Genomic DNA, 110,589 nt, shown 5'->3' on the forward strand with positions numbered 1-110,589 from the left:
TGCTCGAATACATTGAGATGTTCTACAACCCGAAACGCAAGCACACGAACAACGACATGCTGGCGCGCGTTGACTTCGAAATCAGACAGCAGAAACTGAAGGAAGCACGTGTCTAGGAAACTCGGGCACCTCAGACTACTCTCTTGGGAGTGGATACCAAGTACTGATTGTCGGTATGACCTGCCACGGGATTTTTCCTCCATCTGGAATTAGAGTCCGACCCAACGAAGGGACGGACCATGAAGCGAACGAGATACAGCGAAGAACAGATCATCGGTATCCTGACCGAGCATGAGGCTGGCGCGAAGTGCGCTGACCTGTGCCGCAAGCACGGCATGTCGGAAGGCACCTTTTATGCCTGGAAGGCGAAGTTTGGCGGGATGACGGTTTCGGACGCCAAACGGCTGAAGGCGCTGGAAGACGAGAACGCAAAACTGAAGAAGCTCTTGGCCGAGCAGATGCTTGATGCGGCAGCAATGAAGGAACTGCTCTCAAAAAAATGGTAGGGCCCGCCGTGAAGCGCGACGCGGTTGCGCATCTGCAGGCCAGGTTGGGCCTGTCGGAACGGCGGGCCTGCAAGATTGTCGGCGCGGATCGCAAGATGATCCGTTACCGTTCCTGTCGTCCCGCGGACACTGAGTTGCGGGGCAAGCTGCGCGATCTGGCGAACGAGCGGCGCCGGTTCGGATACCGGCGCCTGTTCGTGCTCTTGCGCCGCGATGGCGAGCCGTCAGGGATCAACCGCTTCTATCGCCTCTACCGCGGAGAAGGGCTCATGGTGCGCAAACGGCGCGCCCGGCGCAAGGCGGTGGGAACCCGTGCCCCGATCCTGGTCGAAGCACGGCCCAATGCGCGCTGGTCGCTGGATTTCGTCCACGACCAGCTCGCCTGCGGCCTGCGGTTCGCTCGCCATTGTTCTTGAACCAATGGCGCACAACGGCTCGCCCTAAACGTGGTTGATGATATGACCCAGGAATGTCTGGCGGCAATCCCGGACACCTCGATCTCGGGGCGACGTGTTGCGCGGGAATTGGCGGCCCTGATCGAACGGCGTGGAAAGCCTGGCATGATTGTCAGCGATCGAGCCATTGGAACGCCATTGGTCCGAGAGACAATGGCGAGGGGCACCGAACTGACCGGTAACGCGATCTTAACCTTTGCCACGGAGCGCAAGCTTGAATGGCATTACATCGCGCCGGGCAAGCCCATGCAGAACGGCTTCGTCGAAAGTTTCAACGGGCGTATGCGCGACGAACTCCTGAACGAAACCATGTTCCGCAACATGGCTCATGCCCGCGCTGTAATCCGGGCCTGGGCGGATGACTTCAACGAAACACGCCCGCATTCGGCACTTGGCTATCGGACGCCCAAGGCATTCGCCGAACATCTCACCACCGCAACCAACACCCGCGCTGCGCCATCTGAAAGCTCCGCACGGATGTCGGTTGCTCCACCTGCGCCAACCGGCGTATCAACCCAAAGGGCTCTGATTCCGGCTGGATGAAAGTTCAGTGGCAGGTCACTGCGGCGAAACAAGACCGGAACAGACCCGCATATTTCTTCTTTCAGTTGAAGTAGCTGGCCTGGCTGATCCCGGCCTTCCGGCAGATCTCGGCAACCGGCGTGCCTTCTTCGCCCTGCTTGATGATGAACGCCTTCCGCGCGTCCGAAAACTTCGATGCCTTCATGAGATTCCGCTCCTCTCCCAGCCGGGAAATCGTAGCGGAAAACTCCAGCTTCAAACGGTCCAATTTGAGGGGATCAGATCAGCGCGCCATGGCATCCGTGCCCTTCTTCGCCTTGCCATGGCAGAGCAGCATAAGTTCGCGAATGGTCATATTCTGTCCTCCTGTCTCGCCGGGGACGCGATCACGTCAGCGATACGAGCGCCTCACAAACCTTTTCCGGGTCATAGCGTGACGTGTCTTGCGCCTTTCGCAGCGGCAGGCGCACGAGAGGCAGGCCAAAGCGAGTTTTCAGCCGGGTGGCCTCTTGCGCTTCGACGGCATCGCGATCGCACAGAACGACGCTCATCAGATCGGTCACCGGGCACTCTGCACCAGCATCGGCCATCAGCGCGGCCAACAATGCCGCGACCTGGTCGCTCAGCGTCATGCCGTGGCATTCCGGATCGGCGCCGAGGCTTGGGAAATAGACCTTGGGCACGTTGCGTGCGGCGATCGCGCGCCCGACGCCTTTCGGCAAGAGGTTCGCGATCAGGCTGGTGAATAGACTGCCCGGCGGATAGCAGATCAGGTCCGCTTGCCCGATCAGTTTGCGGTTTCGTTTGGGCAGGGGCACGTCTTCGTCGGTCAGGCGAGTTTCGCTGTCGGACAGAAAAACCTTGCGGATCGGCGAGGTGATTGCTGGCACCTCCTTGCCGGTGATCAGCCGCTGTGTCGGGATCACCGTGCCGTCCTGTAACTCGGCCGCGATATCGAGATTGCGGTCCACAATGGCCCGCACGGTTCCCTGAACCTCGACCATCTTGGACATCAGGAACAGGACCGGCTCCAACGCGCGATCATGGCCGAGATACCCGCCTGCAAGGATCAGGTTGCCGATGCTGGCCCCGGCAAGGTCGAAATCTTTCGGACGGTGGGTTGCGAAGACCTTGAGTTGTGACAGGATCAGGCTGCGCATCGGTTGCGAAATCGCCTGCATCAGCGGATGTTGACCATCCATCAGGCTGGTGAATTCATACGAGAGATCGTCTCGCGACGCGGTCTTTGGAAACCGGTAGGAAAAGAGCCGGTAGATGTCCGGCTGCCCCAGAACGGACTCGTCCGCGAGCGCCATGAGGCGGCTGCGCAGATCGCCGACCGCCGGCATTCCGAAGGCCTCGCGCAGCACCTGTGAACTGCCGCCGCTGTCAAATGGCGTGATCAGGTGGATCGAGTTATGCGTGTAGAGCTTCAATGCACGTGCGATTTCGTTGAGCGCGCTACCGCCCGAGAAAAACAGCAGTCGCGGTCCGAGATTGGGCAGGCTGCGCGCCCGCGTCACGCGCAGGGTGTCGGGAAAATGCACGTTGCGGGCAATCTGAAGGTCTGACATTCTTCGTGTCTCCTTGGCGCCCCGCGCTTATACAAAACTGTCTGAATTCTCCTTTACCACCCATGGACAAGACATCGAATGGCTTTCTCGCGGAAATCCGCCCTTGTGCGCGGGCGGTGATCCTGCGCAGACAGGAGATACTGGTGCAAGTGAAATCAAAACCAGGACGCGCGGACTACCTGTCGCTGCCCGGTGGCAAGCAAGATCCGGGCGAGAGCCTGATCCAATGTGTGATCCGCGAATGCGCCGAAGAGATCGGGGCAGAGATCACCGTGGGTCCGCTCTTGCATGTGGCCGAGACGCTACGGGACAAGCCCGGTGGGCAGCGCCACCAGCTTGACATTCTGTTCGCGTGCACTGTGCCTCAGGATTACGTGCCGCAACTTGGCCTGCATCCCGACCTTTCTCAAACTGCCACTGCATGGGTGCCACTGGACGAGGCCATCCCCCGGCTGTCGCCCGCTTTCGGTTCTGGTCTGATGCGCGCGGACCGACTGGTTTATCTGGGGTTTGTCGATGGCTAAACTGCCGCGCTGTATTGGCGAGAACCTGCATTTCCTGTGTGCCGAACTCGATGCGCAGCTCTTCAACCTCGAGGCCTATTTCGAGACCCCGGACGCGGCCATTGCGCAAAAGGTGATCCTGCGGGCAGGCTATTCCTACAACCTTTGGTCGCGGGTTCAAAGCGCCGCATTTCGGGGACTGTCATCCAGAAAAGCCACGCGCGAGACGCAGGTGCAGTTGCATAACGCGGCGCTGGTGGCGCGTAATCTCGATCTGATCGCCCGAATGGCGCGGCGCAGTCTCGAACACGCCGAAGAGGTGGAGCACAAGCTCTTGCTGCGGCCCGGGGCCTACCCCAAGGCAATCCGGCGCGTGCGCAAACGGATCAGGGAAATCCTGCCGACGATCGATGCCCGCGACAGCGACGTGGCGGTGAGGATCGGACATGCCAAAGCGGATCTCGATACGCTCTACGACCAGCTGTTCCGCACCTACACGCGCGATATGCGCAAGGACAAGCATACCGAAGACCTCGCCAATTCCCTGTTGGCCGCCAATGAGATCCGCCGCATGGGGGATGCGCTACAGGGGATCAGCGAGGCGATCCTGTCGGCCAGCCTCGGCCAGTCGGTGCATTTCGACCGCTATTTCTCGCTGCGCAACGCCATGGCGAGTGACGCGGGTGATCTGGAACTGGAGCCTTTGGCCGAAACCCGCTCGGGCAGCACCATCTCCGGGCTCAGAAGCAAGGATGCGCCCGGTGACGGGTTCGACGCCGTGTTCAAGGATGGCGAAGCGGGAAAGGTGCGTGAGGAAAGGGCAGGGGTGAAGCGTTGGGACTCGATCTATCCGGGTCTCGCGCCAAAGATCCTGTCCTATCAGAAGAACGGTGACTCGGCGGCGCTGCTGATCGAGTATCTGCATGGCGAGACATTCGAGCAGGTCCTGCTCGGGGAAAGCGACGCGCGATTGGCGCAAGCGCAGGCGGCGCTTGCCAAGACCCTGCGCGACATCTGGAAACGCACGCGCACCGACGAGTCCGCTGACATGGCCTCGATGAAACAACTTTCGAAGAGGCTGCCGGATGTTTATCGCGTGCACCCCGAGTTCCACACCGCCGCGGCCCGCGTGGGCAAGGTCGAGATCGACAGCTTCGAGGCGCTCGTGCGCCGCGCCGCCGCACGGGAAAAGATCCTGAACGCGCCGTTTTCGGTCCATATCCACGGGGATTTCAATCTCGACAACGTCATTTTCGATGCGAGCGCGGGCAAGATCCATTTCATCGACCTGCACCGCTCGCGCTTTATGGATTACGTGCAGGATGTGTCGGTCTTCATGGTGTCGAACTACCGGCTGCAAGTCTATGATGCGCAGACCCGGCGACGGGTGGTGCAGGTGGCGTCGGATGTACATGCGATGGCTGCGAAATTCGCCCGGGCGCAGGGCGACAAGAGCTTCGAGTATCGGCTGGCGCTTGGCCTCGCGCGCAGCTTTGCCAGCTCGACCCGGTTCGTCTTTGACAAGTCGCATGCCCGGCGGATGCTGGTGCGCGCCCGCTTTCTGCTGGACACGGTCCTCGCCTGTCCGCATGGCAAGGAAAACCGGCTGAAGCTGCCAATCAAGGAGCTGTTCCGTGACTGAACTGAAAATCGGGGTGATCGGCATTCCGGGCAAATGGTCGACCGAGGCGCTCGCCGACGCGGTCGAGGCGCGCACCGGCTTTCGCCGCCTGATCGACATGGGCGCCGTGGTGCTCGACCTCGAGACCGGCGCGCTGATGCATGAGGGCGAGGATCTTTGCAGCTATGACGCGCTCATCATCAAGAAAATCTCCGAGACCTACAGCCCGCACATTCTGGACCGGCTCGAACTCTTGCGTATGGCAGAGGCGCGCGGCGTGCGCGTCTTTTCCAGACCCGAGGCGATCCTGCGGCTGATCGACCGGCTGGCGTGCACCGTATCGCTTCGGCTGGCCGATATCCCGATGCCGCGCACCCGCGTCACCGAGGATCTGGCGCAGGCTGAGGCAGCAGTCACGGCCTATGGCAGCGCGGTGTTCAAGCCGCTCTATTCGACCAAGGCGCGCGGCATGTGCTTGATCAGCACCGGCCCCGACGCCGCCGCGCAGATTGCGGATTTCGCCGCCGAAAACCCGGTGATGTATATTCAGGAAAAGCGGGATCTCTCCGGGCAGGATCTGGGCATAGTGTTCCTGAATGGCGAATACCTGTGCACCTATGCGCGGGTCTCGGCGGGGGGCACATGGAACACGACGATCCACAGCGGCGGCAAATATGCGGATTATACGCCTGATGCGGCGCTGATCGATCTCGCACGCCGGGCGCAGGCGCCGTTTGGCCTGAGCTTCACCACCGTCGACGTGGCCCTGACCGAGGACGGCCCGATTGTCTTCGAGGTGTCGGCCTTTGGCGGCTATCGCGGCGTGAACGAGGGCTGCGGGCTCGACGCGGCGGCACTCGTCGCCGACCACGTGATCGCAGAGGTCAGCGCATGAGTCTAAAAACTGTATCCGATGTTCTGGTGCGGCTCGACCGCTCGGGTCTTGCTGATGCCGTGCCGCTGATCCTGGCGGTCGGCCCCTATCGGCTGCGGCTACGCTGCAAAGGGGCGCTGCGCGCAGAACTTGCCACCTATTTCGCCGATGTGTTGTCCGAGGATGACACCGACGCCATTGAGATCGACATTCTGGACGGGCAGCCGCTTGATCCGGCCCCGGAATGGCAGGACTGGGCGCGCGAGCCCGGCAAGACCGGCCGCAAGGACGCCATCCACGATCTGGTCGACGGGCGGCTGGTTTTCAAACGCCACACCGGCGTCACCTTTCTGCAATCAGACGCGGCACGGGTGGCGTTCGGTCCCGTCAGCGACAATCCCAATCAGGTGATCAATTTCGTCAACACCCAGATCCTGAACGCCTGCCTGCGCGAAGGGTGGCAGATCTGCCATGCGGCGGCGGTGACCTCTGGCGCGCGGACCCTTGCTATTGCGGGCCTCTCGGGCGGCGGCAAATCGACCTCGGTCCTGCGGATGATGGACCTGCCCGGCACGGCCTTCGTCACCAATGACCGGCTGATGGTGCGCGGCGGTGCGCCGCTGCCCATCGCGCTTGGCATCCCCAAGCATCCACGGATCAATCCCGGCACGATCCTGCATAACGCGCGTCTGCACCGGCTATTGACGCCCGAGCGCCTGACCGAACTTGCCGCCATGCCGCCTGAGGATCTGTGGCATCTGGAGGAGAAACACGACCTGATCGTGCCCGACATCTACGGGCCAGGTCGGCTTAACCTCACGGCTCCTCTTTCGGATTTCTGGGTTCTGAACTGGCAGCGTGACAGCACCGATCCCACTGCTGTCACCGATGTGGACCTCTCCGACCGCCCCGATCTGCTGGACGCGATCATGAAGAGCCCGGGGCCGTTTTATTCGGACGCAGCCGGCAGGTTTCAGACCGACAGAACGCCACTCGATCCTGCGGCCTATATAACCGCGCTCGCCCATGTGCGCGTGCGAGAGGTGACGGGGCGCATTGATTTCGACGCTCTCTTTGAAGAGGGCCGCCGCCTCTTTGGGGCAACGCGATGACGCCGCGATATCTCGCGCTGATCCGGCATGCGGCGTACCACCAACGCCCCGACACACCAAGCGCGCTGCAACCCTATCCCTTGACACATGAGGGCACCGCGCAGGCACACGCTTGCGGAGAAGAAATCGCGGCGATGCTGGTGCAGAACGGATGGCGGCTTGATCCCGTGGCGCATTGCTCGTTGCAGTTACGCGCATGGCAGACCGCGCAAACGGTCGCGCAGGTGCTGACGGATCGGGGTCATGCCTTGCAGATCAATGAGACCCCGGATCTTTCCGAACGCGCGCTCGGCAGCGCGGCCAACCTCAGCTTGCGCGAAATCGACGAGGTGCTGCACAACGATCCCCGGTTCGATGCGCCGCCGCCCGGCTGGAAGGCCGACCGCGACTATCAATTGCCGCTTCAGGGGGCAGAATCGATGCGCATGGCGGGGGCCCGCGTGGCGGCTTGGCTGCGCCGGGTGGTGGCGCAGGAAACCGCCGCCACGACACCGACCCTTACACTGATTTTCGGCCACGGCGCCGCCTTTCGTCATGCGGCCCATGATCTGGGCGTGCTCAGTCTCGCCGACATCTCAAAATTCAGCATGTATCATGCCCGACCGTTACTTTTGTGTTACAATGGCGATGATAGATGGCGACACGTCGGCGGGACGTGGAAGCCGCGTACTCGCCCGGAAACCGCGCTGGACTGAGGATCGCCTGACTTGGCTCACAATGATGCGATTTGGCAGGAAACTGCCGCGCTGCTGCCGCCCGTATTTGATGCCTTTTGTGATTTCGAGGCTCTGCCCCGTCATTGCGCGGCCTGGCCGCTTGCCGAAGGGCATTCCGGGGGCGGCACGCAAACCTGCCTGCTGGACGTGCAACACAGCCTCAAGACCGCCGCCGCGCATGGTCGCTGGCACTGGCCGGAGCAGCCGATCATCTTCATCTCCGATCCCCATGCCGATGCAGAGGGCTTTCTGCGGTCGCTGGCGGCTGCGGGCGTGATCCGGCGCAGCGGGCAGGAACCAAGGCACTTTTGCCTGACCGGCTTCGGTCAGCGTGCACGGATTGTGGTGGGGGGCGATTGCCTCGACAAGGGCCCAAGCAATCTCGATATGCTCGACGCGCTCGATGCGCTGTTCGACAGTGGCGCGGATGTGCATCTTCTGGCGGGCAATCACGATCTGAGGTTCATGCTCGCCGTGCAGGCCCTGACCGGTGCGCGCAGCCCCTTGACCGAACATCTTTTCGTTCGGATGGGGCGCAAGACCGTGCCCCTGTTGCGCGAAGTCTGGGACAGGTTCCGCACGCCCGGCCAAACCGACAATCTGCCCGACGAGGCCGCCTGCCGTGCCCGCATCTTCCCCGGCCCTGCATGGGAAACCGAATTCCCCCCGCTCGCAGCGGCGCATCTGTCGGCTGCGGCCATCACCAAGGAACTTGCCCGCCTGCGCAACAAGCAGCACCAATTCGACAAGGAAGTGGCCGAGGCGGGCATGACCATGCGCATGGTCTACGCCGCCGCGCTGATGTGCAGGTCTCTGTTTCTTGCGCCGGACGGCCCCTATGCATGGTTCTACCAGCGCATGAACATGATCCAGCAAAGCGGCTCGCTTCTCTTCGTTCACGCCGGTCTTGACGATGCCATGTGCGCGCTCTTGGCCGAGGGCGGGGCCGATGCGGTCAACACCCGCTTTCGGGCCGAGGCGCGGCAAGACCCGTTCGCGTTCTACTTTGGCCCAGTGGCCAATCTGGTGCGCACCAAGTATCGTGAGACCGACAAGCACCTCTCCGAGACGGGGGTGAAGAGGCTTCACGCGCAGGGGATCAAGATGGTCGTGCAGGGACATGTGAACAATCATCACGGCCAGCGACTGCTCGCAAAACGCGGGTTGCTGCACCTGGAAGGCGATGTGACGCTCGACCGCGCGTCGCGCCGCTCAGAGGGGCTGGCGGGCATCGGGGTCGGGGCCACGCTGATTTATCCGACCGGCGACATCGTCGGCCTTAGCTCGGATTTTCCAGCGGCCAAGCATTTTCACCCGGAACGCCCGGTCCTGGACGGGGCTGCGGCATGAGCCTGCCCGACGGCAAATTCCGCCACGAGTCGCTTCAGGACCGCAAGACAATCAAGACCCTGCTCAACGCCTTGACCAAGGGCATCGGATCGGGAGAAATCACGCTTAGCGATGGCGACAAGGACCTCACCCTGCCGATTGAGGGGCTGATGACCCTGCGCATCAAGGCCGACCGATCAGACGGCGCTTGCCGCGTCGATCTGCGGATATCCTGGACGGAAGATACTGCGCCAAAGAGCAAGACCGCGCCTCAGATCAAGTGACGCCGTGGGCGTTGCGGTGGGAAAGGCCCGGCATGAAACAGCGCATGCGTTCGAAGGTGTCGCCGCCCGCTTGGGATGGACCATCGCACAGCTAACTTCTGATCCTACGCTCCTTTCAGGCGATCAAAATTGGGCACACAAACTTCAAACGGATTCATTAAGTTAGATTAACCTAATTATATCAAACAGCGCTCTACTGCCGTAGCCTCAGCCTCAGCTCCATGATTATACTTTTGAAAAATTGATTTTTTGAAGATAATCCCTCTCATTTGGAAGATTTGCAAAGGCTGAAATTCTTGGAAGCTTTAGCCGCCCTTTGAAATTTTAATTAGATATGCTAAGTATATTGGAATGATGGACACAAATTCACTGTGCCAATTGCGGCACACACTGCCTTTGGCGTGCGGCCACTAGTCCGCCGGGACATACTCCTGACTCACGCTAGGCATTCCCAAGACACGAAAGGGCAACTATGACCGAAAAAAATCCAGACAAGGGCTATGTGGCGATCCTGGGCTGGTCGCTGAACGCGATCGATGCCATTGACCGCTTTGACCGTCGCTATGTAATCGTCGCCCCCTCTTGGGCCGAGGACTATGCCAAGGCCAATGACATTCCCTTCATCGCCTGGGATTTCGACCGGCTCAACGAGCGGTCTCACGAGATCGCGCAGATCCTCAAGGACGAGGGTTGCGACGTCGCGATCCCGCTATTCGAGGAGACCGTCGAATGGGCGGGGGCGATCAACTCCGTCCTGCTCGACAATGCGCGCCTGCTCGGACAATCTATGCTGTTCCGCGACAAATCTCTAATGAAACGCCGCGCGCAGCTTGCCGGTATTCGCGTCGGCATCTTCGAGGAGGCCGACAATCACGCCGATGTGGTGCGCTTTCTCAAGCGGGTGAACCAGACACTGCTCAAGCTTGAAGGCGATCCCGACGACCCGATCCACTTCAAGGCCTTCGACAAGGCGGGGTGCCTCGGGCACCGCACCATCCGTACGGTCGAGGATGTCGATTCGATCTCGAATGACGAGTTTCCGGCGCTCCTCGAAAGCCACCTGGACGGTTGGGAATTTGCAGTTGAGGCGTGGATCAAGGACGGCAAGATCCAGTTTCTCAACATCTCGGAATACGTGACGCTTGGCTATTCGGTGTTCGTGCCCGCCACGCCGGAACTCGAATCCTGGCGGCCCAAGATCGAGGAGGAGATCAACAAGCTGATCAAGGCGTTTGATATCGACTTCGGCTTTATCCACCCTGAGTATTTCGTGACCAGCGATGGCACGATGTATTTCGGCGAGGTCGCCTATCGCCCGCCGGGCTTCAACGCGCTGGAGCTGATCGAGCGGGCGTATGGCTTTAACGGCTATCAGGGCATCGTGCTGGCGTTTGATCCCAAGACCACGCAGGAGGAGCTTGACGCCTTCTTCCCGACCCCGGTCGAGGACGCCAAGGGCCATGCGGGATGTTTCGGGGCCTATCCGCGGCGGCGGGTGGTCGAGCGGTTGGAAATCCCCGAAGAGACCGCCAAGAACCCATATTTCGAGTTCCACGAACTGGCGCAACCGATGGAGCAGAAGGTGACAAAGCGTACCGCCTTCGGTACCCATTGGGGGCTGGTCTATTTCTTCGGAGAGGACCCGCACCAGTTGCGCGACCTGCTCAAGGCACAGGAAGAGCTTGATTTTTATGTTTAACCACACCCGAGGGTATCTCTGATGGCAGGCACGGAACAGGGTGGCGAGGCGGATCGTCTCGCCGCCACGCTCGAAGGGCCGCTGACGCATCTGCAAGAGGCCCGTCCCTTTGCCAAGCCCCGCTTTCAGGCGCAGGTATTGGACGTGGCGGGGCGGCTGCTGACCGTGCCGGACGGGATAGCGCGTCTGCATGCATTGGCCCCCCGGATGGATGCGGCGGGTATCTTTGCCGGGTCCGACTGGGATGCGCCCGCCAATCTGCTGCCCGGCCTTGTTTCGGGCACGCTTGAACACGGCGCGCCAGCCTCGGTTGCCGCCGAGGCGGTCAGCCTGCTGCGGCTGCTGGCGGTGGCCAAGGGCGAAACCGAACATCCCCGCATCCACGCCGCCGCCGCACGGCGCTTTCTGACGCAGGTGCTGGCCCTCAATATGCGGCGCTTTTTCGGCGCCACGGATGAGGCGGCTCGGATGGCGGGCGCGCAGCAGGCCACCACCGACGCGCTGTTTCGATATCTGGCTGAGCATGTCGGCTTTCAGGACGTGTTGGGCGAATTGGTCGACGAGATCTGGCGTATCCTGCGGCAACGGCCCATTCAGGTGGCCCACGCCAAGGACATGATCGCGCAGATCGCCATCACCCTCAGCGAGCGTGGTGGTGAGATCGGCGATCGGCGTCTCGGGGCCGACCGTCTGGTTTCGGCGTTGTTCGGACCGACCTCGGCCTGCATGGGCGATCCGGGCCTCGACACCTATCACGAGCGGCTTGCCGTGATGGACGAAACCGATCTGCGCCACGAGGCGCAGGGACTGGCACGGGCGATGCACGATACCGGCCTTGTCTCGGATTATCACGCCGCGTTTCTGACCTGGGTGCTGGAGACCGAGCATGATGGCATGGTCGCGGACACGCTGGGCCTCGGCACGACCGGGCGCGACTGCATGCAGCAGCACCGAGGCCTGATCCTTGAGTTGATCCGCCGCGCGGTGCGGCCAGAGACGGCGCAGGCGCTTTACGGCATGTCGCTGATGCTTGACCGGGGCATCCTGCATCACGCCCCGATCGCCCCGGCCCTGCGCCGCCAACTGGAGCTTGCGCCCTGTCCCGCCGTGGCAGAGCGCCTGTCGATGGCCGGGCTGCACGCGGCGGACCCCGCCGACCTGCTGCTGGCGGGCTGCATTCAGGTTCTGGGCTTGCCGTTGGGTGTGGGCCAAGGTGCCAACCCGACCTGCCAATCGGCCCGCGCCATTGCGATGTGGGCGCAGAATGACCCCGACTACCTGCTGCATCTGGTGGCGCAGGGAACACGCATCGACTCGGTGATGATGCATTTCGAGGGGCGCGCGATCAACTCCGCCGATCTGCCTGCGGGGCTCGCCCTAGGTGCCCCGCTCGATGCCGATCCCGTATCGGTCGTGCTGGTGCCGCACCTTGACCGGATCTATGCCGAGATGGGTCGGCTCTGCGCCGCGCGCAACGACGACCCACATATCTGGATCAATCCCGAATTTCACGGCTGGTGGGTGGGCCGCGCCTGCGCCGTGGCGGTCGATGTGCCGACCGGGGCGCTGGCCGGGATCGAGGATTTCATCGCCCGTTTCCACACCGCCTATCACCCGCAATACAATAGCGGCGAGCCAGTGATCCATCCGCAGCCCGCCGGGATTGCAGCCACTGATGCTGCTGGTCGCTTTGTCGGCTGGCACGCCATCACCATCCTGCGTGTGGTTCCGGACCGGGAAGGCGAGATGCGGGTTTATTTCTACAATCCGAACAACGATTCAGGTCAGGATTGGGGCGCCGGTGCGGTGGTCTCGACCCACGGGTCGGGAGAACGGTTCGGCGAGGCCTCATTGCCATTCGAGACCTTCGCCTCTCGTCTCTATCTCTTCCATGAAGACGGAATGCGCCCGGCAGCCAGCAATCGTCCCGCGCAGGACATTTTGGAGCGCGTCGCGGGCCAGGCGCGCGGCACCTGGGCCGCTGGACGCGAGGAGATCAGTGGCGAAGCCATTTCACGCCTCGCCGCGACAGGGCCAAGCTGAGCCGCTTCAAGACAATTAAACTGTGCCTCCGGAGTTCAGCGGGGGTTAGCAGAGAGAAAAATACCACCTCTGGCATCGGTTTGGCGACAGTTGGACTGTTACTTCGGCGCGTCAGCATTCGCCACGATTGGCCCGAACAGAGCCGCCGAAACCACTTCGGCCGCATGGGACCATCCCCCGAGACCTGCCGCAGCATCGCGCGCTGCCTCGGAACAGGCCTTGCGCAGGCGCGGGTCACCAAGCAATCGGCGCAGCGCTTCGGCGAAGGCATCGACATCGTCGGGCGACACCAGCAGGCCAGCCGCTTGTGGCACCGTATCGGGTGTGGCACCTGCACGCGTGCTCACGATGGGCAACGCATGTCCCATCGCCTCGTCAAATACGATGCCATAACCCTCGTATCTGGTTGATAGGGCAAAAAGGCTTGCCTCGCGATAAAGCGCGTCGAGCCGCGTCTGCGAAATCTCGCCGGTCAGATGCACGCGCGCCGCAAGGCCGAGGTCCTCGCGCAGGTCATGCAGGCTGCGGACGGTGTCGGGTTCATGCCTGCGCCCGACGATCACTGACTGCCAGTCGAGATCGTTGATTTGGGCAAGGGCGCGCATCAGGATGTCATGTCCCTTGCGCCGGGCAAGCAGACCCACGGAGAGAATGAGCGGCGGTGTTGCGGCACGCCGTGGCTCTGCGTCCGGATTGCGAACAAATCCCGGTTTGGCAATGCTGATCCGGTCATGCGCAACACCGTACTCAGTCTCCAGCAGGCGAGCGATATGCGGGCTTGTCACGACGATATGCCGTGCAAGCGCCAGGTTGGCCATTTCACGCGCCGCCATCTCGCGCGCCTGTGCAGTCTCCAGCCCCGGCTCGAGCGCGAGCGGATGATGCACCAGAGCCACAAGAGGGGCGCGGACCTGTGATAGCCGATCCGTGTCAAGAGCGCCGAAGGCCAGCCCATCGACAAGCGCGGGGCAACTGGCGGGCAGCCGGTCAAGCTGCGCCAGCGCATTCGCCATGTCGCGCGCAGTCGGATGAGGAAAACTGTCGCCAAGGGTCAGGTGATGCAGGTCGATGCCGGACGCCACCAGCGCATCGGCCAGCCTGCGATCATAGAGATAGCCGCCGGTCACCGTTTCGATATCGCCCGGCACGGCAAAGGCCATGGCGCGGGGCGCGGTCATGCACTGTCTCGCAGGTCGCAAAGGCGCGATGCCAGAAGCGGGCCGAGATCGGCATTCGAGGCCAGAAACGAGCCTGTCTCCAGCACCGACTGCCCCGGCCAGAGCGGCCGCACATCCCCACCCGCCTCGGTCACCAGAAGCAGGCCCGCCGCTACGTCCCAAGGGCCGAGATTGCGCTCCCAATAGGCGTCGATCCGGCCTGCCGCGACATAGGCCAGATCCAGCGTCGCGGCCCCCCAGCGGCGGATTCCGGCGCAATCGGGCATCAACCCTTCGATGTCGCGCATGCTGTGCGAGAGATAGGTCACTCGCCCGCCCGCAGGCACGCCGGTGGCGAGCAGCGCATGAGAGAGGGGAACATCCCGTGACACCCAAATCGGTGCGCCATTGAGATGTGCCCCGGTGCCCGCCCCGGCGGTGAATGTCTCGGACTTGAACGGATCGTGCACCACGCCCGCGATCACCCGGTCGCCCTGCGCCAAGGCGATGGAGACACCCCAATGCGGCAACCCGTGCAGAAAATTCGTGGTGCCGTCGAGCGGATCGACGATCCAGCGCAGGCCGTTCGGGTCACCCGATGCGCCGGTTTCCTCGCCAAGCCAGCCGATCCCGGGATGGGCACCCTGCAACCGGTCGCGGATCATACGTTCCGCCGTCAGGTCCGCGTCGGACACGAAATCGCCCGCTGTCTTTTCGGTGCGCGGAATGGATTTTACCGTCTCGAACCGGTCGAGCAACTGCGCGCCCACTTCTTGCGCCACGCATGTCATCAGGTGCAGTGCGCCCCCGCCCGGATCATCCTTCATAGCGCAGCCTGTGGCACAGTGTCTCCGGGGCATCGAGGATATGGGCATAGTCCTGCGCCGCCATGTCGAACGGACTTTCCCCCGAGATGAGCGTATCGAGCACCGGATCGTTGAGCAGTCGAAGTGCGGCTTCCAGACGCCTGCGGTGTGTCCAGCGGGCCGCGCGATGCGCGGGGATGCGCCCAACCTGCGAAGCGACCAGGCGCAGCCGTTTTTGATGAAAGGCAGCCCCCAGGCTGATCGTCGTTGGCCGCGTGCCGAACCAGCTGGCCTCGATCACCGTGGCCTCGAGCCCGGCAAGCGTCAGCGCAGTCGCAAGCCCGGCCTCGGTGGCCGAGGCATGGATCACCACATCCGCCTCGCCAGGTCCCGCATCGGGCGCGGCAAAGGCGCAGCCCAGCGCGCGGGCAAGAGCGTCGCGGGTGGGATCGACATCTATCAGGCACGTCTCGGTGCCCGGAATGCGCGCTGCGAGATAGCCCGCGAGCGCGCCGACCGTGCCCGCCCCCACCACCGCTACGCGGTCGCCCGGCTGCACCTGCGCATCCCACAGAATATTGAGTGCGGTCTCCATATTGGCCGCCAACACGGCGCGCGCGGCAGGCACCGCTGGCGGCACTGGAACGGCCATCGACTGCGGACAGGCGAATCGGGTCTGGTGCGGGTGCAAGGCAAAGACAATGCGGCCTGCGTCCGGGCCGTCTTGGATCTGGCCGACGGCGCTGTAGCCATATTTCACGGGAAAGGGAAATTCCCCGCCCTGCATGGGCGCGCGCATGGTCTGGTATTCGCTTTCCGGCACGCGGCCCTCGAACACGAGCCGTTCCGTTCCACGGCTGATCCCGGAAAAGAGCGTGTGCAAGACATAATCTTCGGACCCGGGCGTGACCTCGGTCGGGCGGATTTCCGCAACCCGGGGGCCGGTGATCCAGAGTGCGCGGGCAGCCTCCGTCATCTGGGTCAACCGTGCAACGCCGCAGAGGACATCGCGGCATGCGGCCAGGCACAGGGGGCTGCCCGCGTGCCGACAAGACAATCGAACACCACGTCCGATCCCAGCCCATAGATCTGCGTTTCAGGCCGACGCGCCTGCGCAAGCCGCGATATCGGCTGCGTGGTCAGCCCCTGCGGCCCGGACCCGATCAGCAGCGGGGCCACGGCAACATGCAGGCGCGTCAGCAGGTCCGCTTCGAGAAAACGTGCGATGGTAATTGCCCCGCCCTCGATCAGAAGATGATGCAACCCCTTGCCCTGCAGCGCGGTGATGATCGCACGGGGCGCTATCCATGTATCGCGCGGCAGGCGGATCACCTCCACCCCTGGAGGCCGGGGGACATCCACCGTCTGGATCACGATCCGGCGCGCACCATCCTCGGCGAAGAGCCGCGCATCATTGGGCAAGCGGCCCGATGGGTCGATCACCACACGCGCCGGGTTGCGCCCCGGCACCAGCCGAACGGTCAGGCGTGGGTTGTCGTGCAACGCGGTCTTCACGCCGACAACTACGGCATCGACAAGCGCGCGCATGCGGTGCAGATGCGCCAGCCCGTCGGGCCCGGACACGTCCGCGGCATCGCCCGATAGGGTTGCAACGCGCCCGTCAAGCGACTGCCCGATCTGCGCCGCAACGTGACAGGTGCCGGGGGTCGCGATCATTGCCCCGTAAAGGCCGATTGCCGCGCGCTCACCCGCACTCCAGTCGCCGCAGCACAAACAGGACGCGCCCGCACGAGTTCTGACGATGCGATCCCAGACCTTGGGTGTTACGTCGGTCGCGTGCATGTGGCATTCCCTTTGTTGCGTTGCCCCAATTGCGGGGTCTTTACTGCGTCATGTGCAAAGATAGAGGCCAGTGTGCAAATGTCACCCGCCCCCGGGCAGGGCGAGTACATCCACATGGCCGATTTCCGCCCGACCATGGCTAATCGCACCCAGTCGACGTGCCGCCCATCCCCCGGCATCGTCGAACCCCGCGTCTTGCGCCGCTCCGGCGATCCCCCAGAGCAGGGCGTCCTGCAATCGGGCCTCTTGCGGGCCGAGATTCCAGGGGCTCTGGGCGCTGAAGACCTCATATCCGCGGGCAGTCAGCAATGCGGTCATCCGCACAGCCGCCTCTGCCCCGAGCGCCGGACCAAATCCCTTGTCCCCGCATTGATGGAGGTTGAAGCGGTCCGTCACCTCGGCGTCATCTCGATCCTCTGGGCTCCAACGCATCACACCATCATAACTGAGCGCCGCATAAAGCGCGATCCGATGCTGCACCAAACGATCAAATAGCCGCGTCGCCCAGTCCTCCGAGACCAGATCGAACAGCGCTGACGCGGTGACCATCTTCACATCCGTCAGAGGCACCGCATCGAGGTCGGTCAGATCGCAGCGGCGAATATTTGCCGCCGGGTGATGTTCGCGCGCAAGATCCAGCAGCGCCTGGTCATTGTCTAGCAGACACCAGTCAAGAGACGTGGCCCTCGACGCCGCGAAGGCCCTCACCGTGGCCCCTGTCCCGCAGCCCAGATCGAGCATGCGCGCGCCGGGGCCCGCATAAGCGATCGCGCGATCAAGCAACTCGGCATCGCGCGCCCGATCGTCCGCAGGTGCGCGTAGGTCAAGCCATTCGGCGTCAAAGGCCATCTCAGATATCGGCCTCATACCAGCCGCGCGCCACGTGGCTTTCGTGAAGCAACACACGTATCCTGCGCAACCGACCGGCATCGCCAAGTCCCTCGGACTTGGCGGTCTCGCGCAGCGCGCTCCAGATATGGTGACAGAGAAATTCGGTCGTGGTGAACTTGCCTTCGAATTCCGGCTTTTCGTCCAGATTGCTATAGCGCAGCGGTTCAAGCGCACGGGCAAGCGCCTCGGTCGCAAGCCCGATGTCGACCACCAGCCCATGCGCGTCGATATCTTCGGTGTAAAAGGCGGCATCGACCACAAATGTGGCTCCGTGCACGCCCTGTGCCGGGCCGAAAACCGGCGCGGGCAGCGAATGGGCGATCATGATGTGATCTCGGACTTCAACGGCGAACATGGGCATTCCTTCAATGAGTGTCGCAAGATAGCTATCATTGCGCAGCAAAGGGTCAAGCGACGCGGCAAAACCGGCGATTCCCCGCACACCCACGAAGAATTCATTGGACCGGGGCGGGCAAGACTATACTTCTTCCTTAGCAATATATGATCAGGCCAAGGCTGCCGACACGCTTGGAGAGACTGTTGACCTTAATCACGACACATAAGGAGTACCGACATTTGACCCCGTTCGAGGGCAAGCGCGTTCGCGCGCGACGTCGGCTGGTTCTTGGCCTCAACTCGGTGACCGTGCTTTTGCTCTTTTCGGTGATGGCGTCGTTTTTCGCCCCCTCCGGCATCACGTTCGCCGAAGTTGCGTTGCTGATCTGTTTCGCGTTGACGCTGCCATGGCTCTCGATCGGCTTCTGGAACAGCGTGCTGGGTCTGGTGCTTGACCTGCAGCATGGCGAAAAGGCCGCCACGCATGTCACACCTGCCTTGGCACGGGTCGTGGGCGACGAACCGCTCACCGCGCGGGTCGCGATCGTCATGCCCCTGCGCAACGAAGATCCCGACGCCTCCATCGATCGGCTGCGGCGGCTTGAGGCAGAGATCGCCCACACCCCCTGGGCCGGGCGGTTTTCCTATCACGTGCTAAGCGACACTGACGCGCCCGGCATCGCCCTCAAGGAAGAGGCGCGCGTCGCCCAGTGGCGCGCGGCGCGGCCCAATGCCCAAATCCAGTATCGCCGCCGGACCGAGAATACCGGTTACAAGGCGGGCAATATCGCCGAATTCCTGCATAGCGACGAAGGCGAGAGCGATTTTTTCCTGCCGCTTGATGCTGATAGCGAGATGGGCGCCGAGACTGTCTTTCGCCTTGTCCGCATGATGCAGGCCAGCCCCGAGATCGGTATGCTGCAAAGCCTTGTGACCGGTCTGCCCTCGCGCAGTCTTTTCACCCGCGTATTCCAATTCGGGATGCGCCACGGCATGCGCTCCTTCACCCTTGGCTCGGCCTGGTGGCAGGGCGATTGCGGGCCGAACTGGGGCCATAACGTCCTGATCCGCACCGAGCCGTTCCGCAGCCATTGCATGCTGCCTGACCTGTCCGGGCGCGGTCCGCTCTCGGGCCCGATCCTCAGCCACGATCAGCTTGAGGCCGTGATGATCCGGCGCGCAGGCTACGAGGTGCGGGTGATGGCCGAGGAAAGCCAGAGCTTCGAGGAAAACCCGCCCAGCCTGGTGGATTTCATCCGCCGCGAATTGCGCTGGATGAACGGTAACCTGCAATATCTGCACCTTCTGGCAATGCCGGGGCTCAAATCGGTGAGCCGCATTCAACTGGTGCTCGCGATCCTGATGTATGTCAGTGCGCCCGCCTGGATGGCCTTCATCCTGATCGGGGCCGCGATGATGGCGCTGCCTGGTCAGTTGAACGCGATGCCGGTGGCCACCGGGCTGGCACTTTTCGCAACAATTCTCACCTTGAGCCTCAGCCCCAAGATCATGGGGCTGGCGCAGGTGCTGGCCAGACCGGAACGTCGTGCGGCCTATGGAGGGGGCACACGCGTTGCCGTTGGCGGATTGATCGAGATGCTCTTTTCGATGCTCACAGCCCCCATCGTGGCTCTTGCGCTGACACGGTTCGCCATTGGGCTGCTGTTCGGGCAGCGCATCGGCTGGAGCGCGCAGCAACGCAGCCGAGAGCGCCTGGAATGGAGCGAGGCCGCCCGCGTTTTCTGGCCGCAGACCGTCATCGGTCTGGCGCTTGGGCTCTGGTTTGCGGCGTTCGCCCCTTGGGCGCTGATTTTCGGCGCTCCGATCCTGCTGGCGCTTATCGGCGCAATCCCGATTGCCGTACTCTCGGCCCTGCCGGGCCTTGGGCGCTGGTCGCGCCGCGCAGGTCTTTTCGACATTCCCGAGGACCGCATACCACAAAAGCGTGAGGCCGCTGCCATCCACGCCAACACCGCCTGACATGGGAGGACAGAGAATGACCCGACAGACCCTCACCGCCGCCTGCACCGTTGCGGCCCTGAGCCTGCCACAGATGGCTAAGGCCGAACCGGCAAACTGGCAGATAGACCGTGAACACGCTGTCGTTGCCTTCACCATCATGCATGCGGGCTATGCCAAGGTGCTGGGCCGCTTCTCCGAGATCGAGGGGCAGTTCACCTATGACCCCGAAACGCAGGAACTGGGCGAGGTCCGTGCCACCATCGGCGCGCAAAGCGTCGATACCGACCATGAAAAGCGCGACAACCACGTGCGTTCTCCCGATTTCCTCGATGCCGAGGCAAATCCGCAGATCACCTTTGTAGGCACCGGCAGCACGCCTGAGACCGAGACCACCGGCACCGTCACTGGCGAACTGACCATTCGTGGCGTGACCCAGCCCGTTACCCTCGACGTGACGCTCAACAAGCGCGCAGATTATCCCTGTTGCCACGGCAAGGAAACGCTCGGCATCTCGGCCAGCGCCGAGATCCTGCGCAGCGATTTCGGCAGCACCTATGCCCTGCCGGACTTCGTCGGCGACGCAGTGAATATCATTCTCGAATTCGAGGCGATCCGCTCCGAGTGAGCACCTCCGGACGATCTGACGGCCGGAGACCATCAGCGTTGGTCGGAAAGATGGTCGACACGAAAAGTGGCACACCGCTGCTATCGGGAGGTCCGCAAGATGTTCGGGTATCACGTATCATGTGACACGCAGGGGTCAGCCATTGCTGCGAAGATCGGCTGTAATCCCCAGCCTTTCATCCTGACCGAAGCAGGAAAACTCGCGCCAACGGCGGTAGAAGGTTCGGGGTCGGACCACTTGAGGTTGGCGGTCGTGCGCTTGTTCGCTTCGGCAAGGGCTAGAACAAACCTACGACATCCCCCAGCAGAACGCCCGTCATGGTGACATCCAAAGAACTTTCATCAAGGTATTCAAACGAGGCACCAGTATCGAAGGTGCTATTTCCATGATCGACTGCCGTGAAATCGCTGTCTGACTCAAAAAATATCCAACGCGGTTGGTATTCGCTGTCAGCGCCAACCGCGATCGACAACACACTTAGGGCATCGTTGACGTCTACGCGACCATCCTGATTGATATCCGCTGCTATGTAATCGATAGGGTTCGTCTCCCTCGATGCAGGTGTCATACCAACCGCCAGACGCAGGACTGCGAGGGCATCGTCCACACTAATCCGCCCATCGGAGGTTGGATCATAAGTCCGCGTCGCGTCGAAATGGCCTGTTTCACCAATCTCAGTAGAAAAATGACACATGCCTGACTCGTCGGTTTCTCGCTCAAGCGTCTCGTCTGACGAGAAGACTACTGTGGTTGCATCCAAGCCGTGCCCCGACCTGTCGAAAATCTGAACGGAAACCTCTGCCACTCCATCGGATACAACCTCCGGAACATTGCCCGTAGCAACACCAGCGGCACTGTTCAAAACTTCTGCTGACTCAGCCAAATCAAAGTTAGAAAGGACGACTATTGTATCATGACCGACCACTTCGACACTCGGGCGGCTCTGCTGATAGTCTCCTTGTAGGAAAATGGATGCATCGACGACCCCGTCTGCATCTGTGTCCAATTCGAGCGTGGATACATCACCACCTGACTGCAGCGTCACGGCGTCGAAGACGCTATCACTAAAGAAAATAATGTCATCGGTCGAGAAATCAGTGATCGTGTCTCCATTTAACTCACTCAGGTTGCCGATAAAAGAATCTGCACCGGGGCCTCCGGTCAGAGTGTCATTGCCTGCGCCCCCCATAAGCCTGTCGTCGCCTGCACCGCCAATGATCATATCACTGTCGTCACCCCCCATGAGCTTATCGTTCCCGGCTCCGCCGTATAGGATGTCATGACCCCAGTCGCCTGCAAGCGTGTCATTTCCATCAAGGCCGTTCAGAGTATCGTCGCCCCATCCTCCCTTGACACGGTCGTTCCCGGCATCACCGGAGAGTACATCGTTACCTTCGTGCCCATTGAGGTTGTCATCACCGGTTCCCCCGACGAGGGTGTCATCTCCTAATCCGCCGCGCAGGCGGTCAGACGCATCCGACCCCTCAACGAGTCGAGCATACGGGCCGGTAGAATTGCTCCGGAGGCTATCGGCCTCCGCAGCATCGACGCCTTGAACATCCATGCGAACCACGGACCAGGCCTGCATTGTGATAAGAAAGTCGTCAAAGGCGTCGGCTGTCATCAGATCCGCAACCCGGGTTGTGGTTATCACGGGTTGTGCCAACCCATCGACACCTCCTGCACCTCCGTCCCAAAGTTCCGTCCAGGATACCCTGTAATAATCGGCATCAAGGGCTTCGATCCCGTCAAGATCGAGGGTCATTTGGTTCTCTGCACCGCTGCGTTCGGAAAACAGATAGACTAGGGTGTCACTGTCGGAATAACCGTGAACGGCAAACTCGCCCGCCACCTTGAAATCCAGTACCGGTGTCAACCCCGTGAGGCTCTCGCTCATCAGGGCAAAGCCTTCTCCGGCAATTGTCAGCGTCTCAGCGGAATTGTGCACCAATGTTCCGGAATTGCTCTGGTTGAAAATCACAGGCCAGAAATTCGCCGATGTCACACCATGCGTGACCATCTCGTATAACATTTCAATGTTCATCGAGACTTGCTGCAAGCCGCGATTGTTCGCCTCGTCGATATCTCCGTTCTTGCGCGTATTCCATTCGGTTATGTAGTAATCGAGATTGGGGAGCGTAGTATCGCGCCTCTCCAATTCGACATTCCACAACTCGAGTTGATTGAAGCCATATTGTTCGCCGGTGTTCACAGCGTCGAAGCCGCCATCGACGTAGTAGTGATCCATAACCGCGTCGATCGCGTTTGCCGCATCGGAAATGTCGAATTGAAGCAGAGACCCCCCGGACGTCTCAATCAGGACGTTGTCCTGCTCGAATGCCGCGATGATATCTCGCGCCTGGTCACGCGCTCTGCCCTGCGCGGTCACGGCCACTTCAGTCAGCCTGTCCATCACGTCAGACGACAGCCCATCCAGTTCCGAAGTTTGGTAGACGAAATGTGTCACGGCCTCCACAAACACAGAGGTTTCGTTCCTCGGAGACATCATCCCTGCCGCGCTTGGCGTCTGAATAACGATATCGGGCTGATCTTCTGCTATTACGTCCAGGTTTTCGAACGTCGTCGCGATAACCTTCGACATCGCGGCCGCCAGCGCTACCTGGTGGTACGACCTGCAGCGGGACGGGAGTGAGCCTGCCGCCCTGCGCATCACCCTAGACCACACGGAGGTAGGGCAGCAGATAATGAGACCCCACACCAAAGTCGCGCATAACGTCAAGTTCGCATCTGTGGATCGAGTATGAAAGACTTTCGAATAGGCCATGTCTTGTGTTCCTCATCATGGCGCATTCCGAACAGAGCGGCGAGTCGTCCTTCGGGGTCGGCGGCCGTCGGAAACCAGACCTCCGTGTCAAAAAACGCCTCTATTTCCTTGTGCCAGTCGAGCTGCTCTTGAACCGTGGAGCCTGTCAGACCGAGTGCCTTGACGCCAAGAGCATTGAAGTCGTCCTTGTTTCCGGAGATCGCACCGAGTTCAGTTGTGCACACAGGAGTACTCGCAGCCGGATGGCTGAACAGGAACGTCCAACTACCCGCTGACCAATCCCAAAGGTCCAACGCACCTTGAGTGGTATCTACGGCAAAATTTGGAAATATATCCCCGATCTGCGGCAGCCATTTCACCGAACGCCTATAGGCGCTCGGGATACGCATGTTGCGTCCATCCGCGCCGCGAGGAGAGAAAAACTGGATGCTCATATTACGCCCCTTGTTCCTTCGAAGAATTCGAGTGCTGTTGGAGCCAGAGATAAAGTGACTTTAACGCCTGCATTTCAGGGCCGTGTGCAAACACGTGTAAAAATATGCAAATTCTAGCAAAAAGACGACTTTGACCTGCCTGACGAACCAGACGCTTAGCGCGGCAGGCGATTGTCTATATCAGGCCAAGTGTGATGTGCCGAGTTTCCCAGAGCAGTATCGAAACGTGAATGATAGTCTCTTCGCTTTATACAGAAGAAGGAGGTAGGAACATTTACGAATGCGTGGAACCCAACGTCTTCGGCGAACGATTACACTAAGATTTCGATATAGAAATTTTATTGCTTCGGACAAAATGCTTTATGCAGGGAGGGTGTCCACACCCGGGAGCTTGTCCAAGGGGGCTGCCACCCCAGTGCCACCCAAAGAAGCTGTCCAAAGACGTCAACTCAAGCCCATATAGCAGGAAGTCGCTCAAAAACTGGGAAAATTTGGTAGCGGAGGAGGGACTTGAACCCCCGACACGCGGATTATGATTCCGCTGCTCTAACCACCTGAGCTACTCCGCCAAACCGTGGCGGTAGTTAGGATAGGCGGGCCGGGGCGTCAAGATAGAAAATGCCCACGTTTGCCGAACTTGTGGCGGCCCGGGCTTTGCCGCATTATCGGCGCATGACACGCCCAAGCGATCCCGCCCTCGAAGAATTGCGCAGCCTGATCGGCACCCGCCATGTGCGGACCGGCACCGATATGGCCCCCTGGTCACGCGATTGGGCCGGGCATACGGAATGGCAGCCGCGCGCCGTGCTGCAACCCGCCGATGCGCAGGAGGTGGCCGCCATCCTGCGGCTCGCCAATCGCTGCGGCCTGCCGGTGGTGCCGGTCTCGGGGAACACGAACCTCGTCAAGGGCACGCGCGGGGATGGCGCGCTGATGCTGTCGCTGGCGCGGCTGAACGCGATCCGCGAGATCCGGCCCGAGGCGCGCATCGCTGTGGTCGAGGCGGGGGTGGTGGTCGAGACGCTGCAACAGGCTGCAGAGGCGCATGACCTGCTCTTTCCGCTCAGCTTCGGGGCGCGCGGCTCGGCCATGGTGGGGGGCGTGCTGTCGACCAATGCGGGCGGCGCGAATGTGCTGCGCTATGGCAATACCCGCGATCTGTGCCTGGGGCTGGAGGTGGTCACGCCAACGGGCGAGGTGATGAACCTGATGAGCGCGCTGCACAAGAACAACGCGGGCTATGATTTGCGCCACCTGATGATCGGGGCTGAAGGCACGCTCGGCATCATCACTGCCGCCGTGTTCAAGCTTTTCCCGCGCGTGCGCGCCCATGCCACGGCGATGGTGGCGGTGCCCTCGGTCGGCGTCGCGCTCCAGCTGCTCAACCGCTTGCAGGACGATACCGGCGGCGCGGTCGAGGCGTTCGAATACATGCCGCGCAGCTTTCTGGACGCGCTACTGCAGCGCTTTCCCGACATCCGCCCGCCCTTTGCCGAGCGACACGCGGTCTACGTGCTGGTGGAACTGGGCGCGTGCGCACCGCGGGACGTGACACCGGGCGCGGATGGGGAACTGCCCGTCGTGACGCAGTTGGAGGCGGTGCTGGCCGCCGGATATGAGGCGGGCGAGGTGCTCGATGCCACCGTGGCGCAGAACGCGGCGCAACGGGCCGAGATATGGGCGCGGCGTGAGGCCTCGGCGCAGATCCTGCGGATGCGCAGCCCGGTGGTGGAGAACGACATCGCCGTCGCGACGGACCGGATGGAGGTGCTGTTGGAGAAGATCGAGACCGTGAGTCGCGCGATTGATCCGGGTGTCGAGAATACCGGCGTCGCGCATCTGGGCGATGGCAACCTGCATTACGTGGGCTGGCCCTCGCGCGATGATCCGGCGCTGTGCCGTGCCATTCAGGAGGCGGTCGAGGCGGAAGTGATCGGGCTTGGCGGCAGCTTTTCGGCGGAGCACGGCATCGGGCTGTCGAAACGCCCGGCGATGGCGGCGCACAAGGATCCTGTGGCCCTTGCCACCATGCGCGCGATCAAGGTCGCACTCGATCCCAACGGCATTCTCAATCCCGGCAAGGTTTTGCCCGACCTGTGATCCTCAGCAGCCCTCACTCGCGCCAGTCGAAGAACCCGTCACCGGCCTGCGACAGCAGCTTGGCGGCCATCGCGCGGCCCAGTTCCGCGCCATCTTCAATCGGCGCGCTCTGGTCGTCACTCAGGCATTCACTGCCATCGGGGCGCAGGATCTCGCCGCGCAGGCGCACCGTGCCGCCCGACAGTTCCGCAAGTCCAGCAATGGGCGTCTCGCAAGACCCGTCAAGGGCCTCGAGAAAGGCGCGTTCGGCGGCGAGGCGCTGGCCGGTTTCCGTGTCATGCAGCGCGCTCAGCATCTCGGCGGCGTGTTGGTCGTCGGCGCGACGCTCGATCCCGATGGCCCCTTGCGCCACGGCAGGCAGCATCACCTCGGGGGCAATCGCTGCGGTCGCCACATCGGCGCGGTTCAGCCGATTCAGACCTGCCATGGCGAGGAAGGTGCAGGCGGCAACACCGTCGTCGAGTTTCTTCAACCGCGTCTGCACGTTGCCGCGAAATTCGACCACCTCCAGATGAGGATAAGCGACCAGAACCTGTGCCCGGCGGCGCAGCGACGAGGTGCCGACCCTGGCGCCCGCTGGCAGATCGGCAAGCGCGGGCGCTTGGGGCGATACGAAGGCGTCGCGCACATCCTCGCGCGGCAGGTAGGTGTCGAGCGAAAGCCCCTCGGGCTGAAGCACCGGCATGTCCTTCATCGAATGCACAGCGATGTCGATCTCGCCAGACAAGAGTGCCTCTTCGATTTCGCGGGTGAACAGCCCCTTGCCGCCGATCTCTTTCAGCGGGCGATCGATGATCCGGTCGCCGGTCGTCTTTATGACCGAGATTTCAAAGGCATCCTCGGGCAGATCAAAGGCGGCCTGCAGCCGCGCGCGGGTCTCATGCGCCTGCGCGAGCGCCAGCGGAGAGCCGCGTGTGCCGATCTTGAACGGTTTGGTCGGGGTGGGCAATTCACGTGTCATGACGAAGGTTTAGACGCGACAAAGGAAGGTGACAAGCGGCGAGATGCTTGACATCGGGGGCGGGGGCGGCGACGAGACTTAAAACGGAGGATTTCATGCCCGCCCAAAAGACCATTCTGCGCGCCCTTTCGGGCGAGACATTGCCCACCCCGCCGATCTGGATGATGCGGCAGGCGGGGCGTTACCTGCCAGAATACCGCGCGACGCGGGCACAGGCCGGGGATTTCCTGTCACTGTGCTACAATAGTGATCTGGCGACCGAGGTGACGCTGCAACCGATCCGGCGCTACGGTTTTGACGCGGCGATCCTGTTTGCCGATATTCTGCTTTTGCCGCAGGCGCTTGGCGCGGATCTGTGGTTCGTCACGGGTGAGGGGCCGCGCCTCTCGACGATCACGGATCAGGCCGGGTTCGACAAGCTGAAACCGGTCGAGGACATCCACGAGACCTTGAACCCGATCTATCAGACGGTGCGCAATCTGGCGGGAGAATTGCCAAAGGACGTGACGCTGATCGGCTTTGCTGGGGCACCTTGGACGGTGGCGACCTACATGATCGCGGGCAAGGGCACACCGGATCAGGGACCGGCGCATGCGCTCAAGGCGGAAAACAAGCCGGTTTTTGAGGCGATCATTGACCGGCTGACCGAAGGCACCATCGAGTATCTGTCATGCCAGATCGAGGCCGGGGCGGAGGTGGTGAAAATCTTCGACAGTTGGGCGGGCTCGCTCAAGGGCGAGGATTTCGACCGGTACGCCTTGGCGCCGACCAAGCGCATCATCGCGGAATTGAAGGCGCGGCATCCGGGCATTCCGGTCATCGCCTTCCCGCGTCAGGCGGGTGACAAGTATATCGGATTTCACGAGAAATCCGGGGCCGATTGCGTGGCCGTGGACGATTCCGTGACCGCCGCGTGGGTGGCGGAACATGTGCAGCCCGATGGCTGTGTACAGGGCAATCTGAAATCCTCGCATATGGTGACGGGAGGCGACGATTTGGTGCGCGAGACCCGGACCATCGTCGAGGCGCTGAAGAACGGGCCGCATATCTTCAACCTCGGGCACGGGATCACGCCGGATGCTGATCCGGAAAATGTACAACTGATGATCGACACGGTACGCGGGGCCTGAGCAAGTGGCAGCGGCGCGTCTGATCAGCGCACATGCACCCTACCAGCGGGTAAGCGCGTCTTCGTCCTCGTCGCGGGCGGCGACCCAGTCGGCCCCCGCGTCCGTCACTTCCTTCTTCCAGAAGGGGGCGCGGGATTTGAGGAAATCCATGAGGAACTCGGCGGCCTGAAAGGCGTCGGCGCGATGGCGCGAGGCGGTGGCGACCATCATGATCATCTCGTCGGGCGCAAGACGGCCATGGCGGTGCAGGATCAGCGCATCGCCGATCTGCCAGCGGTTTGCCGCCTCGTCGGCGATGGCGTGCAGGGCTTTTTCGGTCATGCCGGGGTAATGCTCAATCTCCATCGCGGAAAGATCGCCGCCAAGGTCGCGGACGATGCCGGTGAAGGTGACAACCGCGCCCATACCGCTCTGGCGCGCGGCAAAGGCATTGGCCTCGGCCCCGAGATCGAACGGCGCTTGCTGCACGCGGATATCCATCACCTCAGCCTCCCGTCATCCGCCGGTCATCGGCGGAAAGAACGCCACTTCGCGCGCGCCGGAAAGCGGCGCGTCGAAATCCCGCAACTCCTGATCGACCGCGACGCGCAGCGCCGACAGGTCGGCAAAGGCAACGGCATAGCGATCCTCGCGCGCGCGCAGTTCCTCTACAAGGTCCATGACCGTTGCGGGGGTGCTTGCGATCCGATCCTTGGGGTGGCCGATGCGTTCGCGCACCCATGCGAAATAAAGCACATCCATCAGTGTTCATCCTTCAGATGCGGCACGGATTTTCGCAGGTAATCCGCACCCGTGATCAGTGTCAGCGCGGCGGCCAGCCACAACAGCCAGATGCCCAGATGCCCGGCCCAGACCATGCCGTGATACTTCCACCACAGACCGTGCAGGTCTTCGGTGCGCCCGCCGAGAATGTCCGCCACGATCTGGTTGTCCATGCCGAAGGTCGACATGCCGAAATAGTGCTCGAACACGCCCTGCGCAAAGAGCACCGCGATGGCGACCATCTGCGCCGTGGTCTTCCACTTGGCCAGTTGCGTGACCTTGAGCGTACCCGCCGTATCTCCAAGATATTCACGCAGGCCCGAGACGAAAACCTCCCGGAAGAGAATTACCGTGGCCGGCAGCACCAGCCAGGGCGACATCGAGGAATATCCGACGATCACCATCAGCGCGATCACCACCATCGCCTTGTCGGCAATCGGGTCGAGCATCGTGCCGATCTTGGTCACCTGTTTCCAGCTTCGCGCGAGATAGCCGTCGAACCAATCGGTGATGGCCGCGCTGACAAACAGAACGAGCGCAAACCAGTCGGCATAGGGCCGGGTGAAATAGAGGAACATCACCGCCACGGCGGGGGCCGCCAGCAGGCGCAGCATGGTCAGGATATTCGGCAACGTCCATGTCATGGCACGGTTCTAGCCTGTCGCGTTGCCAAGGGAAAGCGCAGTCGCCATCTAAAAATCGCTGAGGCGGCGGGTGGTTTCGGGGTCCATGAAGCCCGCGATGGTGGCCTCGGTCTCAAGGTCCATGGCGCGGCGCAAGTCGGGGGTTGCGGTGGCGTTGAGCACCCGTTTCATCGCCCGCACCGAAAGCGGCGGGAGTTCGGCCAGGCGGCGGGCGGTAGCGTGGGCCGTCTCCAGCAGGTCACCGTCGGGCGCGGTTTTCCATGCCAGCCTCATGTCGTGCAGGGTCACGGCGTCGTAGCGGTCGCCGAAGGTGAGCATCTCGCGTGCCCGCGCCAGCCCGACCAGCGCGGGCAAGAGCGCGGTCACCCCGCCGGTCACGAAGAGGTTGAGCGACACCTCGGGGAAAAAGCCGCGCGCGCTGTCGGCCCAGATCGGGAAATCGCAGTTGATCGCCCATTCAAAGCCACCGCCCACCGCCCAGCCATTGATCGCGCCGACCACGGGTTTCGGCCCGAATGTGATTGCGAGTGTCGCGCGCTGGATCGCCAGCACCAGATCGCGCGCCTCCTCCTCCGATGCGGGGTGAACATGATCCTGCCGGTCGTCGCCTGCGCAGAACGCCTTGCCCGCGCCGGTGAACACTATGGCGCGGGTTCCCGGGTCGGCATTGGCGGCGTCGAAGGCGCGGGCCACGTCGTCGATCAACGCGCGGTTCATCGCGTTGAGCCGGTGCGGGCGGTTGAGGGTGATGCGGCGCACGGCGCCCTCGTGCAACGCGCTCAGCACGGTGTCATAGGTGAAATCGGTCATGGGTATCTCCTTTGCACGCGGCTCGTCTTGCCCTCGGTCAGCGGGAAGGTGCCATGCGGCACTAGCGTGATGCGCGCGGTCGCGCCGAGGTCGCGCTTGATGGCCTGCGCCACCTCTTCGGCCAGCCCCGGTGCGGCGTCTTGCCCCTTGGCCAGTTCCGCCGTGACCGGCAGGCTGTCATGGGGCGGGGGCGTGTCGAGTGATATGCGGTAGTCGCCCGAGAGCGCCGAGAACCGGTTGAGGACGGCAGCGACCATGGTGGGGAATAGGTTGAGGCCTCGCACCACCACCATGTCATCCGAGCGACCCACCACGCGAAACCGAAACCCCGTGCGCCCGCAGCTGCAGGGGGCGGTCTCGTCCACGGTGATGATATCGCCGCTGCGAAAACGCACAAGCGGCTGGCAGTCGCGCACCAGATGCGTGAGGACCAGTTCTCCGGTCTGTCCTGCGGTGAGGGGCAGGGGAGCGCCGTTTTCGGGCTCGATCAGTTCGGGCCAGAGCACGTCTGCCCCCATGAAATGCAGGCGCGTGTCATGCTCGCATTGCGCCGCAAAATTGCAGAACACGTCCGAGACGCCGTAATTGGCGTTGCGCGGCTCCATCCCCCAGACGTCCTCCAGGCGGGCGCGGAAGGCCGGGTCGTCAAGCCCCGCCTCGCCGCCGAACAGCCCCAGTTTCAGGCCGAGATCACGAGGGCTGAGATCGGGGAAACGCTCTGCGATGACACGCTCCAGCACTGACGGATAAGACGGCGTGCAGGAGATCGCGGTGATCCCCACCTCGCGGATGGTCCGCACCAGCAATTCGGTTGATCCGGTGCCGAATGGCACCACCAGCGCGCCGGTGGCCTGAAGCGTCATGTGATCGGTCAGCCCGCCCATCCACATTTGGTAGTTGAGGCAATGCACCACCGTGTGATCTGGCGTCAGCCCGGCGGCGGATTGACAACGCCCGCCCACGGCCTCGGTCACCGCGCAGTCGCGCGCCGAGAGCGCGAGGTTCATCGCCTGCCCGGTGGTGCCCGAGGTGCGGTGCAGGCGCACCGCGTCGTGGCGGGCCGCGGCCATGTAGTTGCCAAAGGGCGGGTGTTCAGCCTGTGCCAAGCGCAGTTGCGCCTTGTCCGAGAGGGGCAGGGCGGGCAGATTGGTCAGATCAGCGGGCGGCGCGGCGCCCTCCCACAGGTCGCGGTAAAAGCCCGAATGGCGGGCGACGTAACCGGCCTGAGTGGCCCAGGCGGCGGACTGATGGGCGCGCAGGCGGTCAGGGCTGGCGTATTCGGCTTGGTCGAGAAGGCTCATGGCTGCAATCCCCTCTCCCAGAGGGTGGTGAGCGTTGCGACGACCGCCGCGCGGTCGGAGGAGACCGCGACCAGCCCCGGTTCGCCCGAAAGATGCAGGCTGGAGAGGTAGTGGTCGGTCATGCCGCCAAGCGCATAGGCGCGGCGGGTGAGTTCGGCCTCGGGCAGGGTATCGCGCCCGTCGAGGGCGTGGCGGCGGCGGGTGGCCTTGACCACGATGGCGATCCAGTCGCGGTTGAGCCGGTGAAACGCCGCGCGCGCCGCCGGAAACGCGTAAAGGTGGTGGACAAGGCATTTCATCAGCCCGCGATTGGTTTCGAAGAGGGTGACATAGGCTTGCGTTGCGGCGCGCATGGGCGCGTGGGGTTTGGTGCGGCCCGCGTCGATCATGTGAATCTGCAGGAAATTCGCGAAGCCTTGCAGAAGATCGTCGAGCAGTTGCGCCTGATCGGAGAAGTAGAGGTAGAACGTACCATTGGCCACGCCCGCCTCGCGGCAGATGGCGGCGATGTTCAGATCCTGCGGTGCGCACGTTTCTAGCAGATGGCAGGCGGCGACCCGGATGGCCTGCGCGGTGCGTTGGCCCTTGGCGAGGTGGATGGCCTCGTCGGCAAGGGTCTCCGGATAGCTGTGAGAGGTGGGCATGGGGGCACGATAGTTTATGAATATGAATTCATGTTCATTTTTTTGAGTAATATGTCAAGACGGTTTGGAGTGACCGAGGACTCGCCTGTTGCCGCTTGTTCAGCCAATGCGGCGCCCCGGCACCCCGGCGGGTCGAAGGGCAGGAACTCGACTGCGCCGCGCTTGACCTGCGCGCTGGCCTTTTCGCTCACATCGGCGAGCACGAGGCCGCCGGGGGTGTGCAGCACGAGGTCGATGGGTATGTCGCGCGGCGTGGCCTTGATCGCGGAAATGATGGATCGGGCATCCTCCAGCCCAATCATGTTGGACATATTGAAACCGAACAGGCTGCGCTTTTCCGGCCGATGGACCATGGTGATGACCCGGCTGCGACGGCGTTTCTCGATGCCACGGATGGCCCGGGCGCGACGCAGTGTGAACATCCGTCCGGTTAAAAGCGGTTGCAGCATCAACGCGAGACAAGCGAGGACGAGGAGGGTAGAAAGATTGAATTCCATACACTTGCCTCGGGTTAAGATAAGAGTCGGATCCGGTTTTGCCACATCTGTTGCAATCACTGGGTGGTAAGTGAATTGAAAAATCATGCGTGATGCTACAATGATGGTAGTCGGTTAAATGTCTCGGAAAGAGACGCGTAACACAAGTCCAAGAGGCACGGGCGATGAAACAGGTCCTTATTCTACTCATGATCTTCGGCGTATCGGGCTGTGGCGGGGCGAACCGGTTTGGCGGCGATGTCCGCGCGGCGCGGCCCATGGCGTCGGGACCGATTTCGGATGCCTGCCTGCAATCGGATCGCAAGGCACGCTCGCGCGCGCTCTGCGGCTGTATTCAGGCAGTGGCCAACGATACGTTGAGCGGACGAGATCAGCGCCGCGCCGTCAGCTTTTACCGTGACCCGCATGCCGCGCAGGAAATCCGGCAATCGGACCGTCCCGGCGACGAACGGTTCTGGCGCGTCTACACCACCTATGCCGAGCAGGCGGAACGCGTCTGCGCCTGATGCGCTGCGCCCGGTTCGGGCTCGAGACTCGTCTGAAACACCCTTTTTCAAACCTTGCGCGCCCTGACCCAAGGGGCGAGCAGTGTTATATTCTTCCCGTTATGCGTGAAAAATAGTTGCTTTCCACTAAAGTTTTGCCCTAAAGAACGTGAATAATCACATCAAATGGGATTTTGCTATCCAGAAGGATCGCACCCTCGCGCCGTGCGTTGCCGGTGCCGGGCTCTATGGAAGTGGAGTGTCGGGATGACGTTCAATCTTGCCCTCGAAGAGATCGCGCAGAACGCCTATACCTCGGCGCATTTCGGCGGCAACATCCTTGCCACCGGAGACCGTCTGGGGGCCGATGGCACGTTTGACGAGACCGCCGAGGCGCTCAACATCGAGTTTCTGCGCTATCCCGGCGGGGCGCTGATCGGGGCATCGGCGGATGCTCGATCCGGTGATCAGAGAGTTGACCATAGAGCTCACACCGTAAGCCGAGGCGGCAGAGCCGTATCTGTTGTCATTCCTGATGAATGGCGAAGAGACCGGCCCTGACGAGAGCGAGGATCAGGGCGAGGCGATCTTGCCGGGCCTGCCGGTGCTGCCCGCGCAAGAGCCGCCATCCGAGGACGAGAGCACCGCTGCGGCGGCGGACGATGCTAATGACGGTGGCGGCGGATTGGGGGCCCTAGGCCTTGCCAAGTTGCCGCTTTTGTTACTGGCAGGCGCGGGCTGAAGCCCGCGTGGACATCACGCCTTGAGCCGGTAGCCCCGTGCCAGCATCCACCATGCCAGAAGGCTGACGGCGAGGGTGGAACCCGCACCGACCGCAAGGCCCAGCATCGGCGCGCTGTCCGAGACGCCGATCACCCCGAAGCGCACCCCGTCGATCAGGTAGAATACCGGGTTGAAATGGGTGATCGAATAGAGGCCCGGCGGCAGCGCCTCGACCGAGTAGAAGGTGCCCGACAGGAATGCGAGCGGTGTCACCACGAAGTTGGTGATCGCCGCCATCTGGTCGAACTTGTTCGCGAAAATCCCCGCGACGATGCCGACCCCGCTCATGAAGGTCGCGCCAAGCAGCACGAAGATCAACGCCCAGACCGGGTGCGCCGGGACAATGCCGAGCACCGCGAACAGCCCTGCACTGATCGCGAGCGCCACGAACACACCGCGCCCGACGCCCCCGGCAAGATAGCCCAGCACCAGTTCTCCGCCCGACAGCGGCGGCATCAGCGTGTCGACGATATTGCCCTGCACCTTCGAGATCACGATCGAGGACGAGGTATTGGCAAACGCGTTCTGGATCACCGTCATCATCAGGATGCCCGGCGCGATGAAGGTGGTGAAATCCACACCCATCACGTCACCCCGGCGCGGCCCGATGGCGATGGAGAAGATCACCATGAACAGGCCCGCCGTGATCAGCGGGGCCAGCAGCGTCTGTGTCCAGACCGCGAGAAAGCGGCGGTTTTCGCGCTCGGCCAGCGTCATCAAGCCCAGCCAGTTGACCCGGCCGAAGCGGCGGGTGCCCATCTCGGCAAGGCCGGTGGTGGCTGTCTGTGTCGCGTGGTCTCTCATGGGGGCTACCTGCCTGTCGGTTTGGCGTGAAAACTGCGCGTGGATGGGCGCGTGGACGATTCGATGCCTTGTAACTCACACACCAGTGATTAGAATAGGCCATCGATCCGAATGACAAGGCGGCGGGCCAATGGCCGGGCCGCCTTTTGATGCCGTTAGATGCAAGACCTGATGCAAGGAAGCCCCGATGTCGTGGAATGACGAACGCGTAGATCTGTTGAAGAAGATGTGGGGCGAGGGGCAATCCGCCAGCCAGATCGCGAAGGAGTTGGGCGGTGTGACGCGCAACGCGGTGATCGGCAAGGTGCATCGCCTCGGCCTGTCCAATCGCAACGGCTCTGGTGCGTCGGGTGCGGCGAGTGAGGCAAAGCCCGCGCCGGCCGCCGAGGCCAAGCCCAAGCCCGCGCCGAAGCCTGCCCCCAAGCCTGCGCCGAAACCCGCCGCCAAGCCCGAGGCCCCGGCAGAGGCGGCCCCGGCCCCGGTCTCGCGCATCAAGGCGATCATCCCGGCAGGCCAGCCCCTGCCGCCGCAGCCCTCGGCCAACGAGATCGATCCTGAGGCGCTCGCCAAGGTGAGCGAGATCGAGAAGAAGGCCAAGCGGCTGACCTTGATGGAACTGACCGAACGCACCTGCAAATGGCCGGTGGGCGATCCCGCGACCGAGGATTTCTGGTTCTGCGGTCTGCCCGTGCAGGCGGGCAAGCCCTATTGCGAGGCGCATGTCGGCGTCGCGTTCCAGCCGATGTCGAACCGGCGCGACCGCAAGCGCTGAGAGTTCTCGTAGATTAAAGGAAATGCGCCCCGCTGTGATGCCGGGGCGTATTCTTTTTTGCCTGCGGATCTGGCCCCGGGTCCAGATCCCGGGGCGATATCGATCAGCCGATGGCCGCTGCCTTGACGTCCTCGTCGATGAACGGGACGTATTGCGCAAAATTGTCGGCGAACATCTGCACCAGCTTGGCGGCCTGGCGGTCATAGGCCGCCGGGTCGTCCCAAGTGCGGCGCGGGTCGAGCAGCACTTCGGCCACGTCCGGCACGGCCACCGGCACGTCAAAGCCGAAATTCTCGTCCTTGCGGAATTCCACATCGCCGAGCGGCCCGTCGAGTGCTGCGGTCAGCAGCGCGCGCGTCGCCTGGATGGGCATGCGCGAGCCGGTGCCGTAGGCGCCGCCGGTCCAGCCGGTATTGACCAGCCAGCAGGTCGCGCCATGCTTGGCGATCTTGGCTTTCAGCAGGTTGCCATAGGCCTCGGGGCGGCGCGGCATGAAGGGCGCGCCAAAGCAGGTGGAGAAGGTGGGCTCGGGTTCGGTCACGCCGCGCTCCGTGCCCGCCACCTTGGAGGTGAAGCCCGAAAGGAAGTGATACATCGCCTGCGCCGGTGTCAGCCGCGCGATGGGCGGCAGCACGCCGAACGCGTCGCATGTCAGCATGATGATGTTCTTGGGATGTCCGCCAAGCGCCGTCTCCGACGCGTTGGAGATATAATGCAGCGGGTAGGCGCAGCGCATGTTCGCCGTAAGGCTGTCATCTGCGAAGTCGAGTTCGAGCGTGTCTTCGTCGAACACCATGTTCTCGACCACCGTGCCGAATTTCGACGTGGTGGCATAGATTTCAGGCTCTGCATCTGGATCGAGGTTGATCGTCTTGGCATAGCAGCCGCCCTCGAAATTGAAGGTGCCGCGATCCGACCAGCCATGCTCGTCATCGCCGATCAGCGTGCGCGCGGGATCGGCAGAAAGCGTCGTCTTGCCGGTGCCCGACAGGCCGAAGAATACGGCGGTGTCGACCGGGTTGCCCTTGGCATGGTTGGCCGAGCAGTGCATCGGCATGATGCCCTTTTCCGGCAGCAGGTAGTTAAGCAGGGTGAACACGGACTTCTTGTTCTCGCCAGCGTATTCGGTGCCCCCCACGAGTATCATCTTGCGCTCGAAATTCATCGCGATGACGGTTTCGCTCCGGCAGTCATGCTTGGCGGGGTCGGCCTTGAAGCCGGGGCAGTTGATCAGCGTGAAATCGGCAATGAAACTGTCGAGCGTCTCGCGCTCGGGACGGCGCAGCATGGTGCGGTTGAACAGGCTATGCCAGGCCAGCTCCGAGATCATCCGCACGTTGATCGAATGCGCGGGGTCGGCCCCGCCAACGAGGTCCTGCACGTAATAGTCGCCGTCCTTCATATAGGCCAGCATGTCGTCATGGAGCGCATCGAACCCCTCGGGCGACATCGCGGCGTTGTTCTCCCACCAGATGCTGTCCGCGACGTTGTCGGTCTTGACGATATGTTTGTCCTTGGGCGAGCGGCCGGTGAACGTGCCGGTGGTCACGAGGAATGCGCCGCCATTGCCGAGGGTGCCTTCGCCGCGCTTGAGTGCGGCCTCGATCAGCGCCGGTTCGATGAGGTTGTAGTAGACATTGCCCAGCCCGGTGATGCCTTGATCTTCCAGCCGGAATTGCGGGTTGACCCGTCCGAATGTCATGTTGCCTTGCTCCTGTTCGTCGAATCCGCGGAAACGCGGGATCAGAGAGGGGGCGCCGGCGGGCGGCGCCGGTCGGGCACCTTGCCCGGCTGCGCGCGTCTTAACATGACGTTTCCGTAAAATAACAGGACGGTTTCACGCAGTTAGCGCAACCAACGTCAAGTTAGCGCAACCACGTGGATGTTTGCGAAAACGCGGGTCGCCCTCGCGGGGAAAAGTGAGTCAATTTAGCCATTCGCAACAATTTTTTGCCCCAATGGGACGGCGCGACACCGGTGATTCGCAGTTTTGGATTGATAACGCAGTGGGAAACGGCACATAATGGCACAAAAAATGCAGGTAATCTGAGCAGCAATAAGGAATAAAACAATGTCCAGGATCGCCCTTGTGGACGATGACAGGAATATTCTGACATCCGTAGCCATGACACTCGAGGCCGAAGGGTTCGAGGTAGAAACATATAATGACGGGCAACAGGCCTTCGACGCGTTCAGCAAGAAATTGCCGGACATGGCCGTGCTCGACATCAAGATGCCGCGGATGGACGGGATGGACCTGTTGCAGCGTCTGCGCCAGAAATCGCAGATGCCGGTGATCTTCCTGACTTCCAAGGATGACGAGATCGACGAGGTTCTTGGCCTGCGCATGGGGGCCGACGATTACGTGAAAAAGCCGTTTTCCCAACGGCTTCTGGTGGAGCGCATCCGCGCCCTTCTGCGGCGTCAGGATGCGCAGAACGGCGAGGTCGTGGCCGAAACCGAAGAGACCAAGGTGATCGAGCGTGGCTATCTGCGGATGGACCCGCTGCGCCACGCGGTCAGCTGGAAAGGGCAGGACGTGTCGCTGACGGTGACCGAATTCCTGCTGTTGCAGGCTCTCGCGCAGCGCCCCGGTTTCGTCAAGAGCCGCGATCAACTGATGGATGTGGCCTATGACGATCAGGTCTATGTCGACGACCGCACCATAGACAGCCATATCAAGCGTCTGCGCAAGAAATTGCGCGTGGTCGATGCCGAATTCTCGGCGATCGAGACGCTTTATGGTATCGGATATCGGTACAACGAAGAATAATGACCCTTGCCGAGGGGATAGACGTGCGCGATTTGCCGCCGCGAAAAGACAGCGATCTCGTCCTTGGGGATGATTTCGTGGCCCCCGACCGTGTCGATGAGGCCGAACTGACCGCGCGGCGCGCGCGGCGCGGCTTTCTATCGCTGCGCGAATCCTCGCTGACGCGCAAGATCGTCACCTTCAACCTCATCGCGCTCAACGTGCTGGTCGTGGGCATCCTCTATCTCAGCGGGTCGCATGACACGATGGTCCGACAGCGCGTCGACAGCCTCACGCAGAGCGCGTCGCTGATGTCGGACGTGGTCGAGGCGCGGCTGCCGGCGACCGCACCGGTCAATTTCGCAACCGGTGATGGGCTTGATGTGGAGGACACGTTGGCGCGCCTCAATGTCGAGACCGGCACCGAGTTGTTGCTGTTTGATCGCACCGGCATGCTGTTGGGGCAAAAATCCGGCGACGTGGCACGCCCCGACGCAGAGCGCGCGCTGCCGGCGACGCCGATGACGGATTTCCTCGGACGGTTCTGGGACTGGATGTCGGCCCCGTTCTCGGGCGGTACTGACGCCGACGCAGTGCGCAGCCTTGAGGACATGGTGCGCGACATGGTTGACTCGGCGGTGGCCGACGGTGTGCAGGTGCGCAGTGCCGCCGGACCGAGCGGCACGATCCTGTCGGCGGCGGCCCCGGTCTTGCAGGGCAATACTCCGGTTGCAGTGGTGGCGCTGGCCAATGCTTCGGGCGAGATCGACAAGCTCGCGCGGATAGAGCGCGAGCGCGTCTTGCAGATGTTCCTGATCGCCACGCTGATTTCGGTTGGGCTCAGCCTGATCCTCGCCTCGACCATCTCGAACCCGTTGGCCGATCTGGCCGCAGCCGCCGAGATCGGGCGCGAACGCAATCGCCAGAAGGGCGCGGGCGGGCGCATCCGCATTCCCGACCTCACCGCGCGGCCCGACGAGATCGGGCGTCTCTCGGGCGCGCTCCGGGGCATGGTCGGCGCGCTTTACCACAGGATCGAGAGCAACGAGCAGTTCGCCGCCGACGTGGCGCATGAGATCAAGAACCCGCTGGCGAGCCTGCGCTCGGCGGTGGGCACGATGCGTATCGCCAAGCGCGAGGATCAGCGCGAGCGCCTATTGGAGGTGATTGAACATGACGTGCGCCGTCTCGACCGCCTGGTGAGCGACATTTCCAACGCATCGCGGCTGGACAGCGAACTGGTCAAGGAAGAGCAGGAAGCATTCGACCTGCTGACGATGCTTCGCAATCTGGGTCAGTATCTGGGCGAAGAGGCCGAGAAGAAGGGCGTCGATTTCATCACCGATTTCCCTGAGCAGCCCATTGTCATCACCGGGCTGGAGGCGCGGCTGGCGCAGGTGTTCGTCAATTTGATCACCAATGCGATCAGTTTCTGCGAAGAGGGTGACGCGATCCGGGTCTGGGCCCGGCGGCGCGCCAACCGGGTGCTGGTGGTGGTTGAAGATACCGGCCCCGGCATTCCGGATCAGGCGCTGGAAAAGGTGTTTCAACGCTTCTACTCCGAGCGGCCCGAGGGCGATTTTGGCAACAATTCAGGGCTGGGCCTTGCGATTTCCAAGCAGATCGTCGAGGCGCATGACGGTGTGATCTGGGCCGAGAACATTCGCCCTACCCATGCCGATGCAACCTCCGATCCGCTCGGCGCGCGCTTTGTCGTGGGCCTGCCGGTCTGATCCGGTGACCACCCACGCGCCCGCGCAAGAGACTATCGTTCATGCCACCTGCGTGACGCTGGAGGGACGCGCCGCGCTCATTCGCGGTATGGCGGGACAGGGCAAGTCGGGGCTGGCGCTGCAACTCATTGCGCTAGGGGCCACGCTGGTCGCCGATGATCGCACCCGGCTCTGGCGGGACGGGGATCGGCTGATGGCCGATGCGCCCGACACGATCCGTGGCCGGATCGAGGCGCGCGGCTTGGGCATCCTGCATCTGCCGCAGACCGGGCCCGCGCCCGTGGCCTGCGTGGTCGATCTGGACCGCAATGAAACCGACCGGCTGCCGCCCCTTCGTCACGAAACCGTGATGGATCTGCACCTGCCGTCCTTCGGAAAATCGCCGCATCCGCATTTTCCTGCCGCGATCCTGCTATATCTCAGGTATGGAACGATGAGTTGAGGCCAGATGCCAGGATGACCATCAAGACGGATAGAGAAGCAACCGACGTGACCGGGGACGGGCGCCCACGGCTTGTCTTGGTGACCGGCCCATCCGGGGCCGGACGCAGCACCGCCATTCGGGCGCTCGAGGATATGGGGTTCGAGGCGATCGACAACATGCCACTAAGCCTGCTGCCCCGCCTTTTGGAGGGCAGCGCACCGCCGGACAAGCCGCTGGCGCTGGGTCTTGATGTACGCAACCGTGATTTCTCGACCAATGCATTGATCGAGTTAATCGACCGGCGCGACTGGCATGCCGGGCTGCCCTTGCAGGTCCTGTATCTCGATTGCCGACCCGAGGTGCTGCAACGGCGCTTTTCCGAGACCCGTCGCCGCCATCCCCTTGCCCCTGCGGAAAGTCCCGAACTGGGCATCGCGCGGGAATTCGATCTGCTTGGGCCGGTCCGCGCGCGCGCCGATCTGGTGATCGACACATCCGACATGTCGCCGCATGATCTGCGCGCGGACCTGGAACGCTGGTTCATCCCGCGCGGTGCCGTGCGGCTGGCCGTATCGGTGCATTCGTTTTCCTACAAGCGCGGCCTGCCGCGCGGGCTCGACATCGCGCTGGATTGTCGGTTCCTGAACAATCCCTATTGGGAGCCGTCGCTGCGCAGCCTCGACGGGCGCGCGCCCGAGGTGGCGGATTTCGTGCGGTCTGATCCGCGTTTCGAGAGCTTTCGCGCCAAGGTGACTGCGCTCGTCGAAGAGTTGCTGCCCGCCTACGAGGCCGAGGGCAAGGCCTATCTCGCCATCGGTTTTGGTTGCACCGGCGGGCAGCATCGGAGCGTGGCGATGGCAGAAACCCTCGCGGCAACCCTTGCGCAGGACGGCTGGCAAGTGTCTATAAGGCATCGCGAACTGGAGCGGCGCGGCCCTGAGCGGGCCGCGCCGCCCCCATCTGAGGAGTGACCCAAGTCGTGATCGGCATCGTTATCGTCGCGCATGGCGGGCTGGCCCGCGAATATCTGAGGGCGGTCGAACATGTGGTCGGCCGCCAATCCGGTATTGTTGCGATCACCATCGAGGGCGATCACGACCGTGCGCTCAAGCAGGACGAGATCTGCGCTGCCGCGGATTCCGTCGATACCGGGGGCGGGGTGGTGCTGGTCACCGATATTTTCGGCGGCTCGCCGTCGAACCTGTCGCTTCGCGCCTGCCGCCCCGATGATCGGCGGATTCTCTACGGGGCGAACCTGCCGATGTTGATCAAGCTGGCCAAGAGCCGCCATCTGAGCGTATCCGAGGCGGTGCGCGCCGCGCTGGATGCGGGGCGCAAATATATCGACAGTCACAATGTGACCACGGAATAAGAAGGGGCGGCGAGATGACGGAGAAGGTCACGCGTCAGTTGAAGATCGTGAACGAAAAGGGGCTGCACGCCCGCGCGGCAGCCAAACTGGTCGAGGTGGTCGAGGGGTTTGACGCAACCGCCGAGGTGTCGCATAACGGGCAATCGGCATCGGGCGACAGCATCATGGGGCTTTTGATGTTGGCAGCGGCCAAAGGAAGCACTATTGACGTCGAAATCGCCGGGTCCGATGCGGAACCGCTCGCCGATGCGATGGCGGCGCTGGTCGCGGATCGTTTCGGCGAGGACATGTGAACGCGCGGGAGACCCCCCAAGCGGGGATGAAGAGCGGAGCAGGGACGGGGCAGTGAGCACCAACGCGCAGAACGAGACCGGCACCGAGGCCGGCGAAACGGTCCTATTCACAAAGTATGACCGCCGCAGCCTGACTTATGCCAACAGTTTCGACTCGCCCATGACATCGGCGATCATCCGGTCGATGGAATGGCTGACCGGCAAGATCACCATCGTCCGCATGATCCGCCAGTTCGAGAAACGCGGGGCCCCCACCGGACAGCCGTTCTGGCGGGCCGCTCTCGATACGATGGGGATTCCGCTGCTGACCCCTGATGAGGAAGTGCAGAATATTCCCGCCGACGGTCCTGTGGTGGTGGTGGCCAATCATCCGCATGGGCTGGTCGACGGGATGATCCTGGCTGATCTGATCGGGCGGCGGCGCAGCGATTACAAGATCCTGACGCGCGCCCTGCTGACCGGCATCGACGAGGTGGCGGCGTCCTACATGATCTCGGTGCCGTTCCCGCACGAGCCCGACGCGCAGCGAAAATCCGTCGAAATGCGCGCCAAGGCGATGGCGCATCTCAAGGAAGGCGGCGTGATCAGCGTCTTTCCTTCGGGGGTGGTGGCCTCTTCGGACACCATGTTCGGCCCGGCGGTGGAGCGGGAATGGAACGTGTTCACCGCACAGATGATCCGGCGGTCCGGCGCGCGGGTGGTGCCGATCTTCTTTCCAGGGTCGAACTCGCGCTGGTATCAGATGGCCAACCGTGTTTCGGCGACCCTGCGGCAGGGCCTCCTGCTGCACGAGGTGGTGCATAGCTGCAACCGGCCCCAGCGTCCGGTGGTGGGTCCCCCGGTCAGCGACGAGAGGATGAAGATGCTCGAAAGCGATCCGCGCGGCTTCATGGAATGGCTGCGCGCGCATACGCTATCTCTGGGCGAGGGGCAGCGGTAGCACCGTTGCATCGACTGCAGGTCAGCAACAGGTCAGAGAACCGACGGCCTCTCAGGGAAGATGATTGACCCCGCGTGCCTGCCAGCCGCTCTCCTCCCAGTGCAGTTCTGTCACCGACAGGTTGTCGATCCGGTGGGCGAAGGCGTCATAGGCACTGATCCCGAGCGCCGCCTGAACCTGCGTAAGGATCGCGCCCATATGCGCCACCGCGACGATATCGCGCCCCGGATGGGCGGCGCGCAGGCGTGCCACGGCACCCGAGACGCGCGCCGAGACGTCGTGCCAGCTTTCGCCGCCGGGTGGGCGAATATCACCGGGACGTTCCCAGAAGGCGCGCAAGTGATCCTGATCGGGGATCGTGTCGACACCCTGTAATTCCCAGTCGCCGAAATGGATTTCGCGCAGGTCACGCTCGTCGGCCAGGCGCAGGCGTGGCCCGGCGATGGCATCTGCGGTGGCGCGTGCGCGGACAAGATCGGAGGAGACCATCACAGCCCCCTCCGGCAGATGCGCCGAGAGCCGCGCCAGCTGCGCGGTATTGCTCAGGTCGGCGGGAATGTCGGACCAGCCGACAATGGATTTGGCATGTGTCGGCCCGTGCCGGACCCAGAAAAAGCGGCTCATGGCAGCGCACCCTTGAGCACCTGCGGCAGCCCAGCGATCACGTTCACCACCAACCCCGCGCGCGCCGCGAGGTGCTGGTTGAGCGCGCCCTGCGCATTCTGAAAACGGCGGGCGAGGGCGTTGTCGGGCACCACCGACAAACCGACCTCGTTCGAGACCACCACGACCGGCGCAGCGCAGGTGTCGAGCGCGTGGAAAAGCGCCACCTCGGCTTGTGTCAGATCGCCCTCGTCCATTAAGTGATTGGAAAGCCACATCGTCGCGCAGTCGAGCAGAACGACATCGTCCGGCCCCACCTGCCCAAGCGCCGGGCCAGGATCACGCGGGGCCTCGATGGTGCGCCAGTCGGGCCCGCGCCGGGCACGGTGCCGGTCGAGTTTGGCGCGCATCTCGGCGTCATGAGCCTCGGCGGTGGCGAGGTACACGCGCGGTCCCCCATGCGCCATGACCAGCCTCTCGGCATAGGCCGATTTGCCAGACGCGGCCCCTCCGAGCACCAGGGTCAGTGACGGTAACATGACTCTCAAACCTCGCTTATTTTGATCCGGTTCGCATCTGGCGTCGTAACACCTCGTGAAATACTCAGAAAGACCACATCGGCAACAGATGCATGACAGGGGGATCACATGCCACTCGATGCACCGCAGCAAAGCAACATGTCCCGCACCGCGATGAAGGCAGAAATGCTGGACGCCGAAACCGAACTTGCGCTCGCCTATGCTTGGCGCGACCACCGTGACGAGGCGGCCCTGCACCGCCTGATCACCGCCTATATGCGGCTGGCAATCTCGATGGCGTCCAAGTTCCGACGCTATGGCGCGCCCATGAACGACCTCATCCAGGAGGCAGGGCTTGGCCTGATGAAAGCCGCCGACAAGTTCGACCCTGACCGGGGCGTTCGCTTTTCGACCTATGCGGTGTGGTGGATCAAGGCCAGCATCCAGGATTACGTGATGCGCAACTGGTCGATGGTGCGCACCGGTTCAACCTCCAGCCAGAAATCGCTATTCTTCAACATGCGCCGGGTTCAGGCGCGGATCGAGCGCGAGGCGATGGCAAATGGCGAGGAGCTTGACGGCTACCAGCTGCGCGAGATGATCGCGCATGAAGTCGGTGTTCCCTTGCGCGATGTGGAGATGATGGAAGGCCGCTTGTCCGGCTCCGATTTCTCGCTTAACGCCACGCAATCGTCGGAGGATGAGGGGCGCGAGTGGATCGACACGATCGAGGATGAGGGCGCACGCGGCGATGAGCTTGTCGAGAAGGATCACGATTTGCAGGCGCTGCGCGATTGGCTGGGCGACGCGATGGGCAAGCTCAACGAACGCGAGCGGTTCATCGTCCGTGAACGCAAGCTACGCGATGCGCCGCGCACGCTGGAAAGCCTCGGCGAGGAGTTGAGCCTCTCGAAAGAGCGTGTCCGCCAACTCGAGGCAGCGGCGTTCCAGAAAATGCGCAAGCATCTTGAAAAGCACGGCGGCGAGGTGCAGAACCTGCTCGCATGAGCTTGCGCGCCCTTGCCCTCACAGTCGCACTATGCGCCGCCGGTCCGGCGGCTCCGCAGGACGTGGTGATACTGGGCGAGGAGCATGACAATCCCGACCACCACGCCGAACAGGCCGCGCAGGTGGCGCGCCTTCAACCTTCGGCCATCGTCTTTGAAATGCTGACCGAGGCACAAGCCGCGCGCGTGACCCCCGAATTGCGCGACGATGCCGAGGCGCTGGGTGAGGCGCTTGACTGGGCCGAGAGCGGCTGGCCCGAATTCACCATGTATCATCCGATTTTCACCGCAGCCCCCGAAGCGGCGATTTACGGCGCGCTGGTTCCACGTCCGGTGGCGCGCGAGGTGTTTGACATCGGCCCGGCGGAGGCATTCGGTGACGAGGCCGCGCGCTACGGCCTGCACCGCGATCTCGACCCGGCAGAGCAGGCCACCCGCGAAGCGATGCAGATGTCCGCCCATTGCGACGCGCTGCCCAAGGAGATGCTGCCCGACATGGTCGCCGTCCAACGCCTGCGTGACGCGGTGCTGGCACGGGCGGTGGTCCGCGCGCTTGATGAAACCGGCGGGCCGGTCGCGGTGATCACCGGCAACGGCCATGCGCGCCGTGACTGGGGCGTGCCTGCAGTGCTGGCCGAGGTGGCCCCCGATCTTGATGTCTGGGTCTTGGGGCAAACCGAGGACGGGCGCCCGCTGGAGGGCGGGTTCGACACGGTCAAATCCGCCCCCGCCGCCGAGCGACCCGACCCCTGCGTGGCGTTTCAGTAGCGGCCCCGTGCTCTTGCACGCGCGCCGCCCGCGCCCTACTGTCAGCGCGGCCCTGGAAGGAACGCCCATGCTTGCCTCGAAACGCATTCTTCTGATCATCGGCGGCGGAATCGCGGCCTACAAGTCGCTCGACCTCATCCGGCGACTGCGCGAGCGCGGCGCCGAGGTGGTACCGGTGCTGACCCGGGCGGGATCGGAATTTGTCACGCCGCTATCGGTGTCGGCGCTGGCCGGGCGCAAGATCTTCTCGGACCTCTTCGACCTGACCGACGAGGCCGAGATGGGGCATATCGAGCTCAGCCGCTCGGCCGATCTGATTGTCGTGGCCCCGGCCACCGCCGACCTGATGGCCAAGATGGCGCATGGCCATGCGGATGATCTGGCCTCGACCCTGCTGCTGGCCACCGATACGCCGGTGCTGCTGGCCCCGGCGATGAACGTGCGGATGTGGCAGCACGCGGCGACGCAGCGCAATATCGAGACGCTGATTGGTGACGGCATCGGTTTTGTTGGCCCGAATGAGGGCGGTATGGCCTGCGGCGAGTATGGCCCGGGGCGGATGGCCGAGGTTACCGGAATTTTGGCGGCGATCGAGGCGGCGCTGGCCGACGGCCCGCTGCGCGGGCGGCGCGTGCTGGTGACCTCCGGCCCGACGCATGAGCCCATCGACCCGGTGCGCTATATCGCCAACCGATCTTCCGGGGCGCAGGGCACGGCGATTGCACGGGCGCTGGCGGCTTTGGGTGCGGAGGTGGTCTTTGTCACCGGTCCCGCCACCGTGCCGACCCCCGAAGGCGTCGAGGTGATCCGCGTCGAGACCGCGCAGGAGATGCTGGCGGCGGTCGAAGGCGCGCTGCCCGTCGATGCCGCCGTGTTCGCCGCCGCCGTGGCCGATTGGCGCGTGACCAGTGAAAGCGACCGCAAGATGAAGAAGACCGAGGGCGGGTTGCCGCTGCTGGAATTTGCCGAGAACCCGGACATTCTGGCGACGGTGAGCCGGATGGCCGAGGGACGCCCGGCCTTGGTGGTGGGCTTTGCCGCCGAGACGCATGACGTGGTGGACCTTGCCACCGCTAAGCGCGCGCGCAAAGGGTGTGACTGGATTGTCGCCAATGACGTGAGCCATGCCACGGGGATCATGGGCGGAGCCGAGAATGCCGTGACCCTGATCACCAAAGAGGGCGCGGACAGTTGGCCGCGCATGGGCAAGGATCAGGTGGCGCGGCAACTGGCCGAGCGCATCGCGCAGGCGCTGGCCTGAGGATTTTGAGTGTTTTTAGAAAGATGAAAAGGGACTGCGGATGCTGACCGTCGCGTTTCAATGGGAGGAAGGAGCGGATCGCGCGTTGGGCCTGCCTGCCTATGAGACAGACGGGGCGGCGGGGGCCGATCTGCGCGCGAATTTCCCGGATCGCGGCGTGGTGATGCTGGAGCCGGGGGCGCGGGCGCTGGTGCCGACGGGGCTGCGGCTGATGGTGCCTGCGGGATACGAGGTGCAACTGCGCCCCCGTTCAGGGCTGGCGCTCAAATACGGGATCACCCTGCCCAATAGCCCCGGCACCATTGACGCCGACTATCGCGGCCCCTTGGGGGTGATCGTGATGAATGCGGGCGAGGAGCCGTTCGAGATTGAGCATGGCGCGCGCATCGCGCAGATGGTGGTCGCCCCGGTAATCCAGGCCCGGTTTGAGGCGGTCGAAAGCCTTGAGGCCACTGCGCGCGGTGCCGGTGGGTTCGGCTCCACGGGTGTGCGCTGATGCTGCTGGTTCTGGTGATGGCGGCGGTGCTCTGGGGCATCGGGGCGGCGATGGGCACACCTCGGCGGCTGCGCTGGGGCATGATCGCGGCGCTCTGGGCCGGGGTCACGCTGGCGCATCTGGTCTTGCCTGTAGGGCATCCCATCCGGCTCGCCACCGGTGAGAGGGCGGCGCTGTGGCTGATGATAGGCGGCGCCGCGGTGCTGGTGCTGGTCTATCGTGCGGCGCTGCGACGGTTGCGGGACCGGGCCGGGCGGCGCGAGGCCGAGGCGGACACCAGCCCCAAGCCGCTCTTTTCCGAGGCCGAACTGGGCCGCTATGCCCGCCATATCGTGCTGCGAGAGATCGGCGGGCCGGGGCAGAAGGCGCTCAAGCACGCGCGAGTGCTGGTGATCGGGGCAGGGGGGCTCGGTTCTCCGGTGCTCTTGTATCTGGCCGCGGCCGGGGTCGGCACCATCGGTGTGATCGACGATGACGAGGTCGACAATTCCAACCTGCAACGGCAGGTGATCCACCGCGATGACGATATCGGCCTGCCCAAGGTGCAGTCGGCCATGGCCGCGATGCAGGCGCAGAACCCCAATGTCGTGGTGCGCCCTTACCGGCGACGGCTGTCGCCCGAGATCGCCGGGGATCTCTTTGCCGACTACGATCTGATCCTCGACGGTACCGACAATTTCGAGACGCGCTATCTGGCCAATGCCGCCGCCGTTGCACAGGGCAAACCGCTGATTTCCGGCGCGCTGTCGCAATGGGAGGGGCAGTTGAGTGTGTTCGATCCCGCCCATGGTGCGCCCTGCTATCAATGCATCTTTCCCGAGGCCCCCGCACCCGGTCTTGCGCCCTCCTGCGCCGAGGCGGGCGTTCTTGGCCCCTTGCCCGGCGTGGTCGGCGCGATGATGGCCGCCGAGGCGGTGAAACTGATCACCGGGGCGGGGCAGAGCTTGCGCGGGGAAATGCTGATTTACGACGCGCTTTATGGCGAGAGCCGCAAGATCGCGGTAGGCCGCCGCGCGGATTGCCCGATCTGCGGCGACAAAGGAGAGAGACATGACCAACCCGTTGCTGGCTGAGTGGAAGACGCCCTTTGCCCTCGCGCCGTTTGACGCGATTTCCGACGAGGATTTCGCCCCCGCCTTTGATGCGGCGATGCAAGAGGCGCGCGCGGAGGTGGCGGCGATTGCCGACAATCCCGACGCGCCGACCTTCGCCAACACGATCGAGGCACTGGAAGCGTCGGGCAAGGCGCTCGACAAGGTGTTGTCGGTGTTCTTCACCGTGGCGGGCGCGGACAGCAACCCGAGGCGGCAGGAACTTCAGCGCGACTTCGGCCCGAAACTGGCCGCGTATTCGTCTGAGTTATACGGCAACAAGCAACTTTTCGCGCGGGTCGAGGCGGTCTGGCAGGCGCGCGAGGCGCTCGACCCGACAGCCGAGCAGCAGCGCCTGTTGATGCTGACGCATCGCGCCTTTCGTCGGGCGGGCGCGGCGCTGACCGGCGAGCAGGACAAACGCATGCGCGCGATCATGGCGCGGCTGGTGGAGCTGGGCACCGCCTTCACGCAGAACCTGCTGGCGGATGAGGCCGGCTGGCATATGGAACTCAGCGAAGGTGATCTGGAAGGGCTGCCGGACTTCGTGATCCGCTCTGCCCGCGCGGCGGGGCAGGAGAAAGGGGCAGATGGCCCCGTTATCACGCTCTCGCGTTCGCTGATCGTGCCATTCCTGCAATTCTCTCCGCGCCGCGACCTGCGCCGAAAGGCGTTTGAGGCATGGGTCTCGCGCGGGGCCATGGGCGGCGAGACCGACAACCGCGCCATCGCCGAGGAGATACTGCGCCTGCGGGCCGAGCGCGCAGCGCTTCTGGGCTACGAGAACTTTGCCGCCTACAAGCTGGAAACCGAGATGGCCAAGACGCCGGAGGCGGTACGTGATCTGCTGATGGCGGTCTGGGAACCGGCCAAGACGCAGGCCGAGGCCGATGCGGACACGCTTACCGCGATGATGCGTGCCGACGGGATCAACGGCGATCTCGAGCCTTGGGACTGGCGTTACTATTCCGAGAAGCGGCGACAGGCCGAGCATGATCTGGATGAGACCGCGCTCAAGCCATATCTCTCGCTCGACGCGATGATCGAGGCGGCGTTCGGCTGCGCCAATCGGCTGTTTGGCCTCGAATTCAAACCGCTCGATATCGCACTCTACCACCCAGATTGCCGCGCGTGGGAGGTGACGCGCGAGGGGCGGCATGTGGCGGTCTTCATCGGAGATTACTTCGCGCGCGGCTCCAAACGCTCTGGCGCGTGGTGCTCTTCGATGCGCGGTCAGGCCAAACTGCCAAATGTGCAGGGGCCGGTGGTGATCAACGTGTGCAATTTCGCCAAGGGCGATCCGGCATTGCTCAGCTATGACGACGCGCGCACGCTGTTTCATGAATTTGGCCACGCGCTGCATCACCTGTTGTCGGATGTGAGCTATGAGAGCCTGTCGGGCACCTCCGTGGCGCGCGATTTCGTGGAACTTCCAAGCCAGCTTTATGAGCATTGGCTGGAGGTGCCGGAGGTGCTGGAACGCTACGCCACCCATGTCGAGACCGGCGCGGCGATGCCGCCCGAGATGCTGGAACGGCTGCTCAAGGCGACGACCTATGACATGGGCTTCCAGACCGTGGAATATGTGGCCTCGGCCCTGGTCGATCTCGCCTTTCACGAAGGCGCGCCGCCCGACGACCTGATCGCGGCGCAGCGCGATGTGCTGAACCGGTTGGGGCTGCCCCACGCGATCACAATGCGCCACGCGAGCCCGCATTTCGCGCATGTGTTCTCGGGCGACGGCTATTCCAGCGGCTATTACAGCTACATGTGGTCCGAGGTGATGGATGCCGATGCCTTCGCCGCCTTCGAGGAGGCGGGGGGTGCCTTCGATGCCGCGCAGGCGCGGGCGCTGGAGCGGCATATCCTGTCGCAGGGTGGATCGTCGGACCCGGCAGAGCTTTATACCGCGTTCCGTGGACGGCTTCCGGGGGTCGAGGCGCTCTTGCGCGGGCGCGGTCTGGCGGCCTGATTGCCCAGAAAAAATGCCTGGAAAGCGGCGGGTCGCGTGGTTATCCGGCGCGATCCACATTTTTCGAATCAGTGCTTATTGACGGATTCGTCCTGTCTGGACTATATCTTGTGATATTCAAACCGAGGGCCCTCTAATCGCTGTGGCCCTGGCATATATGGGGGTATACGGTGCATTCATGCGCTAAAGGACGGCTGACATGCGCCCGAGCGCCTGCGTTTGCCCCACATCTGTCGCCGAACGTCATTGACGAATTTAGGAGTTTTCCATGTTGCGTGCGTCCCTGATCGCGGCGGCCTTTCTGGCGGTGACTATTGCATTGGTGCTGATGCAGCCGGGCAAACCGCGCCTTATGGCCGCGCCTGAGATGCCCCTGACCGAGGAGGTCACACGCAGCGGCCCCGATCTGGCCGAGGTCGGCACCCCGCTGGGCAAGCCGACCGATCCGCTGGTGCAGAGCATGCAGGCGGCGGTTGACCTGGGAGCGTCAGCACAGGCCCCACGCCCCGAACAGGCCGCCCCGAAAGCCGCAAGTGGTCTCGAAGGCATGGTGATCGAGGCGTTGGGGCAGGGCCAGTCCGAAAGCTATATCGACGCGCTGGTCAATGACGCGGCGCAAAAGGGCCGGGTCGAGGTGCCCAGCGCGCTGGTCACGCCCGAGGGACGGGTCGATACCGCCGTGCTGCTGAGCGCGCTGTCGCAGCCCGCCCGCCCACGCGTTCCGCCCAGCTATACCGTCGCCACCGGCGACAGCCTCGCCGCGATCGCCTATCGCTTCTACGGCGATCTCAACCGGCAGTCGGATATCGTCGCGGTCAATCCAGATACGCTTGGGGCGGGCGCGCGCCTTCTAGTGGGGCAGGTGATCAACCTGCCCGGCGGATGACGAACCCGGAACGCAGAACAGGTTACGATGGCAGGAATGATCGAGGGGCCGAACCAACGGCCCCCTTTCATTTTCGGGATCGTGCTGATCGCCATCACCCGCGCGCGTCCTTGGGCGAGCCCATCACGACATAGGAGGTGATCGCGTTGACCTGCGGCAGGGTGCCGAGCGCCTCGGTGTGAAAGTTCTTGTAGGCGGGCAGGTCGGCCACCTCGACCCGCAGAAGGTATTCGACGGCACCGGTGATGTTGTGACATTCCACCACTTCGGGGGCGCGGGCCATGGCGCGCTCGAATGCCTCCTGGCTGGCTTTGGTGTGGCTGTTGAGGCCGACGGTGACATAGGCGGTGAACCCCACCCCCAGCGCCGCGCGATCGAGCACCGCACGATAGCCCGCGATCACCCCGCGCCGTTCGAGATCCTGCACCCGGCGCAGGCAGGCCGAGGGCGAGAGGCCAACCCGGCCGGCCAATTCCAGGTTGCTCATCCGTCCGTCGCAGGTCAACTCCTGCAATATGCGATCGCTTATATGATCCATAGACGTAATAAGTTGCATAATTACGACCAAATCACAATAAAACGCAATTCAAATGCGCAAAATATCGCATATGGTTGCATACATGACACTGGATCTTTTCACCGCACTCGCAACCTTTGCCTTCGTCACGGTTATCACGCCGGGGCCGAATAACCTGATGCTGATGGCGTCGGGGACGAATTTCGGTTTTGTCCGCACCATCCCGCATATGCTCGGGATCGGTCTGGGCTTCCCGCTGATGGTGTTTTGCGTGGGCATGGGGGTGATGCGGGTCTTCGACATATGGCCGCTCAGCTACACGCTGCTCAAGGCGGTGTCGGTGGCCTATCTGCTGTTTCTGGCGTGGAAAATCGCCAATGCCGCACCGCCGAGGGCGACCGAGGGGCCGGCGGAAGGCAAGCCGCTGACCTTCCTGCAATCGGCGGCGTTCCAATGGGTCAACCCGAAGGCCTGGAGCATGGCGCTCTCGGCGATCACGCTCTATGCGGCGGGGCGGGATCTGATGGCGGTGCTGTGGGTTGCGGGGGTGTACGTGGGCGTTTCGGCGATCAGCACGACAGGCTGGACCGTTCTGGGCCAGCAGGTGCGCCGCCTCTTGAAGAACCCCACGCGGCTCCGGGTGTTCAACTGGGTGATGGCCGTGCTGCTGGTGGCGACGCTGGTGCCTGTGCTCTGGCCCGTGGGCTGAGGGTGTTGCGAGTGGCGTGAAGGGGGGATTCGATCGAAGCACCCTGCGCGATACACGGTCGAAGACCGCCGCGCATCGCCGTGCCCCCCCCCCCGGCGCGGCGATTTGTTTGCAACCTGCTCTGCGCTCGGATGTTTTTCCGGCTTGGCTGGCATAAAGCACTGCCAAACTGACGTCGGATCGCCACACTGCGGCACGACGATGCGCCGCTTACGACCACGGCAGCGTCAGGCCAGTCTCGTCTCCTCGGGATTAGGTCGATCAGCCGCGCAACGGGTTCTCATTGCAAAACCGGCCCAAGCCAGCCATATAACGCCGCGACACGAAACGGGATGAGCTGAGCGCGATGACCAATTACCTCGACTTTGAAAAGCCTCTGGCGGAAATCGAAGGCAAGGCCGAAGAACTGCGCGCGCTGGCGCGCACCAGCGAGGGGATGGATGTCGAGGACGAGGCGGGCGCGCTCGACCGCAAGGCTGCCGAGTTGCTGCGCGATCTCTACAAGACCCTCACCCCGTGGCGCAAATGCCAGGTCGCACGCCATCCCGAGCGGCCGCATTGCCGCGACTACATAGACGCGCTGTTTTCCGAATACACGCAGCTGGCCGGTGACCGTGCCTTCGGCGAGGACGAGGCGGTGATGGGCGGGCTTGCGCGCCTGAATGATCGCCCGGTGATGGTGATTGGCCACGAAAAGGGCAACGATACCAAGAGCCGCCTGACCCGCAATTTCGGCATGGCGCGCCCCGAGGGCTATCGCAAGGCGGTGCGCCTGATGGAGATGGCCGACCGCTTCGGCCTGCCGGTGATTACGCTGGTGGACACGCCCGGCGCCTATCCCGGCAAGGGCGCCGAGGAGCGCGGGCAAAGCGAGGCTATCGCGCGCGCGACCGAGACGTGCCTGGGCATTGGTGTGCCGCTGGTGTCGGTGATCATCGGCGAGGGTGGATCTGGGGGGGCGGTGGCCTTTGCCAGCGCCAACCGCGTCGCGATGCTGGAACATTCGGTCTATTCGGTGATCTCGCCCGAGGGCTGCGCTTCGATCCTGTGGAAGGACTCTGAAAAGATGCGCGAAGCCGCTGAGGCGCTGCGCCTGACCGCGCAGGACCTGATCAAGCTGGGTGTGGCCGACCGGATCATCGACGAGCCGTTGGGCGGCGCGCATCGCGATCCCGGCGCGGCGATCAAGGCGGTGGGCAAGACCATTCACGCGATGCTGAGCGAATTGTCCAAGAAGGACCGCAAGGCGCTGATCAATGACCGCCGCCAAAAGTTTCTCGATCTGGGCAAGAAGGGCCTCGCGGCCTGAGCGTGTTCAGCGCCGCGCCCCCTGCACTCGGCGAATGGCGATCAGGGTCATCACCGGGCCGATCAGCTCAAACACCACAGTAGAGCCGATGGTCAGCGTCAGGATCATTTCGCCATGCTGCGGAAACTCACGCGCCGCGATCAGCGCCATGCCCACGGCGACCCCCGCTTGCGGCAGGAGTGCGGCCCCGCACCAATTGCGTTCCAGCGCCGGAACCCCCGCAAGCCGCCCGCCGATCCATCCGCCCGCGATGCGCGCCGCGCTGCGCAACAGGATGAAAAGCCCGCCAATGAGGCCGATCCCGGCCAGCAGCGACAAATCAAGCCGTGCGCCCGCCAGCAGGAAGAACAGCACCATGAACGGCCATTGCAGGTGCTCGATCTCGTGAAAGGCACGCTCGTGATGGCGGGCGAGATTGGCGATCAGCATGCCCGCCACCATGCCCGCGATCAGAAACGAGACGTCAAACCAGATCGCGAGCCCGGCTGTGAGGCAGACCAGGCCGATGGCCTCGGTCTCCAATGGCTCGCCCCGGCTGAGCCGCCCGGTGAGATAGGCGGCGGGCCAGCCGATGAGGCCGCCAAGCGCCACCGCGCCGCCGATCTCCCACAGTGCGCCGGTGAGCAGCCCCGCGCCTGCACCCCCCGAGAGCATATGCGCGCCGACGGCGGCCAGTGAAAAGGCCAGCAGCCCCCAGGCGTCGTCAATGGCCACGATTCCGAGGATAAGATCCACGAATGGCCCCTCGGCCCCCGCCTGCCGGATTGCGTCCTGTGTAGCGGCGGGGGCGGTCGCCGTGGCAATGGCCCCCAGAAGCAGCGCCACCGGGGCAGGCAGGCCGGCGAGCCATAGACCGAGGCTGACGGCCGCCATGGTGATCAGAACGATGCAGACTGAGATCAGCAGGATCGCCCGGCCATGCTGTGCCAGCCGGTCGAGGGTCAGCGAACTGCCCAGAAGAAAGGCCACCATGGTGAGTGCCATGACCGAGAGGAAATCGTAGAGCGAGCGCATTTCCGGCGGGATGAGGTCGAGGCCAGAGCCGCCCACCACGATCCCGCAGGCCAGGAGCAGTGTGACCCGGGGCAGCCGTGTGCGCCGCCCGACCGTATCGGCGGCAAGCCCGACGAGGAACAGTGCGCCAAGCGTGATCAGAAGCGGTGCCAGCTCCATCGCTCAGCCCACCAGCATGCGCAGGCCCTGTGTCACGTCCGAGCGCACCGCGAGGCGCAGGCTCGGCTCGTCCCCTGCCTTGAGCGCCGCGATGATCAGGCGGTGATAATGCGGCGGATCCTTGCGCCGCAGCCGCCCGTAGAGCGCGCGCATGGTCGGGCCAAGCTGCAGCCAGACGGTTTCGGCCATGGCCAGCATCGCCGGGGCCTGCGCCCGCAGGTAGAGCGTGCGGTGAAATTCGAGATTGCGACGGATATAGGCGACGGCATCCTGCCGCGCGATATCCTCGGTGATCCGGGCGTTGATCGTCTGAAGCCGGTCGATCAGCGCGATATGCGCGCGCGGCAACGCGCGGCTCGCCAGTTCCACCTCCAAGAGCGAGCGCAGGGCGGCCAACTCCTCGATCCGTTCATTGCTGAGTTCCGGGGTCGAGACGCGGCCCGAGTTCGACATAGTGAGCGCGCCTTCGGCGGAGAGACGGCGCAGCGCCTCGCGCGCGGGCGTCATCGAGACCTCGAATTCGGCGGCGATGCCGCGCAGGGTCAGCGCCTTTCCCGGCGCGATCTCGCCATGCATGATGCGGCTGCGCAAGCCGCGATAAACGCGGTCATGGGCGGCCGGGGCCGGATCGGGGCGGGGCGAAATCAGCATGCGACCATGTGATCACAAATCGTGCCGGGGTCAATCGCTGAAACGAAAGCGGTGCAGCGCAGCGCCTTCGCGGCGCAGCCAGCGGCGCGGCGTCTCGTAATCGGGCAAGAGCCGCGCCACCACCGCCCAGAAGGCGGGGGAATGGTTCATTTCTGCGAGATGCGCCACCTCGTGGGCGGCGACGTAATCGAGCACCTCGGGCGGGGCCATGATCAACCGCCAAGAATAGCTCAGCGCACTGCGCGACGAGCAAGACCCCCACCGCGAGCGCGTGTCGCGCAGGGTGATGCGGGAATAGCCCCGGCCAAGCTGAGCCGCATAGGCGTCCGACGCCGCCGCCAACCGGTCTCGCGCGCGCGCCTTGAGCCAGCCTTCGAGCCGCGCAGGCAACTGCGCCTCGGGGCCGGGCACCTCGATCGCATCGCCGGTCAGGCGCACGCCCCGCCCTGTCCCGGAGCCGATTCGCAGCAGTCGGCCCTCGACCGGCAACGCGATCCCTGCTGCTACGCGCAGGCTGTCCGGCCGCCCGGCCAGTTGCGCGCGCAGCCAATCGCCCTTGGAGGCCGCGAATGTCAGCGCCTCGGCCTCGCTTACCCCGCGCGGCACGGTGAGGGTCACGCGCCCGTCAAGCCCCGAGACCCGCAGCGAAATCCGCCGCGCGCGGGGGCTGTGCCGCAGGCTTACGGCAACAGGGGGGTTGCCTGAAAGGAGATGTTGGCCCATATGGCCTCCTAACCGGGTGTCGCATGCCGCCGCAAAGCCTTTGACAGCGTAAAGGCGTTATGGCAGGGGACGCGGATCACCTGCAAGAGATGTCAGTGAAAGAGGATCACCCATGGCCAAGGAAGAATGGGGCGTCAAGCGTCTGTGCCCGACCACCGGCAAGCGCTTTTACGACCTGAACAAGACCCCGATCGTCAGCCCCTATACCGGCGAGGTGGTAGAACTGGCCACCGGCAAGACCCGCTCCATGCGGCCCGATGCCGAGGACGCGGAAACCAAGAAGCTAAAGACCGGCACGTCCGAGGAAAGCAGCGACCTGGTCGAGGATGAGGACGGTGTCGATGTGGATATCGACGACGACCTGCTGGAGGATGACGAAGACGATGATGTCTCGCTCGACGATATCGCCGACGTCGCCTCTGAAGACAACGAGATGTAATGATCACCGGGCGGGATTTTCCTCTTGATCCCGCCTGCCGCTTTGCCTAGATAGCGGCGCACGGCCCGACGTGGGCTTGTTTTCGGGGCCTTAGCTCAGCTGGGAGAGCGCTTGCATGGCATGCAAGAGGTCAGGGGTTCGATCCCCCTAGGCTCCACCAAAACCCTACAGATCAACATGTTAGCTGAACATTAGAGTGGTGTGACACACAGGTGTGACACAAGATGAAGCTACATGCGTATCTGAGCCAATCACGACACGGTATATTTTACTTCCGCTGGCCACTGCCAACACATGACCACCGGGCCACCCGAAAAAGCCTTCGATTGTCATTGAACACGAGATGCCCAGAAGAGGCTGGTATGTTGGCACGGCATCTCGCAAGTTGCGGGTTCGCGTTGAAACAACAGCTACAAGAAGTAAGCATGGACCACGCAACACTCCGAGCCGCAGTCATTGACTACTTCCAAAAACAACTAGCCGACGCGAAAGTGCGCCGTGTATCTCTTGGGCCTTACACACCAAAGGAGCGCGAGCGGGTCTTGGATACAGTTGGTATGCTCGAAGAGGGCAATATCGAGTTCTGGCAACTCGTGGGGCGCGATCAAGCCGAGCAAGAGTTGGGCCGGTTCTTTGAAACCACTGGGCTATCCCGGGACGAATTCTGGCCTCACGCCATGCGGGTTCTCGACGAGATCAGAAAGGGCAAGATCGGTGCTGCCAAAGAAATCCTAGCCTTCGCCGGTACGTTGGATGGCTACGACTTCTCAGAGGCTCAGAGCGGGGCACAGGCGGCGGGTTCGCCGCCAGCAGGGACCGGCAGCAGCGGAACCGAGCAGGCCGCTCAGCGGCTCGCAAATGGGGTGTCTGGCACGCTGTTGTCTGATATGTTTGCTGCCCGTCAGGCCGAAGCGAACCGGGGCGCAGAGTGGTCGGCCAAGCTATGCGCTGACTATTCGGTCTGGGTGGGGCTCTTTTTGGAACTGGCCGGGGATCGGTCGATCTTAAGCTACCGCAAAGCGGACGCCCGAGCGTTCAAGGAGGTGTTGCAGGAACTCCCTGTGAACCGAACGAAGTACGTCGAGACAGACGGCCTAGGCCCGCGCGAAGCTGTACAAGCAGGCAAGCAGCACGGTCTTGCCGTCATCTCCACCAGCACCGTGAACAAGGCGCTTGGTCGGTTACAGGCGATCTGGAAGTGGGCGGACAAGCAGTTGGATGACGACTTGCCCGACATCTTCGGACCCATGAAGGTTGCCGCCAGAGTGAACGCACGAGACGAAGCAGACCCGTTCAGCAAGGGCCAGTTGAAAGCCATATTCTCCGGGCCGCTTTTCACAGGTTGCAAGTCGGACCGGTTCCGAACGCAGGCTGGCGACACCAATATGAGTGGAACAAGCTGGTACTGGCTTCCATTGCTAGGCCTCTACACCGGGGCACGCCTCAACGAGCTATGCCAGCTACATCTCACGGATTTGGACAAGGAGGATGGAGTACAATTCCTGCACCTCCGTGAAGGGCAACAGGGCCAGAGGATCAAGAGCGGCATAGGCCGTGTGGTGCCTCTGCACCCAAAGCTGATTGACCTTGGCATCCTGAGATATGCTGAAACCCAACGCCGTGGCGGAGAGGAGCGATTATTCCCAACCCTGCAAGTGGGCCCGACCGGCTACTACTCTGACCGACCGTCAAAGGACTTCTCCGCATACCTCAAGGGCATCAACGCAAAGACCGACAAGACCTCCTTCCACTCGTTCCGGCACGGGTTCAAGGATGCTTGCCGGAGTGGTGGGGTGCAGCCGGATATTGCCGACATCCTTCAGGGACATTCGCTTCATGGCATGTCGGGAAGGTACGGCGACGGCAAAGCGCCTTTGTCGGTCTTGCAGGAGGCTATTTTTAAGGTCTCATATCCGGGGCTATCGTTGGAGTGCGTCAGACAACACCCGTAGCCACATTACACGGCAGTCGACATGGTGGGCGACCTAGGATCGCCTGCCATCACGGTAAACCATTGATGTGGCCGCAACCGCTAAGCGGGTCGGTTGCGATTTGTCTCACCTTTTTGCCTCATCCGTCGCCTCGGCGCAACCGGACGGCTTCACGGCAGCTTCTCGTCGGGCGTAGACGGCAATCGCCTAAGGCGCCGATTGATCTCGTCTGTGCCGCCGTCGAACTCAGGTATTTCTTCACCTCTATCCTTGGCAGCCGACATCTCTTCGAACTGTGGTATGATCACCTCCATCATGGTCTTCACCAAAGCGGTCATGTCCATGCCTTTAGATATTGAGGGAATATCTGCTCTTTGACTGCTTGGCTGAGCGTTAGCAAAGAAGGAGTGTCCTCCGCCTCCCCGATGCAAGCCTGCCTTCGAATTGCGCCATACCACTAAGCTGTCAGGCCCAACGCTACCGTCGGGAGTGCCGAGACATGATCGGTACGCCAGCTTAGCAAGGTGATGCGCTACCACTGCCGCCGTTATGCGTTTGCCGTTGTAGGCTTTAACCAGCCGGAGGAGGGGACGCTGCCAGTCCTGCCGGTTGGGCAATGCTCCAGCGCCGGAACCGGCCAATCCGATGGGTGTGGTCACCTGCATTGGCGTCAGGGCGCCACCCATGATGTGCCTAGTGTAGCGATACTTGTATGCGGAAGATGTGTAGGCGAGATCGATGGTGTAGACGCGGTGCATTTCGTTCAGGAACGCCGGCACCACGAAGTTGTGTTGACGTTGCTTGGCGTCTCGGATGCCTTCGAGATGTGGCAGGAACTCTCGCTTCATGGCGTCTGACACGACTTGCAGCATTTGTTCGAGAGGGTGATGCCTGCCGCGCAGTACGTTACTCACCCACTGCGATGGCTGACTTCCGCGAGCTGTGGCGCCGAGGCCAGCGTATCCAAGTAAGGCGATCCCATCCGCTACTTCGACAATGGTGCACTTGATGGCGTCGTCTATCGGTGCTTGGCCTGATGCGGACAGCCGCCGATCTGCCACCAGCCAGATCGATCCCTTGGTTTGGACTGTGAGAATAAGTGTCATGGCGCACCTCCGAGAGCGGTAACTGTGTGGCCACCCTACCCATATGAAGGGCTCTCGCAAATAAGTGACAGATTTTTGTGTGCCCCTATCTACTCATCCGAGTGCGGGATTTGCCCCCGTAGCGCCCCGCCCTTACCTCCGAAGCGGGCGTTGTAACGCTCACAACCATCGCTGACCCATGGAATGCGAGTGAGAACCGGGAAGTACCAATGTCCTCCGAAAAACTCCGCACATTTTTGCGAGGGTGCATATACCATAGCTGCCGAACCCTTTTCCCCCATAGGGCCCTCCCGATAGCAGCCCAGCCTCAATCCTCGTGACGCCGCATCAAGTCCGTCACGTCATCGTACAGGCTCTGCAACCCTCGCTCGCCCGGATGCAATGCTGCGTATGTCAGCCTGCTGATATGCATCCTCGCTCCTGCCAAGCGGCTAAGGCAGGCCTTCAGGTGCCGCAGCGTGATGACCTCGGGTGCGTCCTTCAACCGACACTGGAAATACGCCTCGCCTGAGCCATCGCTACCGGCTATGCCGTAGCTCTCCAAGCCGTGCGCAATGGCGTTCCGCACTCTGAGCGCACCGGCTAGATGCCCGTGCAGTGCACACACGACCTCCAGGTGATCCGTGCCTCTCCCGGCGATGTCCTCGTGCAGTGCCTTCCACGCTGCGAGTGTGCGACCGATGCCGTGCGGCGTGTCTGCTTTCGGCGGGCCGCTCAACTCGGCAAGTGCCTTCACCAGATCGGCCTCAACCCTCGACCAGAGCATGAACAAAGAGCCCACTGCCTCTTTCATCTCGGCGATGGTACCCGGGGCTTCTGACTGGTCAGTCATGTTCTGGGTCATCGCCTACAACGTCCGCTGCAACCACTTTGGCTGCACGTTACGCTCACCTGATGTCGTTGACAACTGTCTCACAGGGCCTGCTCTAGTGAGGCGTCCCGGGCTTGTCCGTAAGGTGTCTCACAAAAGACCTCTTGCGATTTTGAGACACTCTGACTATCAGGGTCTTAGACATCATTGAGACAATCGGAGTGCAGTCATGATCGTTGGGTATGCCAGAACGTCCACCTTGGACCAGAAAGCCGGGCTCGAAGCCCAGAAAACAGAACTGAGCGCAGCGGGGTGTGAGAAGGTCTTCGTTGAACAGGTCTCCTCCGTTGATGTGAAAGCGCGTGAGCGGCTCGCTGAGGCTCTCGACTATATCCGGGAGGGGGATACCCTTGTCGTAACCAAGCTGGACCGTCTGGCGCGCTCTGTGGCGCATCTGCTGGAGGTACTGGAGGTCATATCAAGCAAGGGGGCCGCCCTCCGCATACTGTCGATGGGGATCGACACGGGGACTGCAACCGGCAAGTTGATGCTGACGATCCTTGGAGGCGTAGCGGAGTTCGAACGGGAGATCATGCTGGAGCGGCAGCGCGAGGGCATTGCGAAGGCAAAGGCAGCAGGCAAGTACAAGGGCAGGAAGCCAACGGCGCAGGCGAAAGCGGCGGAGGTCGTGGAGTTGCACAAGGCAGGCGTGGGCGCTTCAGACATCGCCCGCCAACTCGGGATCGGGCGCGCGTCAGTCTATCGGGTTCTGGCATCGGCATGAACGCGAAGCTGGCGCTCTTGATGGTGGCTTAATCCCTCGTTTCATAGTTACAGCCCCACCGATGCCAGCAACCGAGGTTGGCGACCCAATTGCCGTCATGGGTCGCTGACGGGCTTAACCCTCCGTCTCAAGGTAGAACCAGCACACATCGGTCCGGATGGCTGTGTCAGGCTTTCTCGATCGCAACCGGCCAGACGGGCGAGAGGCGTCGCGAGTGGTTAACCCTTCGTCTCACAGACAGAGATACCGACCCGGCCCTAGCCCGGTTTTTCAAAGCCTCTCCGTTGTGAGCGGAGTGAGGTCATGGCAAGGCATTGACAGATAACAAAAAAAGCGCACTGACCTGATAGATAGGTCATAGATCAGTCTGCCCCCTTGTTGGCTTTCCGCGAGCAGGCGTTGGCACTGCTTTCAATACGGCTGCCCGGTCTGATCGTGGCCGTCTCCAGATGCCCCGACGGGGGTTCCCTTAAATCCGACCCAACGGGTCAAACACAGGAGCCAGTCATGGCCCACATTCATATTGTCGATATGCCCTGCGGCTACGGCAAGTCGTCCCGCATCGTAAGCAGCTTCGACAAGCGAGAGAAATACATCGCAGTCGTACCATACCTGAGCGAGGTGAAGCGGTTCATTTCGGATGCGCAAGAGAAATCCAAGATGATCCTGACAGAACCCGTCAGCGGAAGCAGCAACAAGAGCGATCACTGTGAGAAGCTGCTCCGAGCCGGTAAGTCAATCGCGACAACTCACGCCATGTTCTATCGCCTCGGCACGCTTGCGACGTTCTCAACAGGTGCGGCACGTTGTGTCGCCTTTGAGCCCGGTACCGTTCCCAGTGTCGAAGTTGAGCACCTCCTGGACGGATACAACCTGATCATTGACGAGGTGATCAATCCCTTCGAGCTTGATCAGACGGTGAGAAGCGTCGACTTCGATCAGGATTACTTGGACATGGGACTTGTGGAAGTTCACGCTGACGGACGAGTTGTGCCGACACCCGCATGGGACCTGAAGTACTTTCAGGGCAGCAAGACCTTCAGCCCGGCGCTGTATGAGAAGGCCAAATCCGGCGGCCTGTACCGGTTGGAAGAGAAGCTGTTCGTGTTGACCATCCCAATCGAGCTGCTCCTGAAGCCAAAGTCGGTCACGATCTACACGTACCTCTCAGAAGGATCACTGCTTCTCAAGTTCCTGAGGAAGGTGCAGCAAGACCGTCCGGGCCTATTTTCACTGACAGTGGAGTATATAGGGCAAGCCGAAGAGGCCGCTTGGCGTGAGGACGTGGCGAATGCACTGACGGTCCTCTCCATCCCGGGATTGGAAGAGCAACTCTGGAACTACACAGCACAGTTGAAGGGTATCAAGAAGCATTCCGAATGCGCGTCCATCGGGCATGAGTTGCGCAAGTTCAAGGACGGCGAGTTGGAAGGGGTCAACCTCAACTCAGTGATGCTGACCTGCGCCCGGGACCTCTGGCATGACAACAGATCGGGTCAGAAGCCAGCAGCTGGCCGCCTAGCCAAGCACACACGTATGTTTGGCCGCGCCGTGAAGGAGGAGGACTTTGACCATGAGACCGAGAGGTACGTGGACAAGTGGTCCACCAACGGGGTCAGGTTCGTTCCCAACACGACGAGAGGGACTAACGACCACGCCGGGTGCACTCACGCTGTGTACCTGTACGACCAGCATCCAAATCCACAGTTGCTTACCTTCCTCGGGATGGCTCGGAACTCACAAGATGCTTACCAGTTCTGTGACGCCTATGCGCTGACGGAGTTGGTGCAGTGGCTGTTTCGCTCCGCTATTAGGGTAGGGGGCCTCAACTCGACAGGTCGCCAGTACAAGCCACGCCGACGTGTTACAGTGTATATCCCGTCGCAACGCATGCGAAACCTGCTGCTCAACTGGCTCCTGTCGGGCAAGGTGAATAGCGGGTCGGTCAACCCGACAGGGCTGCTGCAGACTGAACTGCTTGCTCGGGTTGAGGGCCGACCGATGCCCACCTACTCTGAGTGTCTGGAAATATGATGAAGGGCGGGGCGCAAGCCTCGCCCGCATCTCCTCAACCATCTATTTCCTTTCAACGGCTGGCGTACGGGTTGCATAACGATATAGTCTGACACTAGGGTGAGACACACGAGGAAACACAACACCTCATTAGTGTTCATTAACAGTATCTTAGTGGTCTGGCGGCGATCCCCCTAGGCTCCACCATCCACCACCAAAACCCTTTGAGGCCAGTAAGTTGGTGATTTTTCGTGGTAATTTTCGGGAACTGTTACGCTGAGGTGTTACAGTGAGGACCCTCGAAAACATGCCCGGTCATACCCGTCTGTACCGTCGCGGCGCTGTTTACTATCACCGCGCAGCGATCCCAAAAGACATCGCAGACACCTATCCGAAAGCCGAAGAAACCTTCTCTCTCAAGACGAAGGATCACGCTGAAGCCTTGCGACGTGTTCGGATCGAAGCCGTGCGAGTGGATGAGGAATTTGCGGCTCATCGGCGCAGGCTGGAGGCGCAGAACGCGCCTTGTGTGGATCACCTCACGCCGGAACAACTCAAGACGATCAAACAGGCCTACTTGCGTCACCTCTTGGAGGAGGATGAGGAGGTCAGGTTGGATGGGTTTGAAGAGCCTGACGCCACTGTTGCGGGCGAAGAACCCATGGAGCATGAGCCACGTCCCTCATTCGAGGAACGCGAAGAGCTGATTGAAGACATGGACGCGGTGACGCGAGGAAATCTCGCTCGCGGTAAGCAAGACGACTTCTTCAAAGATGAGGCCGAGGAGGTTTTGAGCTGGGAAGGTATCGAGGTGCGATTGGCCTCACATTCATCTGATTGGCGGAGGGTTGTGAGGGCGCTTCAGGAGGCCTCTGTGGAGGCTGCAGACGCCCAACGCAAACGCAATGCGGGTGACGTCGTGCAAACGCCCCTAGAGCCGTTACAGCAGTCTGTGTGGGCTTCTTCCGCTGCTTCTGCTCCCTTGCTGTCCGCTGCGTTTGAGCGCTGGGCAGAAGGCCGCCAGAAGCGTGCGCGAACAGATAATAGCCGAGCTTCCCAAGCCCGCGGACCTTCCCAGGCTCGATGAAACCATCACCATTAACCTTGAATCTCCGTTTCCGGCTGAATTGGAAAGGCTGAAGAGCTGGGTTGCAGGTGGCAGGTTGGGTGATGGATTTTGTCACTGGTGGTGACGTTGACGGAGAACGAGATGGTGGGCCTTTCACTTAGCCACCGTCCTTGCGGATCGCAGGGAGAACACCCTCAGCAACCCAGTCTTGGAACGCCTCGGCTTCAGGCTTGCGGCTCAGCATGACCAGCTTGTATAGGCGCGCCATGCGCCATCACAGATTACAGTGTCCGAAATCGGTGTTTCGAAGCTCGCTCCATTCTACACTATTAGGTCCACAACGCCCCTTTTTGTTGAACAGCAAGCGATTGCAAAGTCGTCTTATATTACGAGTGATAATCAACCGTGGGTTTTACTACCCACCTTCGATAACATCTAATCATCGTGGTTGGGTGTGCCTGTCGTACCAGAAGTTTTCGAGGTTTTTCGCGTGACGTTGGGCTTCCTTCTCAGCGCTCTGATGTGCCTCTGACAAAGCGTTGATTGCGTTGCTACCGCTTTTCCAAGCCAAGTGGATGACATCGCCCGTCGACACCTTGACGGGGATCAGCCTACCGTCGTTGAAACAGAGACAAAGGTTGTGAATGGTCAAGTTTACTTTGTCCTTCAGGGCCTCCAAATTTGGCTGCCACCCGTCTTCGACAATGCAGACAAAAGTGCCGTTCCCAGCGTATGACATCATATGTCGATGTTCACTCAGACACATCGTGATGGCCTCGGCGACGTCGACCACGAGGCATTCGTATTCATAGCGCGAGGTTTTCTGGAACAGGTCTTCGATATCGCGAATGCTGAAAGCGAAGACAGCTGCCCCAAACAGCTTCTTGCGTGCCACAAGGGAAGTATAGCTCTTCAGGGACCGGTAATCGATTACCCAGTCTAAATTGCGCACGTGAAACGGTTCGTGCAATGCCAGCGTTTCGTCGATCTCGCTCGCACCTGCTTCACCCGGAGCAGACTGCTGATTTTGCCTCTTTCGACCAGTGACAGTATCGTCCACCAGTCTGATACGGTCCCGCAGATCATTTATTTCGATGGGCTTGGTTATGTAGTCCGTGGCACCGGCGGAGAAGGCCCGGTCAATGTGTGTTTTATCAGACAATGCCGTCAACATCAGGATCGGTGTTTTCTTATAGTCGTGCCGATCACGCAAGATCTTGCAAAGTTCAATCCCGTCGGTTCCGGGCATCTGAATATCTAGCAAGAAGCAGTCAATTGGCCCGGCGTCGGGCTGTACCAACACGTCAAGCGCATCAACCGCACATGATGCCGTCGATACTGTGTGCCCTCCGATAAATCGAACCAGCTGCTCGATGAGTTCGAGGATCGCAGGTTCGTCGTCTACAACAAGCAGATGCATCTTGTGCCTCGCTCCGTCGCAACATTACTGTGCTTTCCGCGACTTGATGTCTCAAAAATGTGCATTCACAGCTTTGCAACAACTAAAAGCAGACCATGGCGATATTGTGGCGACTTCAGCGAAAAAATAGCATTCATTCGTGGCTAGACGACTGAAGCCGCCCTTGGCAACAACGGACCAACTGAAGGAAATGCTTGGAAACCACCTAAACCATAGGCTTAGGCGGTAGCGGCACGCTCGGCGTCGTCACGCCGGTTTTCTCTCAATGGTGGCTCCTAAAGGGTAACCAATTCTGACTCTTTGTCATCGACGACGAAAACGAAGTTGGAGACGCAGCAAGTATGGCCTTGATCTGCGCTGCACAACAATAGGTTGACACACAAGCATGGCCATCTACCATAACATCGTCCCGGTTCGGCGCTTCACTAGTGAAAAGGTTCTGAATAAGAGCCGTCTGAACGAGTGGCGTATCTGTCGATTAGAGAGTTTATCTGGTCCGGTTTTTATCTGGGCCGGGGCGCTATGACGTATCTTCGCAGTCCTAGAAATTGCGGCCAGCTATTTCCAAAAGTCCGCTATGCACTCGCCAATTGCTTTGGAAGAGCCATTGAGCGTGAACGTTGCAGAGTCACCATTTTGGAACATAACGCGCACCTTGTTGTCTCGTTTCTCTCCTGCAGACGCTCAAGGATGAGAAGATGGTTCGAGACTGGACCAAGAAAGAACAAGCTCGCGGTACCGTTCGACAAGCCATCGAGGTGATACTGGATCGTGGACTTCCCGAAGCCTATGAACCGGGCGTGTTCAATAGAAAGTGCGAGAACCTATACCGGCACGTTTGGGGCATGTCCGGCACGCGTTCAGCGCTGATGTGAGCGTCTACGGGATGACGGCTTCCAAAGTGGCTAGGTCCAATGGGTTGATTGAGGCAATTGATGCGGGCAACATGAGTTATAAGGCGCTGCGCTTGGGGAGCGTCTGTTACAACATTGGGGTATCCAAAATGAAGAAAATTCACCTCGCAGTCATCGTCGCCGTCACCATGGCAGCGGCTCCCGTCACCGCTGGAAACATGGCAGCTCCGGTCATGGAGCCATCAGTGATTGTGGCCGATACAACTGGCTCGTCAGCCAATCAGGCTGAAATCGTGACCCTCACACTAACGGCACTGGTTTTCTTAACAGCCATTATCAGTGCCAACTGAACAAGTTCGTGCCGTGACCCTAACGCACAAGGGCCATGAAGCAGAAACTGATCGCACTGCAGGGATTGAGAAGTACACTCGTTTGGGTGTGCGCTTTCTCATGTGGTAGTGTTTGCTCTTAAAGGTTTTGAGGTAACCCTAGATTTGTAGACAATTTACTAAGTTTGCTTGGTGATTTTGGGATCGTTCATGTTTATTTCATCAATACACCTCAGTTCCGGCACATTGTTTCACAACTGTTAATCCGAAAAGCTCAATTTCGGAGGGACGGCTCGTGGGGTTCGCACAGAAGACTGCTATGGTTGAAAAGGTGGATCGTCGGTATCTGACCGGCATCTGTGGAGATGCGAACATTCGTACGCCGCTTGGCCCCAGACGCGTCGAGATGTTGAACCCGGGTGACATGGTTGTAACCCGCGACCATGGTCTTCAACCGGTCCGCATGATCTGGACCAGAACCGTCAACGCCGCTGACATGCGCGTCCAACCCGATCTCGCCCCCATTCGCCTGAAGCCACGCGCTATCGGACCTATGATGCCAACCCGGGATTTGCGCATTGCAAGTGGTCACCGCGGGCTGATCCCAGGATATCTGATTGCAGGTGTGCCGGATGACAAATCATATATTATGCGCATTGATGCGGTCGCATTGGTCAGCGATGCCGCATATATGGATCGTGCGGTGGAAGAGGTGATCTTCTACAATCTAGTTTTTGACCGCCACGAAGTCTTTTGCGCCGAAGGGTTACCGATTGAAAGTTTCCGACCTTCACCCAAGGCGATAAGCCTGATGGACGTCAGAGCGCGCGACGCCATGGTTGACCTGTTTCCCAATCTCGCGCGACGACGGTGTGCTTATCCCAGTTTGAAATACCCCGTGGCACAGGGGCGTGCGTATCGCTCATGCCACGCCTGAGATTAGAAGCGAGGTGCGGGGGTTCTCGGTTAGAAAAGACCGGTCGCTAGCCGCGGTGGTTTGCATCTAGGACTTCGCTAAAATCTCAAACTTTAATGATTGCTGGGCAGGCCGCCTCGCAGGGTTTGTGCTATTGGAGACATCAAGGTAGATGGAGTATGAGCCATCGCTTGTGTTGGTGATCCCAAGAATGTCGCACACGTCCTTCGCCGGGAACCAAGGCGGACCGTCAATGTCGATGACGCGGATGTTGTTGCTGTTGAAGTCGAAGATACGAGGGACTTTTCTGCAAAAAAGTGTTACAGTGAGGTGACACATTGCGTCCAATGGTGTACAGATAAGTTACTGAAGTTAAAAGAAACCTGCCTCAGGTAAGTGTTCCCCCTAGGCTCCACCAAAACATTACAGATCAATATGTTAGCTGAATACTAGAGTGGTGTGACACATAGGTGTGACACAATATGAAGCTGCATGCGTATCCGAGCCAATCCCGACACGGTACTTTTATTTCTACTGGCCACTGCCAGAACATCATCAAACGGCCAGCCTAGAACGCAAGCGGTGCATTTTCCTTGATCTCCTTCAGGACAAAGAAGGTGCGAATCTGACGGACGCCGGGCAGCGCAATCAGCATCTTGTTGTGCATCGTGTTGAAATCATTCATGTCGCTTACCCGGATTTTCAGAAGATAGTCGAAATCTCCGGCGACCAGGTGACAATCGAGCAGTTCCTTCATTTCCGACACTGCCGCCTCGAACGCGGCGAAACTTTCCGGGGTCGAGCGGTCGAGCACGACACCGACCATCACCAATGTGCCCCGCGCGACCGAGGCCGGGTTCACATGCCCCATGACCCGCAAAATGTGCCCGGCCTCGAACAGGGCCTGCGTGCGCCTGTGACAGGTGGCCGGGCTGACATTCACCGCCTTGGCAATCTCGGCATTGGTCAGCCGCCCGTCTGATTGCAGGTGCCGCAGGATATTCTTGTCGATTCGGTCCAGTGCTGCCATGAGAGATTCTTTCGTTTCTACAATCACAAGATCTCAAAACAACACAATATGTGCAATAGATAGATAGATTATCTCAATTAAACCAATCATTTCGAGCACACATTTCGCAGTCTTCTTGCTAACCTCTCTCGTAAAGCAAAACAGGAGATTGCCCCATGTCGCTTCTCGACACGTTCGACCGCTACCCGCTCACCTTCGGCAAGACTGCCATCGAGCATTTGCCGCGCCTGACCGAGGCTGTTGGCGCAGGCGTGGGGTTCTACGCAAAGCGTGACGATTGCAATTCGGGGCTGGCCTTTGGCGGCAACAAGCTGCGCAAACTGGAATATATCGTGCCCGATGCCATCGCGAGCGGCGCCGACACGCTGGTCTCGATCGGCGGGGTGCAATCCAATCATACACGCATGGTCGCGGCGACGGCGGCCAAGATCGGCATGAAATGCGTGGTCATTCAGGAAAAATGGGTGCCGCATTACGATGCCGTCTATGACCGGGTGGGCAACATCATGCTGACCCGGCTGATGGGCGCGGATTCGCGGCTGGTCGATGACGGGTTCGATATCGGCATCCGCAAGAGCTGGGAAGACGCGATCAAGTCCGTCGAGGATGCGGGCGGCAAGCCTTACCCGATTCCCGCAGGCGCTTCTGTGCATAAATACGGCGCGCTCGGCTATGTCGGATTTGCCGAAGAGGTGGCCGAACAGGAGGCCGAGCTTGGCTTTACCTTCGACTATATCGTCGTCTGCGTCGTCACCGGCTCGACGCAGGCTGGAATGATCGTCGGCTTTGCCGCGCAGGACCGCGCCGACCGGGTGATCGGGATCGACGCCTCGTGCACGGTGGATCAGACGCGTGATCAGGTCCGCTCGATCGTGGACAACACCGCCGATCTGGTCGGGCTTGGCCGCAAGGTGCGCGAGGATGAGATTCACATCAATCCCGATTACGCCTATCCCGCCTATGGCGTGCCCTCCGAGGAAACCAACGATGCGATCCGCCTTGCCGCCCGGACCGAGGCGATGATGACCGACCCTGTCTATGAGGGCAAATCCATGCAGGGCATGATTGATCTTGCCAGGAAGGGGTTCTTCCCCAAGGGATCAAAGGTGCTCTATGCCCATCTCGGCGGCGCGCCCGCGCTCAACGGCTACAGCTACTACTACAAGGACGGCTGAGCGGCGTGATCCTCGAGGATCATCTCCGAGGCCTTTTCCCCGATCATGATCGCGGGCGCATTGGTGTTGCCCGAGACGATCTCGGGCATGATCGAGCAATCGGCGACGCGCAGCCCCGTGACCCCGTGGACGCGTAGCCGCGCATCCACCACCGCACCCTCGCCTTGCCCCATCTTGCAGGTGCCGGTGGGGTGGTAGATCGTGGTGGAATAATTCCGCGCCCAGTCGAGCGTGCCCTCGTAGTCATCGAGATCAAGCGTCGCGTCGGGGCGAAATTCCTCTGAGATCTTGGTGCTGAGCGGCGCGTGCTGGGCGATGCGGCGGGCAATCTTGATGCCTTCGACGATGGTCCGGCAATCGGTCTCGGTCGACAGGTAATTGGGGTGAATTTTCGGGTAGGTGCGCGGATCGGCCGAGGCGAGGCGGATCTGCCCCCGGCTCTCGGGGCGTAATTGGCAGACCGACATGGTGAAGGCCGAGAAGCGATGTGGCCCCTCGCCCGGGCTGTCGGCGGACCAGGGCTGCACGTGGAACTGGATATCGGGCGTTTCGACATGATCGCCGGTGCGCATGAAGCCGGTGGCAAGGCTCGCGGCCATGGCCATCGGCCCGGCGCGGAACATCGCGTATTTCAGCGCGATACGCGCCTGATCGAACAGGCTGCGCACCTCGTCGTTCAGCGTCGGCTCATTGCATTTGAACACCAGCCGCGCCTGCAAGTGGTCCTGCATGTTGCGGCCCACGCCGGGCAGGTCGCATAGCGGTTCGATGCCGTGCTCTTGAAGATGCGCGGCCTCGCCCAGTCCCGACAGCATCATCAGTTGCGGCGAGCCGATGGCCCCTGACGACAGGATCACCTCGCGCCCGGCGCGCACGACATGCGACACCCCTCCGCGGTCGCGATAGGCCACTCCGGTTGCGCGCGTCCCGTCAAATGTGATGTGGCTGGCCTGCGCGCGGGTCAGGATGGTCAGGTTCTCGCGTCCTCGCACCGGGTTGAGAAAGGCCACCGCCGAGGAACACCGCCGCCCGTTGCGCGTGGTCAACTGGAAATAGCCCACGCCTTCCTGCGTCGCCCCGTTGTAATCGGGGTTGAACGGATAGCCCGCCTCTTGCGCGGCGGCCACCCACGCATCGCAGATGGGCCGTTGCAGGCGCATGTTCGACACCGACAGAGACCCCTGGTCTCCGTGATAATCATCTGCGCCGCGTTCCTGCCGCTCGGAGCGTTTGAAGAGCGGCAGCACATCGTCCCAGCCCCAGCCCGGGTTGCCCATCTGCGCCCAGCGGTCGTAATCCTGCGGCTGTCCGCGCACATACAAAAGCCCGTTGAGCGACGATGACCCGCCCAGAACCTTGCCGCGCGGCCAGTCGAGGGCGCGGCCATTGAGGCCTGGATCAGGCTCGGTGCGATAACACCAATCCACCGACGGGTTGTGCATGGTCTTGAAATAACCCACCGGAATATGAATCCACGGGTTCCAGTCGCGTCCGCCCGCCTCCAGCAGCACGACCTTGGTCTTGGGATCGGCGGAGAGGCGATTCGCCAGAACGCACCCGGCAGAGCCCGCGCCGACAATCACGTAATCCGCTGATATCTCCGACATTTCCAAATGACCTTTCAAGCTGCGTGAGAGTCAAAAAGTTTTTCCTTGCCAGATCGACCATAAGTCGAGCAATATTGAGACTGCAAGTATCAAAATTGCAAAATCAGGGAGGAAACCATGAAAGCATCGAAAGCCCTAGCCGGGATTTCCCGGCGGGATTTATTCCGTCTGTCGGGTCAGTTCGGCCTGTCATCCGTGGTCTTGGGCGCGGGCGCGCTGACGGGGGCGGTCAGCCTGCCCTCCCTCGCACGCGCCGCCGAAAGCACCTATGAGAAGCGCTTTGCCAAGGAGCCCAAGCACACTCTGAAACTGGGTGCTGCCGGCTTCAACGCGCGCAACCTGCTGATCGAGCGCGCCGGCGTTCTTGAATTCGCCCGCGATCTGGAGGAGCGGACCGAGGGCGAAATCCGTGTGGAATTCATCGGTGACAACCAGATTTGCGGCCAGCTCAACTGTGTCGAGAAAACCCAGACCGGCGTGGTCGACATGTATGCCGCGTCAACCCAGAACTCGGCAGGCGGCGCGCCCTATCTCAACGTGCTCGATTATGCCTACATGTTCCCCAGCCGTGCGGCGCAGTACCATTTCCTCTATTCCCCGGCCTCGCAGCGCGTGCTGCGCGAGCCGCTGGAAAAGCGGCACGGTCTGAAATTCCTGTTCTCGCATTGCGAATTGCGCGGGCTTCAGATGGGCAACAATTTTGCCGACAAGCCCACCGTGACCAAGATCGAGGAACTCTTCGGTACCAAGAACCGCGTGACGGGTACGCAGCTGGGCCGCATCGCGATGCAGCTTCTGAACCTCAACCCGGTGCCGGTGGCCTGGGAAGAGACGCTCGACGGACTCAAGCAAGGCCTTATCGACGGGGCCGAGACGTGGGCATCGGCGGTGGCCTATGCCAACATGTCGCCGGTGGTCAGCCAATCGGTCGACCTGAAGTTCTTCTGCGGGACCGAGCACACCTCCATGTCGGTGCGCGTCTTCGACGCGATGGAGCCGCATCTTCAGGATGCGATCATGGAATCGGCCTATCTGGCGCAGGTTCATGTGCAGGCAGCGAACGAGGCGGCGCTGGTCAAGACCGTGGGCTTCTCCGATCCGCAGCTTCCCGGTACGATCTTTGCCGAGAACAACGTGCGGCCTGCCTTCCTCGCCGACGATCAGATCAAGATGGCCGAGGAAATGTGCTCACCCGAGTTCAACCCCGAGCCCTGGGCGCAATGGCGCGAGCGGCTCAACGGCTGGGCCGGGGGCATCGACACCTATCAGGAGATCTACGACACCGCGCGCGAGATCCCCATTGATACCCTGCCCGAGAATGTCGAGCCGCGCCGCTGGTGGCGGTCGGCCTGACACGCTAGGTTTGGGTCGGGCAGCGCCATCTGCGCGGCCCGACCCCCAGGCCGCCGAAACGTGCGGCCAAGACATACGGCAACCCAAAGGGAGGAGTGGGCATGACCGGCTGGTTTCAGGGCACGGGAGAGATCTTCAGTGCCCTCGCCTCGGGCGATTCATGGATGTTGAGCGAAGCGATGCGCGCGCCCTCGGTCTGGCCGCTGGGCCTGATCGCGATGCTGGTCGTGGCGGTCGGATTTCTGATCCTCTACCGCATCGTGCCATGGGCCGAGCGCAATTTCGAGCAATCGCTGATGGTCATCTCTTATCTCGCCATCGGCGGGATCATCTTTGTCGAGGTGTTCCGCCGCTTCGTGCTGTCGCAACAGGCGCCGTGGTCGACCACGCTGCCGCCGTTCCTATTTCTGATCATGACATGGTTCGGCTGCTCCTATAACGTCAAGTTGCGCACCCACCTCGCCTTTGCCGAATTCCGCACCGCCATGCCGCGTGCCGGGCAGATGGGCTGCCTGATGCTCGATGCGCTGCTGTGGATCGGGTTTTCCTGGGTGGTGGTCGTCACCTCGACCAAGGTAGTGGCCAATTCCGCCGCCAATTTTCAGATCATGCTGGGCACAGACAATATCATGCAATGGTGGTTCCTCCTGTCGGTGCCGCTCGCCTTCACCACACTGGTGGCGCGGGTGATCGAGAACCTGCTGCGTGACATCGCCAATTTCCGACGTGGCGACACGCTCATCACCCAAGCCGTGATCGGAGGCGACTGACATGACCGACCCTTCGACCCTCGTCACGCTCATTTCCATCGCGGTGACGCTGCTCTTCATGCTGGGCGTGCCGGTCTTTCTGGTGATCGGCTACTGGGTGATCGGTGTGTCCTTCGTCCTTGGCATGCCCTTGCAGAATATCGGTGGCGCGCTGGCGGATGTGTTCACCGATGGCTTTGCGCTTCTGGCCATGCCGCTCTTCATTCTGACCGGCGACCTGATCAACCGCTCCGGTATCGCCCGACGGCTCTCGGATTTCGCCTATGCCTGTCTTGGATGGATACGCGGCGGGCTGGCGATGGCGTCGCTCGGGGCCTGCGGGCTCTTCGCCGCGATCTCCGGCTCTAACTCCGCCACCACGGCTACCATCGGCTCGATGCTGCATCCTGAAATGGTCAAAGGCGGCTATGACGAGCGATTTTCGGCCGCGACGGCGGCGGCAGGCGGCACCGTGGGCATCATCATCCCGCCCTCGATCATCTTCATCGTCTACGGCTTCTTGCTCAACCTGCCGATTTCGGACCTGTTCGTCGCCGGTATCATTCCAGGCGCGCTGATGGTCGGGGCGATGATGTTCGCCGCCTTCCTGATCTGCTTTAGCAACAAGTGGGGCATTCTGATCGCGCTCAGCCCGATGCGGGTGTTCAAGACCGCGATCGGTGCCTGGCTCGGCTTCTTCGCCATCGGCCTCGTGCTCTGGGGCATCTACACGGGCAAATTCTCACCCACCGAAGCAGCGGGCGTAACCGTCGGATTTTGCGTGATCGTGGGGTTCATCAGCCTCCCGCTCTACAAGATGATGGGTGGGGCCAAGGGCCGCGACGTCAGTGAAAAGCGGGTCTCGGAAATGCTCGTCGTCGAAGGGTTCAGCCCGCTGGAACTGCCCTCGATCACCATGCGCTCGGCGCAGATCACCGGTATCCTTGCACCGCTCATCGCGGTGTCGGTGGTGATGCAGCAGATCCTGTCGGTTCTGGGCGCACAGGAACTGATCGGCAATTTCGTGACCTCGATGGGTGGCTATTACGCGGTGCTCTTCACCTCGATGGCGATTGTCTTCGTCTGCGGCATGGTGCTCGAAAGCCTGCCGGTGACGATCATCCTCGCGCCCATTCTGGCCCCCATCGCGCATGAGGTAGGCGTCGAGCCGGTGCAATTCGCGGTGATCTTCCTTGTCGGCGCTTCCATCGGATTCATCACGCCGCCCTACGGGCTCAATCTCTATGTCGCATCCGGTGTGACGGGCGTTCCCTATTTCCGCCTGTTGCGCTACACGGTCCCCTATCTTGTGGCTTTGCTTTCGGTCTGGTTCATCGTGGCCCTCGTACCGGAGCTTTCGACGGCCCTGCTTCCGAACCGCTGACGATGGGGTATTCATGGACGGTGACAGCACGGGAACGATCCCGACAAACCTGCGCCTGCTTCTGGTGATCGAAGAGATCGCCCGGGCAGGTGTGCCGGTCACGCCCACGGATGTGAATGTGGCCCTCGGTCTGCCCAAGCCGACCATCCACCGGCTCTTTGCCACGCTGGAGGAAGAGGGCTTCCTGCAACGCGACATGGACGGGCGCACCTATTCGCCCGGCCCACGGCTGCGGACCATGTCGGGCGGCATCCTGTCGTCGCTGCGCATCCGCACCGCGCGGCAGGCCATTCTCAAGCGGCTCAGCAGCGAGATCGGCGAGACCTGCAACATCGCACTGCCGGATCGCGACGCGATGATCTATCTGGAGCGGGTCGAGACAGAATGGCCACTGCGCATCCAATTGCCCATCGGCACGCGCGTACCCTTCTACTGCACGGCAAGCGGCAAGATGTATCTCAGTTCGCTGGCGGGCACCCATCTGATGAAATACCTCACGGCGACCGATCTGGAGGCGCGCACCCCCAACACCATCACCGACCGCGATCGGCTGGTCGAAGAGATTGGCGACATTCGCGCGCAGGGCTATTCCCTTGACCGCGAGGAATTCATGCGCGACATGATCGCACTCGCCGTGCCGATTACAGACGTCAACGGCCGCTTGATGGCGACGCTGGCGTTCCACGCCCCGACGCAGCGGTTCGATATCGCGCGGGCGCTGGAGTTTCGCGAGCAGATGCATGCCGCCGCCCGTGATCTCGCGAGCCTTGTCAGCGACGGCGGTTAGCCCTTGCGCGCCAGCCCCTCATGCGGGGCGGGCAGGGCAGGCTCGGACTCGGGCGCGAGTTCCTCGAAATCGAAATTATCAAGCCGCCGCGCGCGCCGACCGGCCTTGTCTGCGGAAATCTTGATATCCGAGATATCCTTGGCCGCCTGATGGAAATGCCGGTCTAGATTTTCGACGCGACTTCCGAGCCGGTCCACATCGGCAAAGAGCAGCCCCAACTCGCGCCGGATCGCGCCCGCCTGTTCGCGCATTCGCGCATCTTTCAGAATCGCGCGCATGGTGTTGAGCGTGGCCATGCAGGTGGTGGGTGAGACGATCCAGACCTTGGCCGCGAACCCCTCGCGCACCAGTTCGGGGAAATTCGCGTGCAGTTCCGCATAGACCGCCTCGGATGGCAGGAACATCAGCGCGCCATCGGCGGTCTCCCCATCGAGGATGTACTTCTCGGAAATGTCGCGGAGATGCTTCTTGACCGACGTGCGCAGGAATTTCGCGGCCTCGTTCAACTCCCAATCCGTCTTGGCCCGGCGCAGCGCCTCATAGGCCTCCAGCGGGAACTTGCTGTCGATGCAGATCGGCCCCGGAGGATTCGGCAGGTGGATGAGGCAATCGGCGCGTTTGCCGTTCGAGAGCGTCGCCTGCAAGGTATAGCTGTCCGAGGGCAGCGCCTTGGTCACGATATCGGTGAGCTGAATCTCACCGAACGCCCCGCGCGTCTGCTTGTTCGACAGGATATCCTGCAGCGACAGCACATCGCCTGAGAGCTTGGTGATATTGTCCTGCGCCTTGTCGATGGTCTGCAGACGCTGTTGCAGATCGCCCAGGCTCTGCGCCGTGCGGCGGGCCGAGCCTTGCAGGTTCTCGGTCATCTGGTTGCCCACTTCGGCAAGGCGTTTTTCCATCAGTTGCAGCATATGCGACTGGCTGGCCGCCTGCGCCTCGGAGACGTGGTTGAGCCCGCCCGCAAGCTGATGCTGCCCGTCCGACAGCCCCTGCACGCGTTGGCCAAGCTGGCTCATCTGCTGCGCCAGCGGTTCCGTCATGCGCGCCGAGCGCGTGGCGGCGCGCACGGCGGTGATCAGCAGGATCACGATCAGCAGCAACACGCCCGCGCCAATCAGCGCGATCAGCGTGAGGGGATCGTCAAGCGACAGGGAATAGGGACCGATCTGGATCATGTGCGACCGAACAGGCGTTCGATGTCCGACAGCGGCAACTCGACATAGGTGGGCCGCCCGTGATTGCACTGGCCGGAATGCGGCGTGCGCTCCATCTCGCGCAAGAGCGCGTTCATCTCCTCGGCGCTCATCCGGCGGCCGGAACGGACCGAGCCGTGACAGGCGACGCGGCTGAGAATCGCGTCGATGCGGGATTTGAGCGTGTCGCTGGCACCCTGATCGTGCAACTCGTCAAGAATGTCGCGCAAGAGCGCCTGCGCGTTGACCTCGCCCAGGATGGCCGGGGTTTCGCGCACGGCGATGGACCCCGCGCCGAACGGCTCGACCACAAGGCCGAGGGTGCCAAGATCCTCGGCATGATCGGCCAGCAGCGCGCAATCGGTCTCCGAGAGGTCCACGATCTCGGGGATAAGCAGCGCCTGCGCCGTGATGCCATTTTCGGCCATCTGGTGTTTCAGGCGTTCATAGACAAGCCGCTCATGGGCAGCGTGCTGATCGACGATGACCATGCCGGTCTCGGTCTGGGCGACGATGTAATTCTCGTGGATCTGCGCGCGCGCGGCCCCGAGGGGCAGGGTGGTCGCGGACACCTCCTCCGGCTCCGGTGTCTGGCTCTCGGGCTCGACCCGCGCGCTCCAATCAGCCGCCATCTCGGCGAAACCGGGGGATTGCGCCTGATAGGCAAGGCTGCGTGCCTGCGGCGACTGGCGGTCCATCTGGTAGACGCGCGCGCCTTGCGGCTCTGGCCGGAACGCGCCCAATGTGGCCCCCGCCACGGTCGATGAGGCGCGATGCCCGGCCTCGGCCAGCGCATGGCGCAGCCCCGAGACGATCAGCCCGCGTGCTAACCCCGGATCGCGGAACCGCACCTCGGATTTCGCCGGATGCACGTTCACATCCACCAGCACCGGATCGCAGTCGATGAAGAGCGCCGCCGCCGGGTGCCGGTCGCGGCTGAGCACGTCCTGATAGGCAGCGCGCAGCGCACCATAGAGCATCTTGTCGCGCACCGGGCGGCCATTGACGAAGAGATATTGCGCCACGCTCGATCCGCGCGAATAGGTGGGCAGGGCGGCATAGCCGGTCATCCGTAGCCCCTCGCGCATGGCCTCGATGCGTAGGGCGTTGTCGGCGAACTCCACCCCCAGAATGCGCGCCAGACGGCCATGCAGCGCATCGAACAGATCGCCCGACTCAGGGTCGGCGCGGAAGGTGATCCGCGCCTCGCCCCCGCCCGAGACATCGCGCAGGGTAAAGCCCACATGCGGCTCCGCCATGGCAAGGCGCTTGACCGTGTCGGCAATCGCCTGTGCCTCGGCCCGGTCGCTGCGCATGAACTTGAGCCGCGCGGGCGTGGCGTAGAATAGATCGCGCAATTCCACGACCGTCCCTGCATTGAGCGCGGCAGGCGTGACCCTGCCCATCTGCCCGCCCGCCACGGTGATCGTACCGGCCTCGTGCCCGGTGGCGCGCGAGGTGATGGTCAGCCGCCCGACCGCGCCCAGCGAGGGCAGCGCCTCGCCGCGAAAGCCGAAGGAATGTATGTTCAGCAGATCGCTGCCGTCGATCTTGGAGGTGGCATGCCGCGCCAGCGCCAGCGGCAACTGATCGGGCGCCATGCCGCAGCCATCGTCACTCACCTGGATCAGCGTCTTGCCGCCATCCGCCACCGCCACCTCGATCCGGCCAGCCCCGGCGTCGAGCGCGTTTTCCACCAGTTCCTTGACCGCAGAGGCCGGACGCTCCACGACTTCGCCCGCCGCGATGCGGTTGACGGCGCCCTCATCCAACTGGCGGATCACCGGGGAGGGCTGGCTTATATTGGGGCTAGGTTTATTCATTCCCCAATACCTAGCACGGATCAGAGCGATTCTGCCATATTCCCAATGCCGCATTCCAGGACTTGGGCAAAAGAAATCCGGTGCCTCGGGTTGGATGGCTGTAACATTCCATTATGTGAATGCAAAATCCAAAGGAGTTGATCATGTTCAGTCAGACCAGCCCATCCCGTGGCCCCGGCTCCCCAAACGTCACCGGTTTTTACGATCAGGCGTCGGGCAGCATTCAATATGTCATCGCCGACCCGGCCACGAACAAGGCGGCGCTGATCGACGTGGTGCAGGATTTCGACCCCGCCGAGGCCCGATCCTACCACGACAGCGCGCAGGAAATTCTCGATTTCGTCACCCGTGAAGGGCTGGAGGTCGAATGGATTCTCGATACCCACCCCCATGCCGATCACCTGATGGCCTCGGGCTGGCTGCGCGAGAAACTCGGCGCGCCGAACGCCATCGGGGCCAAAGTGCGCGACATCGCGCGCATCTGGGAAGACCTCTATCACACGCCCGGCGCCTTTGACCCGGATCGCGATTTCGATCGGCTCTTTGATGATGGCGCGCAGTTCAGGATCGGCGAAATGGAGGTGCGCGTAATGCTCTCGCCGGGGCATACGCTCGGCTCGATCACCTATGTGGTGGGTTCTGACGCGGCCTTCGTGCATGACACGTTCATGCATGTCGATGTCGGCACCTCGCGCGCCGATTTCCCCGGCGGCTCGTCCAGCATGCTCTATGACAGCTTGCAGGCGATCCTGGCGCTGCCCGACGAGACGCGGCTTTTCGTCGGCCATGACTACCCGCCGGTGGGTGACCGGCAAGATCCGGCATGGGAGGCGACGGTGGCCGCACACAAGCGCGACAATCCGCATGTCGGCGGCGGTGCCAGCCGCGACGCGTTCATGCGGGTGCGCGACGACCGCGACGCAACGCTCGGCCTGCCGGACCGCATCCTCTACGCCTTGCAGGTCAACCTGCGCGGTGGCCGCCTGCCCGACCCCGAGAGCGACGGGCACCGCTATTTCAAGATCCCCGCCAATCGTTTCTGAACGAAGGAGAGCAAGATGAAAACCGAAGATATCGACGGCACCATATTTGAGACATGGACGATAGAGGAGGTGGCCTGCGCATGGGACGCCAACGAGATCGTGCTGATCGACGTGCGCACGCCGCAGGAATACATGTTCGAGCATATCGAGGGCGCGCTGCTCTTGCCGATGCCGTTCTTCAAGCCCGAGAAACTGCCTGGCCAGAGCGACAAGCGCCTCGTGATCCATTGCGGCTCCGGCGTGCGATCCGAGAAAATGGCCCGCGCCGCGATCGCCGCCGGAATCGGCCGAATCGCCCATATGGAAGGTGGTTTCGGCGCATGGAAAGAGGCAGGTCAGCCCTATATCGGCACCAACATGGCCACCGGCGCACCGCAGGCGGTCACCGGGTAATCCCCCACGAAAAAACCCCGGGCGCGAACGCCCGGGGGTGATCTCTTCAAGCTGACGGGAAGGAGAAACGTCAGCTCTTGGAGAATTCGGGGTAGGCCTCCATGCCCAGTTCGGACATGTCGAGCCCGTTGATCTCTTCCTCTTCGCCGACCCGGATACCGACAACGGCCTTGAGGATGAACCACAGGACAAGGCTGCCGACGAAGGTAAAGACACCGTAGGCGGCGATCCCCAGAAGCTGCGTCGTAAGGCTCGCGTCACTGTTGTAGAAGATCACGGCGATGGTGCCCCAGATACCGGCGCAGAGGTGAACCGGGATCGCGCCGACAACGTCGTCGATCTTGAGCTTGTCGAGCAGAGGCACGGTGAAGACCACGATGACGCCACCCACGGCACCGATCCAGAGCGCACCGAAGAGCGTCGGTGCCAGCGGCTCGGCGGTGATCGACACGAGGCCGGCCAGCGCACCGTTGAGAACCATGGTCAGGTCCGGCTTTTTGTACAACACCTGAGTGAGGATCAGCGCGGTCACGGCACCGGCGGCAGCGGCCATGTTGGTGTTGGCGAAGATGCGGCTCACGTCCGAAACATCACCCACGGTGCCCATCGCAAGCTGCGAGCCGCCGTTGAAGCCGAACCAGCCCAGCCACAGGATGAATGTGCCCAGCGTGGCAAGGGCCAGATTCGAGCCCGGGATCGGGATGACCTTGCCGTCCTTGCTGTATTTGCCGATGCGCGGCCCAAGAACGATGGCACCGGCCAGAGCGGCCCAGCCCCCCACGGAGTGAACCACCGTCGAACCTGCGAAATCCGAGAAGCCTGCCTCGCTGAGCCAGCCGCCGCCCCACTGCCAGGAGCCAGAGATCGGGTACATGACACCTGTCAGCACGACCACGAAGGCCAGAAACGGCCAGAGCTTGATCCGCTCGGCCAGAGCACCCGACACGATCGAGGCGGTGGCGGCCACGAACACCAACTGGAAGAAGAAGTCCGAGCCGATTGAGGCATAGCCAAGGTCGGCATCGGCCGCAGCTACGCCCACCGCGTCCAGAACAGTCTGCCCACCAATGGCGAAGTAGCCATTGAAGTCGCCGGGATACATCGTGTTGAAGCCGATCAGCCAGTACATGATCGCCGCAACCGAATAGAGCGCGATGTTCTTGGTCATCTGCATGGTGACGTTCTTCGAGCGCACCAGCCCGCCTTCCAGCATGGCGAAACCGCACGCCATGAAGAACACCAGGAACCCTGCCATGCAGAACAGCAGTGTTGTCATGATATAGGGCCCAATCTCGTCGAACCCCGGTGCCGCAGCATCCTGCGCGAGGGCCAGCGACGGCACGGCGATCATCGCCGCAGAGGCCAGGCCCTTTTTCGTAAAGCTTTTCATATTCATTGGTCTTTCCCCCTTACGGCTCAAAGCGCGTCGTCGTTGGTTTCGCCGGTGCGCACGCGCATGGCCTGTTGGATGTCGAGCACGAAGATCTTGCCGTCGCCGATCTTGCCGGTGCGTGCGGCCTTGGTGATGGCCTCCACCACCTGATCCGCCATCGCGGCAGATACCGCGATTTCGAGCTTGATCTTGGGTACGAAGTTCACGGCGTATTCCGCCCCGCGATAGATTTCGGTATGGCCCGATTGAGAGCCGAAGCCCTTGATCTCGGTGACCATCATGCCGCGCACCCCGATATCGGTCAGCGCCTCGCGGACCTCCTCCAGCTTGAACGGCTTGATCGTTGCAATGATGAGTTTCACGTTGGTCCCTTTCCGTTTTCTCTCACTCAGCGCGCTGTTTGCAGGTGCAGAAAAGGCGCTGACGGGAGAGTCTGGAAGGGAGAAGCGCGGATTTTGACCCGTTTGGCGGATCATGTTGTGCAAAAAGCAGGCAGAAAATAAATAATGCGCAATAAATAGGCACATGGAAAACGCCACGACCCGCCTGCCGGGTCTCTACATTTGGCAGCGCGCACTATAAACTGGCGCAAACAAACGATGGCCGGGCAGGGCAAGCATGAGCAATTCAGGACGGCGCAAACCGCCATTGGTGGCCCCCAAGCGCAGCCGCAAGGTGGCCAAGCCGAAATCCGCGCGGCGCACCACCGCCAAGCGCAAGCCGCAGCGCCGGTCGCGGTCGCGCAACCCGTTGGTGCGGATGGTGCGTGCCATCGTCGGCTGGGTGCTGCGCGTGCTCTGGGCCATCGGTTGGCGGGTGACAGCGGTTGTGGCCATCGTCGTCGGACTGGCCGTGGCCTATACCTACACGACCCTGCCGGAATACAAGGCGCTGATGGACGGGCGTGCGCGCGGCTCGGTCACGCTCCTGGACCGCGAAGGGCAGGTGTTCGCCTGGCGCGGCGATCAGTTCGGCGGCGTCGTCACCGCCGAGATGATCAGCCCGCATCTCAAGAACGCGGTGATCGCCACCGAGGATCGCCGCTTTTACATGCATCCCGGCGTCGACCCCATCGGCATCGCCAGCGCCATGCGCATCAACCTGCGCGAGGGGCGCGGGCCGCTGTCGGGCAATGGCGGCTCGACGATCACGCAACAGACCGCGAAACTGCTCTGCTTCGGCGTCGAATATGACGAGAGCGAATGGGAAAGCGAGGCCGCATACGTGTCCGATTGCCGCCGCACATCCCTATGGCGCAAGGCCAAGGAAGCGGTCTACGCCATGGCGATGGAGGCCAAGTACAGTAAGAACGAGATCCTGACCGTCTATCTCAATCGCGCCTATCTCGGGGGCGGCGCTTACGGGGCCGAGGCGGCCGCGCAGCGCTATTTCGGCAAATCGGCGGCCAGGCTGAACGCCGCCGAGGGGGCGATGATCGCAGGCCTTCTCACGGCACCCTCGACGCTCGCGCCGACCGCCAATCTCGAACGCTCGCAGAACCGGGCCTCAGTCGTGGTCGGGCTGATGCGGCGGCAGGGCTATCTGAGCGCCAATGACGCCGCCGTCGCGCTCGCCAATCCCGCCGAATTGTCCGAGGCCGCGCAGCGTCAGGCGGGCGGCTATTTCGCCGATTGGGTAATGGCCTCGGGGCCGGAATTCTTCACCCGGGACACCACCGAGGACGTGATCATCCGCACCACGCTCGATCAACGCCTGCAACGCGCCGCCGAGGAGGCGCTCAAGACCGTGTTCGACGAAAAGGTGCGCGACGGCTCCAAGGCGCAGGCCGCCATCGTCGTGATGAGCGCGGATGGTGCGGTGCGCGCCATGGTGGGCGGGCGCAAGACCAAGGTGATCGGGGCCTTCAACCGCGCCACGCAGGCCAATCGGCAGACCGGATCGGCGTTCAAGCCCTTCGTCTATGCCACGGCACTGGAACTAGGCTACAGCTACGATTCGGTGGTTGTGGACGAACCCTATTGCCTCGACGTGCCCGGTTCGGGCCGCTGGTGCCCCGAGAATTACACCCGCAAGCATTATGGCCGGGTGACCTTGGCCGAGGCGCTGCGCCAGTCGCTCAACGTCCCGGCGGTCAAGGTGTCCGAGACCGTGGGCCGGGACCTTGTGCGCAAGGTCGCCAGCGATTTCGGCATCGAAAGCGATCTGGCCGCTGGTCCCGCACTGGCGCTGGGTGCCTCAGAGAGCACGCTGCTCGAGATGTCGGGCGCCTATGCCGGCATCCTCAATGGCGGCTCATCGGTTACCCCCTATGGCCTGACCGAGTTGAAACTGCTGGGCGAGGATGAGCCCCTGATGGGCGCAGGCGGCGGCATCGGTGAACGGGTGATCCAGGAAAAGGCCGCGCGCGAACTGATCTACATGATGAGCCGCGTCGTCGATGGCGGCACCGGCAGCCGCGCGAAACTGCCCGACCGCGAGGCGGCGGGCAAGACCGGCACGACGCAGGCCGCGCGCGACGCGTGGTTTCTGGGGTTTACCGCCGATTACGTGGCCGGGGTCTGGATGGGCTATGACGACAATACGCCCCTGACCGGCGTGACCGGCGGTGGCCTGCCGGCCGAGATCTGGCACGAGACGATGGTGCGGGTGCATGAGGGCGTGCCGCCCAAGCCCCTGCCGATGCTGCGCCCCGCCCCGCGCCGCGACCCGGCCCCCGCCCCGCAACGCCGCGCCCCTGTGGCAGGCGGCAACCCGATCGAGAACATCCTGCGCAGCATCTTCGGAAACTGAAAACGGCACCCGCCGGGGACGCCGTTCAAATCCATCCATTGGGCCTGTTGTTCAGCCCGCCTGCTTGAGGTCCTGGATCAGCGCATTGATGTCGCCGTTGCGCCGGTCGAGCATCGCGCCGATCTCGGTGCGTTCGCTCAGGCGAAGGCTGATGCCCTCGATGATCATGTCGAAGAACTTGTCCTGCCCGGACCGGTCCGAGACCAGAAAACTGACCTCGAAGGGTGACTCGCCGGGCAGATAGGCCGTCGATTTCACCTCGTGCCACGACTTGACCTGTGTCACGCCGTTCACCTCGATGCGCCCGCCCTTGAACTCGTTGAACCGCTTGCCGTATTTGCGCGCGACATAGCCACGGAACGCCTCCGTATAGGCGCGCATCTGCGCGCTGGAGGCGCGCCTGGCGTCGGCCCCGAGCGTGGATTGCGCAATGATGCTCACATCGGCATGGCGCGAGAAGATCTGTTCGAAATCGCGGATCATCGAGGATAACCCCTTGCCCGAGGCGATCACGCGGTTGATCTCGCTCACGACCTGATCGACGAGCGCGCGCGCCCGCGCCTCGGTCAGCGCATGCAGCGGCAGCGGTGCCAGCGCCGCGCCAGCGAGGGCGAGGCCGGAGACGACAAAGCGGCGGCGGGATGGGTTACTGGTCATAGGGGTCCTCCAACGTGGGGGCAGCGGGTGCGATACTGTCATAGGGATCAGTATAGGTGCTCCCCTCGGTGCCGCCCAGTTCGAAGCGGCGATTCTGCAGGTAAATTGAACGCGACTGCGCGTAACTGTCCGCGCTCTCATAAAGAATCTGGTCGATCGTTTCCGAGAACTTGCTGCGCCGCGACAGGCCCGCCGCCACGCCCGCCCCAGTGATTACCAGATTCTCGGGGCTTTCGATCACATAGGACAGCGGATTGGTGAACAGATCGACAAAGATGCCGTAGGTGTCACGCGTGGTCGAGGGCCCGAGCAGCGGCAATTCGACATAGGCACCTTCCCGCGCGCCCCACACATGCAGGGTCTGGCCGAAATCGGTATTCGTGCCGGCGGGCATGCCCATTTCGCTGGCCGGATCGAACAGCCCGCCAAGGCCCACGGTCGTGTTCACCACAAACCGCGCGGTATCCTGTATCGCGCCGCGCATGTTCAATTGCAGCACGTTGTTGACGATATCACTGGGCAGTGAGGTGTTGACCGCAAAGCGCACGATGGCGTTCTCGATATCGTCGGGAATCGCCGTGTCATAGCCCTTGGCCACCGGCCGCACGAGCCCGCGATCCAGACCTCGGTTGAACTCGTGTATCTTGCGGTTTTCCCGCTCATAGGGATCGAACGTCCCGCGCGAGGCCTGATCGGCCGTGGGCTGCGCGCAGGCGGCAAGCACAAGAACACCGCACAGCATACATGACTGGACGATACGACGGGTAACTATGGCGGGGATTGGCAGCACTGTAATATCCGCAGATTGAAGATGAGTCTCTGTTACATAATCGATTTCAGGAGCAAACCCACCATGCCGACACGTCACATCACGATGATGTGGCAGATTGGAGACAGCGGTCGCGACTCGGTCCATTTCCTGAACCACCCTACCCAATAGCCTAAGGGGCCACGAATTGCGATCACATAAATCGGTGCGCCCCGGCATCGGCAAACGCGCGCAACTGCCTGCGGCAGCCTGATGATATCGCGGGCATTTTTGGATTTCCTTCCCCGGCAAGTGCCGCTAGCGTTCGGCGCAAACACATCACGGGAGAAAGTAACATGAGCCAGTTCGAGAAAAAGCTTGCCGAGATGGGCGTGACCCTGCCCGAGGCCCCGGCCCCCGCCGCCAATTACGTGCCCTACGTACAAGCGGGCGACATGCTCTATGTCTCGGGTCAGATCGCCAAGGACGGCGACACGCTGCTCACCGGCAAGCTGGGGCATGACATGGATGTCGAGGTGGGGGCCGCCGCCGCAAAGGTTTGCGCGATTGCCCTTCTGGCACAGGTCAAGGCGGCTTGCGGCGGCGATCTCGACCGGCTGGTGCGGGTGGTGAAACTCACCGGTTTCGTCAATTCCACCGCCGATTTCACCCAGCAACCGGCGGTGATCAACGGTGCGTCGGATTTCATCGGCGAGGCGTTGGGCGACGCGGGCAAGCACGCGCGCGCGGCCGTCTCGGCCCCCTCGCTGCCCTTCGGTGTCGCGGTCGAGATCGACGGGGTGTTCCAGATCAGATGAGCGCATTGCCAGAGGTCTTTCGCCGCGTGCCGCTGGCGCATCGCGGCTTGCATGACGTGGCCGACGCCCGCCCCGAGAATTCGCGCGCCGGGATCACGGCGGCGATAGCGGCGGGCTACGGTATCGAGATCGACCTGCAACTCAGCCGCGACGGGCAGGCGATGGTGTTTCACGACTACGACCTTGGCCGCCTGACCGAGGCGACAGGCCCAGTGCGCCAGCGCGACGCCGCCGATCTGGGCGCCATACCGCTCAAGGGCGGCGAGGAGGGCATTCCCGGCCTGCCCGAAATCCTCGGCCTCGTGGCAGGGCGTGTGCCGCTCCTGATCGAGTTGAAAGACCAGCACGGCCAGATGGGCGAGACCTGCGGCACGCTGGAAACGGCCACGGCGCAGGCTCTTGCAGGCTATGCCGGGCCGGTGGCGGTGATGTCCTTCAACCCGCATATGGTGCTGCGAATGGCGGCGCTCGCCCCGGATATCCCGCGCGGCATCGTGACCTGCGGCTACACGCCCGAGGATTGGCCGCTGCTGCGCGCCGAAATCCGCGAGCACCTGCGCGCGGTGGCGGAGTATGGCCCGAGCGGGTCTGTCTTCGTCAGCCATGATGTGAACGATCTGGACAGTCCCCGGCTGGCCGCGTTGCGCGCGAATGCGGCCGCGATCCTGTGCTGGACGGTGCGCGGCCGCGAGGTAGAGGCTCGTGCCCGCGCGGTCGCCGACAACATCACGTTCGAGGGCTATCTGCCCGACATCCCGGCTTGATCCGCGCTGCGCGCGGCCCAGATAGAGCCGGGCATGCCACGGGGCCAATAGCATGAGCGACAGCGAGATCACGATCAGCCTGCACGAGCGGATCGCCGATATCCCGGCGGCGGTCTGGGATGCCTGTGCCTGCCCAGAGGCCGCAGATGGCCGTCCCGAGGACCCGTTCACGACGCACCGTTTTCTCAAGGCGCTGGAGGATAGCCGCTCGGTCGGCACCGGCAGCGGCTGGCATCCGCATTACATGACCGCCGAGGCGCAGGGGCAAGTGATCGCCTGCGCGCCGCTCTACCTCAAATCCCACAGCCAGGGCGAATACATCTTTGATCACAACTGGGCGCATGCCTATGAGCGCGCGGGCGGGCGGTACTATCCAAAATTCCAGATGGCGGTGCCGTTCACGCCGGTGACCGGGCGGCGCTTTCTCACCCGGCCAGGATATGAGGCGGCGGGGCGCGCGGCGCTGATCGAAGGGGCCAGCCAGGTGGCCGAACGAAATGGGATTTCCTCGCTGCATGTCACTTTCTGCACCGAGGCGGAGGCCGAGGCAGGTGCAGCCCTTGGCCTGATGCCCCGCCGCACGCAGCAATATCACTGGATCAATCGCGGCTACGAGGGTTTCGACGCCTTTCTCGCCGATCTGTCCTCGCGCAAGCGCAAGACCATCCGCAAGGAACGCGCCCGTGCGCAAGCTTTCGGCGGCGAGATAGTGGCGCTGACCGGCGATCAGATAAAGCCGGAGCATTGGGACGCGATCTGGACCTTCTACCAAGACACCGGCGCACGCAAATGGGGCACGCCCTACCTCACCCGCCGTTTTTTCGAGCGCGCGCATGAGACCCTGCGCGACGATATCCTGCTGGTGCTGGCGCTGCGCGGCGGGCAGCCGGTGGCGGGCGCGATGAACCTGATCGGCGCGTCGGCATTATATGGCCGCTACTGGGGCTGCATCGAGGATCACCCCTGCCTGCATTTCGAACTCTGTTACTATCAGGCCATGGAATTCGCCATTGATCACGGATTGCAAAGGGTAGAGGCTGGCGCGCAGGGCGAACACAAGCTGGCGCGCGGCTATTTGCCTGTGGCCACGCACTCGCTGCACTGGCTGCGCGACCCGGGATTTGCCGAGGCCGTCGCGCAATATCTGGAGGCCGAACGCGCCGCCGTGGACGAGGATATCGAGATCCTCACCGGCTATGGCCCGTTCCGAAAAACCACGATGGAGGATCAAGAATGAGCGACAAGCTGAGCGATACCGCGCGCAAGACGACTCTGGAGCCGCTGCTGGAAAATGGCTGGAGCATGGTCGAGGGGCGCGACGCGATCCACAAGGAATTCAAGTTCGGGGATTTCACCGAGGCCTTCGGCTTCATGACACGCGCCGCGATCTGGGCCGAGAAATGGAATCACCACCCGGAATGGTTCAACGTCTACAACAAGGTTCAGGTCACGCTGACAACGCATGACGTGGATGGCCTCAGTTCGCTCGACGTCAAGCTTGCGCGCAAGTTTGACGGGCTCGTGGGCTGAGCCGTCGCGTTCCGAGTATTTGGGCCATAAAGAAACAGGGCGTTATTTCTTCTGGCCGCAAATGTCCCGGAGCGTGCGAGGGTCCTTACCCCTCGCACCCGGTGTCAGGGTCAGATTTCAGCCAGTAGTGATTCGCCCGCGGTCACTTCGCAGGTGCCGGGGCTTTCCTCGAGATGCAGCACCTTGACGGTGCCGTCCTCGACATACATCGCATAGCGCTTGGAGCGCGCCAGCAGGCCCGCCGGCGGCGCGTCGAACTCCATCCCGATCGCCTTGGTAAAGGCGCTTTGCGGGTCGCCCAGAAGGGTGATGCCCGCCTCGGTTGCGCCGGTGGCCTCGCCCCAGGCCTTCATCACGAAGGGATCGTTGACGCTGATGCAGATGATCTCGTCCACGCCCTTGGCGTCGAACTGGTCCTTGGTGCGGATGAAGCTGGGGACATGTGCGGCCGAACAGGTCGGCGTGTAGGCGCCGGGCACGGCGAAGATCACCACCTTGCGGCCCGCGGTCCTGGCGCTCAGCGCCACCTCTTCGGGGCCATTCTCGCCCAATGTCAGCAGGGTCGCGTCGGGCAGTTTGTCGCCAGTGGAAAGGGTCATGGTCGCTCCTTGTCGTTCCGGTGGATTGCGTGTGGATGTAGATATAGGCGGATGGTAGGCAGGTGACCATGGGAAACTCGGGAGATCAAGATGGCAGGTGTCGTTGTGGTGGGGGCAGGGCAGGCGGGTGCTGCTCTGGTGGCGAAGCTGCGAAATGATGGTTACGACAGCCCGGTGACCCTGTTCGGAGAGGAGCCGGTGCCGCCCTATCAGCGCCCGCCCCTGTCCAAGAAATATCTGCTGGGCGATATGGCGCTGGAGCGGCTCTATCTGCGGCCCGAAAGCTATTACGCCGAGGCCGGGATCGAGTTGCGCACCGGCCTGCGCGTGACCGGCATCGACCGGGCGGCGCAGGAGGTGGTGATGGGCGAGGAACGGCTCAGCTACGAGCACCTCGTGCTGGCCACCGGCTCGCTCCCGCGCCGTCTGCCCGCTGCAATCGGTGGCGATCTGGGCGGCGTCCACGTGGTACGTACGCTCGCGGATGTGGACGCGATGGCGCCGGGATTTCAGCCGGGCGCAAAGGTGCTCATCGTCGGCGGCGGCTATATCGGGCTTGAGGCGGCGGCGGTGGCGGCCTCGCGCGGCATGCAGGTGGTTCTGGTCGAGATGGCCGAGCGCATCCTGCAACGGGTGGCAGCAAAGGAGACCTCGGATTACTTTCGCGCGCTGCATACCCGCCACGGCGTGGATATCCGCGAGGGCGTGGGGCTGGAGCGGCTCTTGGGCGACGGCCAAGTCAGCGGCGCGCGGCTCAGCGATGGGTCTGATCTGGATGTGGATATGGTGATCGTCGGCGTCGGTATCGCCCCGGACACAAAGCTTGCCGAGGCCGCCGGGCTTGAGACCTGCAACGGCATCGCTGTCGATGCGCAGGGCCGCACCTCGGACCCGGCGATCTGGGCGGTGGGCGATTGCGCCTCGTTCCCGCATCAGGGCGGACGGCTGCGGCTGGAAAGCGTTCCCAATGCCATCGACATGGGCGAGTGCGTGGCGGGCAATATCATGGGCCGCGCGCAGGACTACGTGCCGCAGCCGTGGTTCTGGTCGGATCAATATGATGTCAAATTGCAGATCGCCGGGCTCAGCACCGGTTATGACCGGATCGTCATCCGCGACGGCGGCGCGGCGATGTCGTTCTGGTATTACCGGGGCGATCAATTGCTGGCCGTGGACGCGATGAACGACCCGCGCGCCTATATGGTCGGCAAGCGGCTGATCGACGCCGGGAAATCCGCCGACCCGGTCTTGGTGGCCGATGCCGGGGCCGATCTCAAACCGCTCTTGAAACCGTGAGGATCATCGGCGGCGCGCATCGCGGGCGGGCGCTCGCCAGTGTCGGAAAGGGCGATGCGGCGGCGCATCTGCGGCCCACCTCCGACCGGGTGCGCGAGAGCCTCTTCAACGTGCTCGCGGGGGGCTATGGCGATCCGGTCACGGGGGCGCATGTGCTTGATATCTTCGCGGGCACCGGCGCGCTTGGGCTCGAGGCGCTGTCGCGCGGGGCCGAGGGGGTGAGCTTCATCGAGAGCGGGCGCAAGGCGCTTTCGCTCTTGCGGCAGAATATCGGGCTCTGCCGGGCAGAGGCGGCGTGTCGGGTGTTTGCGGTCGACGCACGCAAGCCGGGGGCCAATCCCGGCGTGCCGCATGACTTGGTGTTTCTTGATCCGCCCTATGGCAAGGGGCTGGGCGAGGCGGCATTGGCGGCGGCATTGGCCGGGGGCTGGATGTCCGAGGCGGCGCTGATCGTCTGGGAAGAGAGCGCCGCGATCACCCCGCCCGACGGCCTGCGCCTAATCGAAGAGCGGCGCTACGGCGACACGATGATCCGGTTTCTGGAGCGGGGATAGGTGAGGGTTCAGAGGGGGTTTTGGCCTGAAGCGGACGTTTGGTTGCAGCACCTGCGCGGAACAAGGCCGAAGGCCGCCGCGCATCGCCGGGCCGCCCCCCGGCACGGCGGTTTGGCTGCAACCTGTGCATCGCGTGGATGTTTTCCTGACGTGGCAGAGATAAAGTGTTGCAGAACAGGCGTTGGATCGCCGTACCGCGGCCCGTCGATGCGCGGCTCACGTCAACGGCAGCTTCAGGCCAACAGCCCCCACCTCACCCCTTCATCAACTCCGGCAGATCCCCCGTCAGCCCCGCCGCCTCGCGGATGAAACCCCGGCGCAGCCCCGGCATCTGGCTGATCGCCCCCATCCCGAGATCACGCGCCGCGCGCAGAATCGGATTGTCGTTGGAGAACAGCCGGTTGGTGAGGTCCGTCGCCATCGCCAGTGTCGCGGTATCGAACCGCCGCCATTGCTGATAGCGGGCGAGAACGTCGGCGGCGGCGATATCCTCACCCCGGCGACTGGCCTCGGTCATCACCTGCGCAAGAGCCGCCACATCCCGCAGCCCGGCGTTCAGCCCCTGACCCGCGATCGGGTGCATCCCGTGGGCGGCGTCGCCGATCAGGGCGAGGCGGTCGGCGACAAAGCTGTTCGCCACCGTCAGGCTGAGCGGATAGGTGTAGCGCTTGCCGCGCAGCTTGATCCCGCCGAGGAAATCACCGAATCGGGGCCGCAGCACCTCCATGAACTCGGCATCCGGCAGCGCGGCGAAGCGTGCAGCGGTGGCGTCTGTCTCGCTCCAAACGATAGAGCTGACATTCCCCGGCAGCGGCAGAATGGCGAGCGGCCCGGGCGGCATGAAGAACTGATGCGCGATCCCGTGATGCGGCAGGTCATGTTCGATGGCCGCGACAAGCGCAGTCTGGCCATAGCCCCACCCCGTGCGGCTGATACCTGCCCGCCCAGCGGTGCCCGAACCACGCCCGTCAGCCCCGATGAGCACGCGCCCGGCAAGCACCTTGCCCGACGCAAGCGTGACAGAGACGCCGGTCGCCCCCGCCTCCTGCGCCGTCACCGTGTCACTGGATACCTGCGCAATCAGCGGCTCCTCGGCCATCGCCTCGATCAGTGCGCGGCGCAGGAAGCGGTCTTCGAGCATGTGGCCCATCGGCCCTTCCTCGATCTCGGCATGGTCGAAATGCAGGAAGAACGGCGAGGGGCCCTCGCCCGCGCGCCCGTCCGAGACCTTGATTTCCAGCATCGGTTGCGCGTTCTCCGCCACCCGCTCCCAGAGGCCAAGATTGTGCAACAGCCGCACCGAGGCCAGCGCAAGCGCGTAGGACCGCCCGTCAAAACCGGCATTCTTGCGGGTGGGCTCGGGCAGGGCGTCGATCACGGTCGAGGAAAGCCCCGCCCGGGCGGCGGCGAGCGCCAGTGCCGGGCCATTCAGCCCTCCGCCGACGATCAGGATATCGCTGTCATGTTCCATGGCCCTCAATATGTCCGTGTGTGCGGGATTGTCCATGCGCCGGTCTGCCGCTAGCACTGTTTTCAGGATAATGAGAGGGGACGGCACGATGCAGGACTGGCTGAGACTGACGGCGGGCGATCTGGGACGCGGCATTGACCGGGGCGAAATCGACCCCGAGGCGCTCTGCGATACCTACCTTTCCGCGATCAGCGCCCATCCGTTGCGCGACCGCATCTACAGCGCCGTCACCGAGACCCGCGCCCGCGCCGAGGCGGCCGCGGCGGCCGCCCGGGCCAAGGCCGGACAGCGGCTTGGGCCGCTCGATGGCGTGCCGGTCAGCTGGAAGGATCTCTTCGACAGCGCGGGCGTGGCGACCGAGGCGGGCTCAGCCCTGCTCAAGGGCCGCGTGCCCGGGCGCGATGCCGAGGTGCTGCGCAACGGCACGGCGGCGGGGCTCGTCTGCCTCGGCAAGACCCATATGAGCGAGCTGGCCTTTTCCGGTCTGGGCCTCAATCCGGTGACCGCGACACCGCCCTGCGTGAACAACGCGGACGCGGTGCCCGGCGGCTCCTCCTCGGGGGCGGCGGCCAGCGTGGCCTTCGATCTGGCGGCCTGCGGAATCGGGTCCGATACCGGCGGCTCGGTGCGTATTCCTGCGGCCTGGAACGATCTGGTGGGCCTCAAGACCACCTCGGGCCGCGTCTCGCTGCAAGGCGTGGTGCCGCTCTGCCTGCGATTCGATACCGTGGGCCCGCTGGCGCGCTCGGTCCAGGATGCCGCCCTGATGCTCGCGGCGCTCGAAGGCGGCAAGGCGGCGGATTTGCGCGGTGCGTCGCTCTCGGGGATGCGCTTTGCCGCGCTGCAAACCGTGGTGATGGACGATATACGGTCGGAACCCGAGGCGGGCTATGCCGCGGCCTGCGCGCGGCTGCGCGACGCCGGTGCCGTGATCGAGGAGATCGAAGCCCCGGAAGTGGCCGAGGCTATGCCGCTCTCGCCCGCGCTCTTTTCCGGCGAAGCCTATGGGTTGTGGCGCGACGTGATCGAGGCCGACCCCGACAAGATGTTCGCCCCCATCCGCGAACGGTTCCGGGGCGGCAAGGCGATCTCGGCGGCGGATTACGTGGCGGGCTGGCACAGGCTCGAAGGGCTGCGCGCGGCGTGGCACGCGCGGGTGGCGGGCTATGACGCGGCGCTGATGCCTACCGCCCCGAACCTGCCTCCCGATCATGCCCGGCTGATGCAGGATGAAGACTATTACGTGACCGAAAACCTGCTGACCCTGCGCAACACCCGGGTCGGCAACCTGATGGGGCTCTGCGCCGTGACGCTGCCCACGGGCGTTGCGTCCTGCGGGATCATGCTCTGCGGCACACCGTTTCAGGAAGAGCGCCTGCTGCGGGTTGCAGCGGCGGTGGAAGCCGCGCTTGGGACCACGTGAGCGTTCGGACGGTTTGTCCGCGAAGGTGGGGTTTGGTCTGAAGCGGATCTTTGCGCGGCGGACCCCGGCGCGGCTCACTGCAATGACAGTTCCAGACCAAACCCCACCCTCGCCATGTGAGGCTCTTACCGCTCCGTCGGCGCTCAGCCAGCCTTGAAATCAGCCGCGATCCGCAATTCCCGCATCGGGCGCACCAGCGCGATGCATTCGGCATAGATCGGATGCGCCTTGTAGGCCGCAAGCGCGTCTTCATCATCAAACTCGCCATACACCACGAGATCCACCCGCTCTTGCGAAATCGCATCGCTTTGCAGGTTGCGCCCGACTTCGAAATGGCTCGAATGCGGGATTTCGGCGAGCATCATCAGGCCCTCGCGGACGCGATCCACATCCTCGGGATTGGCAGCGGAAAAGAAAACGATATGGCGGATCATGTCCTAGTCTTTCGAACGAGAGGCTTTTTCGGATAGGCCGGAGGTGCCCTGTCGGCGCGCCAGTTCGGCCATCACGTCATCTAGCGCGACACCGCGCGATTGCAGCATGACCAGCAAGTGAAAGAGCACATCCGCCGCCTCGGAGGTCAGACGCGCGCGGTCGCCTTTCACCGCCTCGATGATCGCCTCAACGGCCTCTTCGCCGAATTTCTCGGCGCATTTCTCGGGGCCCTTGGCGAGCAGCTTGGCAGTCCAGCTGCTGTCGGGATCGACGCTCGCGCGGGCGGCGATGGTACGGGCCAGATCGTCGAGCGTCATGCAGCGAGCCTCATGGGAATGCCTGCGGCGGCCATATGTGCCTTGGCCTCTGCAATGGTGTAGGTGCCGAAATGAAAGATCGAGGCGGCGAGCACGGCCGAGGCATGGCCCTCGGTCACACCCTCCACCAGATGATCGAGCGTGCCGACGCCACCGCTCGCGATCACTGGAATGTCCACCGCATCGGCGATGGCACGGGTGAGGGCGAGGTTGAACCCCGCCTTGGTGCCGTCGCGATCCATCGAGGTGAGCAGGATCTCGCCCGCGCCCTTCTCGGCGACAAGCCGTGCGAACTCCACAGCGTCAATCCCTGTGGGCTTGCGCCCGCCATGGGTGAAAATCTCCCACTTGCCGGGGTCGCCCCGGAGGGGCGCAGGGGTGCTCACGGTCTTGGCGTCGATCGCCACCACGATGCACTGGCTGCCGAACCGGTCGGCGGCGCGGGCCACAACATCCGGGTCGGCCACCGCCGCCGAGTTGAAGCTGACCTTGTCCGCCCCCGCCAGCAGCAGCGCGCGCACATCCTCCGGGCTGCGCACCCCGCCGCCCACGGTCAGCGGGACAAAGCATTGCTCGGCGGTGCGGCGCACCACGTCGAACATGGTGCCCCGGTTCTCATGCGTGGCGTGAATGTCGAGGAAACACAGCTCATCCGCCCCCGCCGCATCATAGGCGCGCGCGGCATCGACCGGATCACCCGCGTCGCGCAGACCCACGAAATTCACGCCCTTGACCACGCGGCCATCGGCGACATCGAGACAGGGGATGATACGGGTCTTGAGCATATTGTCGCTGTTACAGGAATTTCACGGCGTTGTTTATGGGCTTTCAGGTCAAGATGCCAGAGGATGCAGCCATTATCTGTTTATGAATTGAGGGAGTTTACCATGAAGCGTTTTCTTGTCGCAGCCGCGATCACCCTGGCCGGGTTGCCTGCCTTGGCCAGCAATGACGATATCGTCAAGGTCAAGTCCTCCGGCGACGTGGCCACCACCATGGACCGGCTCGAGGCGGCGGTCACCGGCGCAGGGGCCAATGTCTTTGCCCGCGTCGATCACGCTGCGGGGGCGGCCTCGGTGGACATGGACCTGGTCCCGACACAGGTGCTGATCTTCGGCAATCCCAAGATCGGTACGCAAGCGATGCAGGACGATCCGGTAGCGGGGCTGTTCCTGCCGATGAAGGTACTGGTTTATCAGGATGGCGCAGGCCAGACGTGGCTCGCCTATGAAGATCCCAAGGAGATGTTCGACGATCTCTCGATCTCGGACGACGCGGAGTACCTCAAGATGATGAGTGGCGCGCTTGGCAAGCTGACGGGTAAAGCGGCGGGGCAGTAAGGCCCTGTGCCGCGCTCAGGATTTGAGCGCGGCAAGCGCCGCCTTCAGGTCGAGCGCCCCGTCATAGAGCGCTCGGCCCGAAATCGCACCATTCAGCGACGCGCCGCAATCGCGTAGCGCGATCAGGTCGTCCAGCGACGACACCCCGCCCGAGGCGATCACCGGGATCGAGACGGCGCGGGCAAGTGCCGCCGTGGCCTCGACATTCGGCCCCTGCATCACGCCGTCGCGGTTGATGTCGGTATAGATGATCGCCGCGACGCCCGCATCCTCAAAGGATTTCGCGAGGTCCGTGGCATCCACATCCGTCTCTTCGGCCCAGCCCTTGGTCGCGACCAGACCATTGCGCGCGTCGATGCCCACCGCCACCTGACCGGGAAAGGCGCGTGCGGCCTCGCGCACGAGGGCGGGGTTTTCGACCGCCACGGTGCCCAGGATCACCCGCGCCAGCCCCTTTGACAGCCACGCCTCGATCGTGGCCATGTCGCGGATGCCACCGCCAAGCTGTGCGGGCACCTTGCACCGCTCCAGAATGGCCTCGACGGGGGCTGCGTTCACCGGCGCACCGGCAAAGGCGCCGTTGAGATCGACCAGATGCAGCCAGTCGCAGCCCGCCTCGACAAATTCCATCGCCTGCGCCGCCGGGTCGTCGTTGAATACGGTGGCAGCACCCATGTCGCCGCGCAGGAGGCGCACTGCCTTGCCGTCCTTAAGGTCGATTGCGGGGTAGAGGATCATGGGCCGGGCTCCGTGCAGGCTGTGACGCGGGCCATTTGGCATGCGTCCGCGCGAAATGCAACGCGACCCTACGTCAGACTTGATTTGACGCGCCCGGTTGGCTCAGGCTCTGATGCATATCTCAGGGAGGACGAGACATGCGTAAACTGGTTATGATAAGTGCGGCACTGAGCCTGGTGGGCGGGATGGCGATGGCCGAGCCGCTTTTGGGCACGTGGCAGACCGCCAAGGATGACAACGGAAATTCCGGGCTGATCGAGGTTAAGCCCTGCGGCAATGCGCTCTGCGGTGAACTGGTAAAATCATTTGACGCCAATGGTCAGGAAACGGCGAGCGACAATATCGGGCGCAACATCATTTCTGAGACCGTGCCTGTGGGGGACGGCCAATACGAGGGTAAGGTCTATGCCCCGGATCGCGACGAGACCTACAATTCCAAGCTGGAATTGCAGGGAGATCGGCTCAAGGTCAGCGGCTGCGTGATGTTCATCTGCCGTGACGGGGGCACCTGGAAAAAGGTGCAATAAGCGGCGCGGTCGTATTGGGCGGTGCTGTTTTGTCGGCCCGCCCTTTGCGTTAACATGGCCTTATGAAAGATCAGTCCCTGCCTGACGCCGCCCCGCCCGCCGCCATTCTCGAAGCCGCGCTTTACGCCGATGATCTGGATGCGGCGGAGCGATTCTATGGGGATGTGCTGGGGCTGGAGCGGATCGTCCGGGTGGATGCGCGGCATGTGTTCTATCGCGTGGGCGGCGGCGTGCTGCTGATCTTTAACCCATCCGAGACATGCAAGCCGCCGGGCAACCCAGACCTGCCGGTGCCGCCCCATGGCGCACAGGGGCCTGGGCATTTCTGCTTCGCGGTGGAGGGCACGGCGCTCGACGATTGGTGCGCACGGCTGGACGCGGCAGGCGTGGAGATCGAGGCGGATTTCCACTGGCCAAACGGCGCGCGCTCGATCTATTTCCGGGATCCGGCGGGCAATTCGCTGGAGATGGCAGAGCCACGGCTGTGGGCGCGGTAGGCTGTAAGGCAGCAACAGGCCAATCCAAGACATGCGTCTCTCAGCCGCCCGCCACCTCCGGTCCGAACACCGACCATCCGGTGCGCGCCGTCAGTCGTTCCATAGCCTCGGTCCCCAGCTTGGAATTGCCGTAGTGATTGAGCCCCGGCGACCATACCGCCACCGACGCCCCCCCCGGTACGATCGAGAGTATCCCGCCACCCACGCCGCTCTTGCCCGGCAGGCCCACGCGAAAGGCATAATCGCCCGACCCATCGTAATGCCCGCAGGTCATCATCAGCGCGTTGATCCGCCGGATGCGGGCCTGTGACACAAGGCGCGGCACTCTTGGGCCACCCACCAGAAAACGTCCGGCATCGGCCAGTTGCGCACAACTCATTTCCACCGCGCATTGGTGGAAATAGGTGCCCAGCGTCATCTCGGGCGGGTTGCTCAGGTTGCCATGCGACCGCAGGTAATGCGCCAGCGCCAGGTTGCGGTGGCCGGTCGCGGTTTCCGATGCGGCGACCCGGTCGTTGATATGGATGGCTTCATCCCCCGCCGCCGCCCGGATGAACCGCAACAGCGCGCCAAGCGCCTCACGCGGGCTGGCCCCTTCGAGCACGGCATCGGTGGTGACGATGGCGCCTGCGTTGATGAACGGGTTGCGCGGACGGCCCTTTTCCAACTCCAGCAGCAGCATCGAATCGAACGCCTGCCCCGATGGCTCGCGCCCGACGCGCGTCCAAAGCCGGTCGCCCAGCCGACCAAGGGCCAGCGCCAGCATGAAGAGCTTGGACACCGACTGAATCGAAAAGGCCACGCCCGCATCGCCCGCCGTCAGTGTCGGCTGACCGGGGCGCGCGATGGCGATGGCAAACTGATCGGGGTCGATGCAGGCCAGTTCGGGGATGTAATCGGCGACCTTGCCACGCTCGGAGGCGTCGCGCGCCTCCGCCGCAATCTCGTCGAGGATACCCTGCAACGGATCGACCGCCATTCAGGGGGTCCAGGTCAGGAAATTGGCGATCAGGCGCAGCCCGGTGGCCTGGCTTTTCTCGGGGTGGAACTGCGTGCCGACGATGGTGTCGCGCCCAACAACGGCGGTAACGGGCGCGCCATACTCAGCATGGGCCAGCAGATGCGCCGGATCATCCACCCGGAAATGGTAGGAATGCACGAAATAGGCATGGTCGCCGGTCTCGATCCCGTCGAAGATGGCGTGCGGCTGGTCGATCACCAGATCGTTCCAGCCCATATGTGGCACCTTCAAAGCCGGATCGGAGGGCGCGATGTGCTCCACCGTGCCGCCGATCCAGTCAAAGCCGGGCGTCTCCTCGTATTCCATCCCGCGCGTCGCCAGCATCTGCATCCCGATGCAGATGCCCATGAACGGGCGACCGGCCCCGATCACCGCCTCCTCGATGGCCTCATAGACGCCGCGATGATCATAAAGTTCGTTGCGACAGGCCGGAAACGCCCCGTCGCCCGGCAGCACGATGCGATCCGCGCGGCGGATCACCTCGGGATCGGAGGTGACGCTTACCTCACCCGCCCCGGTCTCGCGCGCCATGCGCTGAAACGCCTTTTCCGCCGAGTGCAGGTTGCCGCTCTCGTAATCGACGATGACGGTGGTCATGGGTTACAGCGATCCCTTGGTCGAAGGAATCGCATCCGATTTGCGCGCATCGCTTTCCAGCGCCTCGCGTAAGCTACGCGCCACCGCCTTGAACGCGGCCTCGGCCATGTGGTGGCTGTTGATGCCGTGCAGCGCATCCACATGCAGCGTGATGCCGCCATGGGTGCTGAACGCCTGAAAGAATTCGCGCACTAGCTCCGTGTCGAACGTGCCGATCTTGGCCGTGGGCAGGTCCATGTTCCACACCAGATAGGGCCGCCCCGACAGATCGAGGGCGGCACGCACCAGCGCGTCATCCATCGGCAACAGGCACGCGCCATAGCGGCGGATGCCGCGCTTGTCGCCAATGGCGTGGCTCAGCGCCTGCCCAAGCGCGATGCCCACATCCTCGACCGTGTGGTGATCGTCGATATGCAGATCTCCCGTGCAACGCACCGTCATGTCGATCAGCGAATGCCGCGCCAGCTGATCCAGCATGTGATCGAAAAAGCCGACACCGGTCTGATTGTCATAGAGGCCAGAGCCGTCGATGGCGATTTCGACGGTGATCTCGGTCTCTGCGGTCTTTCGCGTGATTGTGGCGTTGCGCATGGGGCCTCCGCTGATGCTTTGGCGCTCTATACTGCGGCTTGGTCCACAGGCCAAGAGGGAAGGCCACGACCGCCCCGGCGGATCGCCCCATATCTGTCTGGTCTGAGAGAGAAAATGGAGCGGGCGAGGCGATTCGAACGCCCGACCCTAACCTTGGCAAGGTTATGCTCTACCCCTGAGCTACGCCCGCATCCTTGGGTGAGGCGTGATCTATAAACTCTGGCGGTCGGCTGCAAGAGGAAAATTGCAGGGGGTTGAATTTTTTGGGGGCGGGCCGGGGCCGGGTGCTGACGCAAACGTGTCTTTGGTTTTGCCGCAGGGTGACTAGGCTGCTGCGCTGTCGGGTGGGCCACGGGCCCGCCCATGGTAACTGGAGGAGAACCACATGCCCGCCTATCTGATTGCGCAGGTCAAGATCACCGATGACGCCTGGGTGGCCGATTATGCGGCCCGCACCCACGAGATTGCCGCAAAGCATGGTGGGCGCTACCTGTCGCGCAGCGCCAATATCGAGACGCTCGAGGGCGCGGCCCCGGATACCACGCTGATCGCGCTGATCGAGTTTCCCTCGGCGGATGCGGCGCGCGCCTTTGCCGAGGATGCCGAATATGCGCCGCTCGCACAGGCCCGGCAGGCCGGAAGCGAGGGGCATTTCTGGGTGATCGACGATACCGATGTGGCCGGTTCGATCCCGTATCTGCCGAAAGGGTAGGGCAGGGCGATGCTGGCCTTGACTGGACCTTAGATTGCAGCACCCGCGCGATACGCGGCCGAAGGCCGCCGCGCATCGTCATGCCAGAGGCATGCCTTTGGCATGACGCCGCCCCCCGGCACGGCGATTTGGCTGCAACCTGCTCTGCGCTCAGATGTTTTTCGGTTTTGGCTGATATAAAGCGCTACAAAACTGACGCCGGATCGCCGCACCGCGGCCCGTCGATGCGCGGCTCACGGCAACGGCAGCAACAGGCCAACTCTCCCCGCAGCCAGCCCATACTTTCCCCCGGTGCCCTGGGGAGAGGAGGGCACCGGGAGAGAACGGGCCGCCTCGTCTCAGAGGTTGCCGCGTGACAGTTCACCCGCGATATGATCCGCCTGCCGGATAGCAAGCGCCACGATCGTCAGCGTCGGGTTCTCCGCCGCCCCGGTGGTGAATTGCGACCCGTCCGAGACAAAGAGGTTGGGAATGTCATGGGTCTGGCCCCATTTGTTCACCACCCCGTCGCGCGGGCTCTCGGACATCCGGTTGGTCCCGAGGTTATGCGTCGACGGATAGGGCGGCGTCGGCAGCGTGCGCGTGGCCCCCACCGCATCGTAGATCGCCGCCCCCTGCTTGTAGGCGTGATTGCGCATCGCGATATCATTGGGGTGATCGTCGAAATGCACATTCGCCACCGGCAGGCCGTACTGGTCCTTGACCTCGTGGTTGAGGGTGACGCGGTTGGTCTCCTGCGGCATGTCCTCGCCCACGATCCACATGCCCGCCATGTTCTCGTAGGAATCGAGCGCGGTGGTGAATTCGCGCCCCCACCCGCCGGGATCGAGAAACGCCGCCATGAAGGGCAGCCCAAGCGCCAGCGTTTCCAACTCGTAGCCGCCCACGAACCCGCGCGAGGGATCGTGCCGAGATTCGTCCTGGATGATGCCTGCCATCGTGGTGCCGCGCCACATCTTCACCGGCTTGTCGAAGATGCCGTAAACCGAGCCGGTCATGTGCCGCATGTAGTTGCGCCCGACCTGACCCGAGGAATTGGCAAGCCCGTCAGGGAACATCGTTGAGGCGGAATTGAGCAATATGCGGGGCGACTCGAAACTGTTGCCCGCGACGCAAACCGCGCGCGCCTTCTGCATCTGCAGATTGCCGTCGGCGTCGAAATACTCGACACCCGTCACCTTGCCGCTGTCATCGTGCAGGATGCGCGCCACATGCGCCTTTTCGCGCACTTCGAGATTGCCCGTCGCCTCGCCGCGCGGGATATCCGTGTAGGCCGCCGACCATTTCGCGCCCCATTTGCAGCCCTGAAAGCAAAACCCGGTCTGCTGGCAGGCCATGCGCCCGTCATATTCCTCGGAATTGATCGCCATGCGCCCGGTATGGACTTCCTTGTAGCCAAGCGCCTTGGCCCCGGCCTCGAACACTTTGTAATTGTTGCAGCCGGGCAGGCCGGGCATGTCGTTGGTGCGGGTCACGCCCAGCTTTTTCTCGGCCTTGTCGTACCACGGCGCCATCTCCGCGCCGTCGATGGGCCAGTCGAGCAGATTGGCGCCCTGCACCGGGCCGTAATTAGTCTTGGCCTTCCATTCATGCTCCTGAAACCGGATCGAGGCCCCGGCCCAATGGGTCGTGGTGCCGCCCACGGCCTTGACGATCCATGCGGGTAGCCCCGAAAAATCCCGTGCCACGCGCCAGTCGCCGCTTGTGGTGCGCGGGTCGAGCCAGGCCAACTGCCCGAAACTATCCCACTCGTCGTTGACGTAATCCTCGGGCAGGTAGCGCCCGCCCGCTTCAAGCGCCACCACGGACACGCCGCGTTGCGCCAACTCGTTCGACAGCACGCCGCCGCCCGCGCCGGTGCCGATTACGACGATCACAGAGTCGTCGTTCAGATCAAAAGGTGCAGCCATAGTTGGGTCCTCCTCAGTTGGCTATGGCTCAGAGCCAGGTGATGTCGTCGAAACCGCGATTGATGTAACCGCCCTTGGAATAGGACTCGCCCTCATAGCCAAACAGCGGCCAGACCGCCTTTTGGTTATAAAGGCCGGTCACCAGCCCGCCGCGCACCTGCTGAAAGAACGGACTGTCCTCGATGCCGCGCAGGATATCGACGCGGTCGCGCTCCCACCCGATGCTCAGGTAATCGGCATGGCCCTTGCCGCGCGCAGCGGCGTTCAGCATCTCGATGCCAGCCTCGGTCGTGTCCACCGCATCGGGCACGTCATATCCCTTGACGGCGACGACGTAATATTCGTCGCTCAGGTGGTCATGCGGATAGATATCCCGCGCCATCTGCACCAGTGTTGCGAAGGTTTCGGGCTTGAGCGCGTTCATCTCGGTCGCCCAGGCCGCATCATGGCTTGCCACGAAACTGCTGCCGACGACGAAACTTGCGCCCGCCGCCATCGATCTTGCGAGCAAGTCGCGCCGTGAGAGCCCCTGTCGGGCTTTGGTATCAGTCATTGGTTCTCCTCCCATGAAATGAAACGGGCGCGGCCCTCCCCGGCCGCGCCCGTGCTGTCATTTGAAGCGCCCGCCCCGCTGCAGGACCTCGATCTCGTAGCCGTCCGGATCGGCCACGAAAAAGAACTTGCCCACCAGTTTGCCGTCGGGCGCAAATTCGACGATTTTTCGGGGGTTGAGGCCCTCGGAAATGAACCGCGCGTGTTCGGCCTCGAGATCCTCGACCAGAACGGCCAGATGGCCATAGCCGTCGCCCAGGTCATAGGGCTCGGTGCGGCCCTTGTTGACCGTAAGTTCCACCTCGAAAGGGCTTTCGGAATTCGACATGTAGACGAGGGTGAATTTTTCGAAATCCAGCCGGTCGGCCACGTCGAGACCGAACGCACGTTTGTAGAAATCAACCGACCGCGCCTCGTCGAGAACGCGAATCATGCTGTGAATGGCTTTGGCCATCATGCCCTCCGGATCATTGCAGTTGGTATGAAAAGTTTACCAAAGGGCCGGGTGAGCGGGTAGTAAGGGGATACTACAGGGGGGTAGGGGGTTTTTTGGCCTGGAGCTGACGTTAGATTGAAGCACCTGCGCGGAACAAGGCCGAAGGCCGCCGCGCATCGCCGGGCCACCCCCCGGCACGGCGATTTGGCGGCAACCTGCTCTGTGCGCGGATGTTTTTCGGGCTTGGCTGATATAAAGCGATACAAAATTGACGTTGGATCGCCGTACCGCGGCCCGTCGATGCGCGGCTGACGGCAAAGGTCCGCTCAAGGCCATTTCTGCCCACCCTCAATTCCGCATCGGTATCCCTTCCTCCCAGCGAAACCCGATGCCGCCGCCCTGCCACACACCGCTGCCGAACGGGTTGCCGCCGTCGATCTCGACATGTTGCGGCAGGCCGAAACCGGGGGCGAGCGGGTGGGTGCCCCTTGTGGTGCTGCGATGCATGATGCGCAGGCCCTGCTGCTCGGCGGGCATATGCGCCTCGGGGGCGGCGCGATGCGCGACGGCGAGGTTGTCGATGAACACGCAATCGTTCTGCCGGTACTCGAACGTCGTGGCATAGCCGTTCTCCAGCCCGGCATTGAGGATGTCGTTATAGGTATGGCACACTTCCGTCATCTCGTCCGCGTCGAGCAGGCGAAAGCCCTCAGCCCCCGGCAGTTTCTCGATGATCGCGCCGGTCATGCCGAGATGCAGCCAGATGCAGCGGCACCCCGTCAGCGGATGGGTATGCACCATCGGATGCACGACGCCCGATGCGGAATTGACCGATGACAGGCGCGCCCAACGCTCCCGCGTCTCCTCGGGCAAGGCGTCATGCGCGATGCCCTGATGCGCGAAATGCGTGCCGCCGCCGCGCTCGGGCGGACGGATGATGTGATAACCGGAATGCGAAAAGGTGGCGGGGATGAAACTGCCATCGTTGTGCCATTGCGGGCCTACATCGGGGATGCCGTGGCGGCGATCATTGGACAGGCGAAAGATATGCGGGTTGCCATCCGGCGTGGCGGGATGGACGCCGTGGGTGCTGTGCAACTCGCGCCCGCCCCACCAGCAGCTTGCGCGCAGAAACGCCTCATGCCCGATCTCGGCCTCGTTGCGAAACACCAGAAAGCCACGCTGCGCCATCTCCATCTCCAGCGCATCCAGCACCTCGCGCGGCGGGGCGGTCTCGGCGGCAAGATCAATGCCCGACACCTCCGCTCCGATCGGCTCCAGCGCGGCAATGCGCGCGCCGAACGCTTCGATCGTGGCGGTGCGGGACGGGTCGAGCGGGGGGAGTTTCGCGTATTCGGTGTTCAATGGGCACCTCCTTTGGCTATGCAAGACATAGGGGACGGCCCACCGTCCTTAAAGGGATTGGCCAGGTTAACGGCGGGCGATGCCTGCAAGGGAGCCCCTCACTCCGCTGCCATCTGCCGTGTCTCCGCCTCCAGCGGGTTCTCGCGGTGCACTAGGCAGGTGCAGCGCAGGAGCGAGGTGAAATTGGCCGGCTCCCCGTGCAATTCCAGCACCTCGGCATGCAGCTTCGAGACGAAGCCGGGCGTGCTCAGCCCCTCGCTCGCTGCGATTTCATCCAGAATGCCCCAGAACGATTTCTCAAGCCGGATGCTCGTGCTCTGGCCATTCAGGCGCATGCGGCGGGTTTCCAACGTGTAGCGGTCCGGGTCCTGCCCGGCGAATATTCGGCACATGTCTCAGTCCTCCCTCGTCCGGCAGGCAGTCAGCCCCGCGCCGGACCTCAGTACGAATTAAGATCATGGCCGATTTTTTCCAACTGGGAAAGCCCGCAGCGCGCTCAGGTGTAAATCTGCGTCTCTCCGGGCGGTAGGGTGAAATCCTCGCTATGCACGACCACGCCCGCCTCGGTCAGCAGCAACAGGCCATAGGCGCCGGGCTCGTCGATCGACAGGCTCGGGTCGCGGTAGCCCAGGGCCATTGGCATCTGGTGACAGGGGCTCTTGAGGATCGCCACCGGAATACCGCCCGCCGATCCCTGGATCGTGCGGTGGATATGCCCCGAGACGATCTGCACCACATTGCCCGCCACAAGCCGCGCGGTCAGGTCGGCGCGATTCTTCAACCCGATCCAGTCCATCCCCTTGAAGCCGGTCTCGATGGGCGGATGGTGGGTAAAGACGATCACCCGCCGGTCACCCGCCTCGGTCAGCCGCTCCTCCAGCCAGTCCAGCCGCGCCGCGCAGAGCCAGCCGGAATGCGTGTCCTCGGCCTCTTCATTGAGCGTATCGAGGCAGATCAGGCGATAGTCCCCGATATCGGCGTGATGCTGGATATGGCCCGTCTCCATCCGCTCGGCCTCGGGAAAGGCCGCAAGGAACGGCGCGCGCCGGTCGTGATTGCCCAGCATCAGCGAGACGGGCAGGGGGCAGTTATCGAGGGCGGCGCGCAGCCGGGCATATTCCGGCTGGGCGGCGTTATGGGTCAGATCGCCACACAGCACCACGCGCGCCGCGTCGGGGTGATTGTCGAGCGCATGGGCAAGCCCCTGCATGAACCGCGCGAACGGGTCGATCCCGATGATCGTCTTGCCCTCGGACACGAGGTGGATATCGGTGAAGACGATGACTTTCTGCATATGGGCTGCCTGCGCCGGGGATACCGCTGGTAAGATGGCCCAAATAACGCAGAAGAGGAAGCCCCACGGTCGCCCGCCCACTTCCCGTCATCCTCCGGCTTGACCGGAGGATCTGTTGGCCATGAGACCCTCGGGTCGAGCCCGAGGGTGACGGTGCCTGAGGCGCGCGCCGCGCCTATTCGAGCTCGATCAGCAAATCCTTGGCGTCGATCTGCCCGCCGGGCTGGACATGGACGGCCTTCACCACCGCGTCGCGCTCGGCATGAATGCCCGTCTCCATCTTCATCGCCTCGATGGTCAGCAGCAGGTCGCCCGCCCCAACCTTGGCCCCGGCCTGCGCCGCGACGCTCGCCACCACACCCGGCATCGGCGCGCCGATATGGTTGGGGTTGCCGTTTTCGGCCTTGGGCCGCGTGGCGGTGCTCGATTTCACCAGACGGTTGGGCACCCGGATCACCCGGGGCTGACCGTTCAGTTCGAAGAACACCTTGACGTCGCCTTCCTCGTTGGTCTCGCCCACGACCTGCAGACGGATTTCGAGGATCTTGCCCGGGTCGATCTCGACACTGATTTCCTCGCCCGCTTCCATGCCGTAAAAGAACGTACGCGTCGGCAGCGTGCGCACCGGGCCATACATCCGGTGGCGGCCCATGTAATCGAGAAACACCTTGGGATACATCAGGTAGCCGTTGAGATCCTCGTTGTCGATCGACTTGCCTTCCAGCTGCGCCACCACATCCTTGCGCGTGGCCTCAAGATCGACGGGCTCGAGATGCTTGCCGGGGCGCTCGGTATTGGGCTTCTCGTCTTTCAAAACCTTCTTCACGATGCTCTCGGGAAAACCGCCCGGAGGCTGGCCAAGATTGCCGCGCATCATGTCGAAAACCGAATCGGGAAACGCCACATCGGTCTTGGGGTTCTCCACATCGGCGCGCGTCAGGCCCTGGCTGACCATCATCAGCGCCATGTCGCCCACCACCTTGGAGGACGGCGTGACCTTTACGATATCGCCGAACATCTGGTTCACATCCGCGTAGGTGCGCGCCACTTCGGGCCACTTTTCCTCCAGCCCGAGGCTGCGCGCCTGCGCCTTGAGATTGGTGAACTGCCCGCCCGGCATCTCGTGCAGATAGACCTCCGACGCAGGCGCCGCGAGGCCGCTCTCGAACGCCACATATTGCGCGCGCACCGCCTCCCAATAATGCGACATCTCGCGGATACGCTCGATATTCAGCCCGGTATCCCGCGGCGTGTTGCGCAACGCCTCGACGATGGAGCCCAGGCAAGGCTGCGAGGTGCCGCCCGAAAACGCGTCCATTGCCGCGTCCACTGCATCGACCCCCGCCTCTGCAGCGGCGAGGATGGCCGCCCCGGCAATGCCCGACGTATCATGCGTGTGGAAATGGACGGGAATGTCCAACTCGTCCTTCAGCGCCTTCACCAGAACACTGGCCGAGGCCGGTTTCAGCAGCCCAGCCATATCCTTGAGGCCCAGCACATGCGCGCCCGCATCCTGCAACTCGCGGGCCATGCCGACATAGTATTTCAGGTCATACTTGGCGCGGTCCGCATCGAGGATATCGCCGGTGTAACAGATCGTGCCTTCGCAGATCTTGCCGCTTTCATTCACCGCGTCCATCGCGACGCGCATGTTCTCGACCCAGTTGAGGCTGTCGAACACGCGGAACACGTCGACGCCGGTCTCGGCGGCCTGGCGCACGAATTCCTGCACCACGTTGTCGGGATAGTTGGTATAGCCCACGCCATTGCTGGCACGCAGCAGCATCTGCGTCAGCACGTTCGGCATCTTGGCGCGCAGATCGCGCAGGCGCTGCCACGGGCATTCCTGCAGGAATCGGTAGGCCACGTCGAACGTCGCCCCGCCCCAGCATTCGACACTGAAGAGATCGGGCAGGTTGGCGGCATAGGCCGGGGCCGCGCGCACCATGTCGATGGACCGCATGCGGGTCGCCAGCAGGGATTGGTGTCCGTCGCGCATGGTGGTGTCGGTCAGCAGCAGCCGCTCCTGCGCGAGCATCCAGTCGGCGACGGCCTTGGCACCCTTGTCGTCCAGCAGTGTGCGGGTGCCGGGGGCGGGTTCGCCCTGTAGCGCGGGTGGGCGCGGCAGCTTTACGTCCGCCGGTTTCGCACGGCCCGTCGTCTCGGGATGCCCGTTCACCGTGATATCGGCAATATAGGTCAGTACCTTGGTGCCCCGGTCGCGCCGCTTGGAGAACTTGAAAAGATCCGGCGTCGTGTCGATGAACTTGGTGGTGTATTCGTTGTTCAGGAACGTCGGGTGCTTCAGCAGGTTCTCGACAAAGGCGATGTTGGTGCTCACCCCGCGAATGCGGAACTCGCGCAGGGCGCGGTCCATCCGGGCGATGGCGGCCTCGGGGGTGGGGGCCCATGCGGTGACCTTGGTCAGCAGGCTGTCATAATAGCGGGTGATCACGCCGCCCGAATAGGCGGTGCCGCCGTCAAGCCGGATGCCCATGCCCGTGGCGCTGCGATAGGCGGTGATACGGCCGTAATCGGGGATGAAATTGTTGAGCGGATCCTCGGTGGTGATCCGGGTCTGCAGCGCATGCCCATTCAGTGTGATGTCGTATTGCGACGCCTTGCCGGTGGCCTCGGTCAGGGTCTTGCCCTCGGCGATCTTGATCTGCGCCTGCACGATGTCGATGCCGGTGACCTCTTCGGTCACGGTATGCTCGACCTGCACGCGCGGATTGACCTCGATGAAATAGAATGCGCCGGTGTCCATATCCATCAGGAACTCGACCGTGCCCGCGCATTCGTAATCGACATGCTTGCAGATACGATGGCCCAGCTGGCAGATTTCCTCGCGCTGTGCCTCGCTCAGATAGGGGGCAGGGGCGCGCTCAACGACCTTCTGATTGCGCCGCTGCACCGAGCAATCCCGCTCATAGAGGTGATACATATTGCCATGCTTGTCGCCGAGGATCTGCACCTCGACGTGGCGCGCGCGCAGGATCATCTTCTCCAGATAGCCCTCGCCATTGCCAAAGGCCGCTTCGGCCTCGCGTCGCCCCTCCAGCACCTTCTCCTCAAGCTCGTCCTCGGAGTTGATCGGGCGCATGCCGCGCCCG

At 62.8% G+C, this 110,589-nt stretch carries 114 protein-coding genes, 3 tRNA genes and 2 pseudogenes (1 of these 119 only partly in view); 62 read left to right on the top strand and 57 right to left on the bottom strand.

The window, feature by feature from the left end:
- The first annotated feature begins 239 nt into the window (after positions 1-239).
- Positions 240-1,504 (top strand): annotated as a pseudogene (locus tag BMX04_RS08335) (IS3 family transposase).
- A gap of 64 nt (positions 1,505-1,568) precedes the next feature.
- On the opposite strand, the pseudogene BMX04_RS08340 reads toward BMX04_RS08335, so the two are convergent.
- Both BMX04_RS08340 and BMX04_RS08345 read right to left on the bottom strand, forming a co-directional pair.
- Positions 1,569-1,688, bottom strand: a pseudogene (locus tag BMX04_RS08340) (transposase); the annotation flags it as partial.
- 181 nt (positions 1,689-1,869) lie between these two features.
- A complete protein-coding gene (locus BMX04_RS08345; RefSeq protein WP_074785814.1) occupies positions 1,870-3,057 on the bottom strand; it encodes a GAK system CofD-like protein in 1,188 nt (395 codons plus the stop codon).
- A 62-nt stretch (positions 3,058-3,119) separates the two neighbouring features.
- On the opposite strand from BMX04_RS08345, the gene BMX04_RS08350 reads away from it, so the two are divergent.
- The 9 genes from BMX04_RS08350 to BMX04_RS08390 all read left to right on the top strand — a co-directional run bounded on the left by BMX04_RS08350 (position 3,120) and on the right by BMX04_RS08390 (position 13,238).
- Entirely contained in the window at positions 3,120-3,581 is a 462-nt protein-coding gene (locus BMX04_RS08350; protein ID WP_074785815.1) for an NUDIX domain-containing protein, read from the top strand.
- Positions 3,574-5,202, top strand: a complete 1,629-nt coding sequence (locus BMX04_RS08355) for a phosphotransferase (protein ID WP_074785816.1) — start codon at positions 3,574-3,576, stop codon at positions 5,200-5,202. Before BMX04_RS08350 ends, BMX04_RS08355 begins: the two co-directional genes overlap by 8 nt.
- Positions 5,195-6,076 (top strand): GAK system ATP-grasp enzyme, encoded by an 882-nt coding sequence (locus BMX04_RS08360; RefSeq protein ID WP_074785817.1) that lies wholly within the window; start codon positions 5,195-5,197, stop codon positions 6,074-6,076. The genes BMX04_RS08355 and BMX04_RS08360 overlap by 8 nt, the downstream gene beginning before the upstream one ends.
- A complete protein-coding gene (locus tag BMX04_RS08365; RefSeq protein WP_074785818.1) occupies positions 6,073-7,167 on the top strand; it encodes an HprK-related kinase B in 1,095 nt (364 codons plus the stop codon). The genes BMX04_RS08360 and BMX04_RS08365 overlap by 4 nt, the downstream gene beginning before the upstream one ends.
- Positions 7,164-7,862, top strand: coding sequence for a histidine phosphatase family protein (locus BMX04_RS08370; protein WP_074785819.1), 699 nt, complete (start codon positions 7,164-7,166; stop codon positions 7,860-7,862). Before BMX04_RS08365 ends, BMX04_RS08370 begins: the two co-directional genes overlap by 4 nt.
- Before the next feature lie 12 nt (positions 7,863-7,874).
- Positions 7,875-9,233 carry a metallophosphoesterase gene (locus tag BMX04_RS08375; RefSeq protein ID WP_244888507.1) on the top strand — a complete coding sequence of 453 codons (1,359 nt, stop codon included), beginning with the start codon at positions 7,875-7,877 and terminating at the stop codon, positions 9,231-9,233.
- A complete protein-coding gene (locus BMX04_RS08380; RefSeq protein WP_050664050.1) occupies positions 9,230-9,496 on the top strand; it encodes an amphi-Trp domain-containing protein in 267 nt (88 codons plus the stop codon). The genes BMX04_RS08375 and BMX04_RS08380 overlap by 4 nt, the downstream gene beginning before the upstream one ends.
- Before the next feature lie 472 nt (positions 9,497-9,968).
- On the top strand, positions 9,969-11,195 hold the full coding sequence (locus tag BMX04_RS08385; RefSeq protein ID WP_074785820.1) for an ATP-grasp domain-containing protein: 1,227 nt from the start codon (positions 9,969-9,971) through the stop codon (positions 11,193-11,195).
- Positions 11,196-11,216: 21 nt separating this feature from the next.
- Positions 11,217-13,238, top strand: coding sequence for a hypothetical protein (locus tag BMX04_RS08390; RefSeq protein WP_074785821.1), 2,022 nt, complete (start codon positions 11,217-11,219; stop codon positions 13,236-13,238).
- Positions 13,239-13,336: 98 nt separating this feature from the next.
- Here BMX04_RS08390 and BMX04_RS08395 read toward each other — a convergent pair whose 3' ends face one another.
- From BMX04_RS08395 to BMX04_RS08420, 6 genes are all read right to left on the bottom strand, one after another.
- The gene (locus BMX04_RS08395; protein WP_074785822.1) at positions 13,337-14,416 is read right to left on the bottom strand and encodes a glycosyltransferase family 4 protein; all 1,080 of its coding nucleotides are present in this window, start codon (positions 14,414-14,416) and stop codon (positions 13,337-13,339) included.
- Positions 14,413-15,222: an inositol monophosphatase family protein gene (locus tag BMX04_RS08400; protein WP_074785823.1), complete on the bottom strand. Its 810-nt coding sequence runs from the start codon at positions 15,220-15,222 to the stop codon at positions 14,413-14,415. The genes BMX04_RS08395 and BMX04_RS08400 overlap by 4 nt, the downstream gene beginning before the upstream one ends.
- Positions 15,212-16,177, bottom strand: coding sequence for a zinc-dependent alcohol dehydrogenase (locus tag BMX04_RS08405; RefSeq protein ID WP_074785971.1), 966 nt, complete (start codon positions 16,175-16,177; stop codon positions 15,212-15,214). The genes BMX04_RS08400 and BMX04_RS08405 overlap by 11 nt, the downstream gene beginning before the upstream one ends.
- Before the next feature lie 5 nt (positions 16,178-16,182).
- A complete protein-coding gene (locus BMX04_RS08410) occupies positions 16,183-17,004 on the bottom strand; it encodes a RibD family protein (RefSeq protein WP_083398129.1) in 822 nt (273 codons plus the stop codon).
- An 81-nt stretch (positions 17,005-17,085) separates the two neighbouring features.
- The gene (locus BMX04_RS08415; protein ID WP_244888508.1) at positions 17,086-17,871 is read right to left on the bottom strand and encodes a class I SAM-dependent methyltransferase; all 786 of its coding nucleotides are present in this window, start codon (positions 17,869-17,871) and stop codon (positions 17,086-17,088) included.
- The gene (locus BMX04_RS08420) at positions 17,855-18,250 is read right to left on the bottom strand and encodes a 6-pyruvoyl trahydropterin synthase family protein (RefSeq protein ID WP_074785972.1); all 396 of its coding nucleotides are present in this window, start codon (positions 18,248-18,250) and stop codon (positions 17,855-17,857) included. The genes BMX04_RS08415 and BMX04_RS08420 overlap by 17 nt, the downstream gene beginning before the upstream one ends.
- A gap of 221 nt (positions 18,251-18,471) precedes the next feature.
- Between BMX04_RS08420 and mdoH the strand changes: the two genes are divergently transcribed.
- Positions 18,472-20,211 (top strand): glucans biosynthesis glucosyltransferase MdoH, encoded by a 1,740-nt coding sequence (gene mdoH, locus BMX04_RS08425; protein ID WP_074785825.1) that lies wholly within the window; start codon positions 18,472-18,474, stop codon positions 20,209-20,211.
- Positions 20,212-20,227: 16 nt separating this feature from the next.
- Positions 20,228-20,818, top strand: coding sequence for a YceI family protein (locus tag BMX04_RS08430; protein WP_074785826.1), 591 nt, complete (start codon positions 20,228-20,230; stop codon positions 20,816-20,818).
- Between the two features lie 277 nt (positions 20,819-21,095).
- Here the strand turns inward: BMX04_RS08430 and BMX04_RS19390 are convergent, their stop codons facing one another.
- The 3 genes from BMX04_RS19390 to BMX04_RS08445 all read right to left on the bottom strand — a co-directional run bounded on the left by BMX04_RS19390 (position 21,096) and on the right by BMX04_RS08445 (position 24,606).
- A complete protein-coding gene (locus tag BMX04_RS19390; RefSeq protein WP_074785827.1) occupies positions 21,096-23,420 on the bottom strand; it encodes a dockerin type I domain-containing protein in 2,325 nt (774 codons plus the stop codon).
- 134 nt (positions 23,421-23,554) lie between these two features.
- Entirely contained in the window at positions 23,555-24,037 is a 483-nt protein-coding gene (locus BMX04_RS08440; RefSeq protein ID WP_074785828.1) for a redoxin domain-containing protein, read from the bottom strand.
- Between the two features lie 492 nt (positions 24,038-24,529).
- Positions 24,530-24,606 (bottom strand) — tRNA-Met (locus BMX04_RS08445).
- 103 nt (positions 24,607-24,709) lie between these two features.
- Here BMX04_RS08445 and BMX04_RS08450 point away from each other — a divergent pair.
- Positions 24,710-26,137 (top strand): FAD-binding oxidoreductase, encoded by a 1,428-nt coding sequence (locus tag BMX04_RS08450; protein WP_074785973.1) that lies wholly within the window; start codon positions 24,710-24,712, stop codon positions 26,135-26,137.
- Positions 26,138-26,150: 13 nt separating this feature from the next.
- On the opposite strand, the gene hemC is transcribed toward BMX04_RS08450, so the two are convergent.
- Positions 26,151-27,098, bottom strand: a complete 948-nt coding sequence (gene hemC / locus BMX04_RS08455; protein ID WP_074785829.1) for a hydroxymethylbilane synthase — start codon at positions 27,096-27,098, stop codon at positions 26,151-26,153.
- A gap of 95 nt (positions 27,099-27,193) precedes the next feature.
- Between hemC and hemE the strand changes: the two genes are divergently transcribed.
- A complete protein-coding gene (gene hemE / locus BMX04_RS08460) occupies positions 27,194-28,228 on the top strand; it encodes a uroporphyrinogen decarboxylase (RefSeq protein WP_074785830.1) in 1,035 nt (344 codons plus the stop codon).
- Between the two features lie 39 nt (positions 28,229-28,267).
- Here the strand turns inward: hemE and BMX04_RS08465 are convergent, their stop codons facing one another.
- From BMX04_RS08465 to BMX04_RS18870, 7 genes are read right to left on the bottom strand one after another with little or no spacing between them, the layout of a single operon-like run.
- Complete coding sequence (locus BMX04_RS08465; RefSeq protein ID WP_074785831.1) at positions 28,268-28,708, bottom strand: molybdenum cofactor biosynthesis protein MoaE; 441 nt, start codon at positions 28,706-28,708, stop codon at positions 28,268-28,270.
- Positions 28,709-28,723: 15 nt separating this feature from the next.
- Positions 28,724-28,969 carry a molybdopterin converting factor subunit 1 gene (gene moaD / locus BMX04_RS08470; protein ID WP_074785832.1) on the bottom strand — a complete coding sequence of 82 codons (246 nt, stop codon included), beginning with the start codon at positions 28,967-28,969 and terminating at the stop codon, positions 28,724-28,726.
- The gene (gene pgsA, locus BMX04_RS08475) at positions 28,969-29,634 is read right to left on the bottom strand and encodes a CDP-diacylglycerol--glycerol-3-phosphate 3-phosphatidyltransferase (RefSeq protein WP_050663174.1); all 666 of its coding nucleotides are present in this window, start codon (positions 29,632-29,634) and stop codon (positions 28,969-28,971) included. The genes moaD and pgsA overlap by 1 nt, the downstream gene beginning before the upstream one ends.
- Positions 29,635-29,682: 48 nt before the next feature.
- Positions 29,683-30,444: an enoyl-CoA hydratase/isomerase family protein gene (locus BMX04_RS08480; RefSeq protein ID WP_074785833.1), complete on the bottom strand. Its 762-nt coding sequence runs from the start codon at positions 30,442-30,444 to the stop codon at positions 29,683-29,685.
- A complete protein-coding gene (locus tag BMX04_RS08485; protein ID WP_074785834.1) occupies positions 30,441-31,745 on the bottom strand; it encodes a phenylacetate--CoA ligase family protein in 1,305 nt (434 codons plus the stop codon). Before BMX04_RS08485 ends, BMX04_RS08480 begins: the two co-directional genes overlap by 4 nt.
- The gene (locus BMX04_RS08490) at positions 31,742-32,389 is read right to left on the bottom strand and encodes a TetR/AcrR family transcriptional regulator (RefSeq protein WP_074785835.1); all 648 of its coding nucleotides are present in this window, start codon (positions 32,387-32,389) and stop codon (positions 31,742-31,744) included. The genes BMX04_RS08485 and BMX04_RS08490 overlap by 4 nt, the downstream gene beginning before the upstream one ends.
- A 14-nt stretch (positions 32,390-32,403) precedes the next feature.
- Positions 32,404-32,973: an SDH family Clp fold serine proteinase gene (locus BMX04_RS18870; protein ID WP_244888509.1), complete on the bottom strand. Its 570-nt coding sequence runs from the start codon at positions 32,971-32,973 to the stop codon at positions 32,404-32,406.
- Positions 32,974-33,050: 77 nt separating this feature from the next.
- Here BMX04_RS18870 and BMX04_RS08500 point away from each other — a divergent pair, with 77 nt between their 5' ends.
- The 3 genes from BMX04_RS08500 (at position 33,051) to BMX04_RS08510 (ending at position 34,113) form a co-directional block, all read left to right on the top strand.
- On the top strand, positions 33,051-33,392 hold the full coding sequence (locus BMX04_RS08500) for a hypothetical protein (RefSeq protein ID WP_074785836.1): 342 nt from the start codon (positions 33,051-33,053) through the stop codon (positions 33,390-33,392).
- Between the two features lie 246 nt (positions 33,393-33,638).
- Positions 33,639-33,932 carry a hypothetical protein gene (locus tag BMX04_RS08505; RefSeq protein WP_074785837.1) on the top strand — a complete coding sequence of 98 codons (294 nt, stop codon included), beginning with the start codon at positions 33,639-33,641 and terminating at the stop codon, positions 33,930-33,932.
- The gene (locus BMX04_RS08510) at positions 33,907-34,113 is read left to right on the top strand and encodes a hypothetical protein (RefSeq protein WP_074785838.1); all 207 of its coding nucleotides are present in this window, start codon (positions 33,907-33,909) and stop codon (positions 34,111-34,113) included. The genes BMX04_RS08505 and BMX04_RS08510 overlap by 26 nt, the downstream gene beginning before the upstream one ends.
- Positions 34,114-34,127: 14 nt before the next feature.
- Here the strand turns inward: BMX04_RS08510 and BMX04_RS08515 are convergent, their stop codons facing one another.
- The gene (locus BMX04_RS08515; RefSeq protein ID WP_050663180.1) at positions 34,128-34,958 is read right to left on the bottom strand and encodes an ABC transporter permease; all 831 of its coding nucleotides are present in this window, start codon (positions 34,956-34,958) and stop codon (positions 34,128-34,130) included.
- Positions 34,959-35,145: 187 nt separating this feature from the next.
- On the opposite strand from BMX04_RS08515, the gene BMX04_RS08520 reads away from it, so the two are divergent.
- Positions 35,146-35,730, top strand: coding sequence for a GcrA family cell cycle regulator (locus tag BMX04_RS08520; protein ID WP_074785839.1), 585 nt, complete (start codon positions 35,146-35,148; stop codon positions 35,728-35,730).
- A gap of 103 nt (positions 35,731-35,833) precedes the next feature.
- On the opposite strand, the gene BMX04_RS08525 is transcribed toward BMX04_RS08520, so the two are convergent.
- A complete protein-coding gene (locus BMX04_RS08525) occupies positions 35,834-37,432 on the bottom strand; it encodes a phosphoenolpyruvate carboxykinase (RefSeq protein WP_074785840.1) in 1,599 nt (532 codons plus the stop codon).
- Positions 37,433-37,801: 369 nt separating this feature from the next.
- On the opposite strand from BMX04_RS08525, the gene BMX04_RS08530 reads away from it, so the two are divergent.
- The 7 genes from BMX04_RS08530 to BMX04_RS08560 are packed head-to-tail and all read left to right on the top strand — an operon-like array spanning position 37,802 to position 43,244.
- The gene (locus BMX04_RS08530) at positions 37,802-38,503 is read left to right on the top strand and encodes a response regulator transcription factor (protein WP_074785841.1); all 702 of its coding nucleotides are present in this window, start codon (positions 37,802-37,804) and stop codon (positions 38,501-38,503) included.
- Positions 38,503-40,215, top strand: a complete 1,713-nt coding sequence (locus tag BMX04_RS08535) for a sensor histidine kinase (RefSeq protein ID WP_050663511.1) — start codon at positions 38,503-38,505, stop codon at positions 40,213-40,215. The genes BMX04_RS08530 and BMX04_RS08535 overlap by 1 nt, the downstream gene beginning before the upstream one ends.
- On the top strand, positions 40,193-40,657 hold the full coding sequence (locus BMX04_RS08540; protein WP_244888510.1) for an HPr kinase/phosphorylase: 465 nt from the start codon (positions 40,193-40,195) through the stop codon (positions 40,655-40,657). The genes BMX04_RS08535 and BMX04_RS08540 overlap by 23 nt, the downstream gene beginning before the upstream one ends.
- 14 nt (positions 40,658-40,671) lie before the next feature.
- Positions 40,672-41,610 (top strand): RNase adapter RapZ, encoded by a 939-nt coding sequence (rapZ, locus tag BMX04_RS08545; RefSeq protein WP_074785843.1) that lies wholly within the window; start codon positions 40,672-40,674, stop codon positions 41,608-41,610.
- Positions 41,611-41,618: 8 nt separating this feature from the next.
- Positions 41,619-42,011, top strand: a complete 393-nt coding sequence (locus tag BMX04_RS08550; protein WP_050663515.1) for a PTS sugar transporter subunit IIA — start codon at positions 41,619-41,621, stop codon at positions 42,009-42,011.
- 14 nt (positions 42,012-42,025) lie between these two features.
- Positions 42,026-42,304 carry an HPr family phosphocarrier protein gene (locus BMX04_RS08555; protein ID WP_050663508.1) on the top strand — a complete coding sequence of 93 codons (279 nt, stop codon included), beginning with the start codon at positions 42,026-42,028 and terminating at the stop codon, positions 42,302-42,304.
- 52 nt (positions 42,305-42,356) lie between these two features.
- On the top strand, positions 42,357-43,244 hold the full coding sequence (locus BMX04_RS08560; RefSeq protein ID WP_074785844.1) for a lysophospholipid acyltransferase family protein: 888 nt from the start codon (positions 42,357-42,359) through the stop codon (positions 43,242-43,244).
- A 51-nt stretch (positions 43,245-43,295) separates the two neighbouring features.
- Here the strand turns inward: BMX04_RS08560 and BMX04_RS08565 are convergent, their stop codons facing one another.
- Both BMX04_RS08565 and cobU read right to left on the bottom strand, forming a co-directional pair.
- Entirely contained in the window at positions 43,296-43,868 is a 573-nt protein-coding gene (locus tag BMX04_RS08565) for a histidine phosphatase family protein (protein ID WP_074785845.1), read from the bottom strand.
- A complete protein-coding gene (cobU, locus tag BMX04_RS08570) occupies positions 43,865-44,386 on the bottom strand; it encodes a bifunctional adenosylcobinamide kinase/adenosylcobinamide-phosphate guanylyltransferase (RefSeq protein WP_074785846.1) in 522 nt (173 codons plus the stop codon). The genes BMX04_RS08565 and cobU overlap by 4 nt, the downstream gene beginning before the upstream one ends.
- Positions 44,387-44,494: 108 nt before the next feature.
- Here cobU and BMX04_RS08575 point away from each other — a divergent pair, with 108 nt between their 5' ends.
- The 7 genes from BMX04_RS08575 (at position 44,495) to BMX04_RS08605 (ending at position 51,846) form a co-directional block, all read left to right on the top strand.
- Positions 44,495-45,373: an RNA polymerase factor sigma-32 gene (locus BMX04_RS08575; protein WP_074785847.1), complete on the top strand. Its 879-nt coding sequence runs from the start codon at positions 44,495-44,497 to the stop codon at positions 45,371-45,373.
- Positions 45,370-46,140 (top strand): ChaN family lipoprotein, encoded by a 771-nt coding sequence (locus BMX04_RS08580; RefSeq protein WP_074785848.1) that lies wholly within the window; start codon positions 45,370-45,372, stop codon positions 46,138-46,140. The genes BMX04_RS08575 and BMX04_RS08580 overlap by 4 nt, the downstream gene beginning before the upstream one ends.
- A 67-nt stretch (positions 46,141-46,207) precedes the next feature.
- Positions 46,208-47,401: a bifunctional phosphopantothenoylcysteine decarboxylase/phosphopantothenate--cysteine ligase CoaBC gene (gene coaBC / locus BMX04_RS08585; protein ID WP_074785849.1), complete on the top strand. Its 1,194-nt coding sequence runs from the start codon at positions 46,208-46,210 to the stop codon at positions 47,399-47,401.
- A gap of 40 nt (positions 47,402-47,441) precedes the next feature.
- A complete protein-coding gene (gene dut / locus BMX04_RS08590) occupies positions 47,442-47,897 on the top strand; it encodes a dUTP diphosphatase (RefSeq protein WP_074785850.1) in 456 nt (151 codons plus the stop codon).
- Positions 47,897-48,970, top strand: coding sequence for a HesA/MoeB/ThiF family protein (locus tag BMX04_RS08595; protein ID WP_074785851.1), 1,074 nt, complete (start codon positions 47,897-47,899; stop codon positions 48,968-48,970). Before dut ends, BMX04_RS08595 begins: the two co-directional genes overlap by 1 nt.
- Positions 48,948-50,960, top strand: a complete 2,013-nt coding sequence (locus BMX04_RS08600; RefSeq protein WP_074785852.1) for a M3 family metallopeptidase — start codon at positions 48,948-48,950, stop codon at positions 50,958-50,960. The genes BMX04_RS08595 and BMX04_RS08600 overlap by 23 nt, the downstream gene beginning before the upstream one ends.
- A 268-nt stretch (positions 50,961-51,228) precedes the next feature.
- Positions 51,229-51,846: a LysM peptidoglycan-binding domain-containing protein gene (locus tag BMX04_RS08605; protein ID WP_074785853.1), complete on the top strand. Its 618-nt coding sequence runs from the start codon at positions 51,229-51,231 to the stop codon at positions 51,844-51,846.
- A 94-nt stretch (positions 51,847-51,940) separates the two neighbouring features.
- Here the strand turns inward: BMX04_RS08605 and BMX04_RS08610 are convergent, their stop codons facing one another.
- A complete protein-coding gene (locus BMX04_RS08610) occupies positions 51,941-52,384 on the bottom strand; it encodes an Lrp/AsnC family transcriptional regulator (protein ID WP_083398133.1) in 444 nt (147 codons plus the stop codon).
- Between the two features lie 82 nt (positions 52,385-52,466).
- Here BMX04_RS08610 and BMX04_RS08615 point away from each other — a divergent pair, with 82 nt between their 5' ends.
- Both BMX04_RS08615 and BMX04_RS08620 read left to right on the top strand, forming a co-directional pair.
- Positions 52,467-53,072, top strand: a complete 606-nt coding sequence (locus BMX04_RS08615) for a LysE family translocator (protein WP_074785974.1) — start codon at positions 52,467-52,469, stop codon at positions 53,070-53,072.
- A gap of 346 nt (positions 53,073-53,418) precedes the next feature.
- A complete protein-coding gene (locus BMX04_RS08620) occupies positions 53,419-54,381 on the top strand; it encodes an acetyl-CoA carboxylase carboxyltransferase subunit alpha (protein WP_074785855.1) in 963 nt (320 codons plus the stop codon).
- Between the two features lie 6 nt (positions 54,382-54,387).
- Here BMX04_RS08620 and BMX04_RS08625 read toward each other — a convergent pair whose 3' ends face one another.
- The 3 genes from BMX04_RS08625 to BMX04_RS08635 are packed head-to-tail and all read right to left on the bottom strand — an operon-like array spanning position 54,388 to position 56,928.
- Positions 54,388-55,554, bottom strand: coding sequence for a cation:proton antiporter (locus BMX04_RS08625; protein ID WP_074785856.1), 1,167 nt, complete (start codon positions 55,552-55,554; stop codon positions 54,388-54,390).
- Between the two features lie 3 nt (positions 55,555-55,557).
- Positions 55,558-56,205, bottom strand: a complete 648-nt coding sequence (locus tag BMX04_RS08630; protein ID WP_074785857.1) for a GntR family transcriptional regulator — start codon at positions 56,203-56,205, stop codon at positions 55,558-55,560.
- Positions 56,206-56,235: 30 nt separating this feature from the next.
- Complete coding sequence (locus tag BMX04_RS08635; RefSeq protein ID WP_074785858.1) at positions 56,236-56,928, bottom strand: M48 family metallopeptidase; 693 nt, start codon at positions 56,926-56,928, stop codon at positions 56,236-56,238.
- Between the two features lie 112 nt (positions 56,929-57,040).
- Between BMX04_RS08635 and BMX04_RS08640 the strand changes: the two genes are divergently transcribed.
- From BMX04_RS08640 to BMX04_RS08650, 3 genes are all read left to right on the top strand, one after another.
- Positions 57,041-57,367 carry a TIGR02300 family protein gene (locus tag BMX04_RS08640; protein ID WP_074785859.1) on the top strand — a complete coding sequence of 109 codons (327 nt, stop codon included), beginning with the start codon at positions 57,041-57,043 and terminating at the stop codon, positions 57,365-57,367.
- 84 nt (positions 57,368-57,451) lie between these two features.
- Positions 57,452-57,527, top strand: a tRNA-Ala gene (locus BMX04_RS08645).
- Between the two features lie 202 nt (positions 57,528-57,729).
- The gene (locus BMX04_RS08650; protein WP_074785860.1) at positions 57,730-59,319 is read left to right on the top strand and encodes a site-specific integrase; all 1,590 of its coding nucleotides are present in this window, start codon (positions 57,730-57,732) and stop codon (positions 59,317-59,319) included.
- 149 nt (positions 59,320-59,468) lie between these two features.
- Here the strand turns inward: BMX04_RS08650 and BMX04_RS08655 are convergent, their stop codons facing one another.
- Both BMX04_RS08655 and BMX04_RS08660 read right to left on the bottom strand, forming a co-directional pair.
- Positions 59,469-60,404 carry a hypothetical protein gene (locus BMX04_RS08655; protein ID WP_074785861.1) on the bottom strand — a complete coding sequence of 312 codons (936 nt, stop codon included), beginning with the start codon at positions 60,402-60,404 and terminating at the stop codon, positions 59,469-59,471.
- A 307-nt stretch (positions 60,405-60,711) separates the two neighbouring features.
- Positions 60,712-61,248: a hypothetical protein gene (locus tag BMX04_RS08660; protein WP_074785862.1), complete on the bottom strand. Its 537-nt coding sequence runs from the start codon at positions 61,246-61,248 to the stop codon at positions 60,712-60,714.
- A gap of 196 nt (positions 61,249-61,444) precedes the next feature.
- Between BMX04_RS08660 and BMX04_RS08665 the strand changes: the two genes are divergently transcribed.
- From BMX04_RS08665 to BMX04_RS08675, 3 genes are all read left to right on the top strand, one after another.
- Positions 61,445-61,999: a recombinase family protein gene (locus BMX04_RS08665; protein WP_074785863.1), complete on the top strand. Its 555-nt coding sequence runs from the start codon at positions 61,445-61,447 to the stop codon at positions 61,997-61,999.
- Between the two features lie 507 nt (positions 62,000-62,506).
- Positions 62,507-64,033 (top strand): hypothetical protein, encoded by a 1,527-nt coding sequence (locus BMX04_RS08670; RefSeq protein ID WP_074785864.1) that lies wholly within the window; start codon positions 62,507-62,509, stop codon positions 64,031-64,033.
- Positions 64,034-64,319: 286 nt separating this feature from the next.
- Entirely contained in the window at positions 64,320-65,099 is a 780-nt protein-coding gene (locus BMX04_RS08675; protein WP_074785865.1) for a DUF6538 domain-containing protein, read from the top strand.
- A 139-nt stretch (positions 65,100-65,238) separates the two neighbouring features.
- On the opposite strand, the gene BMX04_RS08680 is transcribed toward BMX04_RS08675, so the two are convergent.
- Positions 65,239-65,349: a BRO-N domain-containing protein gene (locus BMX04_RS08680; RefSeq protein ID WP_083398135.1), complete on the bottom strand. Its 111-nt coding sequence runs from the start codon at positions 65,347-65,349 to the stop codon at positions 65,239-65,241.
- Between the two features lie 171 nt (positions 65,350-65,520).
- Positions 65,521-66,501, bottom strand: coding sequence for a response regulator (locus tag BMX04_RS08685; RefSeq protein ID WP_074785866.1), 981 nt, complete (start codon positions 66,499-66,501; stop codon positions 65,521-65,523).
- A 698-nt stretch (positions 66,502-67,199) separates the two neighbouring features.
- Here BMX04_RS08685 and BMX04_RS19395 point away from each other — a divergent pair.
- The 3 genes from BMX04_RS19395 to BMX04_RS08695 all read left to right on the top strand — a co-directional run bounded on the left by BMX04_RS19395 (position 67,200) and on the right by BMX04_RS08695 (position 68,621).
- Complete coding sequence (locus BMX04_RS19395; RefSeq protein ID WP_175477340.1) at positions 67,200-67,376, top strand: hypothetical protein; 177 nt, start codon at positions 67,200-67,202, stop codon at positions 67,374-67,376.
- Entirely contained in the window at positions 67,373-67,705 is a 333-nt protein-coding gene (locus tag BMX04_RS08690; RefSeq protein WP_139194523.1) for a hypothetical protein, read from the top strand. The genes BMX04_RS19395 and BMX04_RS08690 overlap by 4 nt, the downstream gene beginning before the upstream one ends.
- A 298-nt stretch (positions 67,706-68,003) precedes the next feature.
- Positions 68,004-68,621: a Hint domain-containing protein gene (locus tag BMX04_RS08695; RefSeq protein ID WP_074785868.1), complete on the top strand. Its 618-nt coding sequence runs from the start codon at positions 68,004-68,006 to the stop codon at positions 68,619-68,621.
- Between the two features lie 66 nt (positions 68,622-68,687).
- On the opposite strand, the gene BMX04_RS19850 is transcribed toward BMX04_RS08695, so the two are convergent.
- Both BMX04_RS19850 and BMX04_RS08705 read right to left on the bottom strand, forming a co-directional pair.
- On the bottom strand, positions 68,688-68,939 hold the full coding sequence (locus BMX04_RS19850) for a BRO-N domain-containing protein (RefSeq protein WP_139194524.1): 252 nt from the start codon (positions 68,937-68,939) through the stop codon (positions 68,688-68,690).
- Between the two features lie 229 nt (positions 68,940-69,168).
- Positions 69,169-69,630: an Lrp/AsnC family transcriptional regulator gene (locus tag BMX04_RS08705; RefSeq protein WP_074785870.1), complete on the bottom strand. Its 462-nt coding sequence runs from the start codon at positions 69,628-69,630 to the stop codon at positions 69,169-69,171.
- Positions 69,631-69,785: 155 nt separating this feature from the next.
- On the opposite strand from BMX04_RS08705, the gene BMX04_RS08710 reads away from it, so the two are divergent.
- Positions 69,786-70,805 carry a 1-aminocyclopropane-1-carboxylate deaminase gene (locus BMX04_RS08710; protein WP_074785871.1) on the top strand — a complete coding sequence of 340 codons (1,020 nt, stop codon included), beginning with the start codon at positions 69,786-69,788 and terminating at the stop codon, positions 70,803-70,805.
- Here BMX04_RS08710 and BMX04_RS08715 read toward each other — a convergent pair.
- Positions 70,790-72,412, bottom strand: a complete 1,623-nt coding sequence (locus BMX04_RS08715) for a GMC family oxidoreductase (RefSeq protein ID WP_074785872.1) — start codon at positions 72,410-72,412, stop codon at positions 70,790-70,792. The two genes, BMX04_RS08710 and BMX04_RS08715, sit on opposite strands and share 16 nt — an antisense overlap.
- Before the next feature lie 117 nt (positions 72,413-72,529).
- Between BMX04_RS08715 and BMX04_RS08720 the strand changes: the two genes are divergently transcribed.
- The 4 genes from BMX04_RS08720 to BMX04_RS08735 all read left to right on the top strand — a co-directional run bounded on the left by BMX04_RS08720 (position 72,530) and on the right by BMX04_RS08735 (position 76,685).
- Positions 72,530-73,765, top strand: coding sequence for a TRAP transporter substrate-binding protein (locus BMX04_RS08720; protein WP_050663489.1), 1,236 nt, complete (start codon positions 72,530-72,532; stop codon positions 73,763-73,765).
- A 101-nt stretch (positions 73,766-73,866) separates the two neighbouring features.
- Complete coding sequence (locus BMX04_RS08725) at positions 73,867-74,535, top strand: TRAP transporter small permease (RefSeq protein ID WP_074785873.1); 669 nt, start codon at positions 73,867-73,869, stop codon at positions 74,533-74,535.
- A gap of 1 nt (position 74,536) precedes the next feature.
- Entirely contained in the window at positions 74,537-75,898 is a 1,362-nt protein-coding gene (locus tag BMX04_RS08730; RefSeq protein WP_050663487.1) for a TRAP transporter large permease, read from the top strand.
- Positions 75,899-75,911: 13 nt separating this feature from the next.
- On the top strand, positions 75,912-76,685 hold the full coding sequence (locus BMX04_RS08735) for an IclR family transcriptional regulator (protein WP_074785874.1): 774 nt from the start codon (positions 75,912-75,914) through the stop codon (positions 76,683-76,685).
- On the opposite strand, the gene BMX04_RS08740 is transcribed toward BMX04_RS08735, so the two are convergent.
- Both BMX04_RS08740 and mutL read right to left on the bottom strand, forming a co-directional pair.
- A complete protein-coding gene (locus tag BMX04_RS08740; protein ID WP_074785875.1) occupies positions 76,682-77,863 on the bottom strand; it encodes a DNA recombination protein RmuC in 1,182 nt (393 codons plus the stop codon). The genes BMX04_RS08735 and BMX04_RS08740 overlap by 4 nt on opposite strands.
- The gene (gene mutL / locus BMX04_RS08745; protein WP_074785876.1) at positions 77,860-79,704 is read right to left on the bottom strand and encodes a DNA mismatch repair endonuclease MutL; all 1,845 of its coding nucleotides are present in this window, start codon (positions 79,702-79,704) and stop codon (positions 77,860-77,862) included. The genes BMX04_RS08740 and mutL overlap by 4 nt, the downstream gene beginning before the upstream one ends.
- 143 nt (positions 79,705-79,847) lie before the next feature.
- On the opposite strand from mutL, the gene BMX04_RS08750 reads away from it, so the two are divergent.
- Entirely contained in the window at positions 79,848-80,747 is a 900-nt protein-coding gene (locus BMX04_RS08750) for an MBL fold metallo-hydrolase (RefSeq protein ID WP_175477341.1), read from the top strand.
- A gap of 15 nt (positions 80,748-80,762) precedes the next feature.
- A complete protein-coding gene (locus tag BMX04_RS08755) occupies positions 80,763-81,140 on the top strand; it encodes a rhodanese-like domain-containing protein (protein ID WP_074785877.1) in 378 nt (125 codons plus the stop codon).
- A 70-nt stretch (positions 81,141-81,210) separates the two neighbouring features.
- Here BMX04_RS08755 and BMX04_RS08760 read toward each other — a convergent pair whose 3' ends face one another.
- Together BMX04_RS08760 and BMX04_RS08765 are read right to left on the bottom strand one after the other, a co-directional pair.
- The gene (locus BMX04_RS08760) at positions 81,211-82,536 is read right to left on the bottom strand and encodes an ammonium transporter (RefSeq protein WP_175477342.1); all 1,326 of its coding nucleotides are present in this window, start codon (positions 82,534-82,536) and stop codon (positions 81,211-81,213) included.
- Positions 82,537-82,556: 20 nt separating this feature from the next.
- Positions 82,557-82,895 (bottom strand): P-II family nitrogen regulator, encoded by a 339-nt coding sequence (locus BMX04_RS08765; RefSeq protein WP_074785879.1) that lies wholly within the window; start codon positions 82,893-82,895, stop codon positions 82,557-82,559.
- Positions 82,896-83,151: 256 nt separating this feature from the next.
- Between BMX04_RS08765 and BMX04_RS08770 the strand changes: the two genes are divergently transcribed.
- On the top strand, positions 83,152-85,284 hold the full coding sequence (locus tag BMX04_RS08770; protein WP_074785880.1) for a transglycosylase domain-containing protein: 2,133 nt from the start codon (positions 83,152-83,154) through the stop codon (positions 85,282-85,284).
- 51 nt (positions 85,285-85,335) lie between these two features.
- On the opposite strand, the gene BMX04_RS08775 is transcribed toward BMX04_RS08770, so the two are convergent.
- Together BMX04_RS08775 and BMX04_RS08780 are read right to left on the bottom strand one after the other, a co-directional pair.
- Complete coding sequence (locus tag BMX04_RS08775; protein WP_074785881.1) at positions 85,336-85,941, bottom strand: MlaC/ttg2D family ABC transporter substrate-binding protein; 606 nt, start codon at positions 85,939-85,941, stop codon at positions 85,336-85,338.
- A complete protein-coding gene (locus tag BMX04_RS08780; RefSeq protein WP_082238013.1) occupies positions 85,931-86,683 on the bottom strand; it encodes an MlaA family lipoprotein in 753 nt (250 codons plus the stop codon). Before BMX04_RS08780 ends, BMX04_RS08775 begins: the two co-directional genes overlap by 11 nt.
- Positions 86,684-87,045: 362 nt before the next feature.
- Here BMX04_RS08780 and BMX04_RS08785 point away from each other — a divergent pair, with 362 nt between their 5' ends.
- From BMX04_RS08785 to BMX04_RS08800, 4 genes are read left to right on the top strand one after another with little or no spacing between them, the layout of a single operon-like run.
- On the top strand, positions 87,046-87,507 hold the full coding sequence (locus tag BMX04_RS08785; protein ID WP_074785882.1) for a RidA family protein: 462 nt from the start codon (positions 87,046-87,048) through the stop codon (positions 87,505-87,507).
- A complete protein-coding gene (locus tag BMX04_RS08790) occupies positions 87,504-88,271 on the top strand; it encodes a glycerophosphodiester phosphodiesterase family protein (protein WP_074785883.1) in 768 nt (255 codons plus the stop codon). Before BMX04_RS08785 ends, BMX04_RS08790 begins: the two co-directional genes overlap by 4 nt.
- 52 nt (positions 88,272-88,323) lie before the next feature.
- Positions 88,324-89,508: a GNAT family N-acetyltransferase gene (locus BMX04_RS08795; RefSeq protein WP_074785884.1), complete on the top strand. Its 1,185-nt coding sequence runs from the start codon at positions 88,324-88,326 to the stop codon at positions 89,506-89,508.
- On the top strand, positions 89,505-89,801 hold the full coding sequence (locus BMX04_RS08800; protein WP_074785885.1) for a 4a-hydroxytetrahydrobiopterin dehydratase: 297 nt from the start codon (positions 89,505-89,507) through the stop codon (positions 89,799-89,801). Before BMX04_RS08795 ends, BMX04_RS08800 begins: the two co-directional genes overlap by 4 nt.
- Before the next feature lie 110 nt (positions 89,802-89,911).
- Here BMX04_RS08800 and BMX04_RS08805 read toward each other — a convergent pair whose 3' ends face one another.
- Positions 89,912-90,400, bottom strand: a complete 489-nt coding sequence (locus BMX04_RS08805; RefSeq protein WP_074785886.1) for a peroxiredoxin — start codon at positions 90,398-90,400, stop codon at positions 89,912-89,914.
- Positions 90,401-90,490: 90 nt separating this feature from the next.
- Here BMX04_RS08805 and BMX04_RS08810 point away from each other — a divergent pair, with 90 nt between their 5' ends.
- Both BMX04_RS08810 and rsmD read left to right on the top strand, forming a co-directional pair.
- Positions 90,491-91,696, top strand: coding sequence for an NAD(P)/FAD-dependent oxidoreductase (locus BMX04_RS08810; protein ID WP_074785887.1), 1,206 nt, complete (start codon positions 90,491-90,493; stop codon positions 91,694-91,696).
- Complete coding sequence (gene rsmD, locus BMX04_RS08815; RefSeq protein ID WP_074785888.1) at positions 91,693-92,250, top strand: 16S rRNA (guanine(966)-N(2))-methyltransferase RsmD; 558 nt, start codon at positions 91,693-91,695, stop codon at positions 92,248-92,250. Before BMX04_RS08810 ends, rsmD begins: the two co-directional genes overlap by 4 nt.
- Before the next feature lie 253 nt (positions 92,251-92,503).
- Here the strand turns inward: rsmD and BMX04_RS08820 are convergent, their stop codons facing one another.
- Positions 92,504-93,757 (bottom strand): FAD-dependent monooxygenase, encoded by a 1,254-nt coding sequence (locus tag BMX04_RS08820; RefSeq protein ID WP_074785889.1) that lies wholly within the window; start codon positions 93,755-93,757, stop codon positions 92,504-92,506.
- Positions 93,758-93,809: 52 nt separating this feature from the next.
- Here BMX04_RS08820 and BMX04_RS08825 point away from each other — a divergent pair, with 52 nt between their 5' ends.
- A complete protein-coding gene (locus tag BMX04_RS08825) occupies positions 93,810-95,144 on the top strand; it encodes an amidase (RefSeq protein ID WP_074785890.1) in 1,335 nt (444 codons plus the stop codon).
- A 143-nt stretch (positions 95,145-95,287) separates the two neighbouring features.
- Here the strand turns inward: BMX04_RS08825 and BMX04_RS08830 are convergent, their stop codons facing one another.
- Genes BMX04_RS08830 through hisF form a run of 3 tightly spaced genes read right to left on the bottom strand, consistent with a single transcriptional unit; the run spans position 95,288 to position 96,681 of the window.
- A complete protein-coding gene (locus BMX04_RS08830) occupies positions 95,288-95,578 on the bottom strand; it encodes a Dabb family protein (protein ID WP_050664423.1) in 291 nt (96 codons plus the stop codon).
- A 3-nt stretch (positions 95,579-95,581) separates the two neighbouring features.
- Positions 95,582-95,896, bottom strand: coding sequence for a phosphoribosyl-ATP diphosphatase (locus BMX04_RS08835; RefSeq protein ID WP_074785891.1), 315 nt, complete (start codon positions 95,894-95,896; stop codon positions 95,582-95,584).
- Positions 95,893-96,681: an imidazole glycerol phosphate synthase subunit HisF gene (gene hisF / locus BMX04_RS08840; RefSeq protein ID WP_074785892.1), complete on the bottom strand. Its 789-nt coding sequence runs from the start codon at positions 96,679-96,681 to the stop codon at positions 95,893-95,895. Before hisF ends, BMX04_RS08835 begins: the two co-directional genes overlap by 4 nt.
- 102 nt (positions 96,682-96,783) lie before the next feature.
- On the opposite strand from hisF, the gene BMX04_RS08845 reads away from it, so the two are divergent.
- Positions 96,784-97,236 carry a DUF302 domain-containing protein gene (locus tag BMX04_RS08845; RefSeq protein WP_074785893.1) on the top strand — a complete coding sequence of 151 codons (453 nt, stop codon included), beginning with the start codon at positions 96,784-96,786 and terminating at the stop codon, positions 97,234-97,236.
- Between the two features lie 15 nt (positions 97,237-97,251).
- Here the strand turns inward: BMX04_RS08845 and hisA are convergent, their stop codons facing one another.
- Positions 97,252-97,974, bottom strand: coding sequence for a 1-(5-phosphoribosyl)-5-[(5-phosphoribosylamino)methylideneamino]imidazole-4-carboxamide isomerase (gene hisA, locus BMX04_RS08850; protein ID WP_074785894.1), 723 nt, complete (start codon positions 97,972-97,974; stop codon positions 97,252-97,254).
- 137 nt (positions 97,975-98,111) lie between these two features.
- On the opposite strand from hisA, the gene BMX04_RS08855 reads away from it, so the two are divergent.
- Positions 98,112-98,501: a DUF2147 domain-containing protein gene (locus tag BMX04_RS08855; RefSeq protein WP_074785895.1), complete on the top strand. Its 390-nt coding sequence runs from the start codon at positions 98,112-98,114 to the stop codon at positions 98,499-98,501.
- A gap of 62 nt (positions 98,502-98,563) precedes the next feature.
- Positions 98,564-98,998: a VOC family protein gene (locus BMX04_RS08860; protein ID WP_074785896.1), complete on the top strand. Its 435-nt coding sequence runs from the start codon at positions 98,564-98,566 to the stop codon at positions 98,996-98,998.
- 40 nt (positions 98,999-99,038) lie between these two features.
- Here BMX04_RS08860 and BMX04_RS08865 read toward each other — a convergent pair whose 3' ends face one another.
- The 4 genes from BMX04_RS08865 to BMX04_RS08880 all read right to left on the bottom strand — a co-directional run bounded on the left by BMX04_RS08865 (position 99,039) and on the right by BMX04_RS08880 (position 101,397).
- Complete coding sequence (locus BMX04_RS08865; protein ID WP_074785897.1) at positions 99,039-99,977, bottom strand: glutaminase; 939 nt, start codon at positions 99,975-99,977, stop codon at positions 99,039-99,041.
- Entirely contained in the window at positions 99,978-100,616 is a 639-nt protein-coding gene (gene hisH, locus BMX04_RS08870) for an imidazole glycerol phosphate synthase subunit HisH (protein WP_074785898.1), read from the bottom strand. It lies immediately after the preceding gene.
- Between the two features lie 3 nt (positions 100,617-100,619).
- Positions 100,620-101,207 carry an imidazoleglycerol-phosphate dehydratase HisB gene (hisB, locus tag BMX04_RS08875; RefSeq protein ID WP_074785899.1) on the bottom strand — a complete coding sequence of 196 codons (588 nt, stop codon included), beginning with the start codon at positions 101,205-101,207 and terminating at the stop codon, positions 100,620-100,622.
- 115 nt (positions 101,208-101,322) lie between these two features.
- Positions 101,323-101,397: transfer RNA gene (locus BMX04_RS08880), tRNA-Gly, on the bottom strand.
- 195 nt (positions 101,398-101,592) lie between these two features.
- On the opposite strand from BMX04_RS08880, the gene BMX04_RS08885 reads away from it, so the two are divergent.
- On the top strand, positions 101,593-101,919 hold the full coding sequence (locus BMX04_RS08885) for a DUF1330 domain-containing protein (RefSeq protein WP_074785900.1): 327 nt from the start codon (positions 101,593-101,595) through the stop codon (positions 101,917-101,919).
- A gap of 338 nt (positions 101,920-102,257) precedes the next feature.
- On the opposite strand, the gene BMX04_RS08890 is transcribed toward BMX04_RS08885, so the two are convergent.
- The 7 genes from BMX04_RS08890 to BMX04_RS08920 all read right to left on the bottom strand — a co-directional run.
- Positions 102,258-103,829 carry a GMC family oxidoreductase gene (locus BMX04_RS08890; RefSeq protein WP_074785901.1) on the bottom strand — a complete coding sequence of 524 codons (1,572 nt, stop codon included), beginning with the start codon at positions 103,827-103,829 and terminating at the stop codon, positions 102,258-102,260.
- 28 nt (positions 103,830-103,857) lie between these two features.
- Positions 103,858-104,382 carry a Twin-arginine translocation pathway signal gene (locus BMX04_RS08895; RefSeq protein ID WP_074785902.1) on the bottom strand — a complete coding sequence of 175 codons (525 nt, stop codon included), beginning with the start codon at positions 104,380-104,382 and terminating at the stop codon, positions 103,858-103,860.
- Between the two features lie 57 nt (positions 104,383-104,439).
- A complete protein-coding gene (locus tag BMX04_RS08900) occupies positions 104,440-104,835 on the bottom strand; it encodes a VOC family protein (protein ID WP_074785976.1) in 396 nt (131 codons plus the stop codon).
- Between the two features lie 330 nt (positions 104,836-105,165).
- Positions 105,166-106,182, bottom strand: a complete 1,017-nt coding sequence (locus BMX04_RS08905; protein WP_083398136.1) for a TauD/TfdA dioxygenase family protein — start codon at positions 106,180-106,182, stop codon at positions 105,166-105,168.
- 98 nt (positions 106,183-106,280) lie between these two features.
- Positions 106,281-106,574: a ribbon-helix-helix domain-containing protein gene (locus BMX04_RS08910; protein ID WP_050663580.1), complete on the bottom strand. Its 294-nt coding sequence runs from the start codon at positions 106,572-106,574 to the stop codon at positions 106,281-106,283.
- A gap of 104 nt (positions 106,575-106,678) precedes the next feature.
- Positions 106,679-107,476, bottom strand: a complete 798-nt coding sequence (locus BMX04_RS08915; protein ID WP_074785904.1) for a phosphodiesterase — start codon at positions 107,474-107,476, stop codon at positions 106,679-106,681.
- A 175-nt stretch (positions 107,477-107,651) separates the two neighbouring features.
- A protein-coding gene (locus BMX04_RS08920; protein WP_074785905.1) for a pyruvate carboxylase crosses the window boundary here: on the bottom strand, positions 107,652-110,589 show its 3' portion. The gene runs 500 nt beyond the window's last position; only the last 2,938 of its 3,438 coding nucleotides appear in the window; its start codon lies off the right edge, out of view; it ends in the stop codon at positions 107,652-107,654.

The organism is Roseovarius tolerans (assembly GCF_900109855.1).
GTDB lineage: Bacteria > Pseudomonadota > Alphaproteobacteria > Rhodobacterales > Rhodobacteraceae > Roseovarius > Roseovarius tolerans.

Excerpts from the sequence above, each read along its gene's own strand:
- BMX04_RS08345 (WP_074785814.1), bottom strand. The coding sequence starts at position 3,057 with ATGTCAGACCTTCAGATTGCCCGCAACGTGCATTTTCCCGACACCCTG.
- BMX04_RS08350 (WP_074785815.1), top strand. The coding sequence starts at position 3,120 with ATGGACAAGACATCGAATGGCTTTCTCGCGGAAATCCGCCCTTGTGCG.
- BMX04_RS08355 (WP_074785816.1), top strand. The coding sequence starts at position 3,574 with ATGGCTAAACTGCCGCGCTGTATTGGCGAGAACCTGCATTTCCTGTGT.
- BMX04_RS08365 (WP_074785818.1), top strand. The coding sequence starts at position 6,073 with ATGAGTCTAAAAACTGTATCCGATGTTCTGGTGCGGCTCGACCGCTCG.
- BMX04_RS08370 (WP_074785819.1), top strand. The coding sequence starts at position 7,164 with ATGACGCCGCGATATCTCGCGCTGATCCGGCATGCGGCGTACCACCAA.
- BMX04_RS08380 (WP_050664050.1), top strand. The coding sequence starts at position 9,230 with ATGAGCCTGCCCGACGGCAAATTCCGCCACGAGTCGCTTCAGGACCGC.
- BMX04_RS08385 (WP_074785820.1), top strand. The coding sequence starts at position 9,969 with ATGACCGAAAAAAATCCAGACAAGGGCTATGTGGCGATCCTGGGCTGG.
- BMX04_RS08390 (WP_074785821.1), top strand. The coding sequence starts at position 11,217 with ATGGCAGGCACGGAACAGGGTGGCGAGGCGGATCGTCTCGCCGCCACG.
- BMX04_RS08395 (WP_074785822.1), bottom strand. The coding sequence starts at position 14,416 with ATGACCGCGCCCCGCGCCATGGCCTTTGCCGTGCCGGGCGATATCGAA.
- BMX04_RS08400 (WP_074785823.1), bottom strand. The coding sequence starts at position 15,222 with ATGAAGGATGATCCGGGCGGGGGCGCACTGCACCTGATGACATGCGTG.
- BMX04_RS08405 (WP_074785971.1), bottom strand. The coding sequence starts at position 16,177 with ATGACGGAGGCTGCCCGCGCACTCTGGATCACCGGCCCCCGGGTTGCG.
- BMX04_RS08410 (WP_083398129.1), bottom strand. The coding sequence starts at position 17,004 with ATGCACGCGACCGACGTAACACCCAAGGTCTGGGATCGCATCGTCAGA.
- BMX04_RS08415 (WP_244888508.1), bottom strand. The coding sequence starts at position 17,871 with ATGAGGCCGATATCTGAGATGGCCTTTGACGCCGAATGGCTTGACCTA.
- BMX04_RS08420 (WP_074785972.1), bottom strand. The coding sequence starts at position 18,250 with ATGTTCGCCGTTGAAGTCCGAGATCACATCATGATCGCCCATTCGCTG.
- BMX04_RS08430 (WP_074785826.1), top strand. The coding sequence starts at position 20,228 with ATGACCCGACAGACCCTCACCGCCGCCTGCACCGTTGCGGCCCTGAGC.
- BMX04_RS19390 (WP_074785827.1), bottom strand. The coding sequence starts at position 23,420 with ATGTCGAAGGTTATCGCGACGACGTTCGAAAACCTGGACGTAATAGCA.
- BMX04_RS08440 (WP_074785828.1), bottom strand. The coding sequence starts at position 24,037 with ATGAGCATCCAGTTTTTCTCTCCTCGCGGCGCGGATGGACGCAACATG.
- BMX04_RS08450 (WP_074785973.1), top strand. The coding sequence starts at position 24,710 with ATGACACGCCCAAGCGATCCCGCCCTCGAAGAATTGCGCAGCCTGATC.
- hemC (WP_074785829.1), bottom strand. The coding sequence starts at position 27,098 with ATGACACGTGAATTGCCCACCCCGACCAAACCGTTCAAGATCGGCACA.
- hemE (WP_074785830.1), top strand. The coding sequence starts at position 27,194 with ATGCCCGCCCAAAAGACCATTCTGCGCGCCCTTTCGGGCGAGACATTG.
- BMX04_RS08465 (WP_074785831.1), bottom strand. The coding sequence starts at position 28,708 with ATGGATATCCGCGTGCAGCAAGCGCCGTTCGATCTCGGGGCCGAGGCC.
- moaD (WP_074785832.1), bottom strand. The coding sequence starts at position 28,969 with ATGGATGTGCTTTATTTCGCATGGGTGCGCGAACGCATCGGCCACCCC.
- pgsA (WP_050663174.1), bottom strand. The coding sequence starts at position 29,634 with ATGACATGGACGTTGCCGAATATCCTGACCATGCTGCGCCTGCTGGCG.
- BMX04_RS08480 (WP_074785833.1), bottom strand. The coding sequence starts at position 30,444 with ATGACCGATTTCACCTATGACACCGTGCTGAGCGCGTTGCACGAGGGC.
- BMX04_RS08485 (WP_074785834.1), bottom strand. The coding sequence starts at position 31,745 with ATGAGCCTTCTCGACCAAGCCGAATACGCCAGCCCTGACCGCCTGCGC.
- BMX04_RS08490 (WP_074785835.1), bottom strand. The coding sequence starts at position 32,389 with ATGCCCACCTCTCACAGCTATCCGGAGACCCTTGCCGACGAGGCCATC.
- BMX04_RS18870 (WP_244888509.1), bottom strand. The coding sequence starts at position 32,973 with ATGATTTTTCAATTCACTTACCACCCAGTGATTGCAACAGATGTGGCA.
- BMX04_RS08500 (WP_074785836.1), top strand. The coding sequence starts at position 33,051 with ATGAAACAGGTCCTTATTCTACTCATGATCTTCGGCGTATCGGGCTGT.
- BMX04_RS08505 (WP_074785837.1), top strand. The coding sequence starts at position 33,639 with ATGACGTTCAATCTTGCCCTCGAAGAGATCGCGCAGAACGCCTATACC.
- BMX04_RS08510 (WP_074785838.1), top strand. The coding sequence starts at position 33,907 with ATGAATGGCGAAGAGACCGGCCCTGACGAGAGCGAGGATCAGGGCGAG.
- BMX04_RS08515 (WP_050663180.1), bottom strand. The coding sequence starts at position 34,958 with ATGAGAGACCACGCGACACAGACAGCCACCACCGGCCTTGCCGAGATG.
- BMX04_RS08520 (WP_074785839.1), top strand. The coding sequence starts at position 35,146 with ATGTCGTGGAATGACGAACGCGTAGATCTGTTGAAGAAGATGTGGGGC.
- BMX04_RS08525 (WP_074785840.1), bottom strand. The coding sequence starts at position 37,432 with ATGACATTCGGACGGGTCAACCCGCAATTCCGGCTGGAAGATCAAGGC.
- BMX04_RS08530 (WP_074785841.1), top strand. The coding sequence starts at position 37,802 with ATGTCCAGGATCGCCCTTGTGGACGATGACAGGAATATTCTGACATCC.
- BMX04_RS08535 (WP_050663511.1), top strand. The coding sequence starts at position 38,503 with ATGACCCTTGCCGAGGGGATAGACGTGCGCGATTTGCCGCCGCGAAAA.
- rapZ (WP_074785843.1), top strand. The coding sequence starts at position 40,672 with ATGACCATCAAGACGGATAGAGAAGCAACCGACGTGACCGGGGACGGG.
- BMX04_RS08555 (WP_050663508.1), top strand. The coding sequence starts at position 42,026 with ATGACGGAGAAGGTCACGCGTCAGTTGAAGATCGTGAACGAAAAGGGG.
- BMX04_RS08565 (WP_074785845.1), bottom strand. The coding sequence starts at position 43,868 with ATGAGCCGCTTTTTCTGGGTCCGGCACGGGCCGACACATGCCAAATCC.
- cobU (WP_074785846.1), bottom strand. The coding sequence starts at position 44,386 with ATGTTACCGTCACTGACCCTGGTGCTCGGAGGGGCCGCGTCTGGCAAA.
- BMX04_RS08575 (WP_074785847.1), top strand. The coding sequence starts at position 44,495 with ATGCCACTCGATGCACCGCAGCAAAGCAACATGTCCCGCACCGCGATG.
- BMX04_RS08580 (WP_074785848.1), top strand. The coding sequence starts at position 45,370 with ATGAGCTTGCGCGCCCTTGCCCTCACAGTCGCACTATGCGCCGCCGGT.
- coaBC (WP_074785849.1), top strand. The coding sequence starts at position 46,208 with ATGCTTGCCTCGAAACGCATTCTTCTGATCATCGGCGGCGGAATCGCG.
- dut (WP_074785850.1), top strand. The coding sequence starts at position 47,442 with ATGCTGACCGTCGCGTTTCAATGGGAGGAAGGAGCGGATCGCGCGTTG.
- BMX04_RS08595 (WP_074785851.1), top strand. The coding sequence starts at position 47,897 with ATGCTGCTGGTTCTGGTGATGGCGGCGGTGCTCTGGGGCATCGGGGCG.
- BMX04_RS08600 (WP_074785852.1), top strand. The coding sequence starts at position 48,948 with ATGACCAACCCGTTGCTGGCTGAGTGGAAGACGCCCTTTGCCCTCGCG.
- BMX04_RS08605 (WP_074785853.1), top strand. The coding sequence starts at position 51,229 with ATGTTGCGTGCGTCCCTGATCGCGGCGGCCTTTCTGGCGGTGACTATT.
- BMX04_RS08610 (WP_083398133.1), bottom strand. The coding sequence starts at position 52,384 with ATGGATCATATAAGCGATCGCATATTGCAGGAGTTGACCTGCGACGGA.
- BMX04_RS08615 (WP_074785974.1), top strand. The coding sequence starts at position 52,467 with ATGACACTGGATCTTTTCACCGCACTCGCAACCTTTGCCTTCGTCACG.
- BMX04_RS08620 (WP_074785855.1), top strand. The coding sequence starts at position 53,419 with ATGACCAATTACCTCGACTTTGAAAAGCCTCTGGCGGAAATCGAAGGC.
- BMX04_RS08625 (WP_074785856.1), bottom strand. The coding sequence starts at position 55,554 with ATGGAGCTGGCACCGCTTCTGATCACGCTTGGCGCACTGTTCCTCGTC.
- BMX04_RS08630 (WP_074785857.1), bottom strand. The coding sequence starts at position 56,205 with ATGCTGATTTCGCCCCGCCCCGATCCGGCCCCGGCCGCCCATGACCGC.
- BMX04_RS08635 (WP_074785858.1), bottom strand. The coding sequence starts at position 56,928 with ATGGGCCAACATCTCCTTTCAGGCAACCCCCCTGTTGCCGTAAGCCTG.
- BMX04_RS08640 (WP_074785859.1), top strand. The coding sequence starts at position 57,041 with ATGGCCAAGGAAGAATGGGGCGTCAAGCGTCTGTGCCCGACCACCGGC.
- BMX04_RS08650 (WP_074785860.1), top strand. The coding sequence starts at position 57,730 with ATGTTGGCACGGCATCTCGCAAGTTGCGGGTTCGCGTTGAAACAACAG.
- BMX04_RS08655 (WP_074785861.1), bottom strand. The coding sequence starts at position 60,404 with ATGACACTTATTCTCACAGTCCAAACCAAGGGATCGATCTGGCTGGTG.
- BMX04_RS08660 (WP_074785862.1), bottom strand. The coding sequence starts at position 61,248 with ATGACCCAGAACATGACTGACCAGTCAGAAGCCCCGGGTACCATCGCC.
- BMX04_RS08665 (WP_074785863.1), top strand. The coding sequence starts at position 61,445 with ATGATCGTTGGGTATGCCAGAACGTCCACCTTGGACCAGAAAGCCGGG.
- BMX04_RS08670 (WP_074785864.1), top strand. The coding sequence starts at position 62,507 with ATGGCCCACATTCATATTGTCGATATGCCCTGCGGCTACGGCAAGTCG.
- BMX04_RS08675 (WP_074785865.1), top strand. The coding sequence starts at position 64,320 with ATGCCCGGTCATACCCGTCTGTACCGTCGCGGCGCTGTTTACTATCAC.
- BMX04_RS08680 (WP_083398135.1), bottom strand. The coding sequence starts at position 65,349 with ATGGCGCGCCTATACAAGCTGGTCATGCTGAGCCGCAAGCCTGAAGCC.
- BMX04_RS08685 (WP_074785866.1), bottom strand. The coding sequence starts at position 66,501 with ATGCATCTGCTTGTTGTAGACGACGAACCTGCGATCCTCGAACTCATC.
- BMX04_RS19395 (WP_175477340.1), top strand. The coding sequence starts at position 67,200 with ATGGTTCGAGACTGGACCAAGAAAGAACAAGCTCGCGGTACCGTTCGA.
- BMX04_RS08695 (WP_074785868.1), top strand. The coding sequence starts at position 68,004 with ATGGTTGAAAAGGTGGATCGTCGGTATCTGACCGGCATCTGTGGAGAT.
- BMX04_RS19850 (WP_139194524.1), bottom strand. The coding sequence starts at position 68,939 with ATGTGTCACCTCACTGTAACACTTTTTTGCAGAAAAGTCCCTCGTATC.
- BMX04_RS08705 (WP_074785870.1), bottom strand. The coding sequence starts at position 69,630 with ATGGCAGCACTGGACCGAATCGACAAGAATATCCTGCGGCACCTGCAA.
- BMX04_RS08710 (WP_074785871.1), top strand. The coding sequence starts at position 69,786 with ATGTCGCTTCTCGACACGTTCGACCGCTACCCGCTCACCTTCGGCAAG.
- BMX04_RS08715 (WP_074785872.1), bottom strand. The coding sequence starts at position 72,412 with ATGTCGGAGATATCAGCGGATTACGTGATTGTCGGCGCGGGCTCTGCC.
- BMX04_RS08720 (WP_050663489.1), top strand. The coding sequence starts at position 72,530 with ATGAAAGCATCGAAAGCCCTAGCCGGGATTTCCCGGCGGGATTTATTC.
- BMX04_RS08725 (WP_074785873.1), top strand. The coding sequence starts at position 73,867 with ATGACCGGCTGGTTTCAGGGCACGGGAGAGATCTTCAGTGCCCTCGCC.
- BMX04_RS08730 (WP_050663487.1), top strand. The coding sequence starts at position 74,537 with ATGACCGACCCTTCGACCCTCGTCACGCTCATTTCCATCGCGGTGACG.
- BMX04_RS08735 (WP_074785874.1), top strand. The coding sequence starts at position 75,912 with ATGGACGGTGACAGCACGGGAACGATCCCGACAAACCTGCGCCTGCTT.
- BMX04_RS08740 (WP_074785875.1), bottom strand. The coding sequence starts at position 77,863 with ATGATCCAGATCGGTCCCTATTCCCTGTCGCTTGACGATCCCCTCACG.
- mutL (WP_074785876.1), bottom strand. The coding sequence starts at position 79,704 with ATGAATAAACCTAGCCCCAATATAAGCCAGCCCTCCCCGGTGATCCGC.
- BMX04_RS08750 (WP_175477341.1), top strand. The coding sequence starts at position 79,848 with ATGTTCAGTCAGACCAGCCCATCCCGTGGCCCCGGCTCCCCAAACGTC.
- BMX04_RS08755 (WP_074785877.1), top strand. The coding sequence starts at position 80,763 with ATGAAAACCGAAGATATCGACGGCACCATATTTGAGACATGGACGATA.
- BMX04_RS08760 (WP_175477342.1), bottom strand. The coding sequence starts at position 82,536 with ATGAATATGAAAAGCTTTACGAAAAAGGGCCTGGCCTCTGCGGCGATG.
- BMX04_RS08770 (WP_074785880.1), top strand. The coding sequence starts at position 83,152 with ATGAGCAATTCAGGACGGCGCAAACCGCCATTGGTGGCCCCCAAGCGC.
- BMX04_RS08775 (WP_074785881.1), bottom strand. The coding sequence starts at position 85,941 with ATGACCAGTAACCCATCCCGCCGCCGCTTTGTCGTCTCCGGCCTCGCC.
- BMX04_RS08780 (WP_082238013.1), bottom strand. The coding sequence starts at position 86,683 with ATGCTGTGCGGTGTTCTTGTGCTTGCCGCCTGCGCGCAGCCCACGGCC.
- BMX04_RS08785 (WP_074785882.1), top strand. The coding sequence starts at position 87,046 with ATGAGCCAGTTCGAGAAAAAGCTTGCCGAGATGGGCGTGACCCTGCCC.
- BMX04_RS08790 (WP_074785883.1), top strand. The coding sequence starts at position 87,504 with ATGAGCGCATTGCCAGAGGTCTTTCGCCGCGTGCCGCTGGCGCATCGC.
- BMX04_RS08795 (WP_074785884.1), top strand. The coding sequence starts at position 88,324 with ATGAGCGACAGCGAGATCACGATCAGCCTGCACGAGCGGATCGCCGAT.
- BMX04_RS08800 (WP_074785885.1), top strand. The coding sequence starts at position 89,505 with ATGAGCGACAAGCTGAGCGATACCGCGCGCAAGACGACTCTGGAGCCG.
- BMX04_RS08805 (WP_074785886.1), bottom strand. The coding sequence starts at position 90,400 with ATGACCCTTTCCACTGGCGACAAACTGCCCGACGCGACCCTGCTGACA.
- BMX04_RS08810 (WP_074785887.1), top strand. The coding sequence starts at position 90,491 with ATGGCAGGTGTCGTTGTGGTGGGGGCAGGGCAGGCGGGTGCTGCTCTG.
- BMX04_RS08820 (WP_074785889.1), bottom strand. The coding sequence starts at position 93,757 with ATGGACAATCCCGCACACACGGACATATTGAGGGCCATGGAACATGAC.
- BMX04_RS08825 (WP_074785890.1), top strand. The coding sequence starts at position 93,810 with ATGCAGGACTGGCTGAGACTGACGGCGGGCGATCTGGGACGCGGCATT.
- BMX04_RS08830 (WP_050664423.1), bottom strand. The coding sequence starts at position 95,578 with ATGATCCGCCATATCGTTTTCTTTTCCGCTGCCAATCCCGAGGATGTG.
- BMX04_RS08835 (WP_074785891.1), bottom strand. The coding sequence starts at position 95,896 with ATGACGCTCGACGATCTGGCCCGTACCATCGCCGCCCGCGCGAGCGTC.
- hisF (WP_074785892.1), bottom strand. The coding sequence starts at position 96,681 with ATGCTCAAGACCCGTATCATCCCCTGTCTCGATGTCGCCGATGGCCGC.
- BMX04_RS08845 (WP_074785893.1), top strand. The coding sequence starts at position 96,784 with ATGAAGCGTTTTCTTGTCGCAGCCGCGATCACCCTGGCCGGGTTGCCT.
- hisA (WP_074785894.1), bottom strand. The coding sequence starts at position 97,974 with ATGATCCTCTACCCCGCAATCGACCTTAAGGACGGCAAGGCAGTGCGC.
- BMX04_RS08855 (WP_074785895.1), top strand. The coding sequence starts at position 98,112 with ATGCGTAAACTGGTTATGATAAGTGCGGCACTGAGCCTGGTGGGCGGG.
- BMX04_RS08860 (WP_074785896.1), top strand. The coding sequence starts at position 98,564 with ATGAAAGATCAGTCCCTGCCTGACGCCGCCCCGCCCGCCGCCATTCTC.
- BMX04_RS08865 (WP_074785897.1), bottom strand. The coding sequence starts at position 99,977 with ATGGCGGTCGATCCGTTGCAGGGTATCCTCGACGAGATTGCGGCGGAG.
- hisH (WP_074785898.1), bottom strand. The coding sequence starts at position 100,616 with ATGACCACCGTCATCGTCGATTACGAGAGCGGCAACCTGCACTCGGCG.
- hisB (WP_074785899.1), bottom strand. The coding sequence starts at position 101,207 with ATGCGCAACGCCACAATCACGCGAAAGACCGCAGAGACCGAGATCACC.
- BMX04_RS08885 (WP_074785900.1), top strand. The coding sequence starts at position 101,593 with ATGCCCGCCTATCTGATTGCGCAGGTCAAGATCACCGATGACGCCTGG.
- BMX04_RS08890 (WP_074785901.1), bottom strand. The coding sequence starts at position 103,829 with ATGGCTGCACCTTTTGATCTGAACGACGACTCTGTGATCGTCGTAATC.
- BMX04_RS08895 (WP_074785902.1), bottom strand. The coding sequence starts at position 104,382 with ATGACTGATACCAAAGCCCGACAGGGGCTCTCACGGCGCGACTTGCTC.
- BMX04_RS08900 (WP_074785976.1), bottom strand. The coding sequence starts at position 104,835 with ATGGCCAAAGCCATTCACAGCATGATTCGCGTTCTCGACGAGGCGCGG.
- BMX04_RS08910 (WP_050663580.1), bottom strand. The coding sequence starts at position 106,574 with ATGTGCCGAATATTCGCCGGGCAGGACCCGGACCGCTACACGTTGGAA.
- BMX04_RS08915 (WP_074785904.1), bottom strand. The coding sequence starts at position 107,476 with ATGCAGAAAGTCATCGTCTTCACCGATATCCACCTCGTGTCCGAGGGC.